The following is a 115343-nucleotide window of genomic DNA, read 5'->3' as shown; positions in this document are numbered from 1 at the left end:
GCGACCTGCACGAGCACGCGGTCGGCAACCTGCTGATCGTCGCCCTGTGGGAGCAGCTCGGCGACCACGTCCAGGCCCTGGACCTGGTCGGCCGGCTGCTCGGCGCGCACGGGCGGGTGCTGCCCATGTCCGCCGTGCCGCTGGAGCTCCAGGCACTGGTCAAGGGGCACGACCCCGAGCGCCCGGACGCCGTGGAGACCGTCCGGGGCCAGGCGACCGTCGCCCTCACCCCCGGCGAGGTGCAGTCCGTGCACCTCGTGCCGAACGACCCGCCCGCCGTCCCCGAGGCGGTCGCGGCGGTCCTCGACGCCGACTGGGTGGTGCTCGGCCCCGGTTCCTGGTTCTCCTCGGTCATCCCGCACCTCCTGGTGCCCGAACTGCTGGAGGCGCTCGTCGAGACGAAGGCGCGCCGGGTGCTCTCCCTGAACCTCGCCCCGCAACCCGGGGAAACCGAGGGCTTCTCCCCGCAGCGTCATTTGGAGGTTTTGGGGCGACACGCCCCTAAACTCGCCCTGGACGTGGTGCTGGCCGACGAGGCCGCCGTACCCGACCGCGATGTGCTGACCGAGGCCGCGAAGGGGTTCGGCGGCGCCGCGGTCGAGTTGGCGCCGGTGGCCCGGCCCGACGGAAGCCCCCGGCACGACCCGGAGCTGCTGGCCGCCGCGTACGACCGTATTTTTCGGATGCATGGAAGGATCGGCCCATGGCGATGACGGCAGCGGTGAAGGACGAGGTCTCCCGGCTCCCCGTCACCCGGACCTGCTGCAGGAAGGCGGAGGTCTCCGCCACGCTGCGGTTCGCCGGCGGCCTTCACCTGGTGAGCGGGCGCATCGTGATCGAGGCGGAGCTGGACACGGCGATGGCCGCCCGCCGCCTCAAGCGGGACGTCCTGGAGATCTTCGGCCACAGCTCCGAACTGATCGTGATGGCGCCGGGCGGGCTGCGCCGCGGTTCGCGCTACGTCGTCCGGGTGGTCGCGGGCGGCGACCAGTTGGCCCGCCAGACCGGCCTGGTGGACGGCCGGGGCCGCCCGATCCGAGGCCTGCCCCCGCAGGTGGTCTCGGGGGCCACCTGCGACGCCGAGGCGGCCTGGCGCGGGGCCTTCCTGGCGCACGGCTCTCTCACCGAGCCGGGCCGCTCCTCCTCCCTGGAGGTGACCTGTCCCGGCCCCGAGGCGGCGCTCGCCCTGGTCGGCGCCGCCCGCCGGCTGTCGATCGGCGCCAAGGCCCGCGAGGTGCGCGGCGTGGACCGGGTCGTCGTCCGGGACGGCGACGCGATCGGCGCCCTGCTCACCCGGCTCGGCGCCCACGACTCGGTGCTGGCCTGGGAGGAGCGCCGGATGCGCCGCGAGGTGCGCGCCACGGCGAACCGGCTGGCCAACTTCGACGACGCCAACCTGCGCCGCTCGGCCCGTGCGGCCGTCGCCGCCGGCGCCCGGGTGCAGCGCGCCCTGGAGATCCTCGCCGACGACGTCCCGGAGCACCTCGCCGCGGCCGGCCGGCTGCGCATGGAGCACAAGCAGGCCTCCCTGGAGGAACTGGGCGCGCTCGCCGACCCGCCGCTGACCAAGGACGCCGTCGCCGGCCGGATCCGCCGGCTGCTCGCCATGGCCGACAAGCGCGCCGCCGACCTCGGCATCCCGGGCACGGAGGCCAACATCGGCGAGGAACTCGCCGACAACCTCGTCGGCTGACCCCTGAACCGCCCGCGGCCGACCGCGGGCGGTTCAGGGGTCGGTGGTCGGCGGTTGTCAAGGAGGACCGGAGGTTTTCGGCCGGGCCGGAAGGGGCCGTGGGGCCCCGGCGGGGGCCCGACAAGGCGCGTCGGACTGGGCGGTCCATGCCCTACTGGCGGGTAAAGGGCCTCGTGCCGGGTATGCGTCGACTCAATGTCACGACCGGGGCCCCGGAGAGGTAGGGTCGGGGGTGGTCGGGGACATCCCATACAGCTCGCCGGCGACTTGAGCCGGCGCACCAACGAGGAGATCGGTTCGTGACGATCCGCGTAGGCATCAACGGGTTTGGCCGCATCGGTCGGAACTACTTCCGCGCATTGCTCGAGCAGGGCGCAGACATCGAGATCGTGGCGGTCAACGACCTGGGTGACACCGCGACCACTGCCCACCTGCTGAAGTACGACACCATCCTGGGGCGCCTCAAGCAGGAGGTCTCCCACACCGCCGACACGATCACCGTCGACGGCAAGACGATCAAGGTGCTCTCGGAGCGCAACCCCGCGGACATCCCGTGGGGCGAGCTGGGCGTCGACGTCGTCATCGAGTCGACCGGCATCTTCACCAAGAAGGCGGACGCCGAGAAGCACATCACCGGTGGCGCCAAGAAGGTCATCATCTCGGCTCCGGCCAAGGATGAGGACGTCACCATCGTGATGGGCGTCAACCAGGACAAGTACGACCCGGCGAACCACCACGTCATCTCCAACGCCTCCTGCACCACCAACTGTGTGGCGCCGATGGCGAAGGTGCTCGACGAGAACTTCGGCATCGTCAAGGGCCTGATGACGACGGTGCACGCGTACACGAACGACCAGCGCATCCTGGACTTCCCGCACAAGGACCTGCGCCGCGCCCGTGCCGCCGCCGAGAACATCATCCCGACGACCACCGGCGCCGCGAAGGCCACCGCCCTGGTGCTGCCGCAGCTCGAGGGCAAGCTGGACGGCATCGCGATGCGCGTCCCGGTCCCGACCGGCTCGGTCACCGACCTGGTCGTCGAGCTCGGCCGCGAGGTCACCAAGGAAGAGGTCAACGCCGCCTTCCAGAAGGCCGCCGAGGGCGAGCTCAAGGGCCTCCTCGAGTACACCGAGGACCCGATCGTCTCCTCCGACATCGTCAACGCCCCGGCGTCCTGCACGTTCGACTCGTCCCTGACCATGGTCCAGGACGGCAAGAGCGTGAAGATCATCGGTTGGTACGACAACGAGTGGGGCTACTCCAACCGCCTCGTCGACCTCACGGTCTTCGTCGGCGACCAGCTCTGATCGTGGAGCAGACCGCCTGATATGAGTGCAGGGCTCGGCCGGCGCGCCACAGCGCTGTCCGAGCCCTGACGCGCGTATCGGAGCGGTCGACCTCTTCCGATCACGAGCGATCACGAGCGAACACAAGCTCTCTTCAGCTCTCCTCCAGGAGTCCCCTCATGAAGACGATCGACGAACTCCTCTCCGAAGGCGTCGCGGGCAGGCGGGTCTTCGTCCGCGCCGACCTCAACGTGCCGCTGGACGGCACCGCCATCACCGACGACGGCCGTATCCGGGCCGTGCTGCCCACCGTCAAGGCCCTCGCCGACGCGGGCGCCCGCGTGGTCGTCGCCTCGCACCTGGGCCGCCCCAAGGGCGCCCCGGACCCCGCCTTCTCGCTCGCCCCGGCCGCCGCGCGCCTGGGCGAACTCCTCGGCGCCGACGTGGCGTTCGCGACGGACACGGTCGGCGACTCCGCCACCGCCACCGTCGCGGGCCTCGCCGACGGACAGGTCGCGGTCCTCGAGAACCTGCGGTTCAACGCCGGCGAGACCGCCAAGGACGACGCCGAGCGCGGGGCCTTCGCCGACCGGCTCGCCGCGCTCGCCGACCTCTACGTGGGCGACGGCTTCGGCGCGGTGCACCGCAAGCACGCCTCCGTGTACGACCTCCCGGCGCGTCTGCCGCACGCCGCGGGCTTCCTCATCGCCACCGAGGTCGGCGTCCTGAAGAAGCTCACCGACGACGTCGAGAGGCCCTACGTGGTGGCCCTCGGCGGCGCCAAGGTCTCCGACAAGCTCGCCGTCATCGACGAGCTGCTCGGCAAGGCCGACCGCATCCTCATCGGCGGCGGCATGGCGTACACCTTCCTCAAGGCCAAGGGCTACGAGATCGGTGAGTCGCTGCTCCAGGAGGACCAGCTGCCCGCCGTCACCGAGTACCTGGAACGCGCCGAGAAGAACGGCGTGGAGCTGGTGCTGCCGGTCGACACGCTGGTCGCCGAGGAGTTCCCGGACCTGAAGACCAAGGCTCCGGCCCATCCCGCCACCGTCGCCGCGGACGCCATCCCGGCCGACCGGCAGGGTCTGGACATCGGTCCCGAGACCCGCACCCTGTACGCATCGAAGCTCGCCGACGCGGCCACCGTCTTCTGGAACGGCCCCATGGGCGTCTTCGAGCACCCCGACTACGCCGAGGGCACCAAGGCGGTCGCCCAGGCCCTTCTCGACTCCCCGGGCTACACCGTGGTCGGCGGCGGCGACTCCGCCGCGGCCGTCCGCATCCTGGGCTTCGACGAAAAGGCATTCGGCCACATCTCGACCGGAGGCGGCGCCTCCCTCGAATACCTCGAGGGCAAGACGCTCCCCGGCCTCGCCGCACTGGAGGACTGACCCTCAATGACCGCTGCTGAAAAAGGCCGCACGCCGCTGATGGCGGGCAACTGGAAGATGAACCTCAACCACCTCGAGGCCATCGCCCACGTCCAGAAGCTCGCCTTCGCCCTGGCCGACACGGACTACGAGGCCGTCGAGGTCGCGGTCCTGCCGCCCTTCACCGACCTGCGCTCCGTCCAGACCCTCGTCGACGGCGACAAGCTGAAGATCAGGTACGGCGCCCAGGACATCTCGGCGCACGACGGCGGCGCCTACACCGGTGAGATCTCCGGCCCGATGCTGTCCAAGCTGAAGTGCGCGTACGTGGCGGTCGGGCACTCCGAGCGCAGGCAGTACCACGGCGAGACCGACGAACTGGTGAACGCCAAGGTCAAGGCCGCGTTCAAGCACGGCATCACCCCGATCCTGTGCGTCGGCGAGGAACTGGCCGTCCGCGAGGCCGGCGATCACGTCGCCCACACCCTCGCCCAGGTCGAGGGCGGTCTGAAGGACCTCCCCGCCGAGCAGGCCGAGTCCGTCGTGATCGCCTACGAGCCCGTCTGGGCCATCGGCACCGGCAAGGTCTGCGGCGCCGGGGACGCCCAGGAGGTCTGCGCCGCCATCCGCGGCAAGCTCGCCGAGCTGTACTCGCAGGACGTCGCCGACCAGGTCCGCATCCAGTACGGCGGCTCGGTCAAGTCCGGCAACGTCGCCGAGATCATGGCGCAGGCCGACATCGACGGCGCCCTCGTCGGCGGTGCCTCGCTGGACGCGGACGAGTTCGTCAAGATCGTCCGGTTCCGCGACCAGTGAGCCGAGCAGTGAGTATGCGCTAGCGGCGATCCGTCGTACTCTTGCGGGGTCCGGTCCTGTACCGGACCCCGCGTCGTCCATCCGAATCCGAGGAAGTTGGTTCAGCCGTGGTTCTGGGGTTCTCGATCGCCCTGATCGTCTTCAGCCTGTTGCTGATGCTGCTGGTGCTGATGCACAAGGGAAAGGGCGGAGGCCTCTCCGACATGTTCGGTGGTGGCATGCAGTCCTCCGTCGGCGGCTCCTCGGTCGCCGAGCGCAACCTCGACCGGATCACCCTCGTGGTGGGTCTGCTCTGGATCGCGTGCATCATCGTGCTGGGCATCATGATGAAGACGAGCAGCTGACCCGGGAGAACGATCCGTACGCATCGGGTACGCATTCCCCGCACAAGGCCCCATGTCCGGTACGCGCAGCACAGCGCGGCCTATCATGGGGCTTGCGTCTGGGTGGGGAAGCGGTAACTCCAATGACTGGACGCGCGTTGGGCCTTACGTAGACTGAGGCGCTCGCAGCGAAGCGGAACGCCGACTCGCTTCGCCGCACCATCACGCAGGGAGTTACGACCGTGGCAAGTGGCAACGCGATCCGGGGAAGCCGGGTCGGGGCGGGGCCGATGGGCGAGGCCGAGCGCGGTGAGTCCGCGCCGCGGCTGCGCATCTCCTTCTGGTGCTCCAACGGGCACGAGACCCAGCCGAGCTTCGCGAGCGACGCCCAGGTGCCCGATACCTGGGACTGTCCCCGCTGCGGCTTTCCGGCCGGTCAGGACCGTGAGAACCCCCCGGACCCGCCCCGCACCGAGCCGTACAAGACGCACCTCGCCTATGTGCGCGAGCGGCGCAGCGACGCGGACGGCGAGGCGATCCTCGCCGAGGCGCTCGCCAAACTGCGGGGCGAGATCTAGCAGTTGAGGTAGGCGTCGGAGTCGCGCCGACGGTCGGCCGCGTCGTTCACGGCCGGCTTCTTCCTCCTGTTCGCAGCCCGTTCGCCGTTTCGCCTTTCGCCGTGCTGATACCCGGGGGCCGGACGGCCGTATCTGTTGTCGTGCCCCACGCCGGTGGCACGACGCGTCACGTCCACCGCTGATCAATTAGGTTGGATCCGGCAGCGGGGCGGATACGCAGCACAGGCAGCAAGGAAGAAGGCTGAGTCCGAGATGAACGCAGACGGCCGTACCAGGCTCGACCAGACCCCCGAGTGGACCGCACTGGCCAAGCACCGGGAGGAGCTCGGGGACGTGCGGTTGCGCGAGGTGTTCGCCGCCGCTCCCGACCGCGGCACCTCGTACACCCTCCAGGTCGGTGACCTGTACATCGACTACTCCAAGCACCTCGTCACCGACGAGACCCTCCGGCTGTTGCGTGAACTGGCCTCGGCCACCGATGTGTTCGGACTGCGCGACGCCATGTTCCGCGGTGAGCGGATCAACACCACCGAGGACCGGGCCGTGCTGCACACCGCGCTCCGGGCGCCGCGGGACGCGGTGATCGAGGTCGACGGGGAGAACGTCGTACCGGGTGTGCACGAGGTCTTCGACAAGATGGCCGCCTTCGCCGACCGGATCCGCTCCGGGGAGTGGACCGGCCACACCGGCAAGCGCATCCGCACCGTGGTCAACGTCGGCATCGGCGGCTCGGACCTCGGCCCCGCGATGGCGTACGAGGCGTTGCGCGCCTACACCGACCGCGACCTCACGGTCCGCTTCGTGTCCAACGTGGACGGCGCCGACCTGCACGAGGCCCTCCGCGACCTGGACCCGGCCGAGACGCTGTTCGTCATCGCGTCCAAGACCTTCACCACCATCGAGACGGTCACCAACGCCACCTCCGCGCGGACCTGGCTGCTGAACGCGCTGGGCGGTGAAGAGGCCGCGGTCGCCAAGCACTTCGTCGCCCTGTCGACGAACGCGGAGAAGGTCGCCGACTTCGGCATCGACACGGCCAACATGTTCGAGTTCTGGGACTGGGTCGGCGGGCGCTACTCGTACGACTCGGCGATCGGCCTGTCCCTGATGATCGCCATCGGCCCGGACCGCTTCCGGGAGATGCTCGACGGGTTCCGTCTCGTCGACGAGCACTTCCGGACGGCTCCCGCCGAGTCCAACGTGCCGCTCCTGCTGGGCCTGTTGGGCGTCTGGTACGGCAACTTCCTGGGCGCCCAGTCGCACGCGGTGCTGCCGTACTCGCACTACCTGTCGAAGTTCACCGCCTATCTCCAGCAGCTCGACATGGAGTCCAACGGCAAGTACGTCGACCGGGAGGGGCGCGAGGTCCGGTGGCAGACCGGCCCCGTCGTCTGGGGCACGCCCGGAACCAACGGGCAGCACGCCTACTACCAGCTGATCCACCAGGGCACGAAGCTGATCCCGGCGGACTTCATCGGCTTCGCCGAGCCGGTCGCCGAGCTGAGCGAGGACCTGAGGGCGCAGCACGACCTGCTGATGGCCAACTTCTTCGCCCAGACGCAGGCCCTGGCCTTCGGCAAGACCCCGGACGAGGTGCGCGGCGAGGGCGTGCCTGAGGAACTGGTGCCGCACAAGACCTTCAAGGGCGACCACCCCACGACCACCATCCTCGCGCGTGAGCTGACGCCGTCCGTCCTCGGCCAGCTCGTCGCCCTCTACGAGCACAAGGTGTTCGTACAGGGCGCGATCTGGAACATCGACTCCTTCGACCAGTGGGGCGTCGAGCTGGGCAAGGTGCTCGCCAAGCGCGTCGAGCCCGCGCTCACCGAGGGCGCCGACGTGCCGGGTCTGGACGCCTCCACCCAGGCCTTGGTCGCCACCTACCGGGAGCTGCGCGGCCGGCGGTGAGCACGGTGCGGGAAGCGGACGGCGCCCCGCCGTCCGCTTCCCGTAGAATCCCCGGCGATCATGCAGATGGGCGATCACGGGGGAACACGAAGTGGCACGTGCAAGCGGTGGTTGGACGGAGGGCACGCTGACGGCAGGGTCCTTCCTGAAGCCCCACAAGGCCGCCCGGGCGCTGTTCCACCCAGCGTGGATACCGGACTCGCTCGACCCGTCCATCGAGCGGCTCAAACGGGTGCGGGTCGTCGCCGGGGTGGTCGCCTCGCTCGGCGTCTACACCTTCGTCCAGGGCGGTTTCGACTTCACGGAACTGCTGGAGAACACGATGACCGCCGCCGCGGTCCTGCTGGTCCTCACCCCGCTCACGGTCGGCGTGATGCTCCTCGTCTGGCGGCGCACCGGTACCGTGCGGCAGTTGCGGGCCCCGCTGTTCGACTCCCTCAAGCTGCTCCTGCTGTTCATCGGCTGCGTGGTGGCGCTGGTCCTGCTGACGCAGACGTCGAACTCGTCGGCGGGTGTGCTGCTGTCCCTGGCCACCGCCGGGGCGCTGCTGTGGATGGCCGTCTTCGTGGTCTGCGGGGCCGTGCGGGTCTCCGGCAACTTCTTCGGCACGGCCGCCGTGCACCGTTCGCTGCCGGCCCTGCTCGCCACCGTCACCAGCTGGCTGATGGCCGTCCCCGACCTGGTCACCGGTGATCTGCACGGGCTCAGCCTCACCATGGGCGTCGTCTTCGTCCTGGGCGCCCCGGTCACCGTCACGACCATCGCACTGCTGGAGACGAGCCGGCTCAAGCGGCGCTACGGCATCCGGCTCGGCACGCACCCGGCGAGCCTCCCGCCCGCTCCCGGCGCCCCGCCGAGGCCGCCGGCCGGGCTGCCGCACGTACCGCCGCGGGGGAACCCCTACAGCCGCCCGCACCCGCCCGCGACGGGCGGCCACCCGTACGCGCCCGGCCCGCGGCACCCGTACGCCCCGCCCCCGCAGCCGCCGTACCCACCGCGGCGTCACCCCTACGGAGGCTGACGGCCGGAGCGCCCCGGCCGCCGGCCTCAGGCCACCGCGCTCAGCGTGTCCGCGAGGCGGCGGCGGGCCGCGCGGGCGGCGGGCAGGGCGGCCAGGGCGGCGGCCCCCAGCACCGCGGCGGCGCCGAGCAGCAGCAGGAGCGCGGGGGAGGGCCCCCGGGCGATACCTGCGCCGATGCCGCTCGACCTGCCCTGCTCGTCGATCAGCCAGTGCGCCAGCGGCAGCCCCAGGGCCAGGGCGACGAGCACGGCGGCCAGCGCCGTGCCGGCGGTGGCCGTGACCGTGATCGCGGTGATCTGCCGGGGGGAGAGGCCGATGGCCTTGAGCGCGAGCAGGTCCCGTTCGCCCTCGCGGACCGTGCCGCCGATCGCGGTGAGCAGTTCGACCAGTCCGATCAGGGCGAGCACGGCGATCAGACCGAGGACGACCGCGCGCAACGGGGAGAGCCCGTCGGCCGGATTGGTCACGGTGTGCACGTCGAGCAGGCCGCCCCCGGCCCCGGTCAGCCGGTCGGCGACGGCCCGCGGATCCGCGCCGGGGTCCAGCCGGAGCTGGTAGAGGGTCGGCCGCAGATCGGGGTCGTTGCCGCGGAGGGTGTCGAGCGAAGTGGAGATGACCCGGCCGGCGTTCTCCGTCTCGATGCTGCGGCCGACGATGTGCAGGATCTGCGGCCGGTCGCCGACGGTCATGCGCACCCAGTCGCCGACCTGGACGTGCAGCAGGTCGAGCAGCCCCTGCCCGGCCACCGCCTCGTCGGGTCCGCGCGCCGCGCGGCCCTCGGCCAGGGCGAACGGGTACGGCTCCCGGTGGGTGCCGTAGCCGCGCAGGGCGATCGTGGCGGTCTGGCCGGGCACCAGGGCGGCCACCTCGACGCCCGGGTGGGCGGCGGCGACCTGCGGATCGCGCTCCAGCAGGGCACGGGCCCGACCGTCACTGAGCGAGGCGTCCGCACGGACGCTGAGCGCGGTGGGCAGCCCCATCCGCTCCGGGCTGCTCTGGAAGCGGTCGATGGTGGTCCACGCGCTCAGCGCCACCACGATCAGCAGCAGCGGCAGGGTCAGCCTGGCCACCGTGCCCAGCGCACGCGGGCGGCGGGTGAACGCCTTGTGCCAGCCGAGGACCAGCGCGGGCGGCACCCGCGCCCCGAGCGCCCGCCGCGCCGCGCCCGTCAGCCCGCCCGCCTCGGGCGCCGCCGGCCTCGGCACCGGCACCGGTGGCACCCGGCCCGCCCGCCACGCCGCGAGCCCGGTGGTGGCGCCGATGAACAGCACCGCCCCCACGGGCACCACGAACAGCGCCAGGGTGTGTCCGGGCAGCCCCTGCCACACACCGACCGCCTCCCCGAGCCGCCCCGGTATGCCGCTGCCCAGCGCCCCGGTCAGCGCGGCGCCGGCCACGGCGCCCAGCAGGGCGTAGCCGAGGTGCTGGAGCAGGAAGACGCGGACGACCTGCCCCGGGGTGAAGCCGATCGCCTTGAGCACGGAGATGTCCCGCAGATGCCCCCGGATCCGGGTGCTGATCGCCCCGTGCACGGCGAAACCGGCGGCGACCAGCGCGCCCAGACCGAACAGCCCCAGCACCTGGCCGAGCAGCCGGTTGTCGCCCTGCGCCTCGGCCCGTGCCTGCTGCCAGGTGGAGACCTCGCCGATGGCGCCCGCGCCCAGGACCGTCACCGCCCGCTGCACCGCGTACCCGGTGTCGGCGGGGTCGGTCAGCCGCAGCCCGGTCACCTGCCCGTCGGGGTCGGTCACGGCCGACGGCAGCGCCCACACCAGGCCGGGCTGTTCCCCCGGCCGGTAGCGTGGCTCGGCGCTGTCGGCCACGCCCACCACGGTCAGGGTCCGCGCGGTGCCGGGCACGGTGAGGGTGTCGCCCGGCGTGGTCAGCAGGGCACGGGCGAGACTGCTCTCCAGGACCACGCCGTCGGGGGTGCGGGGGTCCAGCCAGCGCCCCGAGGTGATCAGCGGGCGGCCGGTGCCGGGCTGTTCGGCGGTGCCGCGCAGTTCGGCGGAGGCACGGCTGCCGCGGGAGGCGAGGGTGACGGCGGCGGTGGGATAAGGGCCGGCGACGGACTCCACGCCGTCCAGGCCGGCCAGCTTCGCGGCGTCGGCCGGGGCGGTGGTGTGCAGCGTGACGTGGGCGCCGCGCGCCTGGGTGAAGGTCCGCTGCCAGGGGTTGGTGGCGTACCCGAACAGGGCCGTGGCCAGCAGCAGGGAGGCGACGACGCCCGCGGTGGCGAGGATCAGGAACAGTGCCTCACCGCGGTGCGTGCGCAGATCGGAGTGCGCCCAGCGCAGGGTCGCTCGCACCGGTCGTCAGCCCCTTCGCTCGCGCCGGACGCCCGGACCGCCGTACATCCGCATGTCAGTCCTTGAGCTCCAGCACCCCGGAGATGCCCCGGCCGGGCGGGGGCGTTCCGTCGAGTTCCGCGTCGTCGGCGATCCGCCCGTCGAAGAAACTGATCACCCGGTCGGCGGCGCTCGCCAGCCGGGCGTCATGGGTGACCAGCAGGATCGTCTGGCCGCGCCGGTGGAAGCGGGACAGCAGCCGCATCACCTCGCGGGTGCCCTTGCTGTCCAGACTGCCCGCGGGTTCGTCGGCGAGCAGCAGCGGCGGATGGTTGACCAGGGCACGGGCCAGCGCGACCCGCTGCTGCTCACCGCCGGACAGCTCGCCCGGCATGCTCCGCTCCTTGCCCGTCAGGCCCAGCTCGGCCAGCAGCCCCTCCCGTTCGGCGCGGGCCTTTTTCGGCGGCGTCCCGGCGAGCAGGGCCGGCAGTTCCACGTTGTCGGCGACCGACAGGTCGGAGACCAGGTTGAAGAACTGGAAGACGATCCCGATGCGCTTCCGGCGCTCCACCGCCCAGCGTGCCTCGCTGTAGCCGTCAGTGCGCTCGCCGTCCAGCCAGATGCTGCCGGAGTCGGGGCGCTGGAGCCCGCCGAGCAGATGCAGCAGGGTCGACTTGCCGGCGCCGGACGGTCCGGTCACCGCCACGAACTCGCCGCGCTTCACCCGCAGGTCGACCCCGCGCACCGCGTGCGCGGGGGCTCCCTCACCGTGGTGCGTCTTGACGAGGCCTTCGGCGCGCAGCACGGGAGCGGTGGTCTCGCTCACTCCAGCTCCTCCAGCTCTTCCTGGCACCGCTCCAGCCAGTCGAGGTCGGCCTGCAGGTGCAGCATCGCGCCCTCGATCAGCAGCTGGGCGATCCGGTTGTCCCGGTCTTCGGCGGCGGCCAGCTTGGACAACTGCCGCATGGTGTTCAGGTACTGGCGCCGCTGCCGGTTGATCAGGGCGATCTGGTCGGCGAGCCCGCTCTGCGGAGCGAGGGCCAGCTTCATGAAGAACTCGTCCCGCACCCGCGGCTCGTCCGCGGTCTCCTCGAACCAGGCGCGCAGCGCCTCCCGCCCGGCGTCGGTGAGGTGGTAGACCTTCTTGTTGGGCCGGCCGGACTGCTCGACGTCCTCGCCCTCGATCAGCCCCGACTTCTCGAGGCGGCCCAGGGTGACGTAGATCTGGCCGACGTTCGGCTGAGGGTACGCGGAGCCCAGCAGTTGCTCAAGGTCCTGCTTGAGCTCGTAGCCGTGGGCCGGGCCGCGGGCGAGCAGGGCCAGGAGGGACTGCCGCACTCGTGCTCTCCTCCCCGCGTCCTTCGTGCCGTGTGCCACGCGTCCGATGCCGAGCGCTCCGCTCGACGCGATGTCTCACCCGACGCAATGTGTCGCGGGCCCTAGTATCGCCCATACCTAACAGGTATACATGGCCTCTGACCCCGGCAAGGGTGCCCGGGTGTGGGTGCACAGGGAGGAACCTATGCGGTTGATCCATGCCGCGGGTAGGTGCCTTCTCGTCCTCGTCGTGCTCCTGACCGTGGGCGTGGCCTCCGGCGCGCGTGCCGAACAGGCCGCTCCCGCCGACGGCCGCGGCCCGCTCACCCTGGCCACCGCCGGGGACCTCACCGGCTATCTGGGCCCGCTGCTCGAGGGCTGGAACCGCACCCACCCCGGCGAGGAGGTCACCCTCGTCGAACTGCCCGACTCGGCCGACGAGACCCGCGCGCAGATGATCACCGAGCTGCGCGGCGCCGGTCGCGGCCGCTTCGACGTGCTCAACATCGACGTCAGCTGGACCTCGGAGTTCGCCGCGGCCGGCTGGATCCGCCCGCTGCCGCGCGAGCGCTTCCCGCTGGAGACCTTCCTGCCGCCCGTGGTGGACACCGCGACCTACGACGAGCGGCTGTACGCCGTCCCGTACGTGACCAACGCCGGCCTGCTGCTGTACCGCAAGGACGTCCTCGACGCGGAGGGTGTGGCGCCGCCGCGCACCTGGGCCGAGTTGGAACGGGCCGCGAGGACCCTCGCCCCGCGGTACGGCCTCGACGGCTACGCGGGCCAGTTCCTGCCCTACGAGGGCCTGACCGTCAACGCGGCCGAGGCCGTCTACTCCGCGGGCGGCACCATCCTCGGCGACGAGGGCGAACGCGTCACCGTGAACTCCCGGGCGGCCCGCGAGGGCATCGGGTTCCTCGCCCGCGGGGTCCGCGAGGGCTGGATCCCCGAGGAGGCGCTGACGTACAAGGAGGAGGAGTCCAAGCAGGCATTCCAGGACGGCCGGCTGCTCTTCCTGCGCAACTGGCCCTACGCCTACGTCGCCGCGTCCGCCGAGGACTCCGCGGTCGCCGGGAAGGTCGGCGCGCTGCCGCTGCCGGGGCCGGACGGGCCGGGCACGAGCGTCCTGGGCGGCTCCAACCTCGCCGTCGCCGCCCACGCCCGGCACCCCGACTCCGCCGCACGGCTGATCGCGTACCTCACCAGTGAGAGCGTCCAGCGCCAGGTCCTCACCCGGGGCGCGCTGCCACCCGTACGGGCCGCGCTGTACGACGACCCGGAACTGATCCGGCGGTTCCCCTACCTGCCGACGCTGCGCGAGAGCGTGCTCGCCGCCGCCCCGCGCCCCAAGAGCCCGCACTACGACCAGGTGAGCCTGGTCGTGCAGGCGGTGGTGCACGACGCGATGGCCGGGCGGCAGACGCCCGGTGCGGCGGTGCGGCGGCTGGCGCGCGAACTCGCCGCCGTCTCCGCGCGCTAGACAGCCCTCCGGGCTCCTTCCGGGCCGCCCCTTCCCGGTACCGCCCCTCCGCGGCCTCCGGACCTCGCACCCCGGCCGGTCATCTCTAGTTACATGTTAAGTAACGCGGATGTCTCAACTGTGCCCGATATGGCCAAGTAAGTATGCGTTCGTCCGGGGTAACTGCCCGACGGATCGCGTTCGTTCATTGACACCCTCGTGACACCTCTACCTAACATGCATGCATAACGGCGGACGGTACCGCCGGCCCGGGAGTCCCGGGTCTCCGCACGCACAGACAGGTCGACGCGGTGAGCTCCAAGCACATCGACACCCACCGCTGGTGGCGCGACGCAGTGATCTACCAGGTGTACGTCCGCAGCTTCCTGGACAGCACCGGTGACGGCATCGGTGATCTCGCCGGGGTCAGGGCGGGTCTGCCCTATCTGAAGAAGCTCGGCGTGGACGGGATCTGGCTGAGCCCCTTCTACCCCTCGCCGCAGCACGATCACGGCTACGACGTGGCCGACTACCGCGACGTCGACCCGGTCTTCGGCGACCTCGCCGAGTTCGACCTGCTGGTCGGGGCCGCCCGGCGGCTCGGCATCAAGGTGCTGCTGGACATCGTCCCCAACCACTGCTCCAGCGAGCACCCCTGGTTCCGCGAGGCACTCGCCGCGGCCCCCGGCAGCCCGGAACGCGCCCGTTTCCACTTCACCGAGGGCCGCGGCCCCGACGGCGCCGAACCGCCCAACAACTGGCACGCCATGTTCGGCGGGCCCGCCTGGAGCCGCGTCACCGAGCCGGACGGCCGGCCCGGCCAGTGGTACCTGCACATGTTCACGCCCGAACAGCCGGACTGGAACTGGCGCAACCCCGAGATCGCCGCCGACTTCGACCGGACCCTGCGGTTCTGGCTGGACCGGGGCGTCGACGGCTTCCGCATCGACGTCGCCGCCGGCCTGTTCAAGCACCCGGAACTGCCCGACTCCCCGGACCCGGAGGCCGACGCCCGCACCCGGGACTCGGTCAACCCGCTGGCCTGGAACCAGCCCGAGGTGCACGACGTGTGGCGGCACTGGCGCGCGGTGTGCGAGGAGTACACCGCCCGCGACGGTCGCGAACGGCTCCTGGTCGGCGAGGTCTCCGTGCCGACCGCCCGCGAACACGCCCGCTACGTCCGCCCCGACGAGCTCCACCAGGCCTTCTTCTTCGACCTGCTCGGCGCCCCCTGGGACGCCGACGCCTTCCGCAAGGTCATCTCCGAGGCCATGCAGGACATCGCCGGCACCGGATCGACCGTCACCTGGGTCCTCAACAACCACGACCAGGTCCGCACCGTCACCCGCTACGGCGAACCCACCCCCGAGGGCAGCGGTCTCGGTCCCGCCCGGGCCCGCGCCGCCGCGCTGCTGATGCTGGCGCTGCCCGGCGCCGCCTACGTCTACCAGGGCGAGGAGCTGGGCCTGCCCGAGGTCGTCGACCTGCCCGACGACGTGCTCACCGACCCGATCTTCCGCCGCACCGGCAGCCGGGCCCGGATCCGCGACGGCTGCCGGGTTCCGCTGCCCTGGTCGGGACAGGCCTCCCCGTTCGGCTTCACCTCCGGCACCGAGGGGGCCACGCCCTGGCTGCCGCAGCCCGAGTGGTTCGCCGAACACGCCACCGACCGCGCCCTCGCCGACACCCGCTCCTTCTGGCACCTGTACCGCGACGGTCTGCAACTGCGCTCCACGCTGCCCCAGTTGGGCGAGGGCACGCTGCGCTGGCTGGAGACCGAACCGGACGTCCTGGCCTTCGTCCGCGGCGACGGCCTGGTGTGCGCCGTCAACTTCGGCACCGCCCCCGTACCCGCGCCGGTCCCCGGCACCCCGCTGCTGGCCAGCGGCCCCTGCCCGGACGGAGTCCTCCCCGGCGCCACGGCCGCCTGGTGGATCGACGACTCCTGACACCCGCTCACTTCACGCACCCGAAAGTCTTCCGAACGCACTTCTGAACATCTCCGAACGCTTCTGAAGGGACATCAACGATGATGCGACGACGTACCACCCTGCTCACCGGCTGCACCGCCCTCGTGCTCGCCCTCGGCGCCACCGCCTGCGGCGCGGGCGAGCCCGTCTCGGCCGGCGGCGGTGACGGCGACAAGGCGCTCGGCGGCCAGACCGTCTCCGTCGCCGGCGTCTGGTCCGGCAGCGAGCAGAAGAACTTCCAGAAGGTGCTCGACGCCTTCACCGAGAAGACCGGCGCCAAGACGGAGTTCGTCTCCACCGGCGACAACGTCTCCACCGTCGTCGGCAGCAAGATCGAGGGCGGCAACGCCCCCGACGTCGTGATGGTCCCCCAGGTCGGCGTGTTGAAGCAGTTCGCCGAGGCGGGCTGGCTCAAGCCGCTGGACAAGAAGGTCCAGGGCACCGTGGAGAAGAACTTCGCCGAGGTCTGGCAGAACTACGGCAGCGTCGACGGCACGCTGTACGGCCTCTACTTCAAGGCCGCCCACAAGTCGACCGTCTGGTACAGCCCCGAGGCCCTGGAGCAGGCGGGCATCACCCCGCCGAAGACCTACGACGCCATGCTGAAGGACGGACGCACGATCTCCGACTCCGGCCTCGCCGCCTTCTCGGTCGCCGGACAGGACGGCTGGACGCTGACCGACTGGTTCGAGAACGTCTACCTCTCCCAGGCCGGGCCCGAGAAGTACGACGCCCTCGCCGCGCACGAGATCAAGTGGACCGACCCGACGGTCGTCGAGGCGCTCACCACGCTCGGCGAACTCTTCAAGGACAAGCAGCTCGTCTCGGGCGGCCAGAAGGAAGCCCTGAACACCGACTTCCCCGGTTCGGTGGAGAAGGTCTTCGGACCCGAGCCGGACGCCGCCATGGTCTACGAGGGCGACTTCGTGGCCGGTGTCGCCAAGGACCAGTTCGGCAAGGACATCGGCACCGACGCGAACTTCTTCCCGTTCCCGCCGGTCGGCGACGGCGAGGCCCCGGTGGTCAGCGGCGGCGACGCGGCCGTGGTGCTCAAGGACGGCAAGAACGCCGAGGCCGGCATGGCGCTCCTCGAGTACCTCGCCACGCCGGAGGCCGCCGCCGTGTGGGCCGAGGCCGGCGGCTTCCTCTCCCCGAACAAGGGACTGGACCTCTCCTCCTACGGCGACGACGTCACCCGCGCCACCGCGGAGTCCCTGATAGAGGCCGGCGACTCGGTCCGCTTCGACATGTCGGACCAGGCCCCGGCGGCCTTCGGCGGCACCCAGGGCAAGGGCGAGTGGAAGATCCTCCAGGACTTCCTGCGTGACCCGTCCGACCCGAAGAAGACCGCGGCCGAGCTGGAGAAGGCGGCGGCCAAGGCTTACGGGAACTGACGGTCATGACCGCAACCCTGGTGAAGGAGGCGAGCCCTCCGGCTCCCTCGCACCCCGATCGTGCCCACCGCCGGCGCCTGCGCCGGCGGGGGCGGATCGTCGCCGTGCTGTTCGTGCTGCCCGCCCTGCTCCTGCTGGGCGCGCTGGTCGTCTACCCGGTGCTGTTCTCCGTCGGACGCAGCCTCTTCGACGCCTCCGGCACCCGGTTCGTGGGCGGCGAGAACTACCTCGAGATGTTCCGCGACCCGGTCACCCTCAAGGCCGTCCGGAACACCGCGATCTGGGTCGTCATCGCCCCCACCCTGCTCACCGGCCTGGGCCTGATCCTGGCCGTGCTGGTGGAGAAGATCCGCTGGGCCACCGCCTTCAAACTGCTGCTGTTCATGCCGATGGCGGTGTCCTTCCTGGCGGCCGGCATCGTCTTCCGGCTCGCCTACGACGAGGACCCGGACAAGGGCGTGCTGAACGCGGCCGTCGTCTCGGTCCACGACGCCTTCAAGGGCAGCTCGTCCTATCCGACGGCCCGCGCCCGCGAGGGCGACGGGGCGGTCCTGACCAAGGAGGCGGACGGCTCGTACGTGACCGGGGCCGACGTGTCGCCGGGCGGCACGGCGGCGCTGGGCCTGGTCGGCGTGGCACCCAAGGACCTGCCCGGGGAGGCGGCGCCCGCCTCCCCCGCGGCCTCCCGCGAGACGGCCTTGGACGAGGTCGGCGGCGTGGTGTACCTGGACTTCACCCCCGGCGGGGGAGGAGAGCCGGGCCGGGTCGACGAGGGGGAGAACGGACTGCCCGGCATGAAGGTCGAGGCGCTCCGCGACGGACGCGCGGTCGCGACCACGACCACCGGGGCCGACGGCTCGTTCCGCTTCACCGGACTGGACGACGGCCCCTACGCGCTGAAACTGCCCGCCGAGAACTTCGCGCCCCCCTACCAGGGCGTCTCCTGGCTCGGACCGACACTCGTCACCCCGGCCATCATCGGGGCCTACCTGTGGATCTGGACCGGCTTCGCGATGGTGCTGATCGGCGCCGGCCTCGCCGCGCTGCCGCGGGACGCGCTGGAGGCGGCCCGGATGGACGGCGCGAACGAGTGGCAGATCTTCCGCCGGATCACCGTCCCGCTGCTCGCACCGGTCCTCACCGTCGTCTTCGTGACCCTGGTGATCAACGTGATGAAGGTCTTCGACCTCGTCTACATCATCGCGCCCGGACCCGTGCAGGAGGACGCGACCGTGCTCGCGACCCAGATGTGGCTGGTGTCGTTCGGCGGCGGCAACGACCAGGGGATGGGCAGTGCGCTCGGTGTGCTGCTCCTGCTGCTGGTGGTCCCCGCCATGGCCTTCAACGTCCGCCGTTTCAGAAGGAGCCAGCGATGAACGCGATCCGGCGCGGCCTGGGCAACGCGGTCGTGCAGGCCTTCCTGGTCGTGATCGGGCTGGTGTGGATGACCCCGCTGGCCGGCCTGTTCCTGTCCTCGATGCGCTCCGCCGAGGACACGGCCAAGGGCGGCTGGTGGACGGTGTTCACCAGCCCCGGGCAGCTGTCCTTCGACAACTACGCGGCCCTGCTGAAGAACTCGGGGATGACGCAGGCGTTCTGGAACACCGTGCTGATCTCGGTGCCGACCACGGTGCTGGTGGTGATCGTCGCGGCGCTCGCCGGATACGCCTTCGCCTGGCTGGACTTCCCCGGCCGGGACACGATCTTCCTCGTCGTGGTCGCCCTGCTGGTGGTGCCCGTGCAGATCGGGCTGCTGCCGGTGGCCAAACTCTTCGGCCAGCTGGGCCTGTTCGGCACCATCCCCGGGGTCGTGCTGTTCCACGTGGCGTACGGACTGCCGTTCGCGGTGTTCCTGCTGCGGAACTACTTCGCCGAGATGCCCAAGGAGATGCTGGAGGCCGCCCGCATGGACGGCGGCAGCGAGTGGCGCATCTTCACCCGGCTGATCCTGCCCGTCGGGCGGCCGGCCATCGCCAGCCTGGCCATCTTCCAGTTCCTGTGGGTCTGGAACGACATGCTGGTGGCGCTGCTGTTCGCGGACAGCTCCTCGCAGCCGCTGACAGTGGAACTCCAGTCGCAGATCCGCCAGTTCGGCAGCAACATCGATGTGCTCGCACCGGGCGCGTTCCTGTCCCTGGTGGTGCCGGTGGCCGTGTTCTTCGCCTTCCAGCGGCACTTCGTCCAGGGGGTGATGGCGGGGTCGGTGAAGTAACGGCCACCCCCTCACCCGAAAACGCACGGACCCCCGCCTCCTCACGAGGCGGGGGTCCGCGCGTGTTCACACGCTCAGGCGGAAGCAGGCGGATACAGCGCCCGCGGCAGCTGCGAGGCCGCCGCCGCGTCCAGCAGCCACAGGGTGCGGGCCCTGCCGTACGCGCCCGCCGCCGGGGCCTGGATCTCGCCCGCGCCCGACAGGGCGATCGCCGCGGCCTCCGCCTTGTCCTCGCCGGCCGCCAGCAGCCACACCTCGCGGGCCGCGCGGATCGCCGGGAGGGTGAGCGTCACCCGGGTCGGCGGCGGCTTGGGCGCCCCGTGGACGCCGACCACCGTGCGCTCCGTCTCCCGTACCGCGGGCAACTCCGGGAAGAGGGACGCCACATGCGTGTCCGGGCCGACACCCAGCATCAGCACGTCGAACGTCGGCACCGCGCCGTGGTCCTCCGGGCCCGCGGCACGGGCCAGCTCCTCGGCGTACGCGGCCGCCGCCGCGTCCACGTCGGCGCCGTGCACTCCGTCGGACGCGGGCATGGCGTGCACGCGCTTCGGGTCCAGCGGCACCGAGTCGAGCAGCGCCTCACGGGCCTGGGTGACGTTGCGCTCCGGGTCGCCCTCCGGCAGGAACCGCTCGTCGCCCCACCACAGGTCGATCCGGCCCCAGTCGACCGCGTCCCGGGCGGGCGCGGCCGCGAGCGCGGCCAGCAGACCGTTGCCGTTGCGGCCGCCGGTCAGCACCACGGACGCCGAACCCCGCGAGGCCTGCGCGTCCACCACCTTGGTGATCAGCCGGGCCGCCGCGGCCTGCGCCATCAGCTCCTTGTCGCGGTGCACGACCAGCTGCGGTGCCGTACTCACTTCGCCTCCACCTTCTTCAGCGCTGCCTGCGCCGTCGCTTCGCCCGCGGAACCTTCCGCAGCCGGTCCGCCGGCAGCGGCGCCCGAGGCTCCTTTGGCCGGTGACTCACCCGCGGGCTTCCCGGAGCCGCCCGACGCCTCGTCCAGCGCACCGGACGACGCCTTCGTCGCGCCCGCCCCCGTCGCCGGAGTCCGCAGCCGCTCGATCCCGTACCGCAGGGCCGACGCGTACGTGTCGTCCGGGTCCAGCCGGCGCAGCTCCTCCGCGATCAGCTCCGCGGTGTCCCGGCGCTTGAGCGCCACCGCCCGCTTCGGCTGGCCCTGGATGGACAGCGTGGCGAGCGAACCGTCGGCCCGGTCCAGCACGATCGGGCCGCAGTCGGTCGACAGCCGGACCGCGGTGAGCCCCGGGCCGCTCGAGAGCGAACGCTTCACGGGCACGCCCAGCCGGTCCGCGAGCCACATGGCCAGCAGCTCGCAGCTCGGGTTGAACTCCTCGCCCTCGACCTCCACGCCCTGCACCTCGCAGGTCACCTGGTCCAGGGCCGCGGCCAGCATCGAACGCCAGGGCGTGATCCGGGTCCAGGACAGGTCCGTGTCGCCCGGGGCGTAGGCCTCGGCGCGGGCCGCGAGCTCCCGCACCGGCTGCTCGCAGGCGTAGGTGTCGGTCACCCGGCGCTGGGCCAGCGCGCCCAGCGGGTCGCCGGCCGGGTTCAGCGGGGAGTTGACCGGCCACCAGACCACCACCGGGGCGTCCGGCAGCAGCAGCGGCAGCACCACCGACTGGGCGTGGTCGGCGACCTCGCCGTACAGCCGGAGCACCACCGTCTCGCCGGTGCCCGCGTCCGCGCCGACCCGCACCTCGGCGTCCAGCCGGGACTGCGTGCGGTCGCGGGGGGAGCGGGAGACCCGCCTGATGACGACCAGGGTGCGCGAGGGATGCTCGCGCGAGGCGTCGCCGGCGGACTTCAGGGCGTCGTAGGCGTTCTCCTCGTCGGTCACGATGACCAGGGTGAGCACCATGCCGACCGCCGGGGTGCCGATGGCCCGGCGGGCCCGCACCAGCGACTTGTTGATCTCGCCGGCCGTGGTGTCCGTGAGGTCTATCTTCATGGCCGGCGCCAGCTCCGTCCGTCTCGCTCGAGCATGTGGTCCGCCTCCACGGGCCCCCAGGTGCCGGCCGGGTACTGGGCCGGCCGGCCGTGGTTGTCCCAGTGCTCCTCGATCGGGTCGAGGATCTTCCAGGACAGCTCGACCTCCTCGGTGCGCGGGAAGAGATTGGAGTCACCGAGCAGGACGTCGAGGATGAGCCGCTCGTACGCCTCCGGGCTGGACTCGGTGAACGACTCGCCGTAGGCGAAGTCCATGGACACGTCCCGGATCTCCATCGACGTGCCCGGCACCTTGGAGCCGAACCGCACCGTGACACCCTCGTCCGGCTGGACGCGGATCACGATCGCGTTGGAGCCCAGTTCCTCGGTGGCCGTCGTGTCGAACGGCGAGTGCGGCGCCCGCTGGAACACCACCGCGATCTCGGTGACCCGGCGGCCCAGCCGCTTCCCGGTGCGCAGGTAGAAGGGGACGCCCGCCCAGCGGCGGTTGTCGATCCCCAGCTTGATCGCGGCGTAGGTGTCGGTCCTCGAGGAGGCGTCGATGCCCTCCTCCTCCAGGTACCCGACCGCCTTCGCGCCGCCCTGCCAGCCCGCCGCGTACTGCCCGCGCACGGTGTCCCGGCCCAGGTCCTTCGGCAGCCGCACGGCGCCGAGCACCTTGGTCTTCTCCGCGGCCAGCGCGTCCGCGTCGAAGGAGGCCGGCTCCTCCATGGCGGTGAGCGCCATCAGCTGGAGCAGGTGGTTCTGGATGACGTCCCGGGCGGCGCCGATGCCGTCGTAGTAGCCGGCCCGGCCGCCGATGCCGATGTCCTCGGCCATGGTGATCTGCACGTGGTCCACGAAGGACCGGTTCCAGATCGGCTCGAACATCGTGTTGGCGAAGCGGAGCGCCAGGATGTTCTGGACGGTCTCCTTGCCCAGGTAGTGGTCGATCCGGAAGACCTGGTCCGGGGCGAACACCTCGTGGACGATCGCGTTGAGCTCCTCGGCCGACTTCAGGTCGTGGCCGAAGGGCTTCTCGATCACCGCGCGCCGCCAGGAGCCACTGGACTGGTCGGCCAGCCCGTGCTTCTTCAGCTGCTGGATGACCACCGGGAAGGACCGCGGCGGCACCGACAGGTAGAACGCGAAGTTGCCGCCCGTGCCCTGAGCCTTGTCCAGTTCCTCGATGGTGCCGCGCAGCCGCTCGAAGGACTCGTCGTCGTCGAAGGTGCCCTGGACGAAGCGCATGCCCTGGATGAGCTGCTGCCAGACCTCCTCGCGGAACGGAGTGCGGGCGTGTTCCTTGACCGCGTCGTGGACCACCTGCGCGAAGTCCTCGTGCGCCCACTCCCGGCGGGCGAACCCGACCAGAGAGAAGCCCGGCGGCAGCAGACCCCGGTTGGCGAGGTCGTACACGGCCGGCATCAGCTTCTTGCGCGAGAGGTCGCCCGTGACGCCGAAGATGACCAGGCCCGACGGCCCCGCGATACGCGGGAGCCGTCGGTCCGCGGGGTCACGCAGCGGATTGCTGCTCGACAAGGTGTCAGCCCTCCGAGGGGGCGAGGCGCGCGAGCTCCGCCTCGGTCGACTTCAGCAAATCGTTCCAGGACGCCTCGAACTTCTCGACGCCCTCTTCCTCCAGCAGCTGCACCACGTCGTCGTACGAGATGCCCAGCCGCTCCACGGCGTCCAGGTCGGCGCGGGCCTGCTCGTAGGTGCCCGCGACGGCGTCGCCCTTGATCTCGCCCTGCTCCTCGGTGGCGAACAGCGTCGCCTCCGGCATGGTGTTCACCGTGTTCGGCGCCACCAGGTCGTCGACGTACATCGTGGCCCTGTACGCCTTGTCCTTCACCCCGGTGGAGGCCCACAGCGGACGCTGCCGGTTGGCGCCCTCCCGCTCCAGCGCGCTCCAGCGGTCGGTGGCGAAGACCTCCTCGTACGCCTGGTAGGCCAGGCGCGCGTTGGCGACGGCGGCCTTGCCGCGCAGCGCCTTCGCCTCGTCGGTGCCGAGCGCGTCGATCCGCTTGTCGATCTCGGTGTCCACGCGGGACACGAAGAACGACGCCACCGAGTGGATCTTCGACAGGTCCAGGCCGCGCTCCCTGGCCTTCTCCAGGCCGGTCAGGAAAGCGTCCATGACCTTGCGGTACCGCTCCAGGGAGAAGATCAGCGTGACGTTGACGCTGATGCCCAGGCCGATGACCTCGGCGATCGCCGGGATGCCCGCCTCGGTGGCCGGGATCTTGATCAGGGTGTTGGGCCGGTCCACCAGCCAGGCCAGCTGCTTGGCCTCGGCGACGGTGGCGCGCGTCTCGTGCGCCAGGCGCGGGTCGACCTCGATGGAGACCCGGCCGTCCTTGCCGTCGGTGGCGTCGAAGACCGGGCGCAGGATGTCGGCGGCGTCCCGGACGTCCGCCGTGGTGATCATCCGGATGGCCTCTTCGACCGTGACCCTGCGGGCGGCGAGGTCGGCGAGCTGCTGCTCGTAGCCGTCGCCCTCGGAGATCGCCTTCTGGAAGATCGACGGGTTGGTGGTGACGCCCACGACGTGCTGCTGGTCGATCAGCTCGGCGAGGTTGCCGGACGTGATCCGCTTGCGCGACAGGTCGTCCAGCCAGATCGCGACGCCTTCGTCGGAAAGGCGCTTCAGTGCGTCTGTCATGGAAATTCCATCTCCTACTACGTGTCGTATGTGAGCGTCAGCGCTGGGTCGCGGCGAGTGAATCCCGGGCCGCGGCCGCCACGTTCTCGGCGGTGAAGCCGAACTCCTCGAACAGGGCCTTGCCGTCGGCGGACGCGCCGAAGTGCTCCAGGGACACGATGCGCCCGGCGTCCCCGACGTACTTGTGCCACGTCAGACCGATGCCGGCCTCCACCGCGACGCGCGCCTTCACGGAGGGCGGCAGGACGCTGTCCCGGTACCCCTGGTCCTGCTCCTCGAACCACTCCACCGACGGCATGGACACCACGCGGGTCGGCACCCCGTCGGCCTGGAGCCGCTCGCGGGCCCCGACGGCGACGTGCACCTCGGAACCGGTGGCGATCAGCACGACCTGCGGCTCGCCGCCGTCGGCCTCGAGCATGACGTAGCCGCCCTTGGCCGTGTCCTCGTTCGGCTCGTACGTCGGCACGCCCTGGCGGGTGAGGGCCAGACCGTGCGGGGCGCCCTTGCCGAACTCCTTGGTCCAGCGCTTGAGGATCTCCCGCCAGGCGATCGCGGTCTCGTTGGCGTCCGCGGGGCGCACGACGTTCAGACCGGGGATGGCGCGCAGCGAGGCCAGGTGCTCGACCGGCTGGTGGGTCGGGCCGTCCTCGCCCAGACCGATGGAGTCGTGCGTCCACACGTACGTCACCGGCAGGTGCATCAGGGCCGACAGCCGCACCGCGTTGCGCATGTAGTCGGAGAACACCAGGAAGGTGCCGCCGTAGATCCGGGTGTTGCCGTGCAGCGCGATGCCGTTCATCTCCGCGGCCATGGCGTGCTCGCGGATGCCGAAGTGGATGGTGCGGCCGTACGGGTCCGCCTCGGGCAGCGGGTTGCCGACCGGGAGGAACGACGACGTCTTGTCGATCGTCGTGTTGTTGGAGCCCGCCAGGTCGGCCGAGCCGCCCCACAGCTCCGGGACGACCGCGCCGAGCGCCTGGAGCACCTTGCCGGAGGCGGCACGGGTGGCGACCGCCTTGCCCGGCTCGAAGACGGGAAGCGTGTCCTCCCAGCCCTTGGGCAGCTCACCGGCCGCGATGCGGTCGAACTCGGCCGCGCGCTCCGCGTTGTTGCTCCGCCACTCCTGGAACGACTTCTCCCACTCGGCCCGCGCCTGCTTGCCGCGCTCCAGCGCGCCACGGGTGTGGCCGAGGACCTCGTCGGTCACCTCGAAGGTCTGCTCCGGGTCGAAGCCCAGCACCCGCTTGGTGGCCGCCACCTCCTCGTCGCCGAGCGCCGAGCCGTGGGAGGCCTCGGTGTTCTGCGCATTCGGGGCGGGCCAGGCGATGATCGAGCGCATCGCGATGAACGACGGCCGGTCGGTGACCTTCTTGGCCTCCTGGACGGCGTCGTAGATCGCCTGCGGGTCCAGGTCGCCGTCCGGCTTCGGGGCCACCCGCTGCACGTGCCAGCCGTAGGCCTCGTACCGCTTGACGACATCCTCGGAGACGGCCGTCTCGGTGTCGCCCTCGATCGAGATGTGGTTGTCGTCCCACAGCAGGACCAGGTTGCCGAGCTTCTGGTGGCCGGCCATCGAGGACGCCTCCGCGGAGATGCCCTCCTGCAGGCAGCCGTCACCGGCGATGCAGTAGACGAAGTGGTCGAACGGGGACTCGCCCGGGGCGGCCTCCGGGTCGAACAGCCCGCGCTCGTAGCGGGCGGCCATGGCCATGCCGACCGCGTTGGCGACGCCCTGGCCCAGCGGCCCGGTCGTCGTCTCCACGCCCGTGGTGTGCCCGTACTCCGGGTGGCCCGGCGTCTTCGAGCCCCAGGTGCGGAACGCCTTCAGGTCGTCCAGCTCCAGACCGAAACCGGCCAGGTACAGCTGGGTGTAGAGAGTCAGGGACGAATGACCGGCGGACAGGACGAAGCGGTCCCGCCCGACCCAGTCGGCGTCCGAGGGGTCGTGCCGCATCACCTTCTGGAAGAGGGTGTAGGCGGCGGGCGCCAGGCTCATCGCCGTACCGGGATGGCCGTTGCCGACCTTCTGTACGGCATCGGCGGCCAGGACGCGGGCGGTGTCCACGGCCCGCTGGTCCAGTTCGGTCCACTCGAGGTCTGTGGTGGTCGGCTTGGTGCTCACCCTGAGTCAGGGCTCCTCTCCACATGTTCTTCGGATGCCGGATGAGTACTCACCGGCGGAGTCGAGCCTACCCCCGTAGGACGTGCATCCCCCGAGTCGTTCCAGAGTGCCGGGAGTCCCGGCGATCCGCCTCCTGACCGGTGAGTCTTCCCGTTCGGCAGATGAATACGGAGCCGCTCATCCGGTTGCTCAATCGAGCTCGGAACTCCGTGGTGAGCGGTCGCCGACAACACGACCGGACCCCCGCGATTGTCCGGGTCTGGGCAACGTCTAAGGTGGCGTGGTACGCGCGAGTCTTTACCGGCACCTCACCCGGGAGGGCTTGCTGGGAACTCTGTCAGGGGTGCGAGTGACGGCCGTTGAATCCCGTCCTGCGGGGATTGCCGGGACCATCCAGAGCCCGAGCCACCGGCCGTTCCGGGCCCGTGTCGGGGCGTTCGTGGCGCTGACCAAGCCGCGGATCATCGAACTGCTGCTCATCACCACGGTCCCGGTGATGTTCCTGGCGCAGCAGGGCGTGCCCGACCTGGGGCTGGTGCTGCTGACCTGCATCGGCGGCTACCTGTCGGCGGGCGGCGCCAACGCGCTCAACATGTACCTCGACCGCGACATCGACGCGCTGATGGACCGCACCTCGCAGCGTCCCCTGGTCACCGGCATGGTCAGCCCGCGCGAGTGCCTGGCCTTCGGCATCACCCTGGCCGTCGTCTCGACGCTGCTGTTCGGCCTCACCGTCAACTGGCTGTCCGCCTGGCTCTCCCTCGGGGCGCTCCTCTTCTACGTCGTCGTCTACACGATGATCCTCAAACGGCGTACGGCGCAGAACATCGTGTGGGGCGGCATCGCCGGCTGCATGCCGGTGCTGATCGGCTGGTCCTCGGTCACCAACTCGATGTCCTGGGCGCCGGTCGTCCTCTTCCTCGTCATCTTCTTCTGGACGCCGCCGCACTACTGGCCGCTGTCCATGAAGGTGAAGGAGGACTACGCGCGCGTGGGCGTGCCGATGCTCCCGGTGATCGCAGGCAACAAGGCCGTCGCCAAGCAGATCGTGATCTACAGCTGGGTCATGGTCGCGGTGTCGCTGCTGCTCACCCCGCTCGGCTACACCGGCTGGTTCTACACCGCGGTCGCGCTGGCCGCGGGCGGCTGGTGGCTGTGGGAGGCGCACGCGCTCCTCAACCGCGCCAAGGCCGAGGTGACCGGCGGCAAGCTCAAGGAGATGCGCCTGTTCCACTGGTCCATCACCTATGTGTCGCTGCTCTTCGTGGCCGTCGCGGTGGACCCCTTCCTGCGGTAGACGGCTCAGGGACGTTCCGACGGGCGGGGTCCGTGGCCAAGGCCACGGACCCCGCCCGTCGCCGTTCGGCCTACCCGTCGGTAGCATCCTGGTCATGGCAGACAAGCAGCAGACGGACCCGGCGGCCGAGCAGAACAGCGGGCAGCGGGCCGAACAGAGGACCGAACGCAAGGCCGAGCGGAAGGTGGCCCGGCTCACCAAGCGGATCAACGGCTTCGCCACGGCCCACGGCGGCGCCGAGGGACAGATCGCCTACCTGGGGCAGCGCGGCGCCCGGATCGTGCTCGTCGGTGAGGACGGCAACTGGGGCGACCTGGTCGCCCACTCCTACGCGATCGCCGAGAAGGCGGCCGAGCGGGCGGGGATCACCCTCCACGAGAACTTCGACGGCGAGTTCGCGGCCAAGGTCAGGACCGGCCCGTACGAGTGGACCCGGATGGCGGGCAGCCAGATCGGAGGCCCGGCCAACGGCTGACCCCGGGCCTGCCGGCCCACCGGCCGGCCCCTCGGCCGTCCGCTGCGGGCCCCCTGTGGGACGCGCCGCAGCACCTCGAGCCCGGTTCACCCGTTAGAGACCTGTGGAAGCAGGAACAGCGTCTCTCGTGGGGAGCCCGGATGATCGACATGCCGTCCCTCGTGGACCAGTACTGCCACGGCGTGCTGCGCACCGAGCTGGGCCTCGGCACCTTCGAGGCCCAGCTGGTCCGCACCGAGGGCCCGCCCGCCCGGGGGACCACACTGTTCGACACCCAGACCGGTTTCGCCGTACGCCGCTGGTGCCCACCCCTGCTCGGCCTGGAACCGCACTGCCCGCCCGCCCGCTATCTCGCCCGGCGCCGGGAACTGGGCGTGGCCGAGACCGCCCGCCGGCTGCTGCGGGCCAGCGGCATCACCACCTACCTGGTCGACACCGGACTGCCCGGCGACCTCACCGGCACGGCCGAGCTGGCCACGGCCGGCGCCGCCGAGGCCCACGAGATCGTGCGCCTGGAACAGCTGGCCCAGCAGGTCGCCGACACCTCCGGCACGGTGGAGTCCTTCCTCGCCAACCTCGCCGAGTCCGTGCACGGAGCCGCCGCGCACACCGTCGCCTTCACCTCCGTCGCCGGCACACGGCACGGGACGGCGCTCGCGCCCAGGCCGCCGGGGCCCGGAGAGGTGCGCGGCGCGGCCGCGCGGTGGCTGGCCGCCCGCAGGGTCGGGGACGTGCCGGGCGACCCGGTGCTGCTGCGCCACCTGCTGTGGATCGCCGTCGCCTCGGGCCGGCCCCTGCAACTGCACGCGGGGCTCGGCACGCCCGGCGGTTCCCGGGCACAGGGCGCCGACCCGGGGTTCCTCGACGGGTTCGTCCGGGCCACCGCCGGGCTCGGCACCGACCTCGTCCTGCTGCACGGCTCCCCGGACCACCGCCACGCCGCCCACCTGGCCGGCGTCCATCCGCACGTCTACGTCGACTCCGGCGCCGCCCTGGCCCGCACCGGCGCCCGCGCGGCGACCGTCCTCGAGGAGGTCCTGGAACTCGCCCCCTTCGGCAAGATCCTCTTCTCCAGCGGCGCCCAGGGCCTGCCCGAACTGCACGTCGTGGGCGCCCGGCTGTTCCGTGAGGCGCTCGGCCGGGTGCTGGGCGCCTGGGTGGCCGAGGGGGCCTGGTCCCTGGAGGACGCGCAGCGGGTGGCCGGGATGATCGCGTCGGGGAACGCGGGCCGGGTGTACGGGCTGGACTGACGGCGGCGGGAGAGCGGGACGGGGGGCCACGGCCCCGCGACCACGGCCCCGCGGGCTCAGGCGGTCGTCAGCTTCGTCTCGGCCGCCGTGTCCGCCGGGCCCGCCGTGTCCGGCAGGTCGGCCGCGGCCTCGGGCCGCTCCCGCAGGGACAGCAGCACCCGCACCACCCAGATCCACATGACGCAGGATCCGAACATGTGGGCGCCGACCAGGATCTCGGGCAGGTCCGTGAAGTACTGCACATAACCGATCACACCCTGCGCGAGAATGATCAGGAACAGCTCGCGGGTGCGGTGCAGCGGGCCCGCGGGGGCGTCGACCGCCTTGAGCACGAACCACAGGGCGAACGTCAGCGTCGCCACGATCCACGCCAGCACGGCGTGCATCTTGCTGACCATCGCCGGGTCCAGCGGCATCCGCGCGACCTCGCTGGAGTCACCCGCGTGCGGTCCCGATCCGGTCACCACCGTGCCGACCGCGATGACCAGGACGGACGCCACCACCAGGAACCACACCAGCTGCCGCACGGCTGCGCCGACCAGCGGCCGGGGCTCCCCGTCCCCCTCGCGGACGCGCTGCCACATCACCGTGGCCACCGCGATCAGCGCCGAGGAGAGCAGGAAGTGCGCCGCGACCGTGTACGGGTTGAGGCCGACGAGGACCACGATGCCGCCGAGGATCGCGTTGCCCATCACGATCCAGAACTGCGCCCAGCCCAGCCGGGTCAGCCTGCGCCGGTACGGCTTCTGGGAGCGCGCGGCGACGATCGCCCAGCCGACGGCGGCGCACAGCACGTACGTCAGCAGGCGGTTGCCGAACTCGATGACCCCGTGCAGGCCCATCTCCCGGGTGGAGACGAGCGAGTCGTCGGTGCACTTGGGCCAGGTGGGGCAGCCCAGGCCGGAGCCGGTCAGCCGTACGGCTCCACCGGTGACCACGATGACCACCGCCATGACGAGCGCGGCGAGGGCCGCCCGCCGGACCGTCCGGGGGTCCGGGGTCCAGCGTGCGGCGATGAAGGCGAGCGGGTTGCGCAGGACCGCCTGGGCGTCGGCGCGGGTCACGTTTGGCACCCGTCCATCGTAGGGCTCCCGCTTGTGCACGCTTTCACGAGGGTCCCGGTCGGCTCCCGCCGGCACCGGGGAGCCCGCTCACTCCCAGCGGAAGAAGCGGCCCGCCGCCGCGAGTCCCGCCACCGCCCACCCGGCGAGGATCCCGAGGTCGCCCCAGGGCAGCCCCGCCCCGTGCTGGAGCACGTCCCGCAGGCCCTCCGACAGCGCCGCGATGGGCAGCAGGCCGAGGGCGTTCCGCGCGGCCTCCGGGAAGGTGTCCAGCGGCACGACGACCCCGCCGCCGACGAGCAGCAGCAGGAACACCAGGTTGGCGGCGGCCAGCGTCGCCTCGGCCTTCAGGGTGCCCGCCATCAGCAGACCGAGCCCCGAGAAGGCGGCCGTGCCCAGCACCAGCAGCAGAAGCACGGCGAGCGGGTTGCCCTGCGGCGACCAGCCCAGCGCGAACGCGATCACCGTGAGCAGGACGATCTGGAGCGCCTCGGTGACCAGCACCGACAGCGTCTTCGCGGTCATCAGCGCCCAGCGCGGCAGCGGTGAGGCCGCCAGCCGCTTCAGCACCCCGTACCGGCGCTCGAAGCCGGTGGCGATGGCCTGTCCGGTGAACGCCGTCGACATCACCGCCAGGGCGAGGACCCCGGGCGCGAGGAAGTCCACGGCGGCGCCCTCGCCGGTGTCCACGATGTCCACGGTGCTGAACAGCACCAGCAGCAGGGTGGGGATGACCACGGTGAGCAGCAGCTGCTCGCCGTTGCGCAGCAGCATCCTGGTCTCGAGCAGGGCCTGCGCCGCGATCATGCGGGGGAGCGGAGCCGCACCCGGTTTCGGCGCGTAGGCGCCGGTCCCCGGAGTCACCTGGTTCACCGGGTTCACCTGATTCACCGAACTCACTGGATTCACTTGATTCACTGAATTCACCCGGTTCACGAACGCAGCTCCTTGCCCGTCAGCTCCAGGAAGACGTCCTCGAGGGTGTGCCGTTCGACCGAGATCCGGTCCGGCAGCACGCCGTGCTGGGCGCACCAGGACGTGACCGTGGCGAGCAGGTGAGGGTCCACCTCGCCGACGACCCGGTACGAGCCGGGGGTCAGCTCGGCGGCCTGGGAGTCGGGCGGCAGGGCCTTGAGCAGGGAGGCCACGTCCAGCCCCGGCCGGCCCGAGAAGCGCAGGGTGTTCTCGGCGCCGCCCCGGCACAGCTCCTCGGGGCTGCCCTGGACCACCACCCGGCCGGCGTCGATGATCGCCACGTCGTCGGCGAGCTGCTCGGCCTCGTCCATGTGGTGCGTGGTGAGGATGACGGAGACCCCGTCGGCGCGCAGGTCCCGTACGAGGTCCCAGGTGGCGCGGCGGGCCTGCGGGTCGAGTCCGGCGGTCGGCTCGTCCAGGAACACCAGCTCCGGGCGCCCGACCACGGCCATCGCCAGCGCGAGCCGCTGCTGCTGGCCGCCGGAGAGCCGCCGGTACGTCGTACGGCCGCAGGAGCCGAGTCCGAGGCGTTCGATCAGCGCGTCCACGTCCAGGGGGTGGGCGTGCAGTTTCGCCGTGTGGCGAAGCATCTCGTCGGCCCGCGCGCCCGAGTAGACGCCGCCGGACTGGAGCATCACCCCGACCCGGGGCCGGAGCGCGGCCGACTGCCGGACCGGGTCCAGGCCCAGGACGCGCACCGTGCCGGAGTCCGGCCGCCGGTATCCCTCGCAGGTCTCGACCGTGGTCGTCTTGCCCGCCCCGTTGGGACCGAGCACGGCCGTCACGCCCTGCCGTGCCACCAGGTCGAGGCCGTCCACCGCGGTCTTCGTGCCGTACCGCTTCACCAGGGCCTGCACCTGGACCACGGGCTCACTTCGCATGGGTCACGAGTCTAGGGACGCGCCGGGGCCCCCGGACGCCGGGGGAGGGTACGGGCCCGCCCGGGAGGGTCCCCCGAGCGGCGCCGGGAGCGGCCGGTCCGATCGATCAAAGATCGTTTCCGCAGGTCGGATTAGGTTCACCTAAGTGATGCAGCGCACCCGGGGGAGATCGGGCGCGGCTTGCCCGTCCCCGATGAATTACGCAACAATGGCGTTGTGAAAAAGGTTGGCGAGGCTTCCCAGGAGGAACTTGCGACCGGTGAGCGGTCCACCCGCAACCGGGTCGCTCGGTCCGTCCTGGACCACGGCCCGTCGACCGTTTCCGAACTCGCCGAGCGGCTCGGACTGACCCAGGCGGCCGTCCGCCGCCACCTCGACGCCTTGGCCACCGACGGCATCGTCGAGGCGCGCGAACGACGGGTCTACGGCGCACGCACCCGCGGGCGCCCGGCCAAGGTCTTCGCCCTCACCGACTGCGGGCGGGACGCCTTCGACCAGTCGTACGACAAGCTGGCCGTGGACGCCCTGCACTGGATCGGCGAGCAGGGGGGCGGCGACGAGGCGATCGCGGCGTTCGCCCGCGCCCGGATCGCCGCCCAGGCGGGCGCGTACCGCGAGGCGGTCGAGGCCGCGGCCCCCGAGGAACGGACCCGGGCGCTGGCCAAGGCGCTCAGCGCGGACGGGTACGCTGCCACGGCGCGCAGCGCCCCCGACCCGCAGCAGGGCGAGCAGCTGTGCCAGCACCACTGCCCGGTCGCCCACGCGGCCGAGCGGTTTCCGCAGCTGTGCGAGGCGGAGACGGAGTTCTTCGCCGAGCTGCTCGGTACCCATGTGCAGCGGCTGGCCACCATCGCGCACGGCGACGGCGTCTGCACCACCTTCATCCCGAAGGGTGCGCAGGCGGCGGCGCCCGCGCCGCGGTCCGCCAAGGCCACCCGCACCCCACCGACGTCGAAACAGACGTCGAAACAGACTTCACAGACTTCGAAGACTTCTGCGAAGAAGACTTCGCCGCACATCCACAATGCATCTGCAAGCACGGCCGGGAGGAACCCCGCATGACTCTCCCCACGGAGACTGCCCACCCCGAACTCGAGGGCCTGGGTAAGTACGAATTCGGCTGGGCCGACTCCGACGAGGCAGGCGCCGCGGCCAAGCGCGGTCTGAACGAGGAAGTCGTCCGCGACATCTCCGCGAAGAAGAACGAGCCGGAGTGGATGCTGAAGCTGCGGCTGAAGGGTCTGCGGCTGTTCGACAAGAAGCCCATGCCGAACTGGGGCTCGGACCTGTCGGGCATCGACTTCGACAACATCAAGTACTTCGTGCGCTCCACCGAGAAGCAGGCCGCTTCCTGGGAGGACCTGCCCGAGGACATCAAGAACACCTACGACCGGCTCGGCATCCCCGAGGCGGAGAAGCAGCGCCTGGTCGCCGGTGTCGCCGCGCAGTACGAGTCCGAGGTCGTCTACCACCAGATCCGCGAGGACCTGGAGGAGCAGGGCGTCATCTTCCTCGACACCGACACCGCGCTGAAGGAGCACCCGGAGCTCTTCCAGGAGTACTTCGGCACCGTCATCCCGGTCGGCGACAACAAGTTCGCGTCGCTGAACTCGGCCGTGTGGTCCGGCGGCTCGTTCATCTACGTCCCCAAGGGTGTCCACGTGGACATCCCGCTGCAGGCCTACTTCCGCATCAACACGGAGAACATGGGCCAGTTCGAGCGGACGCTGATCATCGTCGACGAGGACGCCTACGTCCACTACGTCGAGGGCTGCACCGCCCCGATCTACACCTCGGACTCGCTGCACAGCGCCGTCGTCGAGATCATCGTCAAGAAGGGCGGCCGCTGCCGCTACACGACGATCCAGAACTGGTCGAACAACGTCTACAACCTGGTCACCAAGCGCGCCGTGGCCTACGAGGGCGCGACCATGGAGTGGGTCGACGGCAACATCGGCTCCAAGGTGACGATGAAGTACCCGGCCGTCTACCTCATGGGCGAGCACGCCAAGGGCGAGACCCTGTCCATCGCCTTCGCCGGCGAGGGCCAGCACCAGGACGCCGGCGCCAAGATGGTCCACATGGCCCCGAACACCTCGTCGAACATCGTCTCCAAGTCGGTGGCGCGCGGCGGTGGCCGTACCTCCTACCGCGGTCTGATCGAGATCGGCGAGGGCGCTCCCGGCGCCAAGTCCAACGTGCTGTGCGACGCGCTGCTCGTGGACACCATCTCCCGCTCCGACACCTACCCCTACGTCGACGTCCGCGAGGACGACGTCTCCATGGGCCACGAGGCGACCGTCTCCAAGGTCTCCGAGGACCAGCTCTTCTACCTGATGAGCCGCGGTCTGTCCGAGTTCGAGGCGATGGCGATGATCGTGCGCGGCTTCGTCGAGCCGATCGCCAAGGAACTCCCCATGGAGTACGCGCTCGAGCTCAACCGGCTGATCGAGCTGCAGATGGAAGGCGCGGTCGGCTGACACCCCACGCCGTTCCGTCAAGCCCTTACGCAAAGGAAAGCGAGCACTACGACAGCCATGGCTGAGGCTCAGAATATCCCGGTCGGTTCGACGACCACCGGATCGATCGCGGTCGCCGCCGAGTCGACCGTCGCCACCCGCATGAGCGCGCCCCCGTCCTTCGACGTGGCGGACTTCCCCGTCCCCCACGGCCGTGAGGAGGAGTGGCGGTTCACCCCGCTGGAGCGGCTGCGCGGTCTGCACGACGGCACCGCCGTCGCCACCGGCGAGGGCGTCAAGGTCGCCATCGACGCGCCCGAGGGCGTCCGCGTCGAGACCGTCGGCCGCGACGACGCGCGGCTCGGCCGGGCCGGCAAGCCGGTCGACCGTGTCGCCGCCCAGGCGTACTCCGCCTTCGAGCAGGCCTCGGTCGTGACCGTGCCGAAGGAGGCCGTCCTCACCGAGCCGATCCGCATCGCGGTGCACGGCGAGGGCGGCGCCGCCTACGGGCACCAGGTGATCGAGCTCGGAGCCTTCGCCGAGGCGGTCGTCGTCATCGACCACACCGGTGACGCGGTGCTCGCCGCGAACGTCGAATACGTCCTCGGCGACGGCGCCAAGCTCACCGTCGTCTCCATCCAGGACTGGGACGACAAGGCCGTGCACGTCGCCCAGCACAACGCCCTCGTCGGCCGCGACGCCTCCTTCAAGTCGGTCGTCGTCACCTTCGGCGGCGACCTGGTCCGGCTGCACCCCCGGGTGGTCTACGCGGGCACCGGCGGCGAGGCCGAGCTGCTCGGCCTGTACTTCACCGACGCCGGCCAGCACCAGGAGCACCGCCTCCTGGTCGACCACAACGTTCCGCACTGCAAGTCGAACGTCGCCTACAAGGGCGCGCTCCAGGGCGACGACGCGCACGCCGTGTGGATCGGTGACGTGCTCATCGAGGCCAAGGCCGAGGGCACCGACACCTACGAGATGAACCGCAACCTGGTGCTGACCGACGGCGCCCGCGTCGACTCCGTGCCCAACCTGGAGATCGAGACCGGTGAGATCGTCGGCGCCGGCCACGCCTCCGCGACCGGCCGCTTCGACGACGAGCAGCTCTTCTACCTGATGGCCCGCGGCATCCACGAGAAGGACGCCCGCCGCCTGGTGGTCCGCGGCTTCTTCGCCGAACTCGTCCAGCAGATCGGCGTCCCGGACATCGAGGAGCGCCTGATCGCCAAGATCGAGGAGGAGCTGGAGGCCGCGGTCGCATGACCTTCCGACGCGTCTGCGGTCTGAGCGAGCTGGAGGAGGACACCCCGAAAAGGGTGGAACTCGACGGCACGCCGGTCTCCGTCGTGCACACCGGGGGCGAGGTGTTCGCGATCAACGACATCTGCTCGCACGCCAACGTCTCCCTCTCGGAGGGCGAGGTCGACGACTGTCACATCGAGTGCTGGCTGCACGGCTCGCGCTTCGACCTCCGCTCGGGCAAGCCCGACAGCCTTCCGGCCACACGCCCCGTCCCCGTATACCCCGTAAAGATCGAAGGGGGCAGCGTCTTTGTCGACGTAAGCGCCTCCCTCACCCAGGAGTCCTGAGGCACCCATGGCAACGCTTGAAATCCGAGACCTGCACGTCACCGTCGAGGCCGAGAACGCCACGAAGGAGATCCTCAAGGGCGTCGACCTCACCGTGAAGCAGGGCGAGACGCACGCCATCATGGGCCCCAACGGCTCCGGCAAGTCGACCCTCGCCTACGCCCTGGCCGGTCACCCCAAGTACACCGTCTCCAGTGGCACCGTCACCCTCGACGGCGAGGACGTCCTGGAGATGTCCGTCGACGAGCGCGCCCGCGCCGGCCTCTTCCTCGCCATGCAGTACCCGGTCGAGGTCCCCGGCGTCTCCGTCTCCAACTTCCTGCGTACCTCCGCCACCGCCATCCGCGGTGAGGCGCCCAAGCTGCGCCACTGGGTGAAGGAGGTCAAGGAGACCATGGAGCGCCTCCACATGGACCCCGCCTTCGCCGAGCGCAACGTCAACGAGGGCTTCTCCGGCGGTGAGAAGAAGCGCCACGAGATCCTCCAGCTGGAGCTGCTCAAGCCCAAGGTCGCGATCCTCGACGAGACCGACTCCGGTCTGGACGTCGACGCGCTGCGCGTCGTCTCCGAGGGCGTCAACCGCGTCCGCGAGTCCGGCGAGGTCGGCACCCTGCTGATCACGCACTACACGCGCATCCTGCGCTACATCAAGCCCGACCACGTCCACGTGTTCGCCGACGGCCGGATCGCCGAGTCCGGCGGCGCCGAGCTCGCGGACAAGCTGGAGAACGAGGGCTACGAGGCATACGTGAAGGGTGGCGCATCCGCGTGACACAGCTGCCGGGCCTCCTCGACACCGAGGCGATCCGCAAGGACTTCCCGATCCTGGACCGCCAGCTCCACGACGGGCGGAAACTGGTCTACCTGGACAACGCGGCGACCAGCCAGAAGCCCCGCCAGGTCCTGGACGCGCTCAGCGAGTACTACGAGCGCCACAACGCCAACGTCCACCGTGGCGTGCACGTCCTCGCCGAGGAGGCCACGGCACTGTACGAGGGCGCGCGCGACAAGGTCGCGGCGTTCATCAACGCGCCCAGCCGCGACGAGGTGATCTTCACCAAGAACGCCTCCGAGTCGCTCAACCTCGTGGCCAACATGCTTGGCTGGGCCGACGAGCCCTACCGGGTGGACCACGAGACCGAGATCGTCATCACGGAGATGGAGCACCACTCCAACATCGTGCCGTGGCAGCTGCTCGCGCAGCGCACGGGCGCGAAGCTGAAGTGGTTCGGCCTCACCGACGACGGCCGCCTCGACCTGTCGAACATCGACGAGATCATCACCGAGAAGACGAAGATCGTCTCCTTCGTGCTGGTCTCCAACATCCTGGGCACGGTCAACCCGGTCGAGGCGATCGTGCGCCGCGCCCAGGAGGTCGGCGCCCTGGTGTGCATCGACGCTTCCCAGGCGGCGCCGCACATGCCGATGGACGTCCAGGCCCTCCAGGCCGACTTCGTGGCCTTCACCGGCCACAAGATGTGCGCTCCGACCGGCATCGGCGTGCTGTGGGGCCGCCAGGAGCTGCTGGAGGACCTGCCGCCGTTCCTCGGCGGCGGCGAGATGATCGAGACCGTGTCGATGAGCTCGTCGACGTACGCCCCGGCCCCGCACAAGTTCGAGGCGGGCACCCCGCCGGTCGCGCAGGCGGTCGGCATGGGCGCGGCGATCGACTACCTGAGCGCCATCGGCATGGACAAGATCCTCGCCCACGAGCACGCCATCACCGAGTACGCCGTCAAGCGCCTGACCGAGGTCCCGGACCTGCGCATCATCGGCCCCGCCACGGCCGAGGAGCGCGGCGCCGCGATCTCCTTCACACTGGGGGACATCCACCCGCACGACGTGGGCCAGGTCCTCGACGAGCAGGGCATCGCGGTCCGGGTCGGCCACCACTGCGCGCGACCGGTCTGCCTCCGGTACGGAATTCCCGCGACCACGCGAGCGTCGTTCTATCTGTACTCCACGCCGGCCGAGATCGACGCTCTGGTCGACGGACTGGAGCACGTACGGAACTTCTTCGGCTGAGGGGCTGGCGAGCGATCGCATGAAGCTGGATTCGATGTACCAGGAAGTCATCCTGGACCACTACAAGAACCCGCACGGGCGGGGCTTGCGGGATGGCGACGCCGAGGTGCACCACGTCAACCCGACGTGCGGCGACGAGATCACGCTGCGCGTGAAGTACGACGGCACGACGATCAGCGACGTCTCCTACGAGGGGCAGGGCTGCTCCATCAGCCAGGCCTCCGCCTCCGTGCTGAACGAGCTGCTGGTCGGTGAGGAGCTCGCCAGGGCGCGGAAGATCCAGGAGACCTTCCTGGAGCTGATGCAGTCCAAGGGGAAGATCGAGCCCGACGACGCGATGGAGGAGATCCTGGAGGACGCGGTCGCGTTCGCCGGGGTCTCCAAGTACCCGGCCCGGGTGAAGTGCGCCCTCCTCAGCTGGATGGCGTGGAAGGACGCGACGGCCCAGGCACTGGGCTCCGACGCCGAAAGGACAACGGCATGAGCGAGACCGTGGAGATGAAGCCGGCCTCCGAGGAGGAGGTCCGCGAGGCCCTGATGGACGTCGTCGACCCCGAACTGGGCATCGACGTCGTCAACCTCGGCCTGATCTACGGCGTCCACGTCGACGAAGGCAACGTGGCGACCATCGACATGACCCTCACGTCCGCGGCCTGCCCGCTGACGGACGTCATCGAGGACCAGGCCAAGTCCGCGACGGACGGACTGGTCAACGAGCTGCGCATCAACTGGGTCTGGATGCCCCCGTGGGGCCCCGACAAGATCACGGACGACGGCCGTGAGCAGCTGAGGGCGCTCGGCTTCAACGTCTGAGCCGACGCACGGCCGGCCGGCCGCACGCACGCCGGAGGAACGGCGGGTGACCCCCTTGCGGGGACCACCCGCCGTTCCTTTTTTCCCTTCCTCTCCCCGTACTCGTGCGGCCGTTCGTTGTGTACGCTCGTACACATGGGATACCTGCTGCTCGCCGGAGCGATCGTCGCGGAGGTGGGCGCCACCACCGCCATGAAGTACAGCGACGGCTTCAGCAGGCTCTGGCCCTCGCTGCTGACCCTGCTCGGCTACGTGGTCTCCTTCAGCCTGCTCGCCCAGACACTGCGCACCCTCTCCATCGGCACCGCCTACGCCATCTGGGCCGGGGTGGGCACCGCCGCCATCGCCGCGATCGGCATCCTGTTCATGGGGGAGGGGCTCACCGCCGCCAAGGCCCTCGGCATCGCGCTGATCATCGTGGGCGTGGTCGTGCTCAACCTCGGCGGCGCGCACTGATGGCCCGGCGGTACGACCCCGAGCGGCGCCGGCGGATCATCGACGCGGCGATCCGGGTGGTCGGCAGGAGCGGCATCGCGGGGCTCAGCCACCGCAGCGTCGCCGCCGAGGCCGATGTGCCGCTCGGCTCCACGACGTACCACTTCAAGACCCTCGACGAGCTGATGGTCGCCGCGCTGCGCCAGGCGAACGAGGGCTTCGCCAAGGCCATCGCCTCCCGCGGCGGCCTGGAGGACACGCGCACCGACCTGGCGACCGAGCTCGCCGGGCTGCTCGGTGAATGGCTCGCCGGCGAGCGCACCGGCGTCGAGCTCGAGTACGAGCTGTATCTGGCCGCCCTGCGCCGACCCGTGCTGCGCCCCGTGGCGGCCGAGTGGTGCGAGGACGTCACCGTGCTGCTGTCCCGCCGCACGGACCCGATCACGGCACGCGCCCTGGTCGCCCTGATGGACGGCATCTGCCTCCAGGTACTGCTGACCGGCACGCCGTACGACGAGGCGTACGCTCGGGAGATGCTGGACCGGGTCGTCTCCGGCAGCTGAGACGGCGCGGCACCGGTTCGCATCCCCGGGCCCCGGCCGGTTAGGTTGCCCTCATGACCGACACGACTGCTCAGAGCACCACCGGCGCGGTGGCCGCCGGCCTCGCCACCCTCGCCGCCGACGGCACCGTCCTCGACACCTGGTTCCCCGCCCCCGAACTCTCCGACGCGCCCGGCCCGTCCGGCACCGAGCGGCTCTCCGCCGAGCGCGCCGCCGAACTGCTCGGCGCCGGCGCGACCGCGGCGATCGGTCCGGACGCCCGCCGGGGCGTCGAGGTGGTCGCGGTCCGCACGGTCATCTCCTCGCTCGACGCGAAGCCGGTCGACGCCCACGACGCCTATCTGCGCCTCCACCTGCTCTCGCACCGCCTGGTCAAGCCGCACGGCCAGAACCTGGAGGGCATCTTCGGCTTCCTCGCCAACGTCGCCTGGACCTCGCTCGGCCCGGTCGCCGTCGACGACATCGAGAAGGTGCGGCTGAACGCCCGCGCCGAGGGCCTGCACCTGGCCGTGACGTCCGTCGACAAGTTCCCCCGGATGACGGACTACGTCACCCCCAAGGGCGTCCGCATCGCCGACGCCGACCGGGTCCGCCTGGGCGCCCACCTCGCCGAGGGCACCACGGTCATGCACGCGGGCTTCGTCAACTTCAACGCGGGCACCCTCGGCACCTCGATGATCGAGGGCCGCATCTCCGCGGGCGTCGTCATCGGCGACGGTTCGGACGTCGGCGGCGGCGCCTCCACCATGGGCACGCTGTCCGGCGGCGGCAACGTGATCATCTCCATCGGAGAGCGCTGCCTGATCGGCGCCGAGGCGGGCGTCGGTATCGCACTCGGCGACGAGTGCGTGGTCGAGGCCGGCCTGTACGTCACCGCGGGCACCCGCGTGACCATGCCCGACGGCGAGGTCGTCAAGGCCCGCGCGCTGTCCGGCGCCTCCAACATCCTCTTCCGCCGCAACTCGCTCACCGGCACGGTCGAGGCCCGCCCGAACAACGCGGTCTGGGGCGGCCTCAACGACGTCCTGCACAGCCACAACTGACCCACCGGCAGACCATCTGCTCCACCACCGGTGACCGGTCAGCCGAGCGCCCTCCCACGGCCCCAGAACGGCCCGGGAGGGCGCTCGTGCATGCACGGGCTTCCCCCGGCATCGCACCCGCCCGCGCCGGTGCTCGTCGTCCCACCGGTGCGGGAGCCGGAGGTCAGTTCGCGTACACGAGGATCAGGCCCAGAGCCGCGAACGACACGACGGACAGGCCGAGCAGCGTCAGCGCTGACGGCACCGCCGCCGTCAGCCGCTCGTAGCCCTTGCGCCGGCCCGAACGGAAGACCACGCGGGCCAGGGCGAGCGGCAGCGCCACGAGGGTGAGGAGGACCAGCGGCGTCGAGAGCCGGCTGAACACGGCGGGGTCGGTGACCAGGTGCCGGACGGCTGCGCCGAAGAAAGTCGCCGGATAGGACAGCAGAGCGAACGAGAGGAACGACGCCACGGCGACGGTCAGTCCCTCGGTCAGTCGCTCGGCACACGCGCGCTCCTGGCGCACTTCCATCGTCACACTGTCCCCCGTGCCCACCCCCGGGTGTCTCGGGCCGGTCGTCGTCGGCTCGGCCGACTCCACACTCGACAGCGCCCGACTTCCGCAGAAGTCTGTCACAGGAATCTCCCGACTCCCGTCCGTGATCAGCCCGGGGACGATCCTCGCGGCCCGTCGTGAGTCGGAGACGTCGAGATGAGGTGAAGGTTCCGTGCGGCCGCTCCGCAGGAATGGCATACGATGCGTGTTCCCCTCATGAAGATCAAATAAGAGGATGTACACGCCATGGCAATCCGTGCCCCGTACCGTTCCCTTCGCGGCATATCCGCCGTCGTCGCCCTGTTCGCGATCGGTGCGGTGGGATGCTCGGACGTCTCCGACGCCGTCGACAGCGCCAAGGACGGCGCGAAGAAGGTGGCTCGCCAGCGCTCGGTCTTCTCGTTGGACCTCGGCGACTGTTACAACCCCAACGGCAAGGCCGAGGGGGAGGCGTACGCCGTCGAGATCGTGCCCTGCGACGAGGCGCACGAGGGCCAGGTCGTCGGCGAGTTCGCGATCGACGAGGGCAAGGAGTACCCCGGCGACGACGAGGTCGCGGCGATCGCGGACGAACGCTGCCCGGTCGAGGCGCAGAAATACGCCCCGGACACCTGGGCGCTCCCCAAGGGTGTCGGCCTCCTCTACTATGCCCCGACCAAGGAGAGCTGGGCAACGGGTGACCGTGCGGTGAGCTGTACCTACACCGCGGAGAAGGGCACGTTCAAGGGCTCGTTGGACACCGCGAAGTCCCTCAAGCCCGAGCAGACCACGTACCTCGAGGGTTCGAACGCGGTCTACGAGGCCCTGTCGGCGAACCAGCCCGAGAAGGGCACCATCGAGGACGACCTGGCCGGTTACAAGGCGCAGGCCAAGGCCGTCGCGGCCGCCCTCGACACGCACGTCAAGGGCCTGGACGGCATCGACGGCACCGAGGTCGGCAAGCTCCGCGCGACGCTGACGAAGGCGGCCGGGAACTGGAAGAAGGCCGCGAACGCCGCCGACGCCGACGCGTTCTACACCGCCTACGAACCGGCGTTCACCGACATCGACCCGAACGAGTCGGTCGCCGCCCGCAAGGAACTGGGCCTGGCCACCACGGTTCCGGCCGACGAGGCCGAGGTCTGGGCGAGCTGACGTCCCATCGGATCAGCGGGGCCGGGTCCGTCAAGGGCCGGCCCCGCCTCCCAGGGCCTGCTCGACGGGTCGGGTCGCAGAAAACCGGCGGCGCCTCATCGGCGCGGGCGAGCAGGGCGATGGAGACCCCCTGCTCGAAGAGCTCGGGGAGGGCGTGCCGGCCCCCTCGTGTGCGGCGTGGTGTGCCGGACAGGCGGGGCGTTTTTCAGAACCGCCCCGAGGCTGCTGGTTCGTCACTCCTGCCGCAGGGAGGCGAGCCAGCGGTCGTCCTGGAATTCGGCAGGGACCTCGTCCTCCCAAGGATCGATCCCGCGGCGCTCCAGCTCGTCGAACCATCGGTCCCGCTGCGACTCGGGGAGGCGTCGTCCGCACCAGGGGCAGAAGTCGATCGTGATGCTCGACGTGCCGCCGTCATGGATGATCAGCCCGTACTCCTGGAATCTGGCGCTGAAGTCGACCAGCGCGTCCGGGCAGGCGAAGGGGTCGTCGTGCCGGTCGCAGCGCACGTTCACGCGATGGGTCATCGCCTCGCAGCAGTGATCGGTCATGACCTCGGTTTTTCGTCGACCGGCATCATGACCGGAAGTAGATCACGGTTTGTGGTGATCGCCGGGTGGCACGTGGGGTTCTGACGAACGAGCAATGGGCGGTGCAGAAACCGAGGGATGGCACTGGTCCTACGGCGACCGCTGTCGGGCCCTTCAGGCCGACGCCGACCGCGCGGTGTACGGGCCGCGGGGACTCTGGTGAGTGGAGGGTGGCGCTCCCACCCACCGGGTCCGGGCAAGGGTTGTGCCAGGTGACGTCAGCGTGTCATGACGAGAGCGTGGCCGAGGCCGCCTGGACAACGCGGTCCGGGGCGGCCTCGACGACGTCCTGCACAGTCCCGTGGCTGACCGTCGGTGGGCCTCCGAGCCGTCAGAAGATGTCGGCACCGGTCAGGGCCGAGCGGCCTTCCACGGTCCCGGGACAGCCCGGGAGGGCGCTCGTGTGTGAGCTGTCGCATGAGGGTTCTTCGAATCCGGCAGGGATCCGACGGGGGCGGGTCCTCCGGTCGTCGAGACGAGCCGTGGGGGCCGGTTCGTCAGTTGTTCTCCGCGGAGTCGGGCCGGGAAGTGTGGGTGGGCGTCGCGAGCATCAGCGCCGAGTCCGTGTGGAGGGTGATGTGCGTCGGGGTGAAGGTGGTGGCGTCCAGCGGTGACTGCCCGGTGCCGGGGTTGCGGGCGTAGCGGGGGTGGGCGCCTCCGCTGATCTGCCAGCGGATGCGGTGACCGACGGCGAAGCGGTGGGCGGTGGAGCTCATCTCCACGGTGATCTGCGCGGGCGCGTGCCCGGTCGTCCGGATCCGGCCCAGTCCGTCGCAGACGTTGACGGAGAGGCCTTGTGGGTCCACGTCGCACAGGCGGGTGAAGACGTCGGTGTGGCCGGTGTCCGTGGAGACGCACAACCGGGCGGAGACCGGACCGAGGACGTCCACGGGCTCGGTCAGCGGGGGGCCGGTGAACGTCACTACGTCGTCCCGGGCTTCCAGGGTTCGGTTGTCCCGGGGGCCGGCGGTGCGGGAGAGCAGCGGCCCGCCCAGGGACGGGGTGGGGTCGGCCGGGTCGTAGCGGAACGACATCAGTGGCGCGGAGTCCGTGGGGGGCTGCCGGGTGAGGTGCCCCTGCGCGGTGGGGAACCACGGGGTGACGGCCGTGGCCGACGGCCAGTCGTCGAGGTCCCGCCAGGCGTTCTCACCGCCGATGTGCACGCGCGCCCGGGTGGGGCGGAGGCCGGAAGGGTCAGCGCACAGGTGGGCGCGCAGCCAGGCGAGGCTCTCGGCGAACACCTCGGGCCAGCCCTGCTGCAGGGCGGAGGTGTGGGTCCAGGGGCCGACGAGCAGGGCGGTCTCGCAGCCGGCCCGCCGCAGCCGGTCGTACTGCTCGAAGGTCTGGTCGGCCAGCACGTCGTGCCGGCCGGTGATCAGGCTCGTGGGCACGCCGAGCCGCTCCGCCGCCTGCGCCGACGACGCGCCGTGCCAGTACGGGTCCTGGGGGTCGGGGTGCGCCATGACGTCGTCCAGCCAGGGCACCTCGCCCCCGAGGGCCGGTACGTACGCACCGCGCAGTGGCTGCGCGGTGGTGACCTCACGCAGACGACGCTGCAGGCGCAGGGTCGCCCTCAGGAAGGGCGCCATGCCCTGGTGCTGGTAGGTCATGCCCACGCCGACGGCGAGGGCGTTCTCCAGGCGCAGCGCACCGTGGGTGTGGAACAGGGCGTGGGGATCGTGCAGGCCCATCTGCACCACCATGGCCTTCAGTTCCGGTGGCGGGTCCAGGGCGAGGGTCCATTGCACGTAGCCCAGGTAACTGGGGCCGACGGTGCCCAGGGTGCCGTCGAACCAGGGCTGTTCGCGCAGCCAGGCCACCGTGGCCTGCCCGTCGGCGGCCTCGTTGCGCCACAGGTCGAACACGCCTCCCGAGCCGCCGGTGCCGCGGCAGCTCTGCAGGACCACGTGAAAGCCCTGTTCGGCGAAGAGCAGGCCGTACATGGGGGACCACGGCAGGCCCCTGCCGTACGGCGAACGGACCAGGAGGGTGGGGAAGGCGCCCTCGGCGCGCGGGAAGTAGTGGTCGGTGATCAGCGGGCTGCCGTCGGCGGCCGGCACCGCCAGCCCCGGCTCCCACCCGACCTCGTGCAGTGGGGCCGGGAGGCGGCGCCACATCGCTCTCGTCATCCGTGAGGTCAGTGGCGGTTTCCCGGAAGGCGGTGCCCAGGCCGGTCTCGGCACAGGACCGTGTGCGCGTGCTGCCATTGTTCTCCTCCTCTGTTTTCGTACGGTGTACGAGAATAGAGGATGCTTGACTGAGGCCCGCAAGGGCGCAGGCGATCGAGGAGAGGAAAGGAGCGTGGGTCATGGCCCGTGACGGAGGGGCCGAGGCTCCGGGTGTCGACCCCCAGCAGCTCTGGCTCGGCCCTGACCGGCCGCGCAGGGGCCGCAAGCCGGCCTACAGCCGGGAGGCGATCACCGCGGCGGCCGTCGCCCTGGCGGACGCGGAGGGACTCGAAGCGGTCACCATGCGGAAGGTCGCCGCGCAGGTCGGAGCCGGTGTCATGTCGCTCTACAGCTACGCCCCGGACAAGGAGACGTTGCTGAACCTGATGGTCGACCACGTCAGCGGCGAACTGCCGACCACGGACACGCTCACCGGCGACTGGCGCGCCGACCTGAAGGCCGTCGCCCACCTCCAGCGCGCCCTGATGCTGCGACACCCCTGGCTGCCCGCCGCCCTGTCCACCCACCGCACCCCCGGACCCCACACCCTGGCCTTCCTGGAGTACGCGCTCACCGCCCTGCGGCCCACCGGACTGGACGGTGCGGCGAAACTGGAGATCTTCGCCCAGCTCACGGCATTCGTGGCAGGGCACGCCGCTCATGAGATCGCGCAGGCCGCGGCCTCGCGGTCGCCCGACCGGGCCGCGGCCGAGGCCCGCTACCTCGCCGCCGTCGCCGCGGACGGCCACCACCCGGAACTTGCCGAAGCCCTCTCCGCCCCCGGACGACCCCTCGCCCCCGAGGCCACCTTCACCCGGTTCCTCAACCGTCTGGTCGACGGCCTCGCCACCGACTGACCCCGGCCGCCCGCCCCGACCGAGAGGCCCGGGAGGAGAACGGCCGGGCCGTTTCCGGCGTCTGTACGTCCGTACGTCTGTTCGCTCGATCGACGGAAGGTGCCCGGAACGTGTTCGTCCTGCTGGCCTTCGCGGCCCTGTTCGCCGTCCCCGTCTGGGGTATCGCGGTGATCGTCAAACTGGTGTCCGTCGTCCTGCCGGGCCGACCGCCCGACTGGGGCGTGCGGCTGCTGCGTTGGGGCGCCGGCATGGCGGCGGCAGCGGCGGTCGTCCTCCTGGTCATGGCGCTCGGCTCTGTGCAAGCCTCCGACCACGAGTCCCGGTCCGGTACCGATTCCTCCCCCGCGCCCGCCTGTCGCAACGCCGCTCCCCACCTTGTGGAGGGCCTCGTCGGCCACCGCGCCTCGTATCTGCCACCGGCTTTCGACTGCGTCCGGGACGACGGGACGACGTACCCGAGTTCCGGAAGCCATGCGTGGCTCAACGGCCTCGTCGTCACCTGGGCGACGGCCTCCGTACTGCTGGCGGCGGGCGCCAGGTACGCGACCGGTCGGCAGACGGCGCGGCAGGTACGGGTACCGGACGAGGGAGCGGTCGAGGCCCGCCCGGACAACGCGGTCCGGAGCGACCTCGACGACGGCCTGCCCAGCCGCGACTGATCGGGCGGTCAGTTCGCCATGAGGTTGTCGTAGGTGGACCTGAGCCCGTCGACTGTCGCGCGATCGGCAGGCTTCAGGGGCGGGCGGGGCGGGCCCGCGGGGAGGTTCAGGGTGGTGAGGAGGGCCTTGGTGGTGACGGTGCCGGGGAGGCCGTCCGCCATCATCGCCTCGATGAGGGGGGTGGCCCGCTGCTGGAGGTCGGCCGCGCGAGTGGTCTCGCCGGCGTCGAACGCATCCAGGACGGAGCGCAGGTGGTCCGGGACCACGTTCGCGACCGTACTGACGTAGCCGGAGCCGCCGACCGCGTACAGGGCGAGGATGTGCTCGTCGCAGCCCGCGTAGTAGGCGAGATTCGTGCGGGAGAGGATCTTCTGGGCGGCCAGGAAGTCGTACGAGCAGTCCTTCACCGCCACGATCCGGGGGTGCTCGGCGAGCCGTAGCATCGTGTCCGGCTCGATGCGGGTGCCCGTGCGGGCCGGGATGTCGTACAGGGTTAGGGGGAGACCAGTGGCGTCCGCGACCTCGTGGAAGTGCGCCTCGATCGCGTCCTGCGGCGGGCGGCTGTAGTACGGGGTGGCGACCAGGAGACCGTCGGCGCCCGCCCGCTCGGCCTCACGGGCGAGGTCAGCGGTGTGCGCGGTGTCGGCGGTGCCGACACCGGCGACGATCGAGGCGCGATCGCCCACCGCCTCCCGTACGGCCGTGACGAGGGCGGACTTCTCGGCGTCCGTCGTGGTCGGGGACTCGCCCGTAGTACCGGACAGCACCAGGCCGTCGCAGCCGTGGCTCACCAGGTGGTCGGCCAGACGCGCGGCACCGTCCAGGTCCAGGGCACCGGCAGGGGTGAACGGCGTGACCATGGCGCACAGGGCGCGGCCGAAGGGAGGCGTCGATGGGGTCATGGAAGTAGTCTCCGCTCCACCACCGTGTACCTCCACTTAAATCTTCTGTCCTTTATCGGTAAGCATCAGTAAGGGATGGCGCTCAGGATAGGCGCCCCGCGCTCCGGGTACTCGGAAGACACCCGACCGAGAGGAGGCGGAACACCGTGACCGCAACCATCGAGCAACCGCGGGTTCGCGACACGCGCAGCCGCGCCGAATACAGCCATGACGGGCACAGCGTGGGCGAACTCGTCGGACAGGCCACCGAGCAGGTCTCCCGGCTGGTGCGGCAGGAAGTGGCCCTGGCCAAGATGGAGCTGGCCGAGAAGGGCCGCCGGGCCGGACGGGGCGGCGGCATGCTGGGCGCCGCGGGCGCCTTCGCCTACGCCGGCCTGCTGGCGACGGCTTTCACCGGTGGTGCCGCACTCTCTCTCGTCCTGCCGGTGTGGGCGGCGGCGTTGATCATCACGGCCGTGCTGTTCGTGATCGCCGCCGTGCTGGCCGCGCTAGGCCGGGCCGAGCTCAAGAAGGCCACGCCGGCCGCCCCGGAACAGACGCTGGGCAGCGTGAAGGCCGACGTGGAGGAGATCAAGGGGAGGGCACACCGATGACGCGGGATGTGCACGGGGCGAACCCGCCTGCGCGTGTGGTGGATTCCGGTTCCGGGTCCCACATCGAGCCCGGGGCCGAGCAGGGCGCCGCCGCCCGCGGAGCCAAGGGGCCGGACGAACTGCGGCAGGAGATCGAGCGGACCCGGCACGAACTCGGCGACACCGTCGAGGAGCTGGCCGGAAAGATGGATGTCAAGGGGCAGGCGCTGGCCCGTGTGGACGACCTGCGCGACAAGGCCGGTGCGATGACCGTGCAGCTGCGGAGCAGCGCCACCCAGGTCCGGCGGGCCGGGACACGGAAGCCGTGGCCGGTCATGGTCGCCGGGGGAGCGGCGGCCGGGCTGGCCGCGACGGCCGGGATGGCGGTGCTGCGGCGGCGCGGGGCGCACTGACCCTGGACCGGGGTGCACCGGCCGCGGACCGGAAGCGCCGCGGATTCGGGCGGGCACGGCCGGGGCCGGCCGGACGGGAGCGTCCGGCCGACCCTCGACGCGGGTGTCCGCCCTACGGGCGGAAGCGCAGGATCTGCGGGTCGTGGTCGCTGATCTGGTCGTGGAACTCGGCGTTGATGTGCACGCTGTCGTACGAGAACGCGCCGCCGCGACGGATCGACGGGCTGATCAGGATCTGGTCCAGGACCTGGCTGTTGCCCTGGTAGACGTAGGAGTAACGCTCGCTCTTCGGGAGGGACCTGACGGCCGACCAGAGGGTACCCCGGCCCTCGAGGATCTCGGTCGTGGTGGAGAACTCGAAGTCGTTGATGTCGCCCAGGGCGACGACGGCCGCGTTCTTCTGCGTCTTGAGGATCTTCGCGGTGAAGTCGTGGACCGCCTTCGCCTGGAGGTGGCGCTGGGTCTCGGAGCTGCGCGACGGCGGCTGGTACTGCGAGGTCAGGCTCTGGTCGCCGCCCTTGGAGGCGAAGTGGTTGGCGATCACGATGACCGTGCGGCCGCGGAAGACGAACTCGCCGGCCAGCGGCTTGCGGCTGCTCTCGAAGGCCTTGGACGTCGGGTCGATCCGGCCGGGGGAGTGCGACAGGGCCGCCTTGCCGCGCACCTGGGTGACGTCGACGGCCGTGGTGGCGTCGCCGCCCGCGCGGTCGGTGAAGGAGACCCGCTCCGGGGCGAAGAGGAACACCTGGCGGATGTTGCCGCCCGGCTCGCCGCCGTCGGCCTTGTCCGCCGGGTCGACGGAGCGCCAGTCGTAGCGCGGGCCGCCGGCCGCCTCGATCGCGTCGACCAGCCTGGCCATCGTCTCGTCGGCGGCGACCGTGCCGTCGTCGGTGGGACCGTTGTTGTCCTGGATCTCCTCCAGGGACACGATGTCGGGCGACTTCAGGTGGTGCACGATCGCGTCGGCGTGCGCGGCGAAGGTGTCGTCGGACGGGTCGAGGTTCTCCACGTTGTAGGTGGCGATCGCCAGTTCGCCGCTGTGCTGCCGACGGGTGGACTCGCGCCGCAGGTCCCCGCTCTTGAGCGTGCCGAGCTCGCTCGCCACGAGCGTGTAGCCGCCGAACTGGTTGAAGTCCAGCGGGCCCGCGGTGGGGCCGGCGAGGGTGTCGCCGACGTTCGCGTCGGGGAAGTCCGCGGCCTGACCCAGGGACTGGATCTGCAGGCGGCCGGTGTTCCGGGCGTCGTAGGAGCCGTAGACCGTGCCGCCGCGCAGGTTGCGGTTCTCCCACGGCTTCACGGTGACCCAGAGTTCGGTGTACGGGTCGGTGGCGCCGACCACCCGGGCGTCGGAGACCTGGACGTTCATGCCCTCCAGGGACTCGTAGAGGTCCAGGGCGTACCGGGCGGGGCGCAGCGGGAGTGCGTTGACCGAGCCGTTCGCGGCGGGGTCGCCGGTCGGGGCGTAGGCGGCGGGGACGGACCGGGCGTCGATCCTGGTGGCGGCCGGGACCGGGTTGCCGCGGGAGACGAAGGTGACCGTGGGGCGGGTGATCTCCGTCAGCGACTGGTTGCCGGAGGCCGTACCGCCGGGGACGAACTCCGTGACCGTGCCGGACACCGTGACGGCGTCGCCGACGGTGACCCCCTGGGGGGTCGAACCGGTGAAGACGAAGACGCCCTCACTGGTGGCCGGGTCGGCGTCCGGGTTCGGGTCCTGGATCCAGAAGCCGCGGGACGAGCCGTAGGTGCGGATACCGGTGACGATTCCGGTCACGTCGGTGACCTGCTGTCCGGCGTACGGCGATATCCGGGTGTCACCCTGGATGTCGTGGATGCGCACGGACTCCGCGTGCGCGGGCGGAGCGAGGGTGACGGTGGACGCCGCGCACACGGCGGCGACGGTGAGCGCGGCGAGGCGCGCGGACGACTTGCTCGGCAACGGATTCCCTCCGGGAAACGTGATGAGTGCCGGGGCGAGAGAGGCAGGTGCGACGTGGGGAACGGGATGGGCCCGTACGGGCCCGGCGAACAACCGCCCGCCGTTTTCTACGCGCGTCAATCTCCAGCCTGGCCAGGCCACTTGTCAAGGTTTCAGCCACGTACGGGGGGTGAAGGGGAGGTGAAGCGGGCGGCTTGGGTGGAAATCCGTCTAGGCTGAGCGGTTGAGTCGCAAGAGGCGCCGAGGACAGCACCTAGGAGAAACAGCCGATGTCAGACAGCTCCCCCCTGCCGCCGGTGCGGCTGCACCCCGACGCGGAGCTGGCGCGTGAAGCACTGTCCACGCCGTTGCTGTCCCGGGCGGTCCGGCTCGCCCGCTGGGCCGGGCCCGAGACCCGGGTCGACGCCGGTGGCGGGATCGTCGACGAGCAGCTGCCCGCGGCGGCCGAGGTGCTCGGGCTGAGCGGGGAGGAGGCCGCCGCCGACGCCGGTGAGGCATGGCGCGTCGCCGTGGACGCCGGGCTCGTCGACGTGGTCGACGAGGAGGAGGGCACCGTCACCGCGGGTGCCGACCTCCCGCTGCTCACCGGGGGCTCGCCGCAGGACGTCCTCACGGTCTGGCTCGCCGCCCTGGAGACGGTGCTCGCCGACGCGAGCGTGCCCGACCTGGAGGGGCTCGTCGACGCCATCGCCGCCGGGGACGGATCCGGTGAACTCGACCTCTCCTCGTTCGACTGGGACCCCGAGGCCGAGGCGGAGTTCCTGGACGGGGTGCTCCGCAACCTCTACCTGCTGACCGTCGGCGAGGAAGGCCCCGCCGGGGCGTCGGTGCCGCTGCCCGCGCTGGCCGCGTCCGTGCTCGTCCCCGAGGACATGCCGGAGCCCACCGACGACGTGCTGCGGCAGGTGTCCGACGCGATGATGCGGCTGGACGACCAGTTCCGCATGCTGGAGCCGGTCGGGCTGGTGGAGTACCAGCCGGTCGACGAGGCGCTGCTGGTCGAGACCGATGAAGAGTCCGCGGAGTCCGGGGAGTCCGCAGAGTCCGGGGAGCCGCAGGACGACACCGACGTCTCCCGCTACGGAGTGGTGCGGCTGACCCCGCTCGGCCTGTACGGGCTGCGCGCCCGGCTGCTGGAGGCCGGGTTCGAGGCGCCGGCGGTCGGGGACCTCGCGGACAAGGGTGCCGACGCGCTGCTCGACGGCACGGCCGTGTTCCCACCGGCGGCGGCCCACGCGGAGACCGAACAGTGGCTCGCCCGGCGCGAACCACTGGCAGCGGCAAGGGAGTTGCTGGCCGCGGCGCGCGGGAGCGACAAGAGCGCCCCGCTGCGGCGGCTGCAGTGCCAGCAGGCGCTGTCGCTGGTCGGGCTCTCGGCCGAGCCGGCCCTGCGGGAGGTGCTCGACGACGCGGAACTCGGCGGACTGGCCCGGGTGTGGCTGACCGAGCACGGGGCCGGCGACGTCCCGCCGCCCTCCGAGGCGATGATCTTCTGGCTGACCGTCGACACGATCGCCGCGCAGCTCGCCGCCGAGGGCAACTCCGAGGAACTGCGGGCCCTGGTGGAGGGACTGGCCCGCCAGCACAGCGGCTTCTTCGCCACGGCCTGGCGGGTGGAGCACCCGGCCACGGCGGACGTCCTGGAGGCGATGGGGCGGCTGCACCCGGACAAGAAGATCGCCAAGGAGGCCCGTAAGGCGGCCTTCAAGGCCCGCTCACAGCACGGGGGTTGAGGGGACCCCGCTCGGGGGCCTTGGACCACGCGCGGGGGCCGGACGGCCCCCGCGCGGTTCACCGAAGCGGCGGCCGGGAGGCCCCGCGGAGTTCAACCGGTGTTCAGGCGCGGGCGGAAGCGTGACGGCGTACGAGGACGGCCTTCCCACGGCAACCCACCGCCACAGGAGACTCCATGTCGCTCACCCGCAGGGACTTCGCCAGAACATCCGCGGTCGCCGGTGCCGGTGTCGCCCTGGTGGGCAGCGTCGGCGCCCTCGCCTCCGCGCCCCACGCCCTCGCGTCCCACGACGCCGAGAGCGTGGGAGAGGAGCGGGAGCAGGACCGGCGCCACCACCCCGTGGTCGGCTACGGCCCCCTGGTCCCCGACCCCGACGGCATCCTCGCCCTGCCCGCCGGTTTCTCGTACCGCATCCTCACGTACACGGGCAGGACCCGGCTGGAGTCCGGCGAGTTCACCCCGTCCGACCACGACGGCACCGCCGCCTTCGAGGGCCCTCGCGGCACCACCCTCCTGGTCAACAACCACGAGATCGACGGCCCGCGCGACGAGGCGGAGTTCCCGGTCCCGCTCGCCGAGGGTCTCGTCTACGATCCGGGCGCCCCCGGCGGCTGCACCGTCGTCGAGGTGCGCCCCGACGGCAGCGTCGCCGAATGGGTCGGCATCGCCGGCACCGCCGACAACTGCGCGGGCGGCAGCACCCCCTGGGGCACCTGGCTCACCTGCGAGGAGAACTCCGACCGGGCCGGCGAGAACGGCATGACCAAGGACCACGGCTACGTCTTCGAGGTCGACCCGGCCGACCGGCGCGCCAACCGCGACCCCAAGCCGCTGAAGTTCTTCGGCCGCTACGACCACGAGGCCGTCGTCATCGACCCCGGGCGCGGCCACGCCTACCTCACCGAGGACGCCGACGAGCCCAACGGCCTGTTCTTCCGCTGGACCCCGCCCGGGGACTTCCGCCACGGCCCCGGCAGGTTCCGCGCGCTCGCCGACGACGCGGGCGTCCTCCAGGCGCCCAAGTGCTACGACTCCGGCGGCCGGTTCGTCGACGACCTCTCCCGCGCCACGAGGACCGGTACGGTGTACGGCGTCGACTGGGTCGACGTACCGGACCGCGACGCGCGGACCGTCTCCGTGCGCGAGCAGTTCGGGCCCGGCGAGATCACCCGGGGCCGCAAGCTGGAGGGCATGTGGTGGGGCGACGGCGGGGCGTACTTCGTCTCCTCGTACGCCCGTGAGGAGAGCCCCGGCCGGCACGACGGCCAGGTCTGGTTCTACGACCCCCGGCGCCGCACCATGACCCTCAAGGTCCTGCTCGGCGTGAACCCCGGGCCCGACAAGGACGGCGCCCTCGACGGGCCCGACAACATCACCGTCTCCCCCTACGGCGGGCTGGTCGTCGCCGAGGACGGCGACGGCGCGCAGCACCTGTTCGGCGCCACCGACAGCGGACGCACCTACCCCATCGCCCGCAACGAGCTGAACATCGGCACCGAACAGGAGCCGGAGTTCAGCGAGTTCACCGGCGTCACCTTCTCGCCCGACGGGAAGACCCTGTACGCCAACATCCAGGAACCGGGCATCATGCTCGCCGTCACCGGCCCCTGGAAGCGGCAGAAGCGCCGCTGAGCCCCCCGCCCGCGGTCGCCCACCACCACGGTGGTGGGCGACCGCGGTCTTGTTCCGTCCGTCACTGACATCTAACATTTCAGTCATGGAGGCCATACGACCCGTGCGGCGCACCCTGCTCAGGGAGCGTGCCTACGAAGCGATCCGGGACGCCATCGTGGCCGGGGAGATCGAACCCGGGGCGGTGGTGCGGGACGCCGAGCTCGCCGAGCGGCTCGGGCTGTCCCGCGCGCCGGTGCGCGAGGCGTTCTCGCGACTGGTCGACGAGGGGCTGCTGGAGAGCAAGCCGCAGAGCTACACCCGGGTGACCCCCCTGGTGGCCGGTGACGTCCGGGACGCGGCGGCCGTCGTCGGCGCCATGCACGAACTGGTCACCCGCGTGGCCGTACCGCGGCTGCGCCGGTCCGACGTGGACCTCATGCGTGCCGCCAACGAGCGGTTCGCCGCCGCCGTGCGGGCCGGTGACGTGGACGGCGCGCTGCGCGCCGACGACGAGCTGCACGACGTACTCGTGCGGGTGAGCGGCAACCGCGCCGCCGCCGCGACCGCCGCCCGCTACACCCCCCTCATCCGCCGACTGGAACGGCAACGTTTCGGCGAGGGCGGCGCCTGCCGTTCCGCCGGGCTGCACGAACGGCTGATCGCGGCCTGCGCGGCCGGAGACCCGGACGAAGCGGTCCGGGTCACGGCGGAGATCTGGCGGGGCCTGGAAGAACTTGCCGACGTTCCCGACGTTCCCGAGGTTTCCGACGTTCCCTGACGGAAGGATCGCCCATGTCCCTCTCTGACTTCGAGCGTTACCCGCTGCTCTTCGGCCCCTCGCCCGTGCATCCGCTGGAGCGGCTGACCGCGCACCTCGGGGGCGCCGCCCTGTGGGCCAAGCGCGAGGACTGCAACTCCGGTGTGGCCTACGGCGGGAACAAGACCCGCAAGCTCGAGTACCTGGTCGCCGACGCACTCGCGCAGGGCTGCGACACCCTGGTCTCCATCGGCGGGGTGCAGTCCAACCACACCCGCCAGGTCGCCGCCGTCGCCGCCCGCGCCGGGCTGGGGTGCGTACTGGTGCAGGAGAGCTGGGTGGAGTGGCCGGACGCCGTGTACGACAAGGTCGGCAACATCCTGATCAGCCGGCTCGCCGGCGCCGACGTGCGCCTGGTGCGGGCCGGCTTCGGGATCGGCTTCAAGGAGAGCTGGGAGCAGGCGCTCAGGGAGGTCGAGGAGTCGGGCGGCAAGCCCTACGCCATCCCGGCCGGCGCCTCCGACCATCCGCTCGGCGGGCTCGGCTTCGCCAACTGGGCGCAGGAGGTCGCCGAGCAGGAGCGGGAGCTGGGCGTCTTCTTCGACACCGTGATCGTGTGCTCGGTCACCGGGTCCACCCAGGCCGGCATGGTCGCCGGGTTCCGCGCCCTGGAGGAGGCGGGCGGGCGCCCCCGGCGGGTGATCGGGGTCGACGCGTCGGCGGCACCCGTCCGCACCCGCGAGCAGATCACGCGGATCGCGCAGAACACCGGCCGGCTCATCGGGGTCAAGGCCGAGTTGACCGAGGACGACGTCGAACTGGACGAGCGGTACCACGCGGGCACCTACGGGATACCCGACGACACCACGCTGGACGCGATGCGGCTCGCGGCCCGCACCGAGGGGATGATCACCGACCCCGTGTACGAGGGCAAGTCGATGGCCGGGCTGATCGACCTGGTCTCCCGCGGCGAGATCGGCCGCGAGTCCACCGTGCTCTACGCCCACCTGGGCGGACAGCCGGCGCTGAACGCGTACAGCGCGCTGTTCTGAGCGGCCGGTGAGCAGCCGGTTCCGAGCGGGCGCCCCGAGGCCGGGGCGCCCGCGGTCCCGTAGCCGTGGTTACAGCGACTGGGCGGCCGGCTTGACCATGCCCCGCACCGTGCGGGACTTCACGAACTCGCCCAGCGCGGTCATCTCCCACTCGCCGGAGAACTGGCGGATCAGCTTTGCCATCATCACGCCCGTCTGCGGCTCGGCGGAGGTGAGGTCGAAGCGGACCAGCTCCTCGCCGGTGGTGGCGTCCAGGAGACGGCAGTACGCCTTGGCGACCTGGGTGAACTTCTGGCCGGAGAACGAGTTGACCGTGAAGACCAGGCCGGTGACGTCCTGCGGGAGGCGGCCGAGGTCGACCGTGATCGTCTCGTCGTCCCCGGCGCCCTCGCCCGTGAGGTTGTCGCCGGAGTGCTGGATCGCGCCGCCCACGATCTGGAGCTTGCCGAAGTAGCAGCTGTCGATGTGGTTGCGCTGCGGGCCGTAGGCGATGACCGAGGCGTCGAGGTCGATGTCCTTGCCCCGGTACGCGGGCTCCCAGCCGAGGCCCATCCGGACCTGCGAGAGCAGCGGCCGGCCGCCCTTCATCAGGGAGACGGTCTGGTTCTTCTGGAGGCTGACCCGCCCCTTGTCCAGGTTGATCTTCCCGGTGCCGGGTGCGGCGGCGGGCGCCGACGGGACCTGCGGGGACGGCGTCGGCGGAGCCGGCCGGCTCACCGGCGGCTGCGCGGCGGGCGGGGGCGGAGTGGCCGGCTGGGCGGGGGCGGACGGCTGGGCCGGGGCGGCCGGTTCCTCGACCGTGACTCCGAAGTCGGTGGCGATGCCGGCCAGGCCGTCGGCGTAGCCCTGGCCGACCGCGCGGGCCTTCCAGGCGCCGTTGCGCAGGTAGATCTCGACGACCACCAGGGCGGTCTCGGTGCCGAGGCGCGGGGGAGTGAAGGTGGCCAGGACCGTGTTGTCGTCGGCGCTCCGGATGGTGGCCGTCGGTTCGATGCCCTGGAACGTCTGGCCCTGGGCGTCGGGGCTCGCGGTGACGACGATCTTCTCGATGCCGGGCGGGACCGCCGTGGTGTCGATCGTGATGGCGTCGGGGGCCGTGCCGCCACCGGAACGGTAGGTCACACCGGGGCCCGCGGGCTGGTTGTAGAAGATGAAGTCGTCGTCGGAGCGCACCTTGCCGTCGGCGGTGAGCAGCAGGCCCGATACGTCGAGCCGCACCGGAGCGGCGACGTCCACCGTCACACGGGCGGTGGGGAGGGGGATGTTCGAGCCGGGGGTCATAGCTGTCATGCCAGGTGAACGAGCGGGGGCGTTTTGCCGTTCCCTTACCTGCGGCCGGTATGGGGCGGTGGCTCTCAGCGCCGGTTGCGGGGGTGGTCGCGGGCGGTGCGTTCGTTGCCGCGCTTGTAGTCGCCGGTCCAGCGGGCCATGACGAGCTGGGGGTCGCCGGCGGTGACCTCGGTGAGGAAGCGGGCGGCGCGGCCGCCGTTCAGGGTGGTTGCGGGGCGGTTGTGGTGGGTGATGTGCACGGTGCCGTTGGTGTGGGCCTCGTAGGCGAAGCCGTGGGGTCTGGGCATGCGCGGATGGTACGGCGGCGAGGGCGGGGCGCCCCAGGGGTTTTTCCCCACAGCCCCTTCCCGGCCTCGGAGCCCCGGCCTGAGCCCACCCGTCACCCGGCTCGGTCGGCCGAGCGGGATGCGGTCGCTGATGAAGACGTCCGGGTCCAGGACGCCCGTCGCGAAGAGGTCGGCAGCGCGCTTGGTTGTGGATGCGGTACGGGTCGATCGTCACGCGGGGCGCGTGGTCGGCGACGCCGAACTGCAGGAAGGTGCCGGCCTTGGCGACCCGGTCCAGGCCGTCCTGGACGGCGGCCGCGTTGCCGGTGGCGCCGACGACCTCCCGGCGGACTCGTGCCCCGGCGCGATCGGCAGTGCGGGCGCGAACTCGCCCCGGAGGATGTGCCGGTCCGTCCCGCACGGCCCGCAAACCGTGCGGCCTCGACGACGACCTCGTGGGGTCGTGGCGTCGGGTCCGGGACCTCGATGACGGCGGCCTTCATTTCACGGCTCCCAGCGACAGGCCCTGGACGAGCCTGTCCTGAGCGGCGAACCCCGCGGCGAGCACCGGCAGGGAGATGACGAGGGAGGCGGCGCACACCTTGGCCAGGAAGAGGCCCTGGCTGGTGATGAAGCCGGTCAGGAAGACGGGGGCGGTCTCGGCGACCACACCCGTCAGCACCCGGGCGAACAACAGTTCGTTCCAGCTGAAGATGAAGCAGATCAGGGCCGTCGCCGCGATGCCGGGCAGCGCCATCGGGGCGACCACGCGCGCCAGCACCGCCGGCAGCCGGGCCCCGTCGATCCGGGCGGCCTCGATCACCGCGACCGGGATCTCCGAGAGGAAGGAGTGCATCATCCACACGGCGATCGGCAGGTTCATGGAGGTGTAGAGCAGGACCAGCAGCCAGATGTTGTCGAGCATCCCGGCGTTCTTGGCGAACAGGTAGATCGGCAACAGGCCGGCCACGACCGGCAGCATCTTGGTGGAGAGGAAGAAGAACAGGACGTCCGTCCACCGCTTCACCGGACGGATGGACAGGGCGTACGCCGCCGGGAGTGCGAGCAGCAGGACCAGGAGCACCGAGGCCACGGACGCCACCGTCGAGTTGATCAGGGACGGCCAGGGGCTCGCGCCGCCGCCCGCGCCGAAGAACTCGCGGTAGCCGTCCAGGGTGAGGGCGGCGGTGAAGGAGGGCGGGTTGGTGGCCGCGTCCTCCTCGGAGTGGAAGGACGTCAGTGCCATCCAGGCGATGGGCAGGAAGAAGACGATCCCGGCCAGCCAGGCCACCAGGCCGAGACCCGCTCCCCTGCGGATCCGGCCGCGGGGGCGTACGGCGACGGTGCTCATGCGCGGGACACCTCCTCGCGGAACAGGGACGACACGACGCGCAGGGCGAAGGTCGCGACGATGATCGAGCCGATGACGACCAGGACGCCGGCGGCCGAGGCCAGGCCGTTCTCATGGGCCTGGTAGAAGGTCTGGTAGACGGTGTACGGGAGGTTGGCGGTGCCCAGGCCGCCGGACGTGATCGTGAAGACCGCGTCGAAGTTCTGCACGATGTAGATCGAGCCGAGCAGGGCGCCCAGTTCGAGGTAGCGGCGCAGGTGGGGCAGGGTGAGGTGGCGGAAGACCTGCCAGTCGTTCGCGCCGTCGACGCGGGCCGCCTCGATCTGCTCCTGGTCCCGGCTCTGCAGTCCGGCGAGCAGGATCAGCATCATGAACGGCGTCCACTGCCACACCAGCGCGGCCTCCACAGCCAGGAGCGGGGCGCCCGAGATCCAGTCCGGCTGCGGCCCGCCGACGTGGTGCAGCAGGCCGTTGAGCAGGCCGTACTCGGGGTTGTAGAGGACGTGCTTCCACAGCAGGGCCGCCGCCACCGGCACCACCAGGAACGGGGCGATGAGCAGGGTGCGGACGATGCCCCGGCCGCGGAACCTCCGGTCGAGCAGCAGGGCGAGCAGCAGTCCGAGGACCAGGCTGGTGAGGACGACCGCCGCCGTCAGCAGGATCGTCGTCCAGACCGACCGGCGAAGGCCGGGGTCGCCGAGGACCTCTCCGTAGTTCTCGAAGCCGGCGAACCGCCGGGCGTCGGGATAGAGGGAGTTCCAGTCGAAGAAGGAGATCACCAGCGTGGCCACGAAGGGCAGCTGGGTGACCGCGATCATGAAGATCAGGGCGGGCAGCAACGGGGCCCTGGTGGCCCAGCCGCGCAGCCGGCCGGAGCGCCGGCCACCGCTCGGGCGGCTGTCCGGGGCGGCCGCGGGGGCCGTCGTCGTGGCGGTCATCGGCCCTCGTACTCCTCGGAGATCTCTTCGGCGAGCCGCTGGGACTTCCTCAGGGCCGACTCGACGGACTGGCGTCCGGCGATGGCCGCGCTGATCTCCTGGGAGACCCGGGTGCCGAGGTCGGTGAACTCGGGAATGCCGACGAACTGGATGCCGGGCGCGGGCCGCGGCTGCACCCCCGGGTCGTCCGGGCGGGCCCGCCCGATGGCCAGCCGGGTCATCTCCTGGAAGGCCGCGGCCTCCGCGCGGTAGTCGGGGTTCTCGTAGGTGGAGGCGCGCTTGCCGGCCGGGACGTTCGACCAGCCGATCTCGTTGCCGACCAGCTGCTCGTACTCCTTGCTGGAGGCCCAGGAGACGAACTTCCAGGCGTTGTCCGGGTTCCGGGAGGCGTTCTGGATGCCCCAGGCCCAGGTGTAGAGCCAGCCGGCCGACTCCGTCCTCTCGACGGGGGCGGGCGCGTAGCCCATTTTGCCCTTGACGGGGGAGCCGGCGGACTCCAGGGAACCGGCCGCGGAGGTGGCGTCGTACCACATGGCGGTCTTGCCCTGGGTGGTGTTGTTCAGGCACTCGGCGAAGCCGGACTGGGCGGCGCCGGCCTGGCCGTGCTCGCGGACCAGGTCGACGTAGAACTTCGTCGCCCTCCGCCACTCGGGGGAGTCGAGGCGGGCGTTCCAGTCCTCGTCGAACCAGGTGCCGCCGAAGGTGTTCACCACGGTCGTCAGCGGTGCCATGACCTCGCCCCAGCCGGGCAGACCGCGCAGACAGATGCCCTTCATGCCGGGTTCGGCCCCGTCGAGCTTCGCGGCGAGGTCGGCCACCTGCTCCCAGGTGGGGTCGGCCGGCATCGTCAGGCCCTCCCGCTCGAGGATGTCCTTGCGGTACATCAGGAACGAGGACTCGCCGTAGAAGGGCTGGCCGTAGCTCTTGCCGTCGTCCCCGCTGAGGGACCGGCGCATCGGCTCCAGGACGTCCTGCTCGTCGTAGGCGGTGTCCTCGTCGAGGTAGGAGTCCATCTCCCGGAGCCAGCCGTTGCGGGCGTAGATCGGGATCTCGTAGTTGGACAGGGTGGCGACGTCGTACTGGCCGGCCTGGTTGGCGAAGTCCTGGCTGATCTTGTCGCGGACGTCGTTCTCCGGCAGCACGGTGAAGTTCACCTTGATGCCGGTGTCCTCGGTGAAGTGCGCGGCGGTCAGCTTCTGCAACTCCACCATCTGAGGGTTGTTGACCATCAGGACGTTGACGACGTCACCGCCGGATCCGGCCCCGCCCGCTCCGACCCAGCAGCCGGAGAGCAGCGGGGCGAGCAGCGTCCCTGCGGCGGCCGCGGCGAGTGCGGCTCGCGGCGGCCGCCGTCGGCTCCGGGTTCGCATGGATCACTCCTCGGTATGAGCGGTCGTACGGGGAGGTACCGGGCACTGCCCGGACGGCTCGGCCCGCGGGGAGGTGGAACTTCGTGCGGTGGAAACGGCGCGCGGTGCGTCGCACGTCCGTGGTGCGGGGGCGCGGGGCGCGGTTCCGTCGGCTCAGACCCGGATGACCTGGGGCCCCAGCAGGGAGTAGCGGTGGGCCTCGGCCGCCGGGAGCAGCGTGCTCGTGACGATCGCCTCCAACGCGCCGACGTCGGTGAACCGGCAGAAGCTGACCGCCCCGAACTTGCTGTGGACGCCCGCGAACACCACCCGGCGCGCGGCCCGGACCGCCTGCGTCTTGACCTCGCTGACCGCCGGGTCGGGCGTGGTCAGACCGTGTTCGCGGGAGATGCCGTTGGCGCCGATGAACGCCAGGTCGACGACGAAGCCGGAGAGCATCTTCGTCGTCCAGTGGTCGACGGTGGCGAGGGTGCCGGAGCGGACCCGGCCGCCGAGCAGCAGCACGGAGACGGTGCCGGTCTCGGCGAGCGCGCCCGCGACCGGCAGGGAGGCGGTGACCACGGTGAGCGGCCGGTCCCGGGGCAGTGCCTCGGCGATGAGCTGCGGGGTGAAACCCTCGTCGACGAAGACCGTCTCCGCGTCGCCGAGCAACTCGGCCGCGGCGTTGGCGACCCTGCGCTTCTCGGCCACATGGCTGGTGGCGCGGAAGGCGAGCGTGGTCTCGAAGGCGGCGCTCTCCACGGGATAGGCGCCGCCATGGGTGCGGCGCACCAGACCGTGGTCCTCCAGAGCGCGCAGGTCCCGTCGCACGGTCTCCTTGGCCACGCCCAGATCGGTGGCGAGCGTCGTGACGTCGACCGAACCGGTGGCGCGCGCCACCCGTACGATCTCCCGCTGGCGCTCTTCGGCCGTTCTGTCGCGCATGACCGAACACCTGCTTCCTGATCTTTCTGCCCGTTCGGGCCCGGTGGGGGCCTTGCAGGCAGTTGTACAGGTGGTCCGCGCGGCTGACCAGGTCTGTTGTAGAACCGGTATCGCCCGTTTCCGCCCGTTCGCCCTCGGCTGAGCCCGGCTCGGACCTGCGCGGGGGTGGAGCGGGGGGCGGAAACGGGCGTCACGCGTGCCCGAATGCGGCGGCGGGCGGGCCCGTTCGGTGCCCGCCCGCCGGCGGGGCGTCGGATTTCCGCCGCGGCCGCGGCCGCGGCTCCGGCGGGCGCGTCGGGCCCGTGGGCTCAGTACGGCCAGATCGGCGGGTCGGTCACGAAGTGGCCGCCGATGCGCGCGTGCGCCTCGTCGTCCGGGTCCGGCTCGCCCTGCTCGGCGACGAGCTTCGCGGCGAACGGCTCGGAGTCGTTCTGGGGCTCGTAACCGAGCGCACGCGCGGAGGTGAGGTCCCACCACAGGCGCGTGTTGGCGGAGGAGCCGTGGACGACCGTGTGTCCGACGTGCTCGGCGGTCAGGGCCGCGTGCAGGAGGCGGGCGCAGTCGGCGGGGCTCATCCAGATCGAGAGCATCCGCACACTGGTCGGCTCGGGGAAACAGGACCCGATGCGTACGGAGACGGTCTCCAGACCGTGCTTGTCCCAGTAGAGCTGGGCGAGGTCCTCGCCGAAGCACTTGGACAGGCCGTAGAAGGTGTCCGGGCGGTGCGGGGTGTCGACGGGCACGAGCGGGCCGCCGGCCGGGGGGCGGGGGGTGTAGCCGACGGCGTGGTTGGAGGAGGCGAAGACGATGCGCCCGACGCCCTCCTCGCGTGCGGCCTCGTACAGGTGGTAGGTGCCCTCGATGTTCGCCGCGAGGATCTTCTCGAAGGAGGACTCGAGGGAGATGCCCGCGAGGTGGATGATCGCGTCGACGCCGCGGACCGCCTCGCGCACGGCCTCCTTGTCGGCCAGGTCCGCGACGATCGCGTCCGGCTCACCCTCGACCGGATGCAGGTCGAGCAGGCGCAGCCGGTAGCCGTAGTCAGGGAGCAGGCCCCGCATCAGGGTGCCGAGGCCGCCGGCGGCGCCGGTGAGCAGAACGGTGCGGGGAGCGGGCATCCAGGGGTCTCCTTGCATCACCGGCCGTGCATGTGTGCGCACGGCATTCATATTCGTGGACACGCTAGGGAGGTGGACCGTGACCCGTCAAGTGTCCCGCACCTTCCCGCTGACCGGGGGAATCAGCTGTTGCCTGCCGGGTCGGCCTGCTTGACCGGCGTCCGCGGGGCGCTTTAGCGTGGCATCGTTCAGGGATGTAGACGTCAATCATGAATATGGACCAGGGAGAGCTTGTGACGCCAGCCCCTCTCGCCGACCCTCTCGCCGACCGACTCGGCAACCCCAGCGGACCGCTGTTCTTCCCGGTCACCGCCTACGGAACCGATGGCGCCATCGACCTCGACACCTACCGGCTCCACGTACGGCGCGGGGTCGAGGCCGGGGCCGCCGCCGTCTTCGCCTGCTGTGGGACCGGGGAGTTCCACGCCCTGACGCCCGAGGAGTTCGAGGCCTGTGTGCGGGCCGCCGTCGAAGCGGCCGGGGGGCGTGTCCCGGTCGTCGCGGGCGCCGGCTACGGCACCGGGCTCGCGGTGCGCTGGGCCGGGCTCGCCGAACGTGCCGGGGCGGACGGGCTGCTCGCCATGCCGCCCTACCTGGTACGGGCCGGTCAGGAGGGGCTGCTGCGGCACTACCGGGAGCTCGCCGCGGCGAGCTCCCTGCCGGTGATCGTCTACCAGCGCGACAACGCCGTGTTCACCCCCGCGAGCGTCGTCGGACTGGCCCGCACCGACGGGATCATCGGCCTCAAGGACGGCCACGGCGACCTCGACCTCCTGCAGCGGATCGTCAGCGCCGTACGCACCGAGGCTCCCGGCGACTTCCTCTACTTCAACGGGCTGCCCACCGCCGAACTGACCCAGCCCGCCTACCGGGGCATCGGCGTCACGCTCTACTCGTCCGCGGTGTTCTGCTTCCTGCCCGAGGTCGCCCTCGCCTGCCACCGGGCCCTGCACACCGGCGACCGGGCCACCGTGGACCGCCTGCTGGACGGCTTCTACCGGCCCTTCGTCGAACTGCGCGACCAGGGCCCCGGGTACGCCGTCTCCCTGGTCAAGGCCGGGGTGCGGCTGCGCGGGCTCGACGTGGGCGAGGTACGGCCACCGCTGGACGAGCCGTCCGGGGATCATGTCGAACAACTCGCTCGGCTGATCGAGCGAGGGCTCGCGCTGCTCGAGGAGGCCAAGTGAAGGCATCGGCGTTCGTCTACCCCTGGGACGTCAACGGGGACCCGGAGGCTCCCGCGCGGATCGCCGCGCTCGGCGTGGCGCAGGTGACGCTCGCCTCCGCCTACCACTCCACCCGCGCGCTGACCCCCCGCCACCCGCGCCACCGCGTGGTCACCGCCGAGCACGCGGCCGTGCTCTACCCGGCCGGCGCCCACTGGACGGGCCGCACCCCGCGCCCCCACCCGGCCGGGGACTGGGCCCCCGGCGACGCCTTCGGCGAGGCCGCGACGGCGCTCGCGGAGGCGGGCCTGGAGGTGCACACCTGGGTCGTGCTCGCGCACAACTCCCGGCTCGGCGCCGAACACCCCGACACCTCGGTCGTCAACGCCTACGGCGACCGCTACCCCTGGGCGCCGTGCATCGCCCAGCCCGCCACGCGCGCGTACCTGACCGACCTGGCCGCCGAGGCGGCGGTGCGGCCCGGAGCGCGCGGCACCGAACTGGAGTCCCTCGGCTGGTACGGGCTGGCCCATCTGCACGCCCACGACAAGACCGCCGGGATCGGCCTCGGGGACGCCGGCCAGTACCTGATGTCCCTGTGCTTCTGCCCGTCCTGCCGCGAGGGCTACGGGGCCCAGGGCCTGGACGCCGGAGAACTGGCCGCGTCCGTACGGACCGCGCTGGAGCCGGTGTGGCGGGGGGCGGCGCCCTCGGACGGAGGCTGGACGGGCGTCGAGAAGCTCCTCGGCGCGACGACGGCGGCCGCCACGCGCGCGTGGCGCGAGGAAACGGCCCGCACGCTCCAGGAGACGGCGGTCCGGGCGGTACGCGACGCGGCGCCGGAGGGCTTCCAGGTCCTGCTGCACGCGGACCCGGTGCCGTACCACTGCGGCGCCAACGCCGGCGTCGACCCCGCGCACATCCTCTCCGTCGCCGACGGCGTGGTCGTCCCCTGCACCGGGGGCCCCGGCCTGCTGACGCCGTTCGCACAGGAGAACCGCGGCGGCAGCGTCCTCGCCGCCAACTTCACCGTGGTCTCCGGCATGGGCGGCAGCCCCGGCACCCTCGCCGCGGACGCGGCCGAGGCCCGCCGACTCGGCGCGACGGAACTGCGCCTGTATCACGCCGGGTTGGCGTCGGACGACGATCTGGAGGCGGTGCGTTCGGCGCTCGCCGCGCTCTGAAACAGTCCCGCCGCCGGTACCAGCAGGGTGAGTCCGAGGACGGCCAGCACGAGCCGGTGGTCGAGCAGTTCCACCAGCACCGCGCCGACCGCCAGCCCGATCACGTTCGGGGTGAACACCAAGGTGTTGGCGGTGGCGGTGACCCGGCCCAGCAGCGGGCCCGGGGTCTCGCGCTGCACGGCGGTCAGCGCGGCGATCAGCAGGGCGGGCAGCCCCGCCCCGATCGCCGCGCTGCACGCCCACGCCACCGGATCGGACGGCACCGCCCGCAGCGCCACCCCGCCGGCCAGCAGGACGACGCCGTACGCCGCGAACCGCCGTTCGCCCAGGCGGCGCAGGGCGGGCCCCGCGCACAGTCCGAGCGCCACCGACCCGGCGCCCTGGACGGCGTACAGCACACCGGAGTACGCGGGGGAGCGGCCGAGGCCGTCGACGACGGCGTAGACCAGCGCACCGTTCAGCCCCGCGCACAGCATCGTGGCGCCACCCGCCAGGACCAGGGGCCGCAGGACCGGGTGCGAGCGGAGGAAGCGGACACCTTCGGCGGTCCGTCCACGTCGGCCGTCGGCCGGCGGCGCGGGACGCTTCTCACGGACGTTCAGAAACAGGTACAGCACCGCCGCGACGGCGAACGTGACCGCGTCCAGAAAGGCGACCGCCGGTCCGCCGTGGGCCGTGTAGAGCCCCGCGCCCGCCAGTGGGGCCAGCAGTTTCATGCCCTCGGTGGCGGTCATGCGCAGCCCGCCCAGGTCACCGAGGAGCGACCGGTCCACGGCGGTGGCGGCCAGCGCCGACTCGGCCGCGTCGTTCACGACGCCCGCCGCGCCGTACACGAACAGGACGGCGAAGAGGAGCCACAGGGTCTGCGGCGAGTCGACGGTGACGAGGGTGAGCAGGAGCGCGGCCATCAGCAGACTCGTGCCGATCAGCAACGGCTTGCGGCGGACCCTGTCGGCGAGTGTGCCCAGCAGGGGGCCCGCCAGGGTGGGCGTCCACATGGCCAACAGGCACAGGGCGGCGAGGCCGTCCGAGCCGGTGAGGTCCTTGACCCAGACCCCGGAGGCGAGCCACAGCGCGGAGGTGCCGAAGCCGGAGACCACGACCCCGGCGAGGAGGAGCCCGGCATTCGGGTCACGGAGCACGCGCACCAGCGCCCACATCGGGCCGTCCGGCGTGCTGCCTGTCGTCCTGCTCGTCGTCATACCAGGTCATCGTGGGGCTAAGGAGCGGACGTAGGGATCGGGCAGGGGCCGTAGAGGGGGCAGGGAGGAGCGATGAGTTCCGGGTGTGGCATAGGTCCACCTCCCAGGAAGCACATCCCTGCACGGCCACGGAGGAGCAGCCCATGGCCGACTCGATTCTCGACCTCGGGCCGCAGGCGCGGGTCGTGGCACGGCTTGCCGCGGGGGTCGCCGACGTGCAGCTCGTGGACGGGACGCCCTGCCCGCGGTACGCGGTGCGCGACATGCTGGGCCACCTCGTGGGGCTGTCCGCCGCCTTTCGCGACGCCGGGCGCAAGGACCTCGGCGCCACCACCGACACCGGCCCGGACACCGCCCTGCCGGAGCTCGGGCCCGGCTGGCGCGAGGAGCTGCCCCGGGTGCTCGACGAACTCGCCGACGCCTGGCGGGACCCCGGGGCCTGGACCGGTATGACCAGGGCCGGAGGAGTGGACCTGCCGGGCGAGGTGGCCGGAGCCGTGGCCGCCGACGAACTGGTGATCCACGGCTGGGACCTGGCCCGCGCCACCGGCCAGGACTACGCGCCCGACCCCGCCGCCCTCGACGCCGCGCACGCCTTCCTCCGCGCCGCCGCGGCGGAACCCGGCCGGGACGGCGGCGAGGGCATCTTCGGCCCCGTGGTGCCGGTGCCGTCCGACGCCCCGCTGCTGGACCGGACCGTGGGGCTGAGCGGCCGCGATCCGGGGTGGACGCGAAAGGCCTGACCAGGAGTTCTCCCGGGCGGCCGGGCAGCCGGACGGGGCGGGTGCCCGGCCGTCGCGTGCGGGGTCCCGGAACTTCCTTTGTCAGAGGCATTGACGAAAGCCTGGGCCGCTTCTAGTTTCATCGCGTCGTACTTCGTACGTCATATATGAGACGCGATATGTGAGATCCGAGAGGCGCGCATGACCTCTGTGCCCACGCCGATCCCCTCCCGCACGCAGTACGTGCTGGAGGAGATCAAACGACGCATCCTCACCGGCCGGCTGACACCGGGTCAGGCCCTGGTCGAGGCCGACCTCGCCGCGCAGTTCGGGGTGTCCAAGACCCCGGTGCGCGAGGCCCTCAAGACCCTGGCCGGTACCGGGCTGGTCGTGATGAGCCAGTACAAGGGCGTCACGGTGCGCATGGTCGACGCGGACATGGCGCGCGAGGTCCAGGACGTGCGGCTCCTCCTCGAACCCGAGGCGCTCCGGCGCACCGTCCGGCGCGGCGCCTCCCTGGAGGCCGCGCGCGACGCGCTGACCCGGGCCGACGAGGCCACCGACACCGCCGAACGCTCCCTGAGCAACCGGGAGTTCCACCGCGCGCTGTACATGCCGTGCGGCAACCCGCTGCTCGGCCGGATGCTCGACGAGGTCCGCGACCAGGCGGCGCTCGTCTCCGCCGTGGCCTGGGCCGCCGACCCCTCCTGGGAGCGGGAGGCGAGCGAGCACCGCGAGATCCTGCGGCTCGCCCTCGCCAAGGACGCGGACGGCGCGGCACGCGCCCTGCACGCGCACATCGCGTCCTTCGTGCGCCGGGCCTTTCCCGACGCGGACCTCGACGCGGACCTCGAGACCCAGGCGCCCCGGGCGGCCCGGGCGCCCCAGGAAGCACCGGAAGCCCAGAACCAGAAGAGCGAGGACGGTCAGGCATGACGACGACGTTCGAGACCCAACGGGCGGCCCTGGCCGACGTGGTGGCGATCCCGGTGACCCCGTTCGCCGAGGACGGCTCCGTCGACCGGGCCGGCTACCGGGCCCTGCTGCGCCGACTCCTCGACGCCGGCGTCACCACCCTGACCCCCAACGGCAACACCGGAGAGTTCTACGCCCTGACCCCCGAGGAGCGGCGCACCGTCGCCGAGCTGACCCTGCGGGAGACCGGTGACGGCTCGTCCGTCCTGGTCGGCGTGGGCCACGACGTACCGACCGCGGTCGCCTCCGCACGGCACGCCCGTGACCTCGGCGCGCGGATGGTGATGGTGCACCAGCCCGTCCACCCCTACGTCTCCCAGAGCGGCTGGGTCGACTACCACCGCGCCGTCGCCGAGGCCGTGCCGGAACTGGGCGTCGTCCCCTACATCCGCAACGCCCGGCTCACCGGCTCCCGCCTCGCCGAACTCGCCGACGCCTGCCCCAACGTCATCGGCGTGAAGTACTCCGTACCGGACGCGGCGAAGTTCGCCGCCTTCGCGCGGGACGCCGGCATCGAGCGGTTCGTGTGGGTCGCCGGGCTGGCCGAGCCGTACGCCCCCTCCTACTTCTCGGCGGGCGCCACCGGCTTCACCTCCGGCCTGGTCAACGTCGCCCCGTCGGTGTCGCTGAACATGATCGGGGCGCTCCGGTCGGGCGACTACACGACTGCCATGAAGGTCTGGGAGCAGATCCGCCGCTTCGAGGAACTGCGCGGCGCCAACGGTTCCGCCGACAACGTCACCGTCGTCAAGGAGGCCCTCGCCTCCCTCGGTCTGTGCCGCCGCGAGGTCCGCCCGCCGAGCAGGCAACTGGCCGAGCACGAGCGGGCCGAGGTCGCCGCGATCGCCGCGGGGTGGTCCGTGTGAGCATCCCGGCGGACACCCGGAGGAAGCGGCCCGAGGAACTGCGCAGCCACCAGTGGTACGGCACGGACGGGCTGCGCTCCTTCAGCCACCGCGCCCGCACCCGCCAGCTCGGCTACCTGCCCGAGGAACACCTGGGCAAGCCCGTCATCGCCGTGCTCAACACCTGGTCCGACATCAACCCCTGCCACAGCCACCTGCGCGACCGCGCGCAGGCGGTCAAGAGGGGTGTCTGGCAGGCGGGCGGCTTCCCGCTCGAGTTCCCGGTCTCCACGCTCAGCGAGACCTTCCAGAAGCCGACCCCGATGCTCTACCGCAACCTCCTCGCCCTGGAGACCGAGGAACTGCTGCGCTCCTACCCGGTCGACGGCGCCGTGCTGATGGGCGGCTGCGACAAGTCCACGCCCGCCCTGCTCATGGGGGCAGCCAGCGTCGACCTGCCGACGGTCTTCGTCCCGGCCGGCCCCATGCTGCCGGGCCACTGGCGGGGCGAGGTGCTCGGTTCCGGCACCGACATGTGGAAGTACTGGGACGACAAGCGGGCCGGCGTCATCGGCGACTGCGAGATGCAGGAGATCGAGAGCGGCCTGGCCCGCTCGCCCGGTCACTGCATGACCATGGGGACGGCCTCCACGCTGACCGCCGCCGCCGAGGCCCTCGGCGTCACGGTCCCGGGCGCCTCCAGCATCCCCGCCGTCGACTCCGGACACGACAGGATGGCCGCCGCGGCCGGCCTGCGCATCGTCGAACTGGTCCACCGGGACCGGAGACTGAGCGACATCCTCACCGCGGAGGCCTTCGAGGACGCGGTGACCACCGTCCTGGGCCTGGGCGGCTCCACCAACGCCGTGATCCACCTCATCGCGATGGCCGGCCGCGCGGGCGTCGGACTCACCCTCGACGACTTCGACCGCATCGCCCGCACCGTCCCGGTGCTGGCCAACGTACGGCCCGGCGGACAGACGTACCTGATGGAGGACTTCCACTTCGCGGGCGGTCTGCCCGGCTTCCTCTCCCGGATACCGGACCTGCTCCACCTGGACCGGCCCACCGTCTGCCACGACACCCTGCGCGAACAGATCGCCGGCGCACGGGTGCACCACGACGACGTCATCCGGCCCCGGGACAAGCCGGTCGCCGAGGAGGGCGGGCTCGCCGTACTGCGCGGCAACCTCTGCCCGGACGGCGCCGTCATCAAGCACATCGCCGCCGAGCCGCACCTGCTGCGGCACACCGGGCCCGCGGTCGTCTTCGATGACTACCGGACCATGCAGCGCACCATCGATGACCCGGCGCTGAACATCACCGCCGACCACGTGCTGGTGCTGCGCAACTCCGGCCCCAAGGGCGGGCCCGGGATGCCCGAGTACGGGATGCTGCCCCTGCCCGACCACCTGCTCAAGCAGGGGGTGCGGGACATGGTGCGGATCTCCGACGCCCGGATGAGCGGCACGAGTTACGGCACCTGCGTGCTGCACGTCGCCCCCGAGTCGTACGTCGGCGGGCCGCTGGCACTGGTACGCACCGGCGACTCGATCACCCTCGACGTCGAGCAGCGGAAGCTGCAGCTCAACGTGGACGACGAGGAACTGGCGCGCCGCAGGGCCGAGTGGACGCCGCCGCCCGTGCGCTGCGAGCGCGGCTACGGCGCGCTCTACAACGAGCAGATCACCCAGGCCGACACCGGCTGCGACTTCGAGTTCCTCGCCCGGCCGGGCGCGGTGCAGGACCCCTACGCGGGCTGATCCACCGGATCGCCGGCCTGTCCGCACAGCCATGTAGAAAGCGCTTCACCCCTTACGGGGAAAGCACCGCACCGGGAACGCGCTGCACGAGAACGCACCGCACAGCACGACGTACCGAGAAACGGAGAAACAGTCATGGCCCAAGCCGCAGCCGTGGCGAAACCGCCCACGCCACCGAGGCGGCGCCGTGCCTCCGCCACGCCGCGCAGACTGCCGTACCTGCTGATCGCCCCGGCGGGGCTGCTCATGCTGGGCTTCATCGCCTACCCCGTCATCAGCGTCTTCTACTACAGCCTGCAGCACTACAACCCGACCAAGCCGTGGCGGAACGGATTCGCGGGCTTCGACAACTTCGTCCACCTCTTCACCGAGGACCCGCTGTTCTGGGACACCCTGGTCTTCAGCGCCAAGTGGGTCTTCGTCGAGGTCGGCCTGCAGCTGATGTTCGGGCTCGCGCTGGCGCTCATCGTCAACCAGACCTTCGTCGGCCGGGGCATCGGCCGCGCCCTGGTCTTCTCCCCGTGGGCCGTCTCCGGCGTACTGACCTCGGCGATCTGGGTGCTCCTCTACAACTCCCAGACCGGCATCACCCGCTACCTCGCCGACATGGGCATCGGCGACTACGGCACCAGCTGGCTGTCGGACACCTCCACCGTCTTCTCGGCGGTGGTCGTCGCCGACCTGTGGCGCGGGGTCCCCTTCTTCGCCATCCTCATCCTGGCCGACCTCCAGTCCGTCTCCAAGGACCTGTACGAGGCCGCCGAGGTGGACGGGGCCAGCCGCTTCCAGCAGTTCACGCACATCACCCTGCCCCACCTCAAGGACGCCATCATCCTGTCCACACTGCTGCGCGCGGTGTGGGAGTTCAACAACGTCGACCTGCTCTACACCCTGACCGGCGGCGGACCGGCCGGCGCGACCACGACGCTCCCCCTCTACATCGCCAACACCAGCGTCGACGCCCACAACTTCGGTTACGCCTCGGCGCTCACCACGGTCGCGTTCGTGATTCTGCTCTTCTGCTCGATCGTCTACCTGCGGCTGAGCAAGTTCGGAGGCGAAAGCAAGTGATCACCGAAGAGGCGGCCCCGGCCGCCCCCGCCCCCGCGCGCTCCGCCACCGAGCCGCCGGGCCGCCCCGCGCGGAAGAAGCACCGCGCCTGGGACGAGGTGCCCCGCTGGCACATCTACCTCCCGCTGGGCGTCTACCTGCTGTTCACGCTCGTCCCCTTCTACTGGATCCTGCTCTTCGCGCTGCGCCCGGCCGGATCGACCTCGCTGGTGCCCTGGCCGATGACCACGGTCCACTTCGAGAAGGTCTGGACGGACCGCGCCTTCGGCACCTTCTTCCAGAACAGCGTGCTGGTGGGCGTCGCCACCCTGCTCGCGACGACGCTCGTCGCGCTGGCCGGCGGCTACGCGCTCGCCCGGTTCGACTTCCGGGTCAAGCGGGTCTTCATGCTCGCCCTGCTGTGCTCCCAGTTCGTGCCCGGCGCGCTGCTCCTGGTCCCGCTGTTCGAGATCTTCGCCGGGCTGCAGATGATCAACTCGCTGGGCAGCGTCATCATCGCCGAGACGGTCTTCCAGCTGCCGCTGTCGATCATCCTCATCAGCAACTTCATCAAGAACGTGCCGTACTCCCTGGAGGAGGCCGCCTGGGTCGACGGATGCAGCAGGATGCGGGCGTTCCGGGTGGTCGTCCTACCGCTGCTGCGGCCCGGTCTGATCGCCGTCGGCTCGTTCGCCTTCGTCCACTCCTGGAACCACTTCCTGTTCGCCCTGATGTTCCTCAACAACCAGGAGAAGCAGACCATCCCGGTCGGCCTCAACACCCTGATGAGCGCGGACAGCGTCGACCTCGGCGCCCTCGCCGCGGGCGGCATCATCGCGGCCGTGCCCGTCGTGATCGTGTTCGCCTTCATCCAGAAGTGGCTGATCACCGGCTTCAGCGCGGGGGCGGTGAAGGGATGACCGAGCCCCAGTCCACGCCCCGGCCCGTGCCCCACCCCGCGCCCCGGCCCGTGCCCCGGCCGATCCCCGTCGTGCTCGCCGGTGCCCGCGGCCACGGCCGCTGGCACCTGGAGAACATCCGCCGGCTCCAGGCGGCGGGACTCGTCCGGCTGGCCGGCGTCTGCGAGCTCACCCCGCTCACCCAGGAGGAGCTCGAGGACGAGTCCGGGAACGAACTCCCCGAGCAGTCCGCCGACTTCGGCGCCCTGCTGGAGTCCACCGGCGCCGGGATCGCCGTCGTCTGCACCCCGATCCCCACCCACACCGACCTCGCCCTCGCCGCCGCCGAACGGGGCGCGCACCTCCTGCTGGAGAAGCCGCCCGCGCCGTCCTACGCCGAGTTCCGCCGGATGGCCGACGGGGTCGCCGCGGCCGGTGCCGCCTGCCAGATCGGTTTCCAGTCGCTGGGCTCGCACGCCGTGCCCGCGATCCGCGAACTGGTCGCCGAGGGCGCGATCGGCCGGGTCACCGGGATCGGCGGAGCCGGGGCCTGGGTGCGCGCCGAGGACTACTTCCGGCGGGCGCCCTGGGCGGGCCGGCGCCGGCTGGACGGCGTCGACGTGGTCGACGGGGCGCTGACCAACCCGCTCGCCCACGCCGTCGCCACCGCGCTGGCGCTGGGCGGCAGCACCCGCGCCGAGGACGTCACCGGCATCGAGACCGAACTGCTGCGCGCCAACGACATCGAGTCCGACGACACCTCCTGCGTCCGGATCACCACCGCACAGGGCCGGCCGGTCACCGTCGCCGCGACCCTGTGCGCGGAGCGGTCCGACGAACCGTACGTCCTGGTGCACGGCACCAGCGGCCGCATCACCTTCTGGTACAAGCAGGACCGCGTCCTGGTCCAGCGCGCGGGCCACGGTCCCGAGGAACTCCACTTCGGCCGCACCGACCTGCTGGAGAACCTCGTCGCGCACCTCACCACCGGCGCCCCCCTGCTGGTCCCCCCGGACGCGACCGGCGCCTTCATGAAGGTCGTCGAGGCGATCCGGCAGGCCCCCGACCCCGCCCCGCTGCCCGACGGAGCCTGGCACCGCGTTCCCGGCGAGAACCGCCGGGTCGTGCCCGGCGTCGAGCGGCTCGTCGAGGCCGCCGCCGAGACCCTGTCCCTCTACTCCGAACTCGGCGCCCCCTGGACGCCGCCCGCCCAGCGCCCCGCACAGCACCCGCCGAAAGAGGTGAACACCCGATGACCAGCGACTCCACGGTCCTGCGCGTCGCCGGGCGGCCGGTCGGCCGGTACGTCTCCCGGCCCGAGCTGCCCCGCAGGCTCTCCCCGCGCCCCTATCTGCACCCCGTGACCACCCTGGCCGGCACGGCGGTCACCGAACTGTCCCCCGCGGACCACACCCACCACCTCGGCGTCGGTGTCGCCGTTCCCGACGTCGAGGGGCACAACTTCTGGGGCGGACGCACCTACGTCCGCGACCGGGGCCCGACCGAACTGGACAACCACGGCTCCCAGCGGCACGCCTCCTTCCAGCTGCGGGACCCCGACGGCTTCGTGGAGGAACTGCGCTGGATCGCCGCACCGGGCGAGCTGCTGCGGGAGCGCCGTACGGTCACCGCCACCGAACTCACCGACACCGCCTGGGCGCTGGACTTCACCTTCTCCCTCACCAACGCCACCGGGCTCCCGCTCTCCCTCGGCAGTCCGGCCACCAACGGCCGCCCCGGCGCGGCCTACGGCGGCTTCTTCTGGCGGGCCCGCAAGGAGGCGACGGCACCGGACGTCTTCACCGCCTCCACCGAGGGCGAGGCCGCGGTGCACGGCCACCGGGCCGACTGGCTCGCCCTGGCCGGTGCCCGCTGGACGCTGGTCTTCGCCGGGGCCACCGCACCGACCCGCCGCGACCCCTGGTTCGTGCGCACCGCCGAGTACCCCGGCGTCGGCTCCTCCCTCGCCCACGCCGAACGGCTGCCGATCCCGCCCGGGGAGACGGTGGTCCGCCGTGTCGTCACCGTCGTCGCCGACGGCCGGCTCGGCCGGGACGACGCCGCCGCACTGGTCCGCAAGGTGGTGAGCCCATGAGCGCCGCGCCGGCGGACACCACCTACCGGAACCCGGTCCTGAACGCCGACTGGTCCGACCCCGACGTGATCCGCGTCGGCGACGACTTCTACCTCACCGCCTCCAGCTTCGGCCGCGTCCCCGGACTGCCGCTGCTGCACTCCCGCGACCTGGTCAACTGGACGCTCGTCGGTCACGCCCTCGAACGGCTGGAACCCGAGAGCGAGTTCGCGGCCCCCCGGCACGACTGCGGGGTCTGGGCGCCGGCCCTGCGCCACCATGACGACCGGTTCTGGATCTTCTGGGGCGACCCCGACCAGGGCATCTTCCAGGTCAACGCCCCCGAGATCCGGGGGCCCTGGACCCGCCCCCACCTGGTGAAGGCCGGCAAGGGCCTGATCGACCCGTGCCCGCTGTGGGACGAGGAGAGCGGCGAGGCGTACCTCGTGCACGCCTGGGCGAAGTCCCGTTCCGGCGTCAAGAACCGGCTCACCGGCCACCGCATGCACCCCCACGGCACCGAACTCCTCGACGAGGGCAAGGTGATCGTCGACGGCGACCGCATCCCCGGCTGGTTCACCCTGGAGGGCCCCAAGCTCTACCGGCACGACGGCTGGTTCTGGATCCTGGCGCCCGCCGGGGGAGTGGAGACCGGCTGGCAGGGCGCCTTCCGGTCGCGTGGGTTCTTCGGACCGTACGAGGAGAAGGTCGTCCTGGAGCAGCGGGACACCGACGTCAACGGCCCTCACCAGGGCGGCTGGGTGCGCACCGCGTCCGGCGAGGACTGGTTCCTGCACTTCCAGCAGCGCGGGGCGTACGGCAGGGTCGTGCACCTCCAGCCGATGCACTGGGAGTCCGCGGGAGGCTGGCCGGTGCTGGGGGAGGCCGGCGCGCCGGTCGCCGGGCACCGCAGGCCGGACCTGCCCGCGCAGCCGGCCGCGGCACCCGCCACCGACGACGACTTCCCCGGAGGCCGCCATGGCCGCCAGTGGCAGTGGACCGCCAACCCCCAAGGGGGCTGGGCCACCCAGCACGCCGCCGACGGGCTGCGGCTGACCTGCGTGCGCACCGCCGACGCGCACGACCTGCGCAGACTGGCGAACGTGCTCACCCAGCGGCTGCCCGGCGCCCCGTGCACCGTCGACGTGGAACTGCGGCTCGACAGCCGGGAGCCCGGGGCGCGGGCCGGCCTCGCGGTCCTCGGCGACGCCTACCGCTGGATCGGGCTCCAGCGGGGACCGGACGGCACCGCACACCTGGTGCACCGGTTCGCCGAGACGGGCGCCGAGAGGGAACGCGACGCCGACCACCCGCGGCCCGCCCCCGAGGGCCGGGCGAGGCTGCGGATCGAGGCCGGCGCCGGAGCCCGCTGCCGCTTCTCGTACGACACCGGGGACGGCTTCCGCCCCTCCGGGCAGACCTTCGCCGCCACCCCGTGGCGCTGGGTCGGCGCCCTGCTCGGCCTGGCCGCCCTCGCCCCGACGGGCCAGGGGCACGCCGGGACGGCGACCTTCACCCGGTTCAGGATCAGCGCCGCATAACCACCCCTCCTCGTGAGCCTGCCGGGAGCCGCAACGACGCGCCTCCTCGGCAAGCGCTTGCCGACGCCGCCCCACGTGGCCGAGCACCACCGGACGACCGCGAGACGCCCCCACACCCGCACACCCCGTCGGAACCAGAAGAGAACCAGAAGAAGAGAGCCGACCAATGAAGATCAGCAATCGCAGAAGCAGCACAGGCAGGCGCCGGACGTCGGCCGCCGTCGCACTGGGCGCCGTGCTCGCGCTGACCGTCACCGCCTGCGGCGACGACGGCAGCGGAGCCGGCGGCGACAAGGGCGCCGAGGGCAGCGGCACGGGCAAGATCACCTTCTGGGACAACAACGGCGGTGTCCGTACCGCGATCTGGAAGGAGATCATCGCCGACTTCGAGAAGGCCAACCCGAAGATCGAGGTCGAGTACGTCGGGATCGCCGCCACCGAGTACCAGTCCAAGGTCGACACCGCCATCCAGGGCGGCGGCCTGCCGGACGTCGGCGGGATCAGCGCGTCGATGCTCGCGGGCTTCTCCGCCCAGAAGGCGCTCGCCCCGCTGGACGACCGGCTGGGCAAGTCGCCCCTCGACGGCAAGCTCAACAAGGACATGATCGAGTCGCTGCGCGCCGCCGGCGGCGGTGACGACCAGCTGTACTCGGTCCCGACCTCCGCGAACAACGGCGTCCTCTACTACCGCACCGACCTGTTCGAGAAGGCGGGCCTGGAGGAACCGACCAGCTGGGAGCGCTTCTTCAAGGCCGCGGAGAAGCTCAGCGACAAGAGCAAGAACGAGTTCGGGTACACCATCCGCGGCGGCGCCGGCTCCATCGCCCAGGCCCTGGACGCGATGTACGGCCAGTCCGGCATCACCACGTTCTGGGACTCCACCGGTGAGAAGACCACGGTCAACGACCCGAAGAACGTCGAGGCCCTCGAGAAGTACGCGGGCCTGTTCAAGAAGGTCACTCCCGCCGCCGACCTGAACAACGACTTCACCAAGATGGTCGCGCAGTGGGACTCCGGCACGATCGGCATGCTCAACCACAACCTCGGGTCGTACCAGGACCACGTGAAGGCGCTCGGCGACGACAAGTTCCGGGGCATCCCGCAGCCCACCGGCCCCGGCGGCGCCCGGGTCCAGGTCTCCAACCCGGTCGACGGTCTCGGCGTGTTCCAGAGCTCCAAGAACAAGGACGCCGCCTGGAAGTTCATCGAGTACGCCGTCTCGGCCGAGGCGAACTCGAAGTTCAACGAGTCCGCCGGCCAGGTGCCGTCGAACCTGGACGCCGCCAAGGACGGCTGGATCGCCGAGGCGGAGCCGACCAAGCTGGCCGCGGACGCGCTGAGCGACGGGTCGACGACCATCGTCCAGCTGCCGTACTACCTGCCGGACTGGAACACCATCTCCAAGGCCGACAACGAGCCGAACTTCCAGAAGGTGCTGCTCGGGGACATGAGCGCGAAGGACTTCCTCGACAACCTGGCCGAGCAGCTCGACGAGGCCCAGGCCGAGTGGCAGGAGCAGATGGCCTGAGCGGTTCCCGGCACCACCGCGGGGCGGCCGCCGGCCCGTTCGCTCCGGGCCGCCGCGGCCGTCCCCGCGCCCGGCCGCGTCCCCGCGGCGCGGCCGCACACAGGTACAGTCCCGCGCCCCCGAGAGGCGCTCCACCGGACCCTTGCTGAAAGGCACAGGCTTGTGTCGCTCACTCGCAGACAGGTTTCCGCCGCCGGTCTCGGCCTCCCCCTCGCCCTCGCGGTGACCGGCACCGCCCAGGCCGCGCCCGAAAGGCCCCGGCCCCGCACCCTCCACATCGCCGGGGACTCCACCGCGGCCCGGAAGTACGCCGACGCGGCGCCGGAGACCGGGTGGGGCACGGCGCTCCCCTTCCTGCTCCGCCGTGACCTCGCGGTCGCCAACCACGCCGTGAACGGGCGGAGTTCGAAGAGCTTCGTCGACGAGGGACGGCTCGACGCCGTCCTCGACGCCATGCAGCCCGGCGACCTCCTGCTGATCCAGTTCGCGCACAACGACGAGAAGGCCACCGACCCGAGCCGCTACACCGAACCCTGGACGACGTACCGGGAACACCTGCGGCTGTACGTCGCCGGGGCCAGGGCCCGCGGGGCGCGGCCCGTACTGGCCACCCCCGTGGAGCGCCGGAGGTTCGACCCGGCCGGCGACGCCGTGCCGAGCCACGGCGCGTACCCGGAGGCGATGCGGGCGCTGGCCGACGAGGAGCGGGTCGCGCTGCTCGACGTCCAGGCCCTGTCGCTGGCGCTGTGGCAGGAGCTGGGCGTCGAGGAGACCAAGAAGTACTTCAACTGGACGGCGACCGAACAGGACAACACGCACTTCAACCCGCCCGGCGCGATCGCCGTGGCCCGGCTGGTCGCCCGGGAGCTGCTGCGCACCCGGGTGCTCGCGCCGCGGGACGTGCGCCGGCTGGACGAGGCGATCCCCGAGTCCTGGATCACCTGGCCGGACGCCGCCACCGCCGACTGAGCGGCTGACCGCTCGACCGGTCGAGCGAGGAATACGAGACACCCACAGAAAACAGGAGAGCCGCACCATGAACAGACCGACATGGCAGGGGCATGCCACAGTGAGAGCCGCCTCGCTGGCCGGCTGCACCGCCCTCGTGCTGGCCCTGGCCGGCACCGGCGCCCAGGCGCACTCCGGCCACCACCCCGGCCACCACCACGACCTCGCCCGGCAGACGCTCGGCGCGAACGACGGCTGGGCGTCCCACGGAACCGGCACCACCGGAGGCGCCGCCGCCACCGCCGAGCACGTCCACACCGTCAGCGACTGGGCCGGCTTCAAGGCCGCCCTGGCGGCCGGCAGCAGCGCCCCGAAGATCATCAAGGTGCGGGGGACGATCGACGCGGTCTCCGGCGGCTGCGACGCACTCGCCGCCCCCGGCTACGACTTCGACGACTACCTCGAGACGTACGCGCCCGAGACCTGGGGCCTGGAACAGGACCTGACCGACGAGCCCGACGACAGCCCCGAGGGCCTGCGCCGGGCCTCGGCCGCCCACCAGGACGCCGCCATCAAGGCGAACATCCCCGCCAACACCACGATCATCGGCGTCGGCCGGAACGCCGGGTTCAAGGGCGCCAGCCTGCAGATCAAGGGTGTGGACAACGTCATCGTCCGCAACCTCACCCTCGAGAGCCCGGTGGACTGCTTCCCGCAGTGGGACCCGACCGACGGCGACCGGGGCAACTGGAACTCCGAGTACGACACCGCCGTCGTGTACGGCTCCACCCACGTCTGGCTGGACCACAACACCTTCACCGACGGCGACCACCCCGACAGCGAGGCCCCCACCCACTTCGGGATGCTGTACCAGCAGCACGACGGCGAGCTGGACATCGTCCGGGGCGCCGACCACGTCACCGCCTCCTGGAACGTCTTCACCGAGCACGACAAGACGATCCTGATCGGCAACAGCGACGGCGAGTCCACGGCCGTCGGCGACCGGGGCAGGCTGAAGGTGACCTTCCACCACAACCTGTTCTCGAAGCTGGTCGAGCGCGCGCCGCGGGTCCGCTTCGGACAGGTCGACGTCTACAACAACCACTTCGTGGCCGGCCAGGGCTACGGCTACAGCTTCGGCGTCGGCAAGGAGTCCCAACTCGTCGCCGAGCACAACGCGTTCACGCTGGCCGAGGGCGTCAGCCCGGCGAAGATCCTCAAGCGGTGGAACGACTCGCCGCTCACCGCCCGGAACAACCACGTCAACGGCAAGCGGGCCGACCTGATCGCCGTGCACAACGCGGAGAACCCCGAGACCCCCCTGCGCTCCGGCGCCGGCTGGACCCCCACCCTGCGCACCGCCGTCCACCCGGCGCAGGCGGTCCCGGCGCTGGTCAGGCTCGGCGCGGGAGCGGGCCGCATCGGCTGACACCCCTGACGTCCCCGCACCCCCGTTCGCCGGGGCGGGCGCGCTCCACCCCCACTGTGGCACGCGCCCGCCCCGGTCCTCCCCGCACCGAAGGAGCCCCGCATGCCCTCCTCGCTGCCCGTGTCCCGAAGGGGCCTGCTGCTGGCGGGCGCCTCGGCCGCGACCGCACTGGCCCCGACGGCCGAGGCGCCCGCCCGGGCGGCCTCCCATCCGCGCCGCCCGTTCGGCCGGTACGGCTCGCCGGCCGACCGCCTGACCCCCCGGTCCCTGTACGTCCACCCCGGCGGCGCCGGTGACTTCACCTCCGTCCAGGCGGCCGTGACCGCCGCGACCGGCACCGGACGCGTCCTCGTCCTGGCCCCGGGCACCTACCGGGAGACGGTGTCCGTGGCCGCCGACCGCACCGACATGACCTGGATCGGCGCCTCACGGAACCCCCGTGACGTCGTGATCGTGTACGACAACGCGGCGGGCACCCCGAAACCGGACGGCTCCGGGAACCACGGCACCTCCGGCTCCGCCACCACCACCGTGCGCCCCGACGGCTTCACCGCCCGCTGGATCACCTTCGCCAACGACTGGCTGCGCGCCGACCACCCCGGCACCAGCGGCACCCAGGCCGTCGCCCTCAAGGTGCAGGGCGACCGCAGCGCCTTCACGCACTGCCGGTTCCTCGGCCACCAGGACACCCTGTACGCCGACTCCACGGCGCTCGGCACCTTCGCCCGCCAGTACTTCTCCCACTGCTACGCCGAGGGCGACGTCGACTTCGTGTTCGGCCGGGCGACCGCCGTCTTCGAGCACTGCCACTTCCGCACCCTGATCCGCCCGGACCTGACCGGCGCCCCGCACGGCTTCGTCTTCGCGCCCTCCACGGCCGGCGCCAACCCGCGCGGCTACCTCGTCACGAGGAGCAGGATCAGCAGCGAGGCACCCGACGGCTTCTACAAACTGGCCCGCCCCTGGGTGCCCGGCTCCGACCCCACCGCCCGCCCGATGCTCACCGTCCGCGACACCCACCTCGGCCCCGGCATCGACGCGGTCGCGCCGTACACCGACATGGCGAGCGGCCATCCCTGGCAGGACCAGCGCTTCGCCGAGTACCGCAACTCCGGTCCCGGCGCCGTGGTCACCGTCCCCGAGAACCGGCCCCAGCTCAGCCGTGCCCAGGCCGCCGCCCTCACCCGCGAGGGCCACCTCGGCGACTGGCGCCCCCGGACCGGCGCATGACCCCCGCCCCGGACCCGCCGGCCCCGCCCGGCCCGCCCGGTCTCCATCCGGCGCTCAAGGACGACCTGACGTTCCCGCTGGCCTGGGGCACCTCGCCCGTCCGGGACTTCCCGGCGTGGCGGCGGACGGCCCGGGACAAGGTCGGGGAGCTGCTCGTCGTGCCGGACCAGGAGGGCACACCGTACGCGCCCGAGTTCACCGCGGGTCCGGACGGGGACGGATACACCCGCGCGTGCGTGGAGCTCTCGCTCACCCGGTACGGCAGGGTCCGCGGCGCCCTGCTCACCCCGCGGGGCCCCGGGCCCTTCCCGGCCGTACTGCTCCTGCACGACCACGGTTCCCGCTTCGACATCGGCAAGGAGAAGGGCGTGCGGCCCTGGTACGACGAGGCCCGGCTCGCCTCCGCCGAACAGTGGGCCGAGCGGTACTTCGCCGGGCGCTTCGTCGGCGACGAACTCGCCCGACGCGGCCATGTGGTGCTCTGCCTGGACGCCCTCGGCTGGGGCGAGCGGGGGCCGCTGGTCTACGAGCGGCAGCAGGAACTGGCGAGCAACCTCTTCCACCTCGGCTCCTCGCTCGCCGGACTCCACGCCCGCGAGGACCAGCGGGCCGCCGCCTTCCTGGCCGGCCTCGACCGGGTGGACGCGCGCCGGGTCGCCGCCCTCGGCTTCTCCATGGGCGGCTACCGGGCCTGGCAGGTGGCCGCGCTCAGCGACCACGTCGCGGCGGCGGCGAGCGTGTGCTGGATGACCGGGCTGAAGGAGATGATGGTGCCCGGGAACAACACGCTGCGCGGGCAGTCGGCGTTCCACATGCTCCACCCCGGGCTCGCCCGGCACCTGGACATCCCCGATGTGGCGAGCATCGCCGCCCCCCGGCCGATGCTGTTCTTCCACGGCGGGCTCGACGCCCTGTTCCCCGCCGACGGGGTCCGTACCGCCTACGACAGACTGCGTGCCGTCTGGCGCTCCCAGGGCGCCGAGGACCGGCTGCGGCTGAAGACGTGGCCGGACCGGGGCCACGTTTTCGACGACGCGATGCAGGACGAGGTGTACGCCTGGCTCGGCTCCGTCCTGTGAGGGCCGCCGCCGTACGTCGGCACGGCGGCGGCCCGGAACCGGTCAGGTGCCCGGCCGGGTCACTTGTAGGTGATGTCCGAGTCCGAGAACCTGCAGTACTTCCCGTCGGCGCCGGAGCCGAGGTCCTTCGGCTCCTTGCCCGTGTTGTTGCCCTGGTAGCGGGTGCAGGTCTTCATCTTCTTCTTGCCGTCCCCGTGGATGCGGACCTGCGACAGCGTGGCGGTGTCCCCGTAGTTGGTGTTGATGCCGACGATCGACTTGCCGGGGGCCGTCAGGTCGATGTCCTTCAGCACGATCGTGCGCTTGTACTGCGTCTTGCAGTTGCCGCAGGAGCGCACCAGCTTGCCGAAGTCCTCGACCTGGAAGCCGCTCACCGTCAGCGTCCCGGCGCCGTTGAACTGCAGCACCTTGTCGTCGGCCTTCTTCGCGCCGCCGCCGATCACCTTGTACTGCGCCGACGACGACTTGCCCTTGAAGCTGGCGGCGTCCTCGCCGACGTCCAGCCACCACACGTTCTGCAGCGTGCAACTGCCCTTGCAGTGCACGCCGTCGGCGGCCGGGGTGCCGATGATGACGTTCTTGAGCGTGGCACCGTCGGCCAGTTCGAAGACCGGGTCCTGGCCCTCGTCCTGGCTGTCGCCGCCCAGAGCACCGGTGCCGTAGTACTTCTTCATGCCGCCGTCGAGGACCCCGGAGACCGGAACGGTCTTCGACACCGGCTTGCTGCCGGTGTCCTTGGGCCACGAGGAGGCGGCGCTCGCGGTGGACAGCATCGCCGAGGTGACGACCGCCGCCCCCGTGATGCCGAGCGCGGAGACTCCGGCGATCACCGCCCGCCTTCTGCCGGTCCGGCGACGGTGGGAGACGCGCTGTTCGGCTCGTGCAGTCATGCTCGTTCCTTGCAAGAGGGGAATCGTTTCGCCTCTTGGTTGCCGCAGGACGGGAAAGGGTTGCCGCGACCGGGAAGTTTTTTTCCCGGCTTCCCGCGGGCCGCCACGGTCCGCCGTCCGCCCCGCGGGCGAACGGCGGGAACCGCACCGCGCGTCAGTCGTCCCGGGCCGCGAAGTCGCCGCCCACCGCGAGCCGTTCGGAGCCGGTGACGGCCGTCGCGGTGTACGTGTCGCCCCCGGCGTCCCGGCCGCCGCGCGCGTGGTCGTACTGCCCCGCGAAGACCCACTCGCCCGGGGTGACGGTGCGCCCCTTCTCGAGGGTCCAGGTGTAGACGAGGAAGCCGTCCCGCTCGTCGGTGGTCAGCCGGAAGTCCTCCTCGGGCAGGGAACGCCAGGCGCCCGTGGAGGAGACCCCGCCGGTCTGCGCGATCCGCAGCTCCACGGTGAGCGCGGTCAGCGGCTCGGTGGTCTTCAGGGTGATGTTGCTCTGCGCCCAGAACTCGTTGCTGTGCCGGTCCACCGAGCCGTCCGACCACAGCGGCCCGTCCTCGACGCCTCGGGGCTGACGCGTGGTCCCCGGCGCCTTCGTCGTGGGCGTCTCCGCACCCGGGGTCCGGGCCGGTGCCGAGCCCGGATCGCCGGTCTCCTTCGAGGGGTCCGCCGGGTTTGTCGACGGTCGCGCCGGCGGCAGGGGCGCCCGGCTCGTCGCGTCCGGCGACGGTGTGGGCTCCGGTGCCGGCGAGACCGCCACCTCCCGCTGCGCGGGAGGCTCCTCGCCCGTCACCACGGACGCGACCGCGAAGCCGCCCGCCGCGAGCACTCCGGCGACCGCGGCCGTCGTGCCCGCCACCCGGATCCATCCGAGCACCGGCGGGCGGGCGGCCCGGCGGCCGGTCCGGGCCGGGCGGGCCATGCCGCGTTCGACCCGGGCCAGGATGCGCTCCCGGTCGGGCTCGTGCTCCCCGGCCGCCTCGTGCAGCCGGGCGCGCAGCTCCTCGTGCACGTCCCGCCGCATCGTCATCGGTCCCTTCCCGTGTCCTCGCCGGTGGGCTTCCCCGGGCGCCCCGCCGCGGCGTGCACCCTCCGGGGCACCTCCGCCGTGCCCAGCAGCCGCTGCAGTTCGGCCAGCCCCTTGGAGGTCTGGCTCTTCACCGTACCCACCGAGACGCCCAGGGCCAGCGCGGTGTCCTTCTCCGACAGGTCGAAGGCGTGCCGCAGCACCACACACGCCCGCTTGCGGAACGGCAGCCTGCGCAACGCCTCCCGCACGTCCAGCACGCCCGCGACGTCCGGATTCTCGACCCGCTCCTCACGCTGCGACCAGAACAGGGCGATCCGGCGCCGCTCGCGCACCGCGCCGCGGATGCGGGTACGCGCCGTGTTGGCGACCACGCCCCGCGCGTACGCCACCGGATGCTCGGCGGCGCGCACCCGGTCCCAGCGGTGCCACAGGGCCAGCAGCGCGTCCGCGGCCAGGTCGTCGGCGGCGTCCGCCTCGCCCGTCAGCAGCCAGGCGAGACGGGACAGTTCGGCGTAGTGACGCTCGAAGAAGGCGTGGAACTCCACGGAGGCGGCGTCGTCGACGAGCGCACCCACGGGCTACCTCCCTCGCATCGGTGTCGAATGCCCGGCGAGTCCAGGGATGTGACGGTGCGTGCCCTGTGGACGACACGCGCATGTCAGGAGTCGGCCGTGCGGCATCCGGAGCGTAGCAGTGATCATCCAGGGGGCTGTGTGACGGGTCGAACAGTGGACGGCCCGTCGTCACCACAGTCCCCGCCCCGCGGCGGCCCCGCGCGGGGCGGCCCGTACGGTCAGAGCCTCCGGGTGGCCAGGGTCAGCCGGTCGCGCGCGTCGAACAGGGCGTCCTTGACCGTCTGTTCGTGCGCGGGGGTGAGCCGGGCGACCGGCACCGAGCAGCTGATCGCGTCCCGCGCGGGCGTGCGGTAGGGGATCGCCACCCCGAAGCAGCGCAGCCCGAGCGTGTTCTCCTCGCGGTCCACGGCGAAGCCCTGCTCGCGCACCTGGTGCAGCTCCTCGATGAGCTTCTCCCGGTCCGTGATGGTGTTCTCGGTGAGCGCGGGCAGCGTCTGCGGGAGCATCTTGCGCACCTGCTCATCCGGGTACGTGCTCAGCAGCGCCTTGCCGAGCGACGTCGAGTGCGCGGGCAGCCGGCGGCCGACCCGGGTGAAGGGGCGCAGGTAGTGCTGCGACTGCCGGGTGGCCAGATAGACGACGTTGGTGCCGTCGAGCCGGGCCAGGTGGATGGTCTCCGTGGTGTCGTCCGAGAGCCGGTCCAGGGTGGGGCGGGCCGCCGCCACCACCTCGTCGCCGTCGATGTAGGACGTGCCCACGAGCAGCGCCCGCACGCCGATGCCGTACCGCGTGCCCGTCGCGTCCGTCTCCACCCAGCCGAGGTCGACGAGGGTGCGCAGCAGCATGTAGAGACTGGACTTGGGGTAGCCGACGGCCTCCTGGACCGCCGCCAGGGAGTGCATTCCGGGGCGTCCGGCGAAGTACTCGAGCAGTTCAACGGTCCGCACCGCGGACTTGACCTGCGCGCCGCCGCCCGTCTCGCCAGCCGACATGCCCTTGACCCTTCGTTCGACGAGAAGCTGAAGTTATAGTCTCCAGCAGCACATTCATCATCAGAGACAGTGTTCAGTATATCGAACGCCGCCGACGGGTGACGTACATACTGCGGCATTGAGGGCGGCAGTCAAGTGGAGGGACTCGTGGTGGCAGCAGCACCAGTCTGGAGCGTCGACCCCCGTACCGGGAAGCAGCGGGAACAGGTTGCGGTGGAGGCCACGGCCCAGGAGGTGGACGCCGCCGTCCGGGCCGCGCACGACGCGCGGAGCGCCCTGGCCGACCGCACCGTCCGTGCGGCCTTCCTGCGCGGTGCCGCCGACGAACTCGAGGCGGCCCGAGACCGGCTCGTCGAGGCCGCCGACGCCGAGACCGCCCTCGGCCCGGTCCGGCTGACCGGCGAACTCGCCCGCACCTGCTACCAGTTGCGGGCCTTCGCCGACATCGTCGACGAGGGCGCCTTCCTCGACGTCGTCATCGACCACCCCGACGACACCGCCACCCCGCCCGTCCCGGACCTGCGCCGCTACAAGGTCCCGCTGGGGGTCGTCGCCGTCTACTCGGCCTCCAACTTCCCCTTCGCCTTCTCCGTCCCCGGCGGCGACACCGCGAGCGCGCTGGCGGCCGGCTGCCCGGTGGTCGTCAAGGCCCACCCCGACCACCCGGGCCTGTCCGAGCTGGTCGCCAAGGTGCTGCGCCGCGCGGCGGCCCGGCACGGCGTCCCCGAGGGCGTGCTCGGCCTGGTGCACGGCTTCGAGGCCGGCGTCGAACTGGTCCGGCACCCGCTGGTCGCGGCGGCCGGCTTCACCGGCTCGGTGCGCGGCGGACGCGCCCTCTTCGACGCGGCGGCCGCCCGCCCGGTCCCGATCCCGTTCCACGGCGAGCTGGGCTCGCTGAACCCGGTCCTGGTCACCGAGGCCGCCGCCGCCGAACGCGCCGAGGCGATCGGCGCCGGCCTCGCCGGTTCGATGACGCTGGGCGTCGGCCAGTTCTGCGTCAAGCCGGGCCTCGTCCTCGCCCCCGTCGGCGCGGCCGGCGACCGCCTGGTCAAGTCCCTGACCGACGCCGTCAGCGCCACCGACGCCGGTGTCCTGCTCGACCACCGGATGCACGACAACTTCGTCGCCGGGGTCGCCGAGCGCGCCCAACTGCCCGACGTGGAGTCCCCGGTGACCCCGGGCGCGGGCGGCGAGCACACCGTCAGCGCCGGCTTCCTCACCGTCCCGGCGAGCAGACTCGCCACGGAGGGCGAGCACGACCTGCTGCTGGAGGAGTGCTTCGGCCCGGTCACCGTCGTGGTCCGCTACGAGGACGACGCCGAGGTCCGCTCCGTCCTGACCCGCCTGCCCGGCAACCTCACCGCCACCGTCCACCTGTCCGAGGAGGAGGGCGCCGGACGGGGCCGGGGCGCGGAGATCCTCGCCGAACTGACCCCGCTCGCCGGCCGGGTCCTCGTCAACGCCTGGCCGACCGGTGTCGCGGTCGCCCCGGCCCAGCACCACGGCGGCCCGTACCCGGCGACCACCTCCACCTCCACCTCGGTCGGCGGCACCGCCATCGAGCGCTGGCTGCGTCCCGTCGCCTACCAGAACAGCCCGGCAGCCCTCCTGCCGCCGGAACTGCGCGACGACAACCCGCAGAAACTGCCGCGCCGCTTCAACGGCAGCCTGGAGCGCTGAGCACGCACCCGGCATCGCACGGCACGCGGGGGCCCGTCCGGCACGATCCGCCGGACGGGCCCGCGCGACGGAACACGACGGAGGCCGGCCCCCCTGGGAACCACCGCCCGCCGGGGAACGTCCCGCAGTGCATGATCGAATCGCACCGGACCACGGACTCCTTGGTGATCAGGACCGCCCTGGCGGCCGAGGCCGCGGACATCGCCGCACTGCACCTGCGCGCCCGGTCCACGTACTACCCGGACGGCCTCCCCGAGGACGGCGCCGGCTGGTCGGCGCGCTGGCAGGAGGCCGTCGAGCACCCCGACGGGCAGGTGCTGTGCTCGGTGCGGGACGGCCACCTGGCCGGCATCGCCTCGTTCCGCACCCCGCAGGGCGCCCCCGCCGACACGGTCAAGCTGTTCCAGTTCCACGTCGACCCGGACCGGTGGCGCGCCGGCATCGGCACGGCCCTGCACACCGCCTGCGTCGAGGAGTGGCGGGCGAACGGACGGCGGACCGCCGTGCTCGAGGTGCACGCCGACAACCGGCGGGCCCAGGCCTTCTACACCCGCCGGGGCTGGATCCCGGACCCGGGGCATCCGCCCGCCGAGGACGACCACCACCTCCACCTGTGCTTCGCCGTGCCGGGGGAATGAACCCCACTGGTTGAATGTTCACGCAGGTAGCGGAGGGAGTCTCCGTGTACCCACGACCGGGAGAGTGCCTCAACGATGCGTGTCGAAATCTGGTCGGACATCGCGTGTCCCTGGTGCTACGTCGGCAAGGCACGGTTCGAGAAGGCGCTCGGCGGGTTCCCCCACCGTGACGACGTCGAGGTGGTGCACCGCTCCTTCGAGCTGGACCCCGGCCGGGCCAAGGACCACATCGAGCCCGTGCTCACGATGCTGACCAAGAAGTACGGCATGAGCCAGGCCCAGGCCGAGGCCGGTGAGGACAACCTCGGCGCCCAGGCCGCGGCCGAGGGACTGCCGTACCGCACCCGGGGCCGCGACCACGGCGCCACCTTCGACATGCACCGCCTGCTGCACTTCGCCCGCACCCGGGGCCGCCAGGAGGAGCTGCTCGACCTCCTCTACCGGGCGAACTTCGCCGAGGAGCGGTCCGTCTTCGGCGACGACGAACGCCTCCTCGAACTCGCCACCGCCGCCGGCCTCGACGCCGACGCCGCCCGCGCGGTCCTCGCCGACCCGGACGCGTACGCCGCCGAGGTGCGCGAGGACCAGCGGGAAGCCGCGGAACTCGGCGCGCGGGGCGTGCCCTTCTTCGTCATCGACCGCACGTACGGCGTCTCCGGCGCCCAGCCCGCCGAGGTGTTCACCCGGGCGCTGACCCAGGCGTGGGGCGAGCGGTCGCCGCTGAAGACCGTCGACGGCGACGCGGAGGCATGCGGCCCCGACGGCTGCGCGGTCCCGCAGGGCTGACCGCGCCGGACGGGCCCGAAAGCCGGTGGACGGGGAGGTTCCGGGACCGCAGAGTGGCCCCATGGAGACCTTCGCGAACCTCGTCCGCGCCGAGTTCACCCCGAAGAACACCTTCCTCGACACCGCGAGCAGCGGACTGCTGCCCGCGCGTACGGTGACCGCCCTCGAGGAGGCCGTGCGGCTGAAGGCCGAGGGCGGCCCGCTGGATCCGCTGTTCGACGACGTCGAGGCGTGCCGGGCCGCCTACGCCCGGCTCGCCGGCGTCCCCGTCGAGCGCGTGGCGGCCGGCGCCACCGCCGCCCTCTGCACCGGGCTGATCGCGGCCTCCCTGCCGCCGGGCGCCGAAGTGCTCACCGTCGAAGGCGACTTCGCCTCGGTGCTCAACCCGTTCCACGTACGCGGCGACCTCACGGTGCGGGCCGTGCCCCTGGAGCGGCTCGCCGGGTCCGTCCGTCCGGACACCGCCCTGGTCGCGGTGAGCGCCGTGCAGTCCGCCGACGGCCGGATCGCCGATCTGCCCGCGCTGCGGGAGGCGGCCGGGGCGTACGGCGCGCGCACCTACGTCGACTTCTCCCAGGCGGCCGGCTGGCTGCCGGTCGACGCCGGCGCCCACGACTACTCCGTCGCCATCACCTACAAGTGGCTGCTCGGCCCGCACGGGGCGGCCTTCCTCGTCGTGCCGGAGGACTTCGGTGGGCTGACCCCGGTGCAGGCGGGGTGGGTCGCGGCGGAGAGGCCCTGGGACAGCTGCTACGGACCGGTCACCGAACTCGCCCGCTCGGCCCGCCGGTTCGACGTGAGCCCGGCCCTGTTCACTTACGCGGGGCTGCGCACCTCCCTCGAACTCGTCGAGGAGATCGGGGTGGAGGCGATCCACGCCCATGACCTCGCCCTCGCCGACCGCTTCCGGGCAGGGCTCGCCGCGCTGGGCCACGAGCCCGTAACCGCACCCGGCTCGGCCATCGTCTCCGTGCCGGAACTGGGCCGTCTCGAGCCCGAGTTGGACAGGGCCGGCCTGGCCCTGTCCGACCGGGCCGGCCATCTGCGGGCGTCCTTCCACCTCTACAACACCCCGTCCGACGTGGACCGGCTGCTGGACGCCCTGTCCGGCTGAGGAGGACGGGTCCCGCACCGGCCCGGCCACGCGCACGGCAGCGGGCCGGTGCCTCCCGCACCGCACGAGGAGGCACCGGCCCGCAGTCACCGTCGGGCGCGCAGATCACGCGTTCACGGCACCTGTTCCGGGTCCCGCTGTTCCGGGTCCCGCGCTTACCTCACCGGCGTGAAGTCCCGTGCCCCGATGTACTCGGGACGCCGGACCGGCGCCGCGAACGGCTCGACGGCCGTGTTCTCGACGCTGTTGAACACGATGAACACGTTGCTCCGCGGGAACGGAGTGATGTTGTCCCCGGAGCCGTGCATGGCGTTGCAGTCGAACCACGTCGCCGAGCCGGCCGGGCCGGTGAACAGCTTGATGCCGTACTCGGACGCCAGCGCGGTCAGCCCCTCGTCGGAGGGGGTGCCCGCGTCCTGCATCTGCAGCGACTTCTTGTAGTTGTCCTTCGGTGTGGCCCCCGCACACCCGAGGAACGTCTTGTGCGACCCCGGCATGATCATGAGACCGCCGTTGGTGTCGAAGTTCTCGGTCAGCGCGATCGACACGGACACCGTCCGCATCCGCGGCAGACCGTCCTCGGCGTGCCAGGTCTCGAAGTCCGAGTGCCAGTAGAAGCCGCTCGCCCCGAAGCCCGGCTTGACGTTGATCCGGGACTGGTGGACGTACACGTCCGAGCCGAGGATCTGCCGGGCCCGGCCGACCACCCGCTCGTCGCGCACCAGCCGCGCGAACACCTCGCTGATCCGGTGGACCTCGAAGACCGAGCGGATCTCCTTGGAGCGCGGTTCGACGATCGACCGCTCGTCGGCCCGGATCGCCGGGTCGGCGATCAGCCGGTCCAGTTCGTCCCGGTAGACGGCGACCTCGTCCTCGGTGATCAGCCGGTCGACGGCGAGGAAGCCGTCACGCTCGAACGACCCGAGGTCGGCCGGCGTGATCGGGCCGGGCGCGTCCGGGGCGCCCCAGACGACCGGGTCCTGCCGCGGGGTGATGACCTCGGCGGAGCCGCGGGTGGGATAGAGGTCGGGGACGTGCGTCTCGGTGCTGGGGGTCACGGTGGTCATGGAACCTCACACCTCCTCGGTGAGCAGCGGGTATACGCCGTTCTCGTCGTGGTCCTCCCGTCCGGTCACGGGCGGGTTGAAGACGCAGATGCAGCGGAAGTCCTTCTTCACCCGCAGCGTGTGCTTCTCGTGCCCGTCGAGGAGGTACATGGTCCCGGGCGTGATGGTGTGCGTCAGCCCGGAGTCGTGGTCGGTGAGCTCTGCCTCTCCCTCCACACAGACGACGGCCTCGATGTGGTTGGCGTACCACATCGACGTCTCCGTACCGGCGTACAGGATGGTCTCGTGCAGGGAGAACCCGACGTTCTCCTTGGCGAGGACGATGCGCTTGCTCTCCCAGGTGCCCGACGCGGACTTCACATGCCGGTCGGTGCCCTCGAGCTCCTTGAAGGAACGGACGATCACGGTGCTGCGATGCCTCCTTGGTGAGGGTGATGGTGACGGTGCCTGCGGGCCGTCCGGGCCCCGGGCCGGGGCCGGGGGCCCGGACGGTTCAGCAGGTGGTTCAGGCGGTCTCGCGGACGGCGCGGGCCAGTGTCCTCAGCCCCTCGTCCAGCTCGTCCGGGGTGATGGTCAGGGCCGGGAGGAGTTTGACGACCTCGCTCTCCGGGCCGGAGGTCTCGATCAGCAGCCCGAGCTGGAAGGCCCGCGAGGCGATCCGCCCCGCGCGCTCCTTGTCGTGGAACTCCACGCCCCACACCAGCCCGCGACCGCGGTACTCCTTCACGTCGGCGCGGTTCTCCTCGGCGATGGCGACCAGCGACTGCTCGATCTGCTCGCCGCGCGCCCGGGTCTGCTTCTCCATCGCGGACCCGTCGGCCCAGTAGGCCTCCAGAGCGGCGGTCGCCGTGACGAAGGCCGGGTTGTTGCCGCGGAAGGTGCCGTTGTGCTCGCCCGGCTCCCAGACGTCCAGCTCGGGCTTGAACAGGGTCAGCGCCATGGGCAGGCCGTAGCCGCTGATCGACTTGGACACGGTGACGATGTCCGGCGTGATGCCCGCCTCCTCGAAGGAGAAGAAGGCGCCGGTACGGCCGCAGCCCATCTGGATGTCGTCGACGATGAGCAGCATGTCCTGGCGTGCGCACAGCTCGGACAGGGCGCGCAGCCACTGGGGCCGGGCGACGTTGATGCCGCCCTCGCCCTGCACGGTCTCGACGATCACGGCGGCCGGCTTGTTGAGGCCGGAGCCCTGGTCCTCCAGCAGCCGCTCGAACCACAGGAAGTCCTCGACCGTGCCGTCGAAGTAGTTGTCGAACGGCATGGGCGTGCCGTGCACCAGCGGGATGCCGGCCCCGGCCCGTTTGAAGGCGTTGCCGGTCACGGCGAGCGAGCCCAGGGACATGCCGTGGAAGGCGTTGGTGAACGACACGATCGACTCGCGCCCCTTCACCTTCCGTGCCAGCTTCAGCGCCGACTCGACGGCGTTGGTGCCGGTCGGGCCCGGGAACATGACCTTGTACGGCAGGTCGCGCGGGCGCAGGATCCAGTTCTGGAAGGACTCCAGGAACGCGCGTTTGGCCGTCGTCGACATGTCGAGCCCGTGGGTGACGCCGTCCCGCTCCAGATAGTCGATCAGCGCCCGTTTCAGTACGGGGTTGTTGTGGCCGTAGTTGAGTGAACCGGCTCCGGCGAAGAAGTCGAGGTACTCGTGGCCGTCCTCGTCGTACATGCGGCTGCCGTGTGCGCGGTCGAAGACGGTGGGCCAGCCACGGCAGTAGCTGCGCACCTCGGACTCAAGGGTCTCGAAGACGCTCAGGTCGGGCTGGGTGATGGTCACGACGAATCGCTCCTCGTTGGCGTGGGAGGTCGTAGGGAGACGGGATCGGCGGGGTGACGCACTTCCTCGTGCGCGGGGCCGGAGGTCAGGGGGCGAGGGGACCGATGCGGTACAGCACCTCGGGGTCGTGCGGTCCGTCGGGGAACCGGTCGGCCTCGAACAGCACCTCGCGCTCCAGCCGGGCGCCGTGGCGCTGGGCGAACGCGGTGAACAGACGCTCGGAGGCGGTGTTCCCCGGGGTGATGGTGGTCTCCACGGTGTTCACTCCGTGTTCCGCGGTGGTCCGTGCGACCAGACCGTCGAGCAGAGCGGCGGCCAGACCACGGCCCCGGTGCGCCTCGTCCACCGCGACCTGCCAGACGAGCAGGGTGTGCGGGCTGTCCGGCCGCAGGTAGCCGGTGACGAAGCCGATCGGCTCCCCGGCGGCGTCGCGTGCGACGGCCGATGTGGCGGCGAAGTCCCGGCACCACAGGAGATAGCTGTACGACGAGTTCAGGTCGAGGGTTTTCGAGTCCCTGGCTATCCGCCACAATGCGGCTCCGTCCGCCAGGGCGGGGCGGTCGATCTGTGGGTCTGCTTGAGCGGCAGTCATGTGAATTCAACTTACCCAGGTGAATTCGAAAATGCATCGGCTGCCGGGGTTACCTGGTGGCTTGAACTATGTTATCGCGCGGGCGTGAAGCCGCAAGCGGAACCTCGGCGGGATGCCCCGTTTTGCAGTGAATACAAGGCGCAAATCGGTCGTGCCGTGGGGTCGGTCACAAATGTGTAACTCCCCTGAAGGGGTCCCGGAAGTGCCGCTTCCCGCCCCGCTGAATCGTTGCGTTTAGGTCCGGGAAAAGCGGGCAGAAGGAGATGGGAAGCTGCCCTGGAAGGTTGTATTGAAATAAGCGGGAGAATATCGGGTAAGAATGCCCCTGATTGCTTCCGGTAATCCTATGGAATTCACGATTCGGTCGTCTGTGGCCGGTCGGCCGCTCATGCCCCCGACGAGGCCGGCGAGGCCGACGGCGTCGTCGGCCTCGTCGGGGACGTCGGCGTCGCCGGTGCCCTCTCGCTCCGCTTCGGAGTCCTCACCGCCAGGCGTCGTCGGCCGCGCTCAGGGCGCCCTGCACGTCCACCGTCAGGCCCTGCTCCGCCAGCGCGGTGCCCAGGGCGGCCAGGCTCGCGCGCACCGCGCCCCGGGTCGCGTCGGCGCCGTAGTGGTTGACGCGGATCATCTCCTTGGCCAGCGCCCCGCCCCCCGCGGCCAGCGGGAGCGCCGGGTCCACGGCCAGGGCACGGGCCACCAGCTCCGCGGCCACCGTGTCCGAGGGGGCCCGCAGGGTCGTGGCGACCGGAGCCGCCTCGGACGCCTCGTGGACGTACGGCGCCAGGCCTCCGCCCAGCGCGAGCGCCCCCGCCCGCGTCGCCGCGGCGGCCGCGGCGTGCCGCGCCGTCACCGTGTCCAGGCCCACCGCCTCGATGCGCTCCACGCACGCCTGAAGCGCCAGCATCTCCAACTGCGCCGGCGCGTGCGGCAGCGCCGTACGGCCCCCGTCGATCCAGCGCTCCTTCCAGTCCAGCAGCGACAGGTACGAGCGGCGCGGAGCCCGCGGGTTCGCCGCCATCCGGGCCCACGCCCGCTCGCTCACCGACACCGCCGACACGCCCGCCGGACCGCCCATCGCCTTCTGCGCCCCGATCACGCACAGGTCCACGCCCCACGCGTCCGGCAGCACCGGCTCCGCCCCGACCGAGGCCACCGCGTCCAGGTAGAACAGCGCCCCGTGCTCCCGTACCGCCTCGCCGATCTCCGCGACCGGATTGGTGTTCCCGGTGGCCGCCTCCGCGTGCACCAGGGAGACGAAGTCGATCTCCGGGTGCGCGGCGAAGGCCTCGCGGATCTGCCCGGCCGTCACCGCGGTGTGGAACGGCACCGCCAGGTCGATCACCGTGGCGCCGCAGTCCCGCAGCCAGTCCCCGAAGGTCTGCCCGTAGGGGCCCGTGACGACGTTCAGGGCGGTCGTGCCGGGGCCCGCGGCCGCGCGGATCGCGCCCTCCAGCGGCAGCAGCGCCTCACCCTGCATGATCACGACGTCCTGCGTGGTGCGCAGCAGCCGTGCCACGCGGTCCTCGATCGAGGCGAAGTGCGTGGCGCTCAGCGGGGCCAGACCGAGGAAGGGGTGGGTGCTCACGGCGGTGCTCTCTCCAGATCGCGGCTTCACGGGGTCGTGCCCGCACGAGGTCGTGAGGGGCACAGGTGCGAGCGTACGGGAGCCCGTCCGGGGCCGGATTCCCCGGCGGGAGGGGGAGGCGGGGCCCCGGGCCGGGTGGGCCCGTCCGGGTGGCGGCTCACTAGGGTGCGGTGTATGAGCGAACGCGCGGTGCTGCACGTGAAGGGCCGGATCCTCGTCGGACCGGACGAGAACCAGGTCCGCGACGAGCTGTGGGTGGTCGACGGGCGGATCTCCTACGACCGTCCCGGCGCCGCCCGCGACGTCCGGACCGTCGAGGGCTGGGTGCTGCCCGGCCTGGTCGACGCCCACTGCCACGTGGGCCTCGACCGGCACGGCGCGGTCCCCGCCGAGGCCGCGGAGAAGCAGGCGCTCACCGACCGGGACGCCGGTGCCCTGCTGCTGCGGGACGCGGGCTCACCCTCCGACACCCGCTGGATCGACGACCGCGACGACCTCCCGAAGATCATCCGGGCCGGCCGGCACATCGCCCGCACCCGCCGCTACATCCGCGACTACGCTTGGGAGGTCGAACCCGACGACCTCGTGGCCTACGTCGCCCAGGAGGCCCGGCAGGGCGACGGCTGGGTCAAGCTCGTCGGCGACTGGATCGACCGCGACCTGGGCGACCTGTCGGCCTGCTGGCCGCGCGGCGCCGTCGAGGCGGCGATCGCCGAGGCGCACCGGCTGGGCGCCCGCGTCACCGCGCACTGTTTCGCCGAGGACTCCCTGCGGGACCTGGTCGAGGCGGGCATCGACTGCGTGGAGCACGCGACGGGCCTGACCGAGGACACCATCCCGCTGTTCGCCGAACGGGGCGTGGCGATCGTCCCGACCCTCGTCAACATCGCCACCTTCCCCGGGCTGGCCGACGGCGGCGAGTCCAGGTTCCCGCGCTGGTCGGCCCATATGCGCCGGCTCCACGCACGCCGCTACGAGACCGTGCGCTCCGCCTACGACGCCGGCATCCCGGTCTTCGTCGGCACGGACGCGGGCGGGACCCTCCCGCACGGCCTGGCGGCGGCCGAGGTCGCCGAACTGGTCACCGCCGGCATCCCGCCCGTCGACGCCCTCGCGGCCGGCACCTGGGCCGCCCGGGCCTGGCTCGGCCGCCCCGGCCTGGAGGAGGGAGCCCCGGCCGACCTCGTGGTCTACGCGTCCGACCCGCGCGCGGACGTACGGGTGCTCACCGACCCGCGCCGGGTGGTACTGAACGGGCGCGTGGTCGGCTAGGAACCGCTGCCGGGCGGGTGAAACCCGCCCACCGGGTGAAGCGCGGGCGGTGGTGGGGAACAACCGTGCCCCGGGATTCGAATGTGCCGACGGACCCGCCACGAAGGAGTGAAGTGTCCTCGGATCGCTGACGGTCGTCTGTCGGGACGGTCATTCTTTCCGGGTCCCACTTACGTCTCATGGGGGTCCCACCACCTTGAACAGCACCAACTTCCGCATGCCCGCACGCCGTTGGTCCGCCGTCGCCGCGGCCACCGTCCTTGCCGCAGGTCCCGTGGCGCTGGCCGGAGCGGGCCCCGCGCAGGCCACCGGGGAACACGGCAGTGCGAGCGCGGCCGTCCTGCGCACCGGGCTCGACGTGGCCCTGCTCGACAAGAGCGTGCACGTCCCGCTCACCGTCTCCCTCAACGAGGTCCGGGCCCCGCAGAGCGCGCAGAAGACCCTCCTCACCGCGGACCTGGAGGGCGTCGACAAGGGCAGGCCCTTCAGCGTGCTGCGCGCGGAGGTGGCCGACGCGAAGGCGACGGTGGAGGGGCAGCGGGCGGAGGCCTCCACCACCCTGGCCAAGGCCCGGATCCATGTGCCCGGACTGCCGCTGCTGTCGCTGATCGAGCTCGAGAAGGTCACCTCCAGGGCCGTCTGCGAGACCGGCCGGACCCCGCTGGCCTCGGCCACCCTGCCCGGCTCGGTGACCGTGTTCGGCAAACGCGTCACGCTGACCTCCACCGGTACCACCGAGGTCACGGTGCCGGGCGTCGGAGAGGTCCGCCTGGACCTGTCCAGGACGGAGACCACCTCCCGCACCGCCGCCGCCACCGCGCTCCGGCTCGAGGTCGCCGTCGACCCGCTGAAGCTGAACGTCGCCGAGGTCAACGGCACGGTCACCCTGGCCGAAGCGAAGTGCGAGGCCCCCGAGGCCCCGGCCGAGCAACCCGCCGCCCCGGCGGCGGAGCAGGCGGCTCCGGCGGAGCCCGAGGAGCCCGAGGAGTCCGAAAAGCCCGACGAGTCCGAGGAGCCCAGGACCGCCGACGTGCAGCCCCAGGGCGCGCGGGCCGAGCAGGCGGCCCCCGCCGGGCAGCCGGCCAAGGCGGACCTGGCCGAGACGGGCGGCGACTCGACGACCCCGTACATCGCGGGCGCCGCCGTCGCACTCCTCGCGGCGGGCGGCGCGGGAGTCGCCCTCTCCCGCCGGGGCCGCCGCAACTGACGCAGTACACCTGACACCGGCACACCGGTGTGCCGACGGGGACCGGCGCTCCCACCGCCGGTCCCCGCCGTACCCACCGGGGCACCGACGGCCGGTCCCTCCCCGCGGGCCGTGCGGGGAGGGACCGGCCGGGGCGGGTCAGCCCGCGTCCAGCGCCTGCTCCAGAGCCCCCAGGAACGCGTCCGTCGTCCGCCGGTCGCGCACCGCGACGCGCAGCCACCGCCCGTCCAGCCCCGGGAAGGTGTCTCCGCGGCGCACCGCGAAGCCCAGGTCGCGGAGCCGGTGGCGCACGGCACCCGCGTGCTCCAGCCGGAGCAGCACGAACGGGGCCTCGGCGGGACGCACGACACCCAGACCGCGCGCGGTGAACTTCTCCAGCCCCGCGAGCAGATGGGACCGGTCCGCGGCGGTGCGGCGGGCCGCCCCGGCCGCCTCCGTCAGCGCCCCGGCCCCCACGCACGCCTCGGCCGCCGCCAGCGCGGGTGTGGACACCGGCCACAGGGGCTGCGCCCGCTCCAGCGCCGTGACGGTCTCCGGCGCGGCCAGGACGTAACCGATGCGCAGACCCGCCAGCCCCCACGTCTTGGTGAGGCTGCGCAGGACCACCAGGCCCGGTACGTCCGTCCGGCCGGCCAGCGCCTCCCGCTCGTCCGGCACCGCGTCCAGGAACGCCTCGTCTACCACCAACGTCCGCCCGGGACGGGCCAGTCGGGCGATCACCGCGGCCGGGTGCAGCACCGACGTCGGGTTCGTCGGGTTGCCGATCACCACCAGGTCCGCGTCCTCGGGGACCGCCGCCGGATCCAGCCGGAAACCGTCCTCCGCGCGGAGCAGCACCCGGCCGACGGTGTGCCCCGCGTCCCGCAGCGCCGCCTCCGGCTCCGTGAACTGCGGATGCACCACCACCGGCCGGCGCACCGGCAACGCCCGCGCCAGCAGCACGAACGCCTCCGCCGCCCCCGCCGTCAGCAGCACCCGCTCCACCGGCAGCCCGTGCCGCGCCGCCACCGCCGCCCGCGCCGCCCGCCCGTCCGGGTAGGCGGCCAGGCCGGTGAGCGACGCGGCGATGTGCTCCCGCAGCCACGCCGGGGGCGTGTCCGCGCGGACGTTCACGGCGAGGTCGACCAGAGCGGCGCCCTCGTCACGGACCTCGGCGTCCCCGTGGTGCCGCAGGTCGTGCACCGCCGTCGGTGCGGCGGCCTCCGGTTCAGTGCGCATGGGAGTGCGCGTGACCGTGCCCGTGATGCCCGTGATGCCCGTGAGAGTGGTGGCCGTCGTCGTCCGGGTGGAAGTGCGGCTGCTGCGGCGCCCCGACCTTGTCCTCGAAGCCCGGCAGCGCGATCCGGTACACGCAGCTGTCGCAGTTCATCCGCAGATCGCCCTGCACGGCCTCCGCGTACCGCTCCATCACCAGGTCCAGCAGCTCCGGCTCCGGCCCGATGACGTCCGCCGAGCGCACCTCCGTCTCCGGGTGCGCCGCCGCCCACTGCTCGGTCTGGTGCCGCACCCGGTCCGGCAGGATGCCGGTGAACAGGAAGTACGGCAGGACGACGATCCGCCGGGCGCCGAGCCGCGCGCACCGGTCGAGCCCGCTCGGCACGTCCGGCGCCGCCAGCGACACGAACGCCGTCTCCACGGCCCCGTAACCGCGGCCCTCCCACAGCAGCCGCGCCGCCTTGAACACCTCGGCGTTGGCGTCCGGGTCCGTCGAACCGCGCCCCACCAGCAGCACCGTCACCTCGGCGGGGTCCCAGGACGGGTCCACCGCCTGCCGCAGCCGCCGCTCCAGCACGTTCAGCAGGGCGGGGTGCGGGCCCAGCGGACGGCCGTAGGTGTACGAGATCCCGGGGTGGCGCTCCTTCTCACGGGCCAGCGCCGCCGGGATGTCGCCCTTGGCGTGCCCGGCGGACACCAGCATCAGCGGCACGGCGGCGAACCGCCGCACCCCCCGGCCGACCAGCTCGGCGACGGCCTCGCCCAGCGGCGGCGGGGACAGCTCGATGAAGCCGCCCGCGACGGGCAGTTCGGGGTGGCGGCGCCCCAACTCCCGTACGAAGTCGCGGAACGCCTCCGCTCCGGCGTCGTCCCGGGTGCCGTGTCCGGCGATGAGCAGGGCGGGCGGGGTGGTCACAAGGTCTCCTCGACTGAAGTGGGTTGGTACAGCAGGGCGTTGAGCGCGGCCGCGGCGACCGCCGAACCGCCCTTCTCGGACACGTTGCTCACCGCGGGCAATCCGCTCTCGCGCAACGCGGCCTTGGACTCGGCCGCTCCGACGAAACCGACGGGCAGCCCGATGACGAGCGCGGGGGAGGCGTCCAGGGTCAGCAGCTCCTCCAGGGCGGTCGGCGCGCAGCCGATCACCCACAGGGCCCCGGGGCCGACCTCCTCGTACGCCAGGCGCACCGCGTGCGCCGAACGCGTGAGCTCGGGCCCGGCCTCGGCGTCCTTGAGACGGCAGACGGTCCCGCGCCGGGTGATCCCGGCCGCGACCATCTCCACGTCCACCACCACGGGCGCCCCGGCGTGCAGCACCGCGTGCGCCTTCGCCAGCTCGCCCTCGTCCATGACGAGATCGTCCGCGTACGCCAGATCGGCCGAGGAGTGGATGACCCGCTCCACGACCGCCCGGGTCAGCGGCGGGAAGTGCCCGGTGTCCAGCCGGGCGCGCAGCCGGCGGAAGGACTCCTGCTCGATGGGATGGACCACACGCCTCACCGGGACTCCTCCTGCCAGCGGTAGCCGCGCGGGGTGACCATGCGCCCCGCGATCTCACGGGTCGCCGTGTTGCCCACGGTCACGACCGTCATCATGTCGACCGTCGCCGGGTCGAGCGCGGCGAGCGTGGTCAGGCGACTGGACTCGTCGGCCCGGGACGCGTTGCGCACGACACCCACCGGCGTCGTCGGCTCCCGGTGTCCGGCGAGGATCGCCAGCGCCTTCGGTAGCTGCCAGTCACGGCCCCGGCTGCGCGGGTTGTAGAACGTCACCACGATGTCCGCCTCGGCCGCCGCCCGCACCCGCCGCTCGATGACCTCCCACGGCGTGTGCAGATCGGACAGGCTGATCGACACGTGGTCGTGGCCCAGCGGCGCGCCCAGGATCGCCCCGGCCGCCAACGCCGCCGTCACCCCCGGCACCCCGACCACGTCGATGTCGTCGGACGCCTCGGCGAGCGCCGGGGAGGCCATGGCGTACACGCCCGCGTCCCCACTGCCGATCAGCGCGACCGCCTGCCCCCGGCGGGCCTCCTCGACGGCCGTGCGCGCCCGCTCCTCCTCCGCACCGAGCCCGGACTCCAGGATCCGGGTGCCGGGCCGCAGCAGATCGCGGATCTGGTCGACGTACTGGTCGAGTCCCACCAGCACGGACGCGCCCCGCAGTTCCGCCTTCGCCCGCGGGGTGAGCAGGTCTCGGGCCCCCGGCCCGAGCCCGACCACCGCGAGCCGCCCGCGTCCCGGCCGCCGCACGACGGCACAGGTCGCCATCGCCGGCCGCCCGTCCGCACGTTCCGACTTCCGCTTGGGCACCAGGAGTTCACCCCCGCGCACCAGCGCCGCGGCCTCCGCGACCGACGGGGTGCCCACGGCGGCGAGCGGCGCGTCGGAGGGGTTCGGCACCTCCACGCGCGCCAGCTCACCGGCGGGGTGCGCCACCAGCGGCACGCCCAGCCGCCGGGCCGCCTCCACGATGCCGGGCTCCTCGGACTTCGCGTCCACGGTGGCCAGTTCGGCGAGCGACGCGGCCGACAGACCGGCCTCCCGCAGGGCGCCCTCGACCAGCGCGAGGACCTCCTCGACGGGGGCGCCCTTCGAGGCACCCACCCCGACCACGAGGGTGGGCGGCCGGAGGACGGCCTCCCGCTGCCCCGCCTCGACCAGCCGGTCCGTGAGACGGATCGTGTACGCACCCTCGTCCGCGACCGGCAGCGGGGGCAGCGGCCAGGCCATGTCGGCGCGCAGCGCCACCGGCTCACCGTCCAGCAGGGCGCGCGACACGGCGGCCACGTCCCCCTCCACCGGGAGGCCCAGCGTGTCCAGACCGGGCAGCCCCGCCGCATCGGTCGCCGTGGTCACCACCGGCTCGGCGCCCAGCACCTCGGCGACCTCACGCGCGAGGTCGTTCGCCCCGCCGCCGTGTCCGCCCACCAGGGAGACCGCGAACCGGCCGCCCTCGTCGACACAGACCACGCCCGGGTCGCTCGCCTTGTCGGCCAGCAGCGGCGCCACCAGCCGCACCACGGCACCCGTGGCCAGGAAACACACGAGCTGCTCGCACTGCGCGAACGCGGCCCGCACGGCGTCCCCCACGGGACCCTCGTACACCCGCGTACGGTCCGGCCACGCGGCGGCCAGTCGGTCCCGCGCGGCGGCTCCCGCCGCGGTGGCGGAGATGAGGCCGATCACAGGGCGGCTCCTTCGATGTCGGTACGTGCCGGGGGTCTGGAACCCCACAGCAGGAAAACGGGATTGGTCGCCGCCAGCCGGGTCACGTCCCCGGGCAGCGGCGCCAGCCGCGACGACTGCAGCAGCACGCCGTCGCAGGTGAAGCCGGCACCGGCCAGCGCCTCGCGCACGGCCGGCACCCGGTCCAGGGCGGCCAGGGCGACGACGACCGTGCGCCGCGCCCGCCGCGCGCACGCGGTGACGACGGCGGGCAGCTCCCGCCCGCCCCCGCCGACGAACACGGCGTCGGGGTCGTCGAGATCGGAGAGCACGGTCGGCGCCTCCCCGTGCACCACGTGGACGTCCACCCCGTGCGCCAGGGCGTTGGCGCGGATCCGCCCCACCCCGTCCGGGGTCTTCTCCACCGCGGTGACGGCGGCGCCCAGCCGGGCGCACTCCACGGCCACGGACCCCGAACCCGCGCCGACGTCCCACACCAGTTCGCCGGGGCGCGGACCGAGCCGGGCCAGGGCCAGCGCCCGCACCTCGAACTTGGTGATCATCGAGTCCCGGTGGGCGAACCCCGCCTCGTCCAGCGCCCAACCGGCGGGCGGCGCGCAGGGGCCCGCGACGGTCCGTACGGGACCGAGCCCCCGCGACTCGTCCAGGCACAGCACGACGCTGACCGCCGGGCCCCAGTCCCGTGCCGCCGCGGCGGCGGGCGTGACCCGCTCCACCCGCTCCCGCCCGGGATCGCCCAGCGCGGAGGCGACGACCAGGACCCGGCCGGGGGAGTGCCGGGCCAGCGCGGCCCCCAGCTCCGCCGGACCGGCCCCCGGCCCCGTCAGCACGGCGACCTTCGGGTGAGCCCGGCACAGGTTGACGGCCGTCCGCGGATCCCGGCCGTGCGCGCTGACCACCACGGCGTCGTCCCAGGGCAGCCCGACCCGGGCGAAGGCGGTGGCGACGGAGGAGACGCCCGGCCGCACGTCCAGCAGCTCGGACCCGAACCGCTCGGCCAGCGCCCGCACGATCCCGAAGAACCCCGGGTCACCGGAGGCCAGCACGACCACCGGACGCTCCTCGGCGACGTACTTCCCGACGGTGTCCAGCGCGGGGGCCAGCGCCCCGAGGACGACCCGCTCGGCCCCCTCGGGCAGCCGGACAGCGTCCAGGTGCCGCTGCCCGCCCACCACGAGCTCCGCCCCGGCGAGCACGGCCTCCTCGACCGGCGCCCCGGTCCCCGTGCCGACGACCGTGATCACGTGTTCGCGCCCCGGGTGCGCAGCGCCCTGCGGGCCTCCGGATCGGCCTTGCGGTAGCCGTGGAAGTGACCCGGGTGGTACAGGTGGGAGCGGGTGCCGTGCGCGTCGAGGGCGGGACCGACCAGGAACAGCGTGTGCTTCCAGAGCTTGTGCTCCTTGACCGTCTCCTCCAGCGTGCCGATCGTGCACTTCACGACCAGCTCCTCCGGCCAGGTCGCCTGGTGGGCGACCACCACCGGCGTGCCCGTCGGATAGCCGCCCTCCAGCAGCTCCCGCACCAGCTGGCCGCTGCGCGCGGCCGACAGGAAGATCGCCATGGTGGTGCCGTGCCGCGCGAACTCGCGGACCTCCTCCCCGGGCGGCATCGGCGTCTTGCCGCCGCCGAGCCGGGTCAGCACCACGGACTGCGCCACCTCGGGAATGGTCAGCTCCCGCTGTGCCAGCGCCGCGACGGCGGAGAAGGACGACACACCCGGCACGATCTCGGTCGCGATGCCGAGCTCCACGCACCGGTCGAGCTGCTCCTGCGTGCCGCCCCAGAGCGCCGGGTCCCCGGAATGGATCCTGGCCACCCTCAGCCCCTGGGCGCGGGCCCGCTCGTACACGGCCACCACGTCCTCCAGCGACATCGTCGCCGAGTCGAGGATCTCGGCGCCCTCCCGAGCGTGCTCGAGGACCTCCGCCTGGACCAGGCTGGCGGCCCAGATCACGATGTCGGCCTCGGCGATCGCGCGCGCGGCGCGCAACGTCAGCAGATCGGCGGCGCCGGGGCCGGCACCGACGAAGGTCACCTTGCCGGTGGGGGCATCGGCCATGGGGAAACGATCCTCTCCTGCGGGTTCTGCGGTTCGTGTGATGTCTGAGGTTCCTGCGGCGTCTTCGAGGGGGCCGGACGGCCGGACGCCGTCGCCCGGCTGCCCGTTCACAACTTGCCGCCCCGCCCGCCGTCCCGCCGGGGCGGCGCGATGAGCGTCGACAGATAGGGCAGGGGCGACCCGTCCAGCTCGGCGGCCGGCCGGACGAACTCCTCCGGCAGCCCGAGCGCCGACCCCCACACGGCGTCACCGAGCCGCCCGCTCTCCCGCAGCGCCTCGGCCACCTCGCCCGCCTGCCGCCCGAACTTGTAGGCGACGACCGTGCCGGGCCCGGCCAGCGCCTCCTTGAGCACGGCGGCCCCGGCGGTCACCGGCACCAGGGTGAGCGGCTCGGTCCCCTCGGTGAGCACGGCCCCGGACCGCGCCGCCAGATCCTGCATCGCGGTGATCCCCGGCACGGTCTCGACCACCGTCCCCGGCACCGACTCCGCGACGGTCTGGGCGAGATACGTGAACGTCGAGTACACGTTGGGGTCGCCGATGGTCGCGAACGCGACACGGCCTCGCTCCCGCAGCAACCCGGCCACCCGCTCACCGGCCGCGTCCCAGGCCGCCTCGCGCCGCGCCCGGTCGGTGCGCTCGTTCAGTGCGAACACCACCCGGACGACCTTCTCCTCGGGCACGTAGTGCAGCACGGTCGCCTCGGCCCGCCCCGGTTCACCGCCGTCCGTTCCGTCGGGTGCGGCCATCACGGGAACGACGACGACGTCCGCGGCGCGCAGGGCGTTGACGCCCTTGACGGTCACCAGCTCGGGGTCCCCGGGGCCCACCCCGACTCCGATCAGCCTGCTGCTCATGACGTCCGGCACCTCTCCACGAACCGACGGGCGACACCGGGCTCGGACGCCCAGTGCGTGTGCAGATAACTCGCGTGCACACCTCGCTGTACAAAACCCTCGACGCGCGGTTCAGGGGCCCGCACGCCCCACGCGGGCGCGTCCCCCGCCCCCGGCTCCACGACCGTCCGGTGGAACTCGTGCCCCCGCATCCGCGTCCCGGCGGCGGCCAGCGCACTGTCGGACACGGCCACGGCGTCCCGGTAGCCCAGGGTCAGCCGCTCGCTCATCCGCGCGGAGGCGTCCAGCACCCCGCACATGGGCAGCCCGTCCAGCTCCCGGCACAGATACAGCAGCCCCGCACACTCGGCGGCGACCGGCGCACCGCCCAGCGCCAGCTCGGCAACGGCCTTGCGCAGCGCCCCGTTGGCGGACAGCTCGGAGGCGTACACCTCGGGGAACCCGCCGCCGATCACCAACCCGCGGGTCCCGTCGGGCAGTTCCTCGTCCCGCAGGGGATCGAAGACGACGACCTCGGCCCCGGCGGCGGCGAGCAACTCGGAGTGCTCGGCATAGCAGAACGTGAACGCGGCCCCACCGGCCACGGCGACCCGGATCAACGGGCCCCCGGGTGCGGCCACCCGGGTCGGGGAACCCAGGACCTCAGCCGCGTCCCACGCGGCACACGACAACGCACCCGCACTCCGCGCCAGCGCGACCAGCCCCTCCAGATCGCACCCCGCCTCCACCTGCGCGGCCATCGCCGCGACCGCCCCGACCGCCGCGGCCCCCCGCTCGGCGACCGGCACCAGCCCCAGATGCCGCGACGGCGTCTCGGCCTGAGCGGCCCGCCGCAGCACACCCAGCACGGGCACGCCGACGGAGTCCAGCGCCTCCCGCAGCAACGCCTCGTGCCGGTCCGACGCGACCTTGTTCAGGATCACGCCCCCGACCCGTACCTCCGGATCCCACGTCACGAAGCCGTGCACCAGCGCCGCCACCGACCGCGACTGCGACGAGGCGTCCACGACCAGCACCACCGGAGCCCGCAGCAGCTTCGCCACCTGGGCCGTGGACGCCAGCTCCCCTTCCCCCGCGGCCCCGTCGTACAGCCCCATCACGCCCTCGACCACGGCGATGTCGCACCCGCCGGCCCCGTGCGCGAACAGGGGACCGACCAGCTCCGGACCGCACAGGTACGCGTCGAGGTTGCGCCCCGCGCGCCCGGTGGCGAGCGCGTGGTACCCGGGGTCGATGTAGTCCGGCCCGACCTTGTGCGGGGACACCGCGAGCCCCCGCGCGGTGAGCGCGGCCATCAACCCCGTGGCGACGGTGGTCTTGCCGCTGCCCGAGGAGGGCGCGGCAATCACCAACCGGGGTACGGAGGTCACCACTCGATGCCCCTCTGCCCCTTCTGCCCGGCGTCCATCGGGTGCTTGACCTTGGACATGTCGGTCACCAGGTCGGCGAACTCCACGAGCTCCTCGGGCGCGTTCCGCCCGGTGATCACCACATGCTGCGTCCCCGGCCGGTCCCGCAGCACCGACACGACCTCGTCGGTGTCGATCCACCCCCAGTGCATCGGGTACGCGAACTCGTCCAGCACGTACAGCTTGTACGTCTCGGCGGCCAGGTCGCGCTTGACCTGTTCCCAGCCCTCGCGGGCCTTCTCCTCGTTGTCCATCTGCGCGTCCCGCTGGACCCAGGACCAGCCCTCGCCCATCTTGTGCCAGTCGACGGTCCCGCCCTCGCCGGAAGCGCCGAGCACCCGCAGCGCGTTCTCCTCGCCGACCTTCCACTTCGCCGACTTGACGAACTGGAACACCCCGATCGGCCACCCCTGGTTCCAGGCCCGCAGCGCCAGCCCGAAAGCGGCGGTCGACTTGCCCTTGCCGATGCCCGTGTGCACCACGACCAACGGCCGGTTGCGCCGCTGACGCGTCGTCAGCCCGTCGTCCGGCACCACACTCGGCTGCCCCTTCGGCATTACGCGGCCCTCCTCGAAGTCCCCTGCTGTACGTCCCTGACCAGCCCGGCGATCGAGTCCGCCCGCAGCTCGTCCAGCGTCACCGCCGTGCCGCCCAGCTCACCCGCGAGCTGCCCGGCGAGGCCCAGCCGCACCGGCCCCGACTCGCAGTCCACGACCACGGACGCGGTCCCCTCGGCGGCGAACAGCCGCGCCGCCCGCCCGGCAAGGGCGACCGGCTCGGTCCCACCCGTCGCCCGACCACCACCCCGGCCGGAGGCGCTTCGCGCCGCCCCTCCGTCTGTGGCCCGCCCGTCCGTCACCACGACCACCAGCGCCCGCCGCGCCGGGTCCCGCAACCGCTCCACCCGCAGCACGTCGTGCGCCTTGAGCAGCCCGGCCGCCAGCGGCGTACGGCCACCCGTCGGCAGCGACTCCAGCCGGGCCGCCGCCGCGTCCACCGACGAGGTCGGCGGCAGCGCCACCTCGGCGGCCGATCCCCGGAACGTCACCAGACCCACCTTGTCCCGCCGCTGATAGGCGTCCAGGAGCAGTGACAGCACGGCGCCCTTCACGGCGCTCATCCGCTGCCGCGCCGCCATCGAACCGGAGGCGTCCACGACGAACAGCACGAGGTTGCCCTCCCGCCCCTCGCGCACCGCCTGCCGCAGATCGTCCCGGCGGACCACCAGACCCGTCCCCGACCGCCCCCGCGTCCGCTGGTGCGGCGCGGCGGCCTGCACGGTCGCCGTCAGGTGCAGCTTCGTCAGCGCGCCCTGCGGCCGACGCGCTCCCGTCGTCCGCCCCTGCTCGGTCCGTGCCCGGGACCGCCGCCCGGCGGCGCCCGCACCGACGCCCGGCACGCTCAGTACCTTCGCCCGGAACAGCTCCCCGGCCGGTACGGCCGTCTGCTCCCCGGCACCGGGGCCCGACTGAGGCTCCCCGCCCTCACCGGCCTCGGGCCGGGCAGCGGTGTCACCATCACCTTGAGGTCCCTCATCGGGCGCCGGCTGCCCACCCGGACCACCGTCCGGTCCCGGGTCGGGATCGTCGTCGCCCCCGTCCTCACCAGGCCCGCCGAACTCCTCCAGCGTCTCGTCGAGCTTGTCCTCGTCGAGTCCGGGCGCGTCGAAGGGATTGCGCCGCCGCCGGTGCGGCAGGGCCAGCAGCGCGGCCTGCCGCACGTCCTCGGCGAGCACGTCGGTGCGCCCGGCCCACGCGGCCAGCGCGGTCGCGGTACGTGCCATCACGATGTCGGCGCGCATGCCGTCCACCTCGAAAGCGGCACAGGTCGCCGCGATCTGCCGCAGCGCCGCGTCGCCGAGGCGCACCGACGGCAGCAGCTCCCGCGCCGCCACGATCCGCGCCCGTACGGCAGCCTCCTCGTCGGCCCAGCGGGCGGCGAAGCCGACCGGGTCGTCGTCGTAAGCCAGCCGCCGCCGTACGACCTCCACCCGCTGGTCGGGCTCCCGGGAGGCGGCCACCTCGACGGTCAGACCGAAACGATCGAGGAGTTGGGGTCTGAGTTCTCCCTCCTCCGGGTTCATGGTTCCGACCAGGAGGAAGCGAGCGGCGTGCCGCACGGAGACGCCTTCCCTCTCGACGTACGAGGCACCCATGGCGGCGGCGTCCAGCAACAAGTCGACCAGATGGTCGTGGAGCAGATTGACCTCGTCGACGTAGAGGATCCCGCGGTGCGCGTCGGCGAGCAGACCGGGCTCGAATGCCTTGACACCCTCGGCGAGCGCCCGCTCGATGTCGAGCGCTCCGACCAGCCGGTCCTCGGAGGCACCGACGGGGAGTTCGACCATACGGGCAGGCCGCGACTCAAACGCTCCCGACTCGTGCGGCCCGTCCGGGCAGGCAGGGTCGGGGGAGCCGGGATCGCAGGAGAAACGGCATCCGGAGACGACGTCCACCGTCGGCAGGAGTGCCGAAAGGGCGCGCACGGCCGTGGACTTGGCGGTGCCTTTCTCCCCGCGGACCAGTACGCCACCGACCTGCGGTGACACCGCGTTGAGCAGCAGCGCGAGCCGTAGGTCGTCCTGACCGACAACGGCCGCGAACGGGAACGGGGTGGTCACTTGTCGTCGCCCTCCAAGTCGCCTTCGAGTTCCAGATAGGTGGCACGCAGTCGCTCGAGCGTGTCCGCGTCCGGCTCCGCCCACAGCCCTCGGTCGGCTGCCTCCAGCAAGCGTTCAGTGATGCCGCGCAGAGCCCACGGGTTGGACTTCCGCATGAAGTCCCGGTTCTCGGCGTCGAAGACGTACTCGGCGCTGAGCTTCTCGTACATCCAGTCGTCCACGACCCCGGCCGTGGCGTCGTACCCGAACAGGTAGTCGACGGTCGCCGCCATCTCGAAGGCACCCTTGTAGCCGTGCCTTCTCATGGCGCTCATCCAGCGGGGGTTGACCACTCGCGCCCGGAAAACGCGGTGCGTCTCCTCGCCCAGGGTGCGCGTCTTCACCTGGTCCGGTGTCGCCGAGTCCCCGACGTACGCCTCCGGGCTCTCGCCCGTCAGGTGTCGCACCATGGCGACCATGCCGCCGTGGTACTGGAAATAATCGTCCGCGTCGACGAGGTCGTGCTCGCGCGTGTCGACATTTTTCGCGGCCACCGCGATCCGCCGGAACGCCGTCTCCATGTCGCCGCGCGCCGCCCGTCCGTCGAGCCCGCGCCCGTAGGCGTAGCCGCCCCAGACCGCGTACACCTCGGCCAGGTCCGCGTCGCTTCTCCAGTTGCGGGCGTCGATCAGCGGCAGCAGACCGGCGCCGTACGCGCCCGGCTTGGAGCCGAAGATGCGGGCCGTGGCCCGGCGCCGGTCGCCGTGTTCGGCGGTGTCCTCGTCGGCGTGGGCCTTCACGAAGTTCCGGTCGGCGGGCTCGTCCAGCTCCGCCACCGTCCGTACCGCGTCGTCGATCAGCCCGACGACGTGCGGGAACGCGTCCCGGAAGAAGCCGGAGATGCGCACCGTGACGTCGATGCGGGGCCGGCCCAGTTCCTCCAGTCCGACCACCTCGAAGCCGGTCACCCGGCGCGAGGCGTCGTCCCACACCGGGCGGCAGCCCAGCAGCGCCAGGATCTCGGCGATGTCGTCGCCCTGGGTGCGCATCGCGGAGGTGCCCCACACCGTCAGGCCGACGGACTTCGGGTACGCACCCGTGTCCTGCAGGTACCGCTGCACCAGCGAGTCCGCCAACGACTGCCCGACCTCCCAACTCAGCCTCGACGGGATCGCCTTGGGGTCGACGGAGTAGAAGTTCCGGCCGGTCGGCAGGACGTTGACCAGCCCGCGCGTCGGCGATCCCGACGGGCCCGCCGGGACGTAACCGCCGTTCAGCGCCCGCAGGATGTTCCCGATCTCGTCCGTGGTCCGGGCGAGCCGGGGGACGACCTCGGTGCAGGCGAACTCCACCACGGCCACCGCGTCCGGGAGTTCGGCGCCCAGCACCTGGCGCACCAGCGGCGCGCTCTGCCCGACCGCCCAGCCGCGCTCCTCCATGCCCTCCGCGATCCGCCGGCACAGCTGCTCCAGCAGGTCGATCGCGTCGGAGGCCGACCGCGCGGGACCGTCCACCAGGTCCGTCAGCTCGGCCGGCACCTTCAGCGGGGCGCCCGGCTCGGCCAGCAGCTCCTTCTCCACCAGCCCGAAGTGCTCGGCCAGCGAAGCCCGCAGCCCTGGCAGCGCGTTCGCCTGTCCGCCCCACACCTGCGAGGCGCGCAGCACCGCGAGCACCAGGTTGACGCGCGGCTCGCCGACCGGGCCGCCGCCCAGGATGTGCAGTCCGTCGCGGATCTGCACGTCCTTGATCTCGCACAGATAGCCGTCGATGTGCATGACGAAGGAGTCGAAGTCATCGTCGTCCGGCTGGTCGTCCACGTGCAGGTCGTGGTGGAGCTCGGCCGCCTTGACCAGCGTCCAGATCTGCGCCCTCACCGCCGGGGCCTTCTCCGGGTCCAGGTCGGAGACCAGGGCGTACTCGTCGAGGAGCTGCTCCAGCTTCGCCAGGTCGCCGTAGGTGTCGGCACGGGCCATCGGCGGGACGAGGTGGTCGACCACCGTGGCGTGCCCGCGGCGCTTGGCCTGGGTGCCCTCACCGGGGTCGTTGACGATGAACGGGTAGATCAGCGGGAGGTCGCCGAGGACGGCGTCCGGCGCGCAGCCCCCGCTCAGCCCGAGGCCCTTGCCCGGCAGCCACTCCATGGTGCCGTGCTTGCCCATGTGCACGATCGCGTCGGCGCCGAAACTGTTCTCCAGCCACCGGTAGGCGGCCATGTAGTGGTGCGACGGCGGCATGTCGGGGTCGTGGTAGATGGCGATGGGGTTCTCGCCGAAGCCGCGCGGCGGCTGGATCATCACCACGACGTTCCCGAACTGCAGGGAGGCCAGCACGATGTCCTCGCCGTCGACGTACAGCGAGCCCGGCGGCTCGCCCCACGCCTCGGTCATCGCGTCCCGCAGCTCCGGGTCCAGCTTCGCGAACCAGGCCCGGTAGTCCGCGAGCGGCACCCGGGCGGGCGCGGCGGCCAGCTGGTCCTCCGTCAGCCACTCCACGTCGTGGCCGCCCGCCTCGATGAGCCGGTGGATCAACTCGTCGCCGTCGTCGGGGTATCCGTGCACCCCGTACCCCGCGTCCCGCAGGGCGTCCAGCACCCGTACCGCCGAGGCGGGGGTGTCGAGGCCGACCGCGTTGCCGACGCGGGAGTGCTTGGTCGGGTAGGCGGTGAAGACCAGCGCGAGCTTCTTCTCCGCGTTGTCCAGGTGCTTCAACCGGGCGTGCCGTACGGCGATCCCGGCGACGCGTGCGGCCCGCTCGGGGTCGGCGACGTAGACCGGGACGTCGTCGGGGCCCTGCTCCTTGAAGGAGAACGGGACCGTGATCAGCCGGCCGTCGAACTCCGGGATGGCGACCTGCATCGCCGCGTCCATGGGGGAGAGGGCGGCGTCCGACTCCTCCCAGGCGGCGCGCGACGACGTCAGGCACAGCCCCTGCAGCACCGGGACGTCCAGGTCGGCGAGGGCCCCGATGTCCCAGGCCTCGTCCTCCCCGCCCGCCGACGCCTGCGAGGCGTGCGTGCCGCCGGCCGCGAGCACGGTGGCGACCAGGGTGTCCGCCCGGCCGAGGATCTCGTACAGCCCGGGGTCGGCGCCGCGCAGCGAACCGCAGTACACGGGCAGGGCGTTGGCGCCGTGTGCCTCGATCGCGTCGCAGAGCGTGTCCACGAAGGCGGTGTTGCCGCTCAGTTCGTGGGCGCGGTAGAAGAGCACGCCGACGGTCGGACGGTCCGCCGAGACGGTACGGGAGCCGTGCACCCCGTACTCCGGCATCCGGCGCGGCTCCTCGAAGCCCTCGCCGGTGAGCAGCACGGTGTCGGACAGGAACCGGGCCAGCTCGGCCAGGTTGTCCGGGCCGCCCTCCACCAGGTACTTCAGTGCCTCCGCCACGACGCCCGCGGGCACCGACGACTCGGCCATCAGCTCCGCGTCCGGCACGGCCTCGCCGCCGAGCAGCACCGTCGGGATGCCGGACGCCCTCAGCGCCGCGAGCCCGTCCTCCCAGGCGCGCTTGCCGCCCAGCAGCCGTACGACGGCGAGGTCCGCGCCGTCGAGGAGCGCGGGCAGTTCGGCCGCCACGTCCACGCGGGTCGGGTTGCCGATCCGGTAGGAGACGCCGGTGGCGGCGCGGGCCGCCAGCAGGTCCGTGTCGGCGGTCGACAACAACAACACTGTGCTCATGCGGGCGCTCCCGGTGGAATGAAAGGCAGTCCTTGCGGCGCGCCCGACTCGATGAGCCGCCAGAGCGCGTCCGTGTCCGCGTGCTGTTCGATCAGGTCGCCGAGCCGGTCGAGCTGCTCCTCGCGCAGCGCGGCGAACGAGGTGTCGGGGGCCGGCACGAAACGGCGCCCCGCGGCGGCGGCCACCTCGCGCAGGAAGGCCCGGCGGAAGCCGTCGGACTCCAGCGAGCCGTGCCAGTGCGTGCCCCAGGTCTGGCCGACCCGGCAGCCGTCCAGGCTGTGTCCGCTGTCATCGGAGATGAACGCTGTCCCGCCGGTGACGTCGGCGACCCCGTGATGGATCTCGTACCCCTCGACGGGCTCCCCGAGGGCTTGTCCGACGGGACGGGTCAGCGTCTTCTCCCGCGCGAACCGCACCCGTACGGGCAGCAGTCCGAGCCCGTCGACGTGTCCGGCGCGGCTCTCGACCTCGTCCTCGATGTGCTCGCCGAGGATCTGGTAGCCCCCGCAGATCCCCAGCACGGGCCGCCCCTCGGCGGCCCGCCGCTCCAGGGCGTCCGCCAGCCCCCGCTCGCGCAGCCACTGAAGGGCCCGCACGGTTCCGCGGGTCCCCGGCAGGACGACGAGGTCGGCGTCGGCCAGTTCCTCGGGCCGGTCCACGAACCGCACGACGACGCCCGGTTCGGCGGCCAGCGCGTCCAGGTCCGTGAAGTTGGACATCAGCGGCACCGCGCACACGGCGACCCGCAGCACGTCCTCGCCGACCGGCGGGGCGACGGCCGACTCCCGCACGGCGCCGCGCAGGGAGACGGCCAGGCCGTCCTCCTCGTCGATGCCGAGCCCGTGCCGGAAGGGCAGGACGCCGTACGTGTGCCGTCCGGTCAGGCCGTGCAGCATGTCGAGGCCCGGCTCCAGCAGCGTCACGTCGCCCCGGAACTTGTTCACCAGGAACCCGGCGACCAGCGCCTGGTCCTCGGGGGAGAGCAGGGCGACGGTGCCGAAGAAGGAGGCGAAGACCCCGCCGCGGTCGATGTCGCCGACGACGAGGACGGGGAGCCCGGCGTTCCTGGCGATCCCCATGTTCACGATGTCGGTGCGCCGCAGGTTGATCTCGGCCGGGCTGCCGGCCCCTTCACAGATCACCGCGTCATACGTGCCCCGCAACTGTGCCAGGCAGTCCAGTACCGTGCCCAGCAACTGCTGTTGCCGTCCACCGTGGTAGCCGCGCGCGCTCAGCTCGCCGACCGGCCTGCCCAGCAGCACCACCTGGCTGCTCCGCTCGCCGCCCGGCTTGAGCAGCACGGGGTTCATCAGCGCGGTCGGCTCGACCCGGCAGGCCTGGGCCTGCATGGCCTGCGCCCGTCCGATCTCGGCGCCCTCGCGGGTCACGAACGAGTTCAGTGACATGTTCTGCGCCTTGAACGGCGCGACCTTGACGCCCTGTCGTGCCAGCCACCGGCAGATCCCGGCGGTCACCACGCTCTTGCCGGCGTCCGAGGTGGTACCGGCGACCAGCAGACCCCCACCGCTCATGACCTGTGCCCCTTCCCGGAGGTCCGTGCGGCGGCGATCCGCGTGCCGATGATCCGCGTACCGGCGATCCGCGCGGCGGCGCCGACGCCGAGCGCCAGCCAGCCCACGCGCCGCGAGAGCCGTACCGCCCGGTCGATGTCCGCCGTGGCCACGGGGCGGCCGGTGCCGTTGAGGACGGGCCGGTCTTCGACCCGCCCGGCGTAGGACAGCGTTCCGCCGAGCCGCACGCCGAGCGCGCCCGCGAAGGACGCCTCCACGAGGCCGGCGTTGGGGCTGGGATGCTTCGCGGCGTCCGCGCGCCACGCCCGGACGGCGCCCCGCGGGTCCGGTCCGGCGGCCGCGGCGAGCACGGCGGTCAGTCGTGCTCCGGGCCATCCGGCGACGTCGTCGAGGCGGGCGGAGGCCCAGCCGTAGCGCCGGTACCGGGGCGACTTGTGGCCGACCATGGCGTCCAGGGTGTTGACGGCCCGGAACCCGAGCAGCCCCGGCACCCCGGCGACGGCGCCCCACACCAGGGCGCCCACCACGGCGTCGGAGGTGTTCTCGGCGACGGACTC

105 protein-coding genes and 1 pseudogene (2 of these 106 only partly in view) are annotated in these 115343 nt (G+C 72.1%); 59 read left to right on the top strand and 47 right to left on the bottom strand.

The annotated features are described in order from the left end of the window. From ACWEQO_RS00815 to ACWEQO_RS00775, 9 genes are all read left to right on the top strand, one after another. Positions 1-713 carry the 3' portion of a gluconeogenesis factor YvcK family protein gene (locus ACWEQO_RS00815; RefSeq protein ID WP_361462275.1) on the top strand. It extends 358 nt beyond the left edge of the window, so only the last 713 of its 1071 coding nucleotides appear in the window; its start codon lies off the left edge, out of view; it ends in the stop codon at positions 711-713. After that, positions 704-1693, top strand: coding sequence for a DNA-binding protein WhiA (gene whiA / locus ACWEQO_RS00810; protein ID WP_361462278.1), 990 nt, complete (start codon positions 704-706; stop codon positions 1691-1693). Before ACWEQO_RS00815 ends, whiA begins: the two co-directional genes overlap by 10 nt. A gap of 299 nt (positions 1694-1992) precedes the next feature. Then, entirely contained in the window at positions 1993-3000 is a 1008-nt protein-coding gene (gene gap / locus ACWEQO_RS00805; RefSeq protein ID WP_361462280.1) for a type I glyceraldehyde-3-phosphate dehydrogenase, read from the top strand. A gap of 158 nt (positions 3001-3158) precedes the next feature. After that, positions 3159-4370: a phosphoglycerate kinase gene (locus ACWEQO_RS00800; protein ID WP_452977413.1), complete on the top strand. Its 1212-nt coding sequence runs from the start codon at positions 3159-3161 to the stop codon at positions 4368-4370. Between the two features lie 6 nt (positions 4371-4376). Further along, complete coding sequence (tpiA, locus tag ACWEQO_RS00795) at positions 4377-5165, top strand: triose-phosphate isomerase (RefSeq protein WP_361462285.1); 789 nt, start codon at positions 4377-4379, stop codon at positions 5163-5165. Positions 5166-5272: 107 nt separating this feature from the next. Continuing rightward, positions 5273-5509 (top strand): preprotein translocase subunit SecG, encoded by a 237-nt coding sequence (secG, locus tag ACWEQO_RS00790; RefSeq protein ID WP_361462288.1) that lies wholly within the window; start codon positions 5273-5275, stop codon positions 5507-5509. 221 nt (positions 5510-5730) lie between these two features. Then, complete coding sequence (locus ACWEQO_RS00785; protein ID WP_078649359.1) at positions 5731-6066, top strand: RNA polymerase-binding protein RbpA; 336 nt, start codon at positions 5731-5733, stop codon at positions 6064-6066. Between the two features lie 252 nt (positions 6067-6318). Then, on the top strand, positions 6319-7974 hold the full coding sequence (pgi, locus tag ACWEQO_RS00780; protein ID WP_452977410.1) for a glucose-6-phosphate isomerase: 1656 nt from the start codon (positions 6319-6321) through the stop codon (positions 7972-7974). Positions 7975-8065: 91 nt separating this feature from the next. Beyond that, the gene (locus ACWEQO_RS00775) at positions 8066-8995 is read left to right on the top strand and encodes a hypothetical protein (protein WP_452977407.1); all 930 of its coding nucleotides are present in this window, start codon (positions 8066-8068) and stop codon (positions 8993-8995) included. Between the two features lie 26 nt (positions 8996-9021). On the opposite strand, the gene ACWEQO_RS00770 is transcribed toward ACWEQO_RS00775, so the two are convergent. Genes ACWEQO_RS00770 through ACWEQO_RS00760 form a run of 3 tightly spaced genes read right to left on the bottom strand, consistent with a single transcriptional unit; the run spans position 9022 to position 12621 of the window. Then, positions 9022-11304, bottom strand: a complete 2283-nt coding sequence (locus tag ACWEQO_RS00770) for an ABC transporter permease (protein WP_452977404.1) — start codon at positions 11302-11304, stop codon at positions 9022-9024. A 55-nt stretch (positions 11305-11359) separates the two neighbouring features. Further along, entirely contained in the window at positions 11360-12109 is a 750-nt protein-coding gene (locus ACWEQO_RS00765; protein WP_361462298.1) for an ABC transporter ATP-binding protein, read from the bottom strand. Beyond that, complete coding sequence (locus ACWEQO_RS00760) at positions 12106-12621, bottom strand: PadR family transcriptional regulator (protein WP_452977400.1); 516 nt, start codon at positions 12619-12621, stop codon at positions 12106-12108. Before ACWEQO_RS00760 ends, ACWEQO_RS00765 begins: the two co-directional genes overlap by 4 nt. A 184-nt stretch (positions 12622-12805) precedes the next feature. Between ACWEQO_RS00760 and ACWEQO_RS00755 the strand changes: the two genes are divergently transcribed. From ACWEQO_RS00755 to ACWEQO_RS00735, 5 genes are all read left to right on the top strand, one after another. Further along, positions 12806-14080 (top strand): ABC transporter substrate-binding protein, encoded by a 1275-nt coding sequence (locus ACWEQO_RS00755; RefSeq protein ID WP_361462302.1) that lies wholly within the window; start codon positions 12806-12808, stop codon positions 14078-14080. A 305-nt stretch (positions 14081-14385) separates the two neighbouring features. Then, the gene (locus tag ACWEQO_RS00750) at positions 14386-16008 is read left to right on the top strand and encodes a glycoside hydrolase family 13 protein (protein ID WP_452978431.1); all 1623 of its coding nucleotides are present in this window, start codon (positions 14386-14388) and stop codon (positions 16006-16008) included. An 80-nt stretch (positions 16009-16088) separates the two neighbouring features. Continuing rightward, positions 16089-17423 (top strand): ABC transporter substrate-binding protein, encoded by a 1335-nt coding sequence (locus ACWEQO_RS00745; protein ID WP_361462307.1) that lies wholly within the window; start codon positions 16089-16091, stop codon positions 17421-17423. Positions 17424-17428: 5 nt separating this feature from the next. Continuing rightward, positions 17429-18799 carry an ABC transporter permease subunit gene (locus tag ACWEQO_RS00740; protein WP_361462310.1) on the top strand — a complete coding sequence of 457 codons (1371 nt, stop codon included), beginning with the start codon at positions 17429-17431 and terminating at the stop codon, positions 18797-18799. Next, positions 18796-19635, top strand: coding sequence for a carbohydrate ABC transporter permease (locus tag ACWEQO_RS00735; protein ID WP_065003010.1), 840 nt, complete (start codon positions 18796-18798; stop codon positions 19633-19635). Before ACWEQO_RS00740 ends, ACWEQO_RS00735 begins: the two co-directional genes overlap by 4 nt. 74 nt (positions 19636-19709) lie before the next feature. Here ACWEQO_RS00735 and pgl read toward each other — a convergent pair whose 3' ends face one another. Genes pgl through tkt form a run of 5 tightly spaced genes read right to left on the bottom strand, consistent with a single transcriptional unit; the run spans position 19710 to position 26375 of the window. Then, positions 19710-20495 (bottom strand): 6-phosphogluconolactonase, encoded by a 786-nt coding sequence (pgl, locus tag ACWEQO_RS00730; protein ID WP_361459430.1) that lies wholly within the window; start codon positions 20493-20495, stop codon positions 19710-19712. Beyond that, positions 20492-21607, bottom strand: a complete 1116-nt coding sequence (gene opcA, locus ACWEQO_RS00725) for a glucose-6-phosphate dehydrogenase assembly protein OpcA (protein ID WP_452977394.1) — start codon at positions 21605-21607, stop codon at positions 20492-20494. The genes pgl and opcA overlap by 4 nt, the downstream gene beginning before the upstream one ends. Then, on the bottom strand, positions 21604-23127 hold the full coding sequence (zwf, locus tag ACWEQO_RS00720) for a glucose-6-phosphate dehydrogenase (protein WP_361459432.1): 1524 nt from the start codon (positions 23125-23127) through the stop codon (positions 21604-21606). Before zwf ends, opcA begins: the two co-directional genes overlap by 4 nt. Before the next feature lie 4 nt (positions 23128-23131). Beyond that, the gene (tal, locus tag ACWEQO_RS00715) at positions 23132-24250 is read right to left on the bottom strand and encodes a transaldolase (RefSeq protein WP_361459433.1); all 1119 of its coding nucleotides are present in this window, start codon (positions 24248-24250) and stop codon (positions 23132-23134) included. A 37-nt stretch (positions 24251-24287) separates the two neighbouring features. Beyond that, positions 24288-26375 carry a transketolase gene (gene tkt, locus ACWEQO_RS00710; protein ID WP_361459434.1) on the bottom strand — a complete coding sequence of 696 codons (2088 nt, stop codon included), beginning with the start codon at positions 26373-26375 and terminating at the stop codon, positions 24288-24290. 343 nt (positions 26376-26718) lie between these two features. Here tkt and ACWEQO_RS00705 point away from each other — a divergent pair, with 343 nt between their 5' ends. The 3 genes from ACWEQO_RS00705 to ACWEQO_RS00695 all read left to right on the top strand — a co-directional run bounded on the left by ACWEQO_RS00705 (position 26719) and on the right by ACWEQO_RS00695 (position 29397). After that, positions 26719-27672, top strand: a complete 954-nt coding sequence (locus ACWEQO_RS00705; RefSeq protein ID WP_361459435.1) for a heme o synthase — start codon at positions 26719-26721, stop codon at positions 27670-27672. A 94-nt stretch (positions 27673-27766) separates the two neighbouring features. Then, positions 27767-28147 carry a hypothetical protein gene (locus ACWEQO_RS00700; RefSeq protein WP_361459436.1) on the top strand — a complete coding sequence of 127 codons (381 nt, stop codon included), beginning with the start codon at positions 27767-27769 and terminating at the stop codon, positions 28145-28147. A 140-nt stretch (positions 28148-28287) separates the two neighbouring features. Continuing rightward, entirely contained in the window at positions 28288-29397 is a 1110-nt protein-coding gene (locus ACWEQO_RS00695) for an amidohydrolase family protein (protein ID WP_361459437.1), read from the top strand. Positions 29398-29453: 56 nt separating this feature from the next. Here the strand turns inward: ACWEQO_RS00695 and ACWEQO_RS00690 are convergent, their stop codons facing one another. The 3 genes from ACWEQO_RS00690 to ACWEQO_RS00680 form a co-directional block, all read right to left on the bottom strand. Then, positions 29454-30461, bottom strand: coding sequence for a COX15/CtaA family protein (locus tag ACWEQO_RS00690; protein WP_452978428.1), 1008 nt, complete (start codon positions 30459-30461; stop codon positions 29454-29456). 87 nt (positions 30462-30548) lie between these two features. Beyond that, a complete protein-coding gene (locus ACWEQO_RS00685; protein WP_452978424.1) occupies positions 30549-31322 on the bottom strand; it encodes an ABC transporter permease in 774 nt (257 codons plus the stop codon). A 68-nt stretch (positions 31323-31390) separates the two neighbouring features. Further along, positions 31391-32314, bottom strand: a complete 924-nt coding sequence (locus ACWEQO_RS00680) for an ABC transporter ATP-binding protein (RefSeq protein WP_361459438.1) — start codon at positions 32312-32314, stop codon at positions 31391-31393. Positions 32315-32530: 216 nt separating this feature from the next. Here ACWEQO_RS00680 and ACWEQO_RS00675 point away from each other — a divergent pair, with 216 nt between their 5' ends. The 11 genes from ACWEQO_RS00675 to dapD all read left to right on the top strand — a co-directional run bounded on the left by ACWEQO_RS00675 (position 32531) and on the right by dapD (position 41241). Further along, positions 32531-33376, top strand: coding sequence for a helix-turn-helix transcriptional regulator (locus ACWEQO_RS00675; RefSeq protein WP_452977387.1), 846 nt, complete (start codon positions 32531-32533; stop codon positions 33374-33376). Continuing rightward, complete coding sequence (gene sufB / locus ACWEQO_RS00670) at positions 33373-34794, top strand: Fe-S cluster assembly protein SufB (RefSeq protein ID WP_361459440.1); 1422 nt, start codon at positions 33373-33375, stop codon at positions 34792-34794. Before ACWEQO_RS00675 ends, sufB begins: the two co-directional genes overlap by 4 nt. A 57-nt stretch (positions 34795-34851) precedes the next feature. After that, positions 34852-36036 (top strand): Fe-S cluster assembly protein SufD, encoded by a 1185-nt coding sequence (gene sufD, locus ACWEQO_RS00665; RefSeq protein ID WP_361459441.1) that lies wholly within the window; start codon positions 34852-34854, stop codon positions 36034-36036. Next, complete coding sequence (locus ACWEQO_RS00660) at positions 36033-36362, top strand: non-heme iron oxygenase ferredoxin subunit (protein WP_361459442.1); 330 nt, start codon at positions 36033-36035, stop codon at positions 36360-36362. The genes sufD and ACWEQO_RS00660 overlap by 4 nt, the downstream gene beginning before the upstream one ends. A 7-nt stretch (positions 36363-36369) precedes the next feature. After that, on the top strand, positions 36370-37134 hold the full coding sequence (gene sufC / locus ACWEQO_RS00655; RefSeq protein WP_361459443.1) for a Fe-S cluster assembly ATPase SufC: 765 nt from the start codon (positions 36370-36372) through the stop codon (positions 37132-37134). Further along, positions 37131-38387 carry a cysteine desulfurase gene (locus tag ACWEQO_RS00650; protein ID WP_361459444.1) on the top strand — a complete coding sequence of 419 codons (1257 nt, stop codon included), beginning with the start codon at positions 37131-37133 and terminating at the stop codon, positions 38385-38387. The genes sufC and ACWEQO_RS00650 overlap by 4 nt, the downstream gene beginning before the upstream one ends. A 19-nt stretch (positions 38388-38406) precedes the next feature. Beyond that, the gene (gene sufU, locus ACWEQO_RS00645) at positions 38407-38871 is read left to right on the top strand and encodes a Fe-S cluster assembly sulfur transfer protein SufU (protein ID WP_361459445.1); all 465 of its coding nucleotides are present in this window, start codon (positions 38407-38409) and stop codon (positions 38869-38871) included. Next, on the top strand, positions 38868-39200 hold the full coding sequence (locus tag ACWEQO_RS00640; protein WP_361459446.1) for a metal-sulfur cluster assembly factor: 333 nt from the start codon (positions 38868-38870) through the stop codon (positions 39198-39200). The genes sufU and ACWEQO_RS00640 overlap by 4 nt, the downstream gene beginning before the upstream one ends. A 135-nt stretch (positions 39201-39335) precedes the next feature. Beyond that, positions 39336-39656: a DMT family transporter gene (locus ACWEQO_RS00635; RefSeq protein ID WP_361459447.1), complete on the top strand. Its 321-nt coding sequence runs from the start codon at positions 39336-39338 to the stop codon at positions 39654-39656. Further along, entirely contained in the window at positions 39656-40198 is a 543-nt protein-coding gene (locus ACWEQO_RS00630) for a TetR/AcrR family transcriptional regulator (protein ID WP_452977380.1), read from the top strand. The genes ACWEQO_RS00635 and ACWEQO_RS00630 overlap by 1 nt, the downstream gene beginning before the upstream one ends. 53 nt (positions 40199-40251) lie before the next feature. Beyond that, complete coding sequence (gene dapD, locus ACWEQO_RS00625; RefSeq protein ID WP_361459449.1) at positions 40252-41241, top strand: 2,3,4,5-tetrahydropyridine-2,6-dicarboxylate N-succinyltransferase; 990 nt, start codon at positions 40252-40254, stop codon at positions 41239-41241. 163 nt (positions 41242-41404) lie between these two features. Here dapD and ACWEQO_RS00620 read toward each other — a convergent pair whose 3' ends face one another. Beyond that, a complete protein-coding gene (locus ACWEQO_RS00620; RefSeq protein WP_452977376.1) occupies positions 41405-41752 on the bottom strand; it encodes a hypothetical protein in 348 nt (115 codons plus the stop codon). Between the two features lie 270 nt (positions 41753-42022). Between ACWEQO_RS00620 and ACWEQO_RS00615 the strand changes: the two genes are divergently transcribed. Beyond that, the gene (locus ACWEQO_RS00615; RefSeq protein WP_452977373.1) at positions 42023-42910 is read left to right on the top strand and encodes a septum formation family protein; all 888 of its coding nucleotides are present in this window, start codon (positions 42023-42025) and stop codon (positions 42908-42910) included. 233 nt (positions 42911-43143) lie between these two features. On the opposite strand, the gene ACWEQO_RS00610 is transcribed toward ACWEQO_RS00615, so the two are convergent. Together ACWEQO_RS00610 and ACWEQO_RS00605 are read right to left on the bottom strand one after the other, a co-directional pair. After that, positions 43144-43458, bottom strand: coding sequence for a DUF6980 family protein (locus ACWEQO_RS00610; protein ID WP_452977370.1), 315 nt, complete (start codon positions 43456-43458; stop codon positions 43144-43146). A gap of 536 nt (positions 43459-43994) precedes the next feature. Then, positions 43995-45626: a CocE/NonD family hydrolase gene (locus ACWEQO_RS00605; protein WP_452977367.1), complete on the bottom strand. Its 1632-nt coding sequence runs from the start codon at positions 45624-45626 to the stop codon at positions 43995-43997. Between the two features lie 179 nt (positions 45627-45805). On the opposite strand from ACWEQO_RS00605, the gene ACWEQO_RS00600 reads away from it, so the two are divergent. Then, the gene (locus ACWEQO_RS00600) at positions 45806-46522 is read left to right on the top strand and encodes a TetR/AcrR family transcriptional regulator (RefSeq protein ID WP_452977364.1); all 717 of its coding nucleotides are present in this window, start codon (positions 45806-45808) and stop codon (positions 46520-46522) included. Between the two features lie 110 nt (positions 46523-46632). Beyond that, positions 46633-47181 (top strand): hypothetical protein, encoded by a 549-nt coding sequence (locus ACWEQO_RS00595; protein WP_361459460.1) that lies wholly within the window; start codon positions 46633-46635, stop codon positions 47179-47181. 8 nt (positions 47182-47189) lie between these two features. On the opposite strand, the gene dapA is transcribed toward ACWEQO_RS00595, so the two are convergent. After that, on the bottom strand, positions 47190-48083 hold the full coding sequence (gene dapA / locus ACWEQO_RS00590; protein WP_452977361.1) for a 4-hydroxy-tetrahydrodipicolinate synthase: 894 nt from the start codon (positions 48081-48083) through the stop codon (positions 47190-47192). A gap of 146 nt (positions 48084-48229) precedes the next feature. Between dapA and ACWEQO_RS00585 the strand changes: the two genes are divergently transcribed. Then, a complete protein-coding gene (locus tag ACWEQO_RS00585) occupies positions 48230-48676 on the top strand; it encodes a phage holin family protein (protein ID WP_452977358.1) in 447 nt (148 codons plus the stop codon). Positions 48677-48711: 35 nt separating this feature from the next. Next, positions 48712-49068, top strand: a complete 357-nt coding sequence (locus ACWEQO_RS00580) for a DUF3618 domain-containing protein (RefSeq protein WP_452977355.1) — start codon at positions 48712-48714, stop codon at positions 49066-49068. Between the two features lie 112 nt (positions 49069-49180). Here ACWEQO_RS00580 and ACWEQO_RS00575 read toward each other — a convergent pair whose 3' ends face one another. Further along, positions 49181-51007 (bottom strand): endonuclease/exonuclease/phosphatase family protein, encoded by a 1827-nt coding sequence (locus ACWEQO_RS00575; protein WP_452977352.1) that lies wholly within the window; start codon positions 51005-51007, stop codon positions 49181-49183. 269 nt (positions 51008-51276) lie between these two features. On the opposite strand from ACWEQO_RS00575, the gene ACWEQO_RS00570 reads away from it, so the two are divergent. The 4 genes from ACWEQO_RS00570 (at position 51277) to ACWEQO_RS00555 (ending at position 56165) form a co-directional block, all read left to right on the top strand. Then, complete coding sequence (locus ACWEQO_RS00570) at positions 51277-52740, top strand: hypothetical protein (RefSeq protein ID WP_452977349.1); 1464 nt, start codon at positions 51277-51279, stop codon at positions 52738-52740. A 176-nt stretch (positions 52741-52916) separates the two neighbouring features. Further along, positions 52917-54374: an alkaline phosphatase PhoX gene (locus ACWEQO_RS00565; RefSeq protein WP_452977346.1), complete on the top strand. Its 1458-nt coding sequence runs from the start codon at positions 52917-52919 to the stop codon at positions 54372-54374. Positions 54375-54459: 85 nt separating this feature from the next. Next, positions 54460-55134, top strand: coding sequence for a GntR family transcriptional regulator (locus ACWEQO_RS00560; protein WP_452977343.1), 675 nt, complete (start codon positions 54460-54462; stop codon positions 55132-55134). Positions 55135-55148: 14 nt separating this feature from the next. Beyond that, a complete protein-coding gene (locus tag ACWEQO_RS00555; protein ID WP_452977340.1) occupies positions 55149-56165 on the top strand; it encodes a 1-aminocyclopropane-1-carboxylate deaminase in 1017 nt (338 codons plus the stop codon). Between the two features lie 69 nt (positions 56166-56234). Here the strand turns inward: ACWEQO_RS00555 and ACWEQO_RS00550 are convergent, their stop codons facing one another. The 8 genes and pseudogenes from ACWEQO_RS00550 to ACWEQO_RS00515 all read right to left on the bottom strand — a co-directional run bounded on the left by ACWEQO_RS00550 (position 56235) and on the right by ACWEQO_RS00515 (position 63422). After that, a complete protein-coding gene (locus ACWEQO_RS00550) occupies positions 56235-57446 on the bottom strand; it encodes a TerD family protein (protein ID WP_452977337.1) in 1212 nt (403 codons plus the stop codon). 74 nt (positions 57447-57520) lie between these two features. Then, positions 57521-57742: a hypothetical protein gene (locus ACWEQO_RS00545; RefSeq protein ID WP_361459508.1), complete on the bottom strand. Its 222-nt coding sequence runs from the start codon at positions 57740-57742 to the stop codon at positions 57521-57523. Positions 57743-57847: 105 nt separating this feature from the next. Beyond that, positions 57848-58061, bottom strand: a pseudogene (locus ACWEQO_RS00540) (alcohol dehydrogenase); the annotation flags it as partial. Positions 58062-58220: 159 nt separating this feature from the next. Further along, complete coding sequence (locus ACWEQO_RS00535; RefSeq protein WP_452977334.1) at positions 58221-59072, bottom strand: carbohydrate ABC transporter permease; 852 nt, start codon at positions 59070-59072, stop codon at positions 58221-58223. Then, positions 59069-60010, bottom strand: coding sequence for a carbohydrate ABC transporter permease (locus ACWEQO_RS00530; protein WP_452977331.1), 942 nt, complete (start codon positions 60008-60010; stop codon positions 59069-59071). Before ACWEQO_RS00530 ends, ACWEQO_RS00535 begins: the two co-directional genes overlap by 4 nt. Continuing rightward, on the bottom strand, positions 60007-61380 hold the full coding sequence (locus ACWEQO_RS00525; protein WP_452977328.1) for an ABC transporter substrate-binding protein: 1374 nt from the start codon (positions 61378-61380) through the stop codon (positions 60007-60009). The genes ACWEQO_RS00530 and ACWEQO_RS00525 overlap by 4 nt, the downstream gene beginning before the upstream one ends. A 153-nt stretch (positions 61381-61533) precedes the next feature. Then, positions 61534-62304 (bottom strand): DeoR/GlpR family DNA-binding transcription regulator, encoded by a 771-nt coding sequence (locus tag ACWEQO_RS00520; protein WP_361459471.1) that lies wholly within the window; start codon positions 62302-62304, stop codon positions 61534-61536. A 308-nt stretch (positions 62305-62612) separates the two neighbouring features. Continuing rightward, positions 62613-63422 carry an NAD-dependent epimerase/dehydratase family protein gene (locus ACWEQO_RS00515; RefSeq protein WP_452977325.1) on the bottom strand — a complete coding sequence of 270 codons (810 nt, stop codon included), beginning with the start codon at positions 63420-63422 and terminating at the stop codon, positions 62613-62615. Positions 63423-63637: 215 nt separating this feature from the next. On the opposite strand from ACWEQO_RS00515, the gene ACWEQO_RS00510 reads away from it, so the two are divergent. Together ACWEQO_RS00510 and ACWEQO_RS00505 are read left to right on the top strand one after the other, a co-directional pair. Next, positions 63638-64609, top strand: coding sequence for a 5-dehydro-4-deoxyglucarate dehydratase (locus tag ACWEQO_RS00510; protein WP_452978419.1), 972 nt, complete (start codon positions 63638-63640; stop codon positions 64607-64609). Then, positions 64606-65772, top strand: a complete 1167-nt coding sequence (locus tag ACWEQO_RS00505; RefSeq protein ID WP_452977322.1) for a hypothetical protein — start codon at positions 64606-64608, stop codon at positions 65770-65772. The genes ACWEQO_RS00510 and ACWEQO_RS00505 overlap by 4 nt, the downstream gene beginning before the upstream one ends. On the opposite strand, the gene ACWEQO_RS00500 is transcribed toward ACWEQO_RS00505, so the two are convergent. Continuing rightward, positions 65709-66974, bottom strand: a complete 1266-nt coding sequence (locus ACWEQO_RS00500) for an MFS transporter (RefSeq protein ID WP_452977319.1) — start codon at positions 66972-66974, stop codon at positions 65709-65711. The two genes, ACWEQO_RS00505 and ACWEQO_RS00500, sit on opposite strands and share 64 nt — an antisense overlap. Before the next feature lie 143 nt (positions 66975-67117). Here ACWEQO_RS00500 and ACWEQO_RS00495 point away from each other — a divergent pair, with 143 nt between their 5' ends. From ACWEQO_RS00495 to ACWEQO_RS00430, 14 genes are all read left to right on the top strand, one after another. Continuing rightward, entirely contained in the window at positions 67118-67717 is a 600-nt protein-coding gene (locus ACWEQO_RS00495; protein ID WP_452977316.1) for a TIGR03086 family metal-binding protein, read from the top strand. A 180-nt stretch (positions 67718-67897) separates the two neighbouring features. Continuing rightward, positions 67898-68632, top strand: coding sequence for a GntR family transcriptional regulator (locus tag ACWEQO_RS00490; RefSeq protein ID WP_452977313.1), 735 nt, complete (start codon positions 67898-67900; stop codon positions 68630-68632). Beyond that, positions 68629-69537, top strand: a complete 909-nt coding sequence (locus ACWEQO_RS00485) for a dihydrodipicolinate synthase family protein (RefSeq protein ID WP_361459477.1) — start codon at positions 68629-68631, stop codon at positions 69535-69537. The genes ACWEQO_RS00490 and ACWEQO_RS00485 overlap by 4 nt, the downstream gene beginning before the upstream one ends. Then, complete coding sequence (gene araD / locus ACWEQO_RS00480) at positions 69534-71279, top strand: L-arabinonate dehydratase (protein WP_452977310.1); 1746 nt, start codon at positions 69534-69536, stop codon at positions 71277-71279. The genes ACWEQO_RS00485 and araD overlap by 4 nt, the downstream gene beginning before the upstream one ends. Positions 71280-71414: 135 nt before the next feature. Then, positions 71415-72350 (top strand): carbohydrate ABC transporter permease, encoded by a 936-nt coding sequence (locus ACWEQO_RS00475; protein ID WP_361459479.1) that lies wholly within the window; start codon positions 71415-71417, stop codon positions 72348-72350. Beyond that, entirely contained in the window at positions 72347-73249 is a 903-nt protein-coding gene (locus ACWEQO_RS00470) for a carbohydrate ABC transporter permease (RefSeq protein ID WP_452977305.1), read from the top strand. The genes ACWEQO_RS00475 and ACWEQO_RS00470 overlap by 4 nt, the downstream gene beginning before the upstream one ends. Beyond that, positions 73246-74484, top strand: a complete 1239-nt coding sequence (locus ACWEQO_RS00465) for a Gfo/Idh/MocA family protein (RefSeq protein WP_452977302.1) — start codon at positions 73246-73248, stop codon at positions 74482-74484. The genes ACWEQO_RS00470 and ACWEQO_RS00465 overlap by 4 nt, the downstream gene beginning before the upstream one ends. Next, positions 74481-75323, top strand: a complete 843-nt coding sequence (locus tag ACWEQO_RS00460; protein WP_452977300.1) for a DUF6807 domain-containing protein — start codon at positions 74481-74483, stop codon at positions 75321-75323. The genes ACWEQO_RS00465 and ACWEQO_RS00460 overlap by 4 nt, the downstream gene beginning before the upstream one ends. Continuing rightward, complete coding sequence (locus ACWEQO_RS00455) at positions 75320-76843, top strand: glycoside hydrolase family 43 protein (protein ID WP_361459483.1); 1524 nt, start codon at positions 75320-75322, stop codon at positions 76841-76843. Before ACWEQO_RS00460 ends, ACWEQO_RS00455 begins: the two co-directional genes overlap by 4 nt. A gap of 166 nt (positions 76844-77009) precedes the next feature. After that, complete coding sequence (locus tag ACWEQO_RS00450; protein WP_452977297.1) at positions 77010-78371, top strand: ABC transporter substrate-binding protein; 1362 nt, start codon at positions 77010-77012, stop codon at positions 78369-78371. 162 nt (positions 78372-78533) lie between these two features. After that, positions 78534-79340, top strand: a complete 807-nt coding sequence (locus ACWEQO_RS00445; protein ID WP_452977294.1) for a rhamnogalacturonan acetylesterase — start codon at positions 78534-78536, stop codon at positions 79338-79340. Between the two features lie 67 nt (positions 79341-79407). Further along, entirely contained in the window at positions 79408-80748 is a 1341-nt protein-coding gene (locus tag ACWEQO_RS00440) for a pectate lyase family protein (RefSeq protein WP_452977291.1), read from the top strand. 102 nt (positions 80749-80850) lie between these two features. Next, a complete protein-coding gene (locus ACWEQO_RS00435; protein WP_452977288.1) occupies positions 80851-81978 on the top strand; it encodes a pectinesterase family protein in 1128 nt (375 codons plus the stop codon). After that, positions 81975-83057: a dienelactone hydrolase family protein gene (locus ACWEQO_RS00430; protein ID WP_452977285.1), complete on the top strand. Its 1083-nt coding sequence runs from the start codon at positions 81975-81977 to the stop codon at positions 83055-83057. The genes ACWEQO_RS00435 and ACWEQO_RS00430 overlap by 4 nt, the downstream gene beginning before the upstream one ends. Before the next feature lie 59 nt (positions 83058-83116). Here the strand turns inward: ACWEQO_RS00430 and ACWEQO_RS00425 are convergent, their stop codons facing one another. The 4 genes from ACWEQO_RS00425 to ACWEQO_RS00410 all read right to left on the bottom strand — a co-directional run bounded on the left by ACWEQO_RS00425 (position 83117) and on the right by ACWEQO_RS00410 (position 86535). Beyond that, positions 83117-83947, bottom strand: coding sequence for a pectate lyase (locus ACWEQO_RS00425; RefSeq protein WP_361459489.1), 831 nt, complete (start codon positions 83945-83947; stop codon positions 83117-83119). Between the two features lie 154 nt (positions 83948-84101). Continuing rightward, on the bottom strand, positions 84102-84968 hold the full coding sequence (locus ACWEQO_RS00420) for a hypothetical protein (RefSeq protein ID WP_361459490.1): 867 nt from the start codon (positions 84966-84968) through the stop codon (positions 84102-84104). Beyond that, on the bottom strand, positions 84965-85543 hold the full coding sequence (locus ACWEQO_RS00415; protein WP_452977281.1) for a SigE family RNA polymerase sigma factor: 579 nt from the start codon (positions 85541-85543) through the stop codon (positions 84965-84967). Before ACWEQO_RS00415 ends, ACWEQO_RS00420 begins: the two co-directional genes overlap by 4 nt. 218 nt (positions 85544-85761) lie before the next feature. After that, positions 85762-86535 carry an IclR family transcriptional regulator gene (locus ACWEQO_RS00410; protein WP_361459492.1) on the bottom strand — a complete coding sequence of 258 codons (774 nt, stop codon included), beginning with the start codon at positions 86533-86535 and terminating at the stop codon, positions 85762-85764. 150 nt (positions 86536-86685) lie between these two features. Between ACWEQO_RS00410 and ACWEQO_RS00405 the strand changes: the two genes are divergently transcribed. The 4 genes from ACWEQO_RS00405 (at position 86686) to ACWEQO_RS00390 (ending at position 90753) form a co-directional block, all read left to right on the top strand. Continuing rightward, entirely contained in the window at positions 86686-88215 is a 1530-nt protein-coding gene (locus ACWEQO_RS00405; protein ID WP_452977278.1) for an aldehyde dehydrogenase (NADP(+)), read from the top strand. Positions 88216-88346: 131 nt separating this feature from the next. Continuing rightward, entirely contained in the window at positions 88347-88853 is a 507-nt protein-coding gene (locus tag ACWEQO_RS00400) for a GNAT family N-acetyltransferase (RefSeq protein ID WP_452977275.1), read from the top strand. 75 nt (positions 88854-88928) lie between these two features. Further along, positions 88929-89639 (top strand): DsbA family oxidoreductase, encoded by a 711-nt coding sequence (locus tag ACWEQO_RS00395; protein ID WP_361459495.1) that lies wholly within the window; start codon positions 88929-88931, stop codon positions 89637-89639. Positions 89640-89700: 61 nt separating this feature from the next. Then, on the top strand, positions 89701-90753 hold the full coding sequence (locus tag ACWEQO_RS00390; protein ID WP_452977272.1) for an aminotransferase class V-fold PLP-dependent enzyme: 1053 nt from the start codon (positions 89701-89703) through the stop codon (positions 90751-90753). Positions 90754-90908: 155 nt separating this feature from the next. Here ACWEQO_RS00390 and thpD read toward each other — a convergent pair whose 3' ends face one another. The 5 genes from thpD to ACWEQO_RS00365 all read right to left on the bottom strand — a co-directional run bounded on the left by thpD (position 90909) and on the right by ACWEQO_RS00365 (position 95774). Then, complete coding sequence (thpD, locus tag ACWEQO_RS00385) at positions 90909-91820, bottom strand: ectoine hydroxylase (RefSeq protein ID WP_452977269.1); 912 nt, start codon at positions 91818-91820, stop codon at positions 90909-90911. 6 nt (positions 91821-91826) lie between these two features. Further along, complete coding sequence (locus tag ACWEQO_RS00380; protein ID WP_361459498.1) at positions 91827-92225, bottom strand: ectoine synthase; 399 nt, start codon at positions 92223-92225, stop codon at positions 91827-91829. Positions 92226-92325: 100 nt separating this feature from the next. Further along, positions 92326-93597: a diaminobutyrate--2-oxoglutarate transaminase gene (gene ectB, locus ACWEQO_RS00375; protein ID WP_361459499.1), complete on the bottom strand. Its 1272-nt coding sequence runs from the start codon at positions 93595-93597 to the stop codon at positions 92326-92328. 85 nt (positions 93598-93682) lie between these two features. Beyond that, the gene (gene ectA / locus ACWEQO_RS00370; RefSeq protein ID WP_452977265.1) at positions 93683-94189 is read right to left on the bottom strand and encodes a diaminobutyrate acetyltransferase; all 507 of its coding nucleotides are present in this window, start codon (positions 94187-94189) and stop codon (positions 93683-93685) included. Positions 94190-94670: 481 nt separating this feature from the next. Then, positions 94671-95774: a pyridoxal-phosphate-dependent aminotransferase family protein gene (locus ACWEQO_RS00365; protein WP_361459501.1), complete on the bottom strand. Its 1104-nt coding sequence runs from the start codon at positions 95772-95774 to the stop codon at positions 94671-94673. A gap of 174 nt (positions 95775-95948) precedes the next feature. On the opposite strand from ACWEQO_RS00365, the gene ACWEQO_RS00360 reads away from it, so the two are divergent. Together ACWEQO_RS00360 and ACWEQO_RS00355 are read left to right on the top strand one after the other, a co-directional pair. Beyond that, positions 95949-97046: an amidohydrolase family protein gene (locus ACWEQO_RS00360; protein WP_361459502.1), complete on the top strand. Its 1098-nt coding sequence runs from the start codon at positions 95949-95951 to the stop codon at positions 97044-97046. A 196-nt stretch (positions 97047-97242) separates the two neighbouring features. After that, on the top strand, positions 97243-98253 hold the full coding sequence (locus ACWEQO_RS00355; RefSeq protein WP_452977261.1) for an SCO1860 family LAETG-anchored protein: 1011 nt from the start codon (positions 97243-97245) through the stop codon (positions 98251-98253). Positions 98254-98391: 138 nt separating this feature from the next. Here ACWEQO_RS00355 and cobC read toward each other — a convergent pair whose 3' ends face one another. The 13 genes from cobC to ACWEQO_RS00290 all read right to left on the bottom strand — a co-directional run. Next, entirely contained in the window at positions 98392-99471 is a 1080-nt protein-coding gene (gene cobC / locus ACWEQO_RS00350; protein WP_452977258.1) for an Rv2231c family pyridoxal phosphate-dependent protein CobC, read from the bottom strand. Continuing rightward, a complete protein-coding gene (locus ACWEQO_RS00345) occupies positions 99461-100384 on the bottom strand; it encodes a sirohydrochlorin chelatase (RefSeq protein ID WP_452977255.1) in 924 nt (307 codons plus the stop codon). Before ACWEQO_RS00345 ends, cobC begins: the two co-directional genes overlap by 11 nt. Then, on the bottom strand, positions 100381-100968 hold the full coding sequence (locus ACWEQO_RS00340) for a precorrin-8X methylmutase (RefSeq protein WP_452977252.1): 588 nt from the start codon (positions 100966-100968) through the stop codon (positions 100381-100383). The genes ACWEQO_RS00345 and ACWEQO_RS00340 overlap by 4 nt, the downstream gene beginning before the upstream one ends. Then, on the bottom strand, positions 100965-102656 hold the full coding sequence (cobJ, locus tag ACWEQO_RS00335; protein ID WP_452977249.1) for a precorrin-3B C(17)-methyltransferase: 1692 nt from the start codon (positions 102654-102656) through the stop codon (positions 100965-100967). Before cobJ ends, ACWEQO_RS00340 begins: the two co-directional genes overlap by 4 nt. Continuing rightward, positions 102653-103900, bottom strand: a complete 1248-nt coding sequence (cbiE, locus tag ACWEQO_RS00330; RefSeq protein ID WP_452977247.1) for a precorrin-6y C5,15-methyltransferase (decarboxylating) subunit CbiE — start codon at positions 103898-103900, stop codon at positions 102653-102655. Before cbiE ends, cobJ begins: the two co-directional genes overlap by 4 nt. Beyond that, the gene (gene cobM, locus ACWEQO_RS00325) at positions 103897-104715 is read right to left on the bottom strand and encodes a precorrin-4 C(11)-methyltransferase (protein ID WP_452977244.1); all 819 of its coding nucleotides are present in this window, start codon (positions 104713-104715) and stop codon (positions 103897-103899) included. Before cobM ends, cbiE begins: the two co-directional genes overlap by 4 nt. Before the next feature lie 107 nt (positions 104716-104822). Beyond that, positions 104823-105572, bottom strand: a complete 750-nt coding sequence (gene cobI / locus ACWEQO_RS00320; protein ID WP_452977241.1) for a precorrin-2 C(20)-methyltransferase — start codon at positions 105570-105572, stop codon at positions 104823-104825. Beyond that, positions 105569-106945: a cobyrinate a,c-diamide synthase gene (locus tag ACWEQO_RS00315; protein WP_452977238.1), complete on the bottom strand. Its 1377-nt coding sequence runs from the start codon at positions 106943-106945 to the stop codon at positions 105569-105571. Before ACWEQO_RS00315 ends, cobI begins: the two co-directional genes overlap by 4 nt. Further along, positions 106939-107538 carry a cob(I)yrinic acid a,c-diamide adenosyltransferase gene (gene cobO, locus ACWEQO_RS00310; protein WP_452977235.1) on the bottom strand — a complete coding sequence of 200 codons (600 nt, stop codon included), beginning with the start codon at positions 107536-107538 and terminating at the stop codon, positions 106939-106941. The genes ACWEQO_RS00315 and cobO overlap by 7 nt, the downstream gene beginning before the upstream one ends. Further along, the gene (locus tag ACWEQO_RS00305) at positions 107538-109601 is read right to left on the bottom strand and encodes a putative cobaltochelatase (RefSeq protein WP_452977232.1); all 2064 of its coding nucleotides are present in this window, start codon (positions 109599-109601) and stop codon (positions 107538-107540) included. The genes cobO and ACWEQO_RS00305 overlap by 1 nt, the downstream gene beginning before the upstream one ends. Next, positions 109598-113254 (bottom strand): cobaltochelatase subunit CobN, encoded by a 3657-nt coding sequence (gene cobN, locus ACWEQO_RS00300; protein ID WP_452977229.1) that lies wholly within the window; start codon positions 113252-113254, stop codon positions 109598-109600. The genes ACWEQO_RS00305 and cobN overlap by 4 nt, the downstream gene beginning before the upstream one ends. Further along, positions 113251-114786: a cobyric acid synthase gene (locus ACWEQO_RS00295; protein ID WP_452977226.1), complete on the bottom strand. Its 1536-nt coding sequence runs from the start codon at positions 114784-114786 to the stop codon at positions 113251-113253. Before ACWEQO_RS00295 ends, cobN begins: the two co-directional genes overlap by 4 nt. Continuing rightward, a protein-coding gene (locus ACWEQO_RS00290; protein WP_452977223.1) for a cobalamin biosynthesis protein crosses the window boundary here: on the bottom strand, positions 114783-115343 show its 3' portion. Its footprint extends 426 nt past the window's final position; only the last 561 of its 987 coding nucleotides appear in the window; its start codon lies beyond the right edge, outside the window; it ends in the stop codon at positions 114783-114785. The genes ACWEQO_RS00295 and ACWEQO_RS00290 overlap by 4 nt, the downstream gene beginning before the upstream one ends.

This window comes from Streptomyces sp. NPDC004051 (assembly GCF_053604275.1).
This window is presented reverse-complemented; position numbering and strand designations above follow the sequence as displayed.

Coding starts and splice junctions, on each gene's coding strand:
- ACWEQO_RS00565 (WP_452977346.1), top strand. CDS start 52,917: ATGTCGCTCACCCGCAGGGACTTCGCCAGAACATCCGCGGTCGCCGGT.
- ACWEQO_RS00570 (WP_452977349.1), top strand. CDS start 51,277: ATGTCAGACAGCTCCCCCCTGCCGCCGGTGCGGCTGCACCCCGACGCG.
- ACWEQO_RS00680 (WP_361459438.1), bottom strand. CDS start 32,314: ATGCGAAGTGAGCCCGTGGTCCAGGTGCAGGCCCTGGTGAAGCGGTAC.
- ACWEQO_RS00455 (WP_361459483.1), top strand. CDS start 75,320: ATGAGCGCCGCGCCGGCGGACACCACCTACCGGAACCCGGTCCTGAAC.
- ACWEQO_RS00695 (WP_361459437.1), top strand. CDS start 28,288: ATGATCGACATGCCGTCCCTCGTGGACCAGTACTGCCACGGCGTGCTG.
- ACWEQO_RS00735 (WP_065003010.1), top strand. CDS start 18,796: ATGAACGCGATCCGGCGCGGCCTGGGCAACGCGGTCGTGCAGGCCTTC.
- opcA (WP_452977394.1), bottom strand. CDS start 21,607: ATGAAGATAGACCTCACGGACACCACGGCCGGCGAGATCAACAAGTCG.
- ACWEQO_RS00410 (WP_361459492.1), bottom strand. CDS start 86,535: ATGTCGGCTGGCGAGACGGGCGGCGGCGCGCAGGTCAAGTCCGCGGTG.
- ACWEQO_RS00490 (WP_452977313.1), top strand. CDS start 67,898: ATGACCTCTGTGCCCACGCCGATCCCCTCCCGCACGCAGTACGTGCTG.
- ACWEQO_RS00400 (WP_452977275.1), top strand. CDS start 88,347: ATGATCGAATCGCACCGGACCACGGACTCCTTGGTGATCAGGACCGCC.
- ACWEQO_RS00475 (WP_361459479.1), top strand. CDS start 71,415: ATGGCCCAAGCCGCAGCCGTGGCGAAACCGCCCACGCCACCGAGGCGG.
- ACWEQO_RS00630 (WP_452977380.1), top strand. CDS start 39,656: ATGGCCCGGCGGTACGACCCCGAGCGGCGCCGGCGGATCATCGACGCG.
- thpD (WP_452977269.1), bottom strand. CDS start 91,820: ATGACCACCGTGACCCCCAGCACCGAGACGCACGTCCCCGACCTCTAT.
- cobN (WP_452977229.1), bottom strand. CDS start 113,254: ATGAGCACAGTGTTGTTGTTGTCGACCGCCGACACGGACCTGCTGGCG.
- ACWEQO_RS00295 (WP_452977226.1), bottom strand. CDS start 114,786: ATGAGCGGTGGGGGTCTGCTGGTCGCCGGTACCACCTCGGACGCCGGC.
- ACWEQO_RS00535 (WP_452977334.1), bottom strand. CDS start 59,072: ATGAGCACCGTCGCCGTACGCCCCCGCGGCCGGATCCGCAGGGGAGCG.
- ACWEQO_RS00800 (WP_452977413.1), top strand. CDS start 3,159: ATGAAGACGATCGACGAACTCCTCTCCGAAGGCGTCGCGGGCAGGCGG.
- cobI (WP_452977241.1), bottom strand. CDS start 105,572: ATGAGCAGCAGGCTGATCGGAGTCGGGGTGGGCCCCGGGGACCCCGAG.
- ACWEQO_RS00430 (WP_452977285.1), top strand. CDS start 81,975: ATGACCCCCGCCCCGGACCCGCCGGCCCCGCCCGGCCCGCCCGGTCTC.
- ACWEQO_RS00605 (WP_452977367.1), bottom strand. CDS start 45,626: ATGACGAGAGCGATGTGGCGCCGCCTCCCGGCCCCACTGCACGAGGTC.
- ACWEQO_RS00510 (WP_452978419.1), top strand. CDS start 63,638: ATGGACCAGGGAGAGCTTGTGACGCCAGCCCCTCTCGCCGACCCTCTC.
- ACWEQO_RS00515 (WP_452977325.1), bottom strand. CDS start 63,422: ATGCCCGCTCCCCGCACCGTTCTGCTCACCGGCGCCGCCGGCGGCCTC.
- ACWEQO_RS00635 (WP_361459447.1), top strand. CDS start 39,336: ATGGGATACCTGCTGCTCGCCGGAGCGATCGTCGCGGAGGTGGGCGCC.
- ACWEQO_RS00610 (WP_452977370.1), bottom strand. CDS start 43,458: ATGACCGATCACTGCTGCGAGGCGATGACCCATCGCGTGAACGTGCGC.
- ACWEQO_RS00525 (WP_452977328.1), bottom strand. CDS start 61,380: ATGCGAACCCGGAGCCGACGGCGGCCGCCGCGAGCCGCACTCGCCGCG.
- ACWEQO_RS00465 (WP_452977302.1), top strand. CDS start 73,246: ATGACCGAGCCCCAGTCCACGCCCCGGCCCGTGCCCCACCCCGCGCCC.
- ACWEQO_RS00485 (WP_361459477.1), top strand. CDS start 68,629: ATGACGACGACGTTCGAGACCCAACGGGCGGCCCTGGCCGACGTGGTG.
- ACWEQO_RS00425 (WP_361459489.1), bottom strand. CDS start 83,947: ATGACTGCACGAGCCGAACAGCGCGTCTCCCACCGTCGCCGGACCGGC.
- cobM (WP_452977244.1), bottom strand. CDS start 104,715: ATGGCCGATGCCCCCACCGGCAAGGTGACCTTCGTCGGTGCCGGCCCC.
- ACWEQO_RS00745 (WP_361462307.1), top strand. CDS start 16,089: ATGATGCGACGACGTACCACCCTGCTCACCGGCTGCACCGCCCTCGTG.
- ACWEQO_RS00395 (WP_361459495.1), top strand. CDS start 88,929: ATGCGTGTCGAAATCTGGTCGGACATCGCGTGTCCCTGGTGCTACGTC.
- ectA (WP_452977265.1), bottom strand. CDS start 94,189: ATGACTGCCGCTCAAGCAGACCCACAGATCGACCGCCCCGCCCTGGCG.
- ACWEQO_RS00740 (WP_361462310.1), top strand. CDS start 17,429: ATGACCGCAACCCTGGTGAAGGAGGCGAGCCCTCCGGCTCCCTCGCAC.
- sufD (WP_361459441.1), top strand. CDS start 34,852: ATGGCTGAGGCTCAGAATATCCCGGTCGGTTCGACGACCACCGGATCG.
- ACWEQO_RS00755 (WP_361462302.1), top strand. CDS start 12,806: ATGCGGTTGATCCATGCCGCGGGTAGGTGCCTTCTCGTCCTCGTCGTG.
- tal (WP_361459433.1), bottom strand. CDS start 24,250: ATGACAGACGCACTGAAGCGCCTTTCCGACGAAGGCGTCGCGATCTGG.
- ACWEQO_RS00530 (WP_452977331.1), bottom strand. CDS start 60,010: ATGACCGCCACGACGACGGCCCCCGCGGCCGCCCCGGACAGCCGCCCG.
- ACWEQO_RS00620 (WP_452977376.1), bottom strand. CDS start 41,752: ATGGAAGTGCGCCAGGAGCGCGCGTGTGCCGAGCGACTGACCGAGGGA.
- cobO (WP_452977235.1), bottom strand. CDS start 107,538: ATGCCGAAGGGGCAGCCGAGTGTGGTGCCGGACGACGGGCTGACGACG.
- ACWEQO_RS00440 (WP_452977291.1), top strand. CDS start 79,408: ATGAACAGACCGACATGGCAGGGGCATGCCACAGTGAGAGCCGCCTCG.
- cobC (WP_452977258.1), bottom strand. CDS start 99,471: ATGCGCACTGAACCGGAGGCCGCCGCACCGACGGCGGTGCACGACCTG.
- tpiA (WP_361462285.1), top strand. CDS start 4,377: ATGACCGCTGCTGAAAAAGGCCGCACGCCGCTGATGGCGGGCAACTGG.
- sufC (WP_361459443.1), top strand. CDS start 36,370: ATGGCAACGCTTGAAATCCGAGACCTGCACGTCACCGTCGAGGCCGAG.
- ACWEQO_RS00450 (WP_452977297.1), top strand. CDS start 77,010: ATGAAGATCAGCAATCGCAGAAGCAGCACAGGCAGGCGCCGGACGTCG.
- ACWEQO_RS00495 (WP_452977316.1), top strand. CDS start 67,118: ATGGCCGACTCGATTCTCGACCTCGGGCCGCAGGCGCGGGTCGTGGCA.
- ACWEQO_RS00500 (WP_452977319.1), bottom strand. CDS start 66,974: ATGACGACGAGCAGGACGACAGGCAGCACGCCGGACGGCCCGATGTGG.
- ACWEQO_RS00390 (WP_452977272.1), top strand. CDS start 89,701: ATGGAGACCTTCGCGAACCTCGTCCGCGCCGAGTTCACCCCGAAGAAC.
- ACWEQO_RS00700 (WP_361459436.1), top strand. CDS start 27,767: ATGGCAGACAAGCAGCAGACGGACCCGGCGGCCGAGCAGAACAGCGGG.
- ACWEQO_RS00360 (WP_361459502.1), top strand. CDS start 95,949: ATGAGCGAACGCGCGGTGCTGCACGTGAAGGGCCGGATCCTCGTCGGA.
- ACWEQO_RS00660 (WP_361459442.1), top strand. CDS start 36,033: ATGACCTTCCGACGCGTCTGCGGTCTGAGCGAGCTGGAGGAGGACACC.
- ACWEQO_RS00615 (WP_452977373.1), top strand. CDS start 42,023: ATGGCAATCCGTGCCCCGTACCGTTCCCTTCGCGGCATATCCGCCGTC.
- ACWEQO_RS00555 (WP_452977340.1), top strand. CDS start 55,149: ATGTCCCTCTCTGACTTCGAGCGTTACCCGCTGCTCTTCGGCCCCTCG.
- sufB (WP_361459440.1), top strand. CDS start 33,373: ATGACTCTCCCCACGGAGACTGCCCACCCCGAACTCGAGGGCCTGGGT.
- ACWEQO_RS00435 (WP_452977288.1), top strand. CDS start 80,851: ATGCCCTCCTCGCTGCCCGTGTCCCGAAGGGGCCTGCTGCTGGCGGGC.
- sufU (WP_361459445.1), top strand. CDS start 38,407: ATGAAGCTGGATTCGATGTACCAGGAAGTCATCCTGGACCACTACAAG.
- ACWEQO_RS00640 (WP_361459446.1), top strand. CDS start 38,868: ATGAGCGAGACCGTGGAGATGAAGCCGGCCTCCGAGGAGGAGGTCCGC.
- whiA (WP_361462278.1), top strand. CDS start 704: ATGGCGATGACGGCAGCGGTGAAGGACGAGGTCTCCCGGCTCCCCGTC.
- ACWEQO_RS00520 (WP_361459471.1), bottom strand. CDS start 62,304: ATGCGCGACAGAACGGCCGAAGAGCGCCAGCGGGAGATCGTACGGGTG.
- ACWEQO_RS00545 (WP_361459508.1), bottom strand. CDS start 57,742: ATGCCCAGACCCCACGGCTTCGCCTACGAGGCCCACACCAACGGCACC.
- ACWEQO_RS00600 (WP_452977364.1), top strand. CDS start 45,806: ATGGCCCGTGACGGAGGGGCCGAGGCTCCGGGTGTCGACCCCCAGCAG.
- ACWEQO_RS00560 (WP_452977343.1), top strand. CDS start 54,460: ATGGAGGCCATACGACCCGTGCGGCGCACCCTGCTCAGGGAGCGTGCC.
- dapD (WP_361459449.1), top strand. CDS start 40,252: ATGACCGACACGACTGCTCAGAGCACCACCGGCGCGGTGGCCGCCGGC.
- ACWEQO_RS00420 (WP_361459490.1), bottom strand. CDS start 84,968: ATGACGATGCGGCGGGACGTGCACGAGGAGCTGCGCGCCCGGCTGCAC.
- ACWEQO_RS00550 (WP_452977337.1), bottom strand. CDS start 57,446: ATGACCCCCGGCTCGAACATCCCCCTCCCCACCGCCCGTGTGACGGTG.
- dapA (WP_452977361.1), bottom strand. CDS start 48,083: ATGACCCCATCGACGCCTCCCTTCGGCCGCGCCCTGTGCGCCATGGTC.
- ACWEQO_RS00460 (WP_452977300.1), top strand. CDS start 74,481: ATGACCAGCGACTCCACGGTCCTGCGCGTCGCCGGGCGGCCGGTCGGC.
- pgi (WP_452977410.1), top strand. CDS start 6,319: ATGAACGCAGACGGCCGTACCAGGCTCGACCAGACCCCCGAGTGGACC.